Raw genomic sequence first — 111,697 nt, 5'->3', positions numbered from 1 at the left:
CATTCGTCGAGCACCGAGCGCGGATGCACGTCCCTGGTGACCAGCGCGACCAGCTCCTCGAAAGAGGGCGCGTTGTCCACCGGCTGGCGGGGAAGCGGGAGGGGGTTGCCGTCCGCATCCGTAAAGCGGGAGGAGGCCAGCCATTGCGCGACGATCTGGCTGGTGCGCGATACGGAGGCCGGCGCCTTGTGGACCGGCGCGCCGGCGCCGCGCAGACGGGCGACCTCCTTGCGGTTGATGCCCGTCAGAAGGCTCACGCGGCTGTCCGTCTGGGACTTGCCGGGAATGCCGAATTCATGCTCGGCGACATTGACATAAAGGGCGCATAAAAGCTTGGCCAGGGCAGGATAGGTAAGGCCGCTGCGGATGCACAGCTTGACGAGCGGCCGCAGAATCGCTTCCAGCGGACGATGAAGCCGCCCTGCATCCGGTAATTGATCCCGCCGCACGTCCGTCATTCCACGTGACAACCGTTTCTTGATGGTAAATTATCCCACATGCATATTTCAAAAACTTGCGATAATCAACCGGACGCCCCGATGAGTGCCCCGTTGCAAAAACAAACGTGTCCATGCCCGCCCCGCGTTGGGCGCCGGAATGTTCCATCGGTGATTTCAAGCACGGATATGGATTGGCCCGCCGACCCGCCGATGAACCGTGCAGGATATAGGTGGGAATAAATCCCATCAACCGTCGTGGACGTTGTTACCACAAGTACGGATCGCGTCATTCCGGTTTCGTTTAGCGCAATTAAGCGTGGGAAATAATGCCACGAAATCTCTCAAACCGCCCTTGCCGGAAAATGGGATATGTTATAAATGTGGGAAAATATCCCATTCATGAGATAGTCAATATGCGTGACAGCGTTCTGGAACATGACAGCCTCCCTGTCAGGCACTGCAAGTCTTTTGGCCGCACTCTCCGCACCTGGCCCTGCCTGATCCAGATTCGGCGCTGCGTGTGTGTCGGGCTGGCACTGGCCTTTCCTTACGTCCTGACTCTGCTGCACGAGGTTCTGCATCCATGACGGTGTATTTCTTCAGCAGATTGGCAGCCTCTGTTTTCGGGGTCGCCCTTGCGATTGTCTGGATAGGCATGGCCTGCCTGCTCGTGACTGCGGAGCTGGCGCGGGTGCGGGAACTCGATTGCTCTTACAGCATCTATCGGGATCCGGTAACCGGCCGGGATCAGCCCAAACATTCCTCTCTGGCGTCATGCAGGCGCTGAAAGGCACCCGTTGCAGATGACTCTTCTCATGCGCTTTGTTGCCTGGCTAGGCTCCATCGACTGGATATCCGTTGCGCAGTACGTGACGACGTTCGTGCAGATATCGCTCATACTAATCGCCGCCCTGATGCTCTCGGTAATCGTCATCGGCATTGCCGCGCTCGGGAGAGGGCGGCGGCGCAGGAAATGGGCACGAAGCGCGCGTGCCGCACCCGATGACGGTCGGTTCACCAGGGCGGACAATTGCGCGACCAACGAACGGGATCGGGCAGGCTCGCAAGCGAAACCGGGGCGCCAGTCCGCCGCCAATGCGCCGACGTCGAACCGCGGGGCATAGCGGCGAAGTCTGCTGCCGGGCGGCCGCGCGCATTCTGCGGCCCTGCGGCATGAGTCGATTTCTCATCGAAAAATCGAGTGCTCGCTCCGCAAGCTCCGGCTGCAGCCGGAGCCTTGATGCCAGCCGTCTTCCGATCGCCGTCTTCCGGGCCCGAGGGCGCAAGGGGCTTCGACAGGGGCCGGTTGAACGGGCTGTCGGTATCTTCCTTTCACGTCTTATATAATACGCCTAATATTTATAAGAATAATTATAAACTGATTTCTTTCAGGAATCTTTTTGCTATCGCGAAGATTATTGATTACTGTCAACACACGTTTATTTTACGTGGATTATGTTGCACGAGGATAGTTTCGCGGCGCGGCCTTTCAGGTCGATGCCGGCCATCGGTTCCGAAATTGTCGAAGAAAGGCATGCAGAGCGGTGTGTAATCGAGACGATTGCGCGCTGTTCGGGAGAAGAGCAGACCCTTATGCGGATGTTTCTGGCGATTCTGCTGTTATCGGCGCAGATTTTCATTCTCGATCCTTTTGTCGGCAGCGCATCTCCGCATGCCCAGACTCAGAATACCGAAGCACGGAGCGGTCTCGACTATGCGTTGCTCGTCTCGCGTATAGATGCGCTGCTCGCACAGGGCCTCGACGATTATCGCGCCGGCCGCGTGGATGCGGCGAAGACGGCCGTACAGCGCTCCTATTTTGAAATATTCGAGAATCTTGAAGGGCCCATTCGCGTCAATATCTCGGCAAGGCGCAGCTACCAGCTCGAATCCGAGTTCGGCGCCATACGGAGGCTGATGACGGAAGGTGCGACCATCGAAGAGGTCGAGGCGCGTATCCGCGCGCATATCGCCGCGCTCGACGCGATCGTGCCGCAGCTTGAGAAAGGTCATCGCATCGTCGCCGAGCGGGGCGGCGATGCACCGGCCGTCCAGCCTGAGGCAGTCGCGGAGGAGGGCGCCGATATCGGCCCCAAAACCGTCGAACCCTATTGGGAGCGGGCGGTGGAAACCATCCACAGGCGCCTGCTGGAAGCTGCCGACGCGCTTGAGCGCGGCAACCCCGAAGAGGCGCGTGCGCTGATTCGCAAAGGCCAGTTCGACGGCTACAAGAACAGCCTGCTGGAGACGGCCATCCGCCGTTACGTCTCGCAGCAGCGTGACGGCGAATTCAACGCGGAGTTCAACCGCATCGTCGGCCTCGTCAACGACAACCGCGAGCCGCGGCTCGTTCGCGGTTCGGCGCGGGTGCTGCGGGACGATCTCACCGCGCTGCTGTCCGGCCTGCCGCTCGTCGGCACGGCGAAGGAGCAGGCGGAGGCGTCGACATCCTCCGCCGACTGGAATGCGGTTGCCCGCAAGATCCGCGATCAGGCGGCGCATGCCCTGTCTTTGGCCGCCGGGGGCGATGCGGCTGGCGCGGTCGGCATCCTGCAGGACACCTATTTCGACGTGTTCGAAGCGAGCGGCATGGAGGCGCGCGTGGGCGCGCGCGACAGCGCCTTCAAGACCCGCATCGAGGCGCATTTCAGCCGCCTGATGGCGCTCATCCGCGATGGCGCGCCCGCTCCCGCGTTGCACGAGGTGGCGGATAACCTCAACACCGACGTGGCGCAGGCCGCCGAGCTGCTCGGCGGGGCGGGGGCGGGAAGCTGGAGCGCGCTGTTCCTCGCCTCTCTGCTCATCATCGTGCGCGAGGGCTTCGAGGCCATCCTGATCGTTTCCGCCATTGTCGCCTATCTGGTCAAGACAGGGCACGGCGACAAGCGAGGCGTGATCGTCAACAGCGTCGTCGTGGCGGTCATCGCCAGCGTCATCACCGCGATCCTGCTCAAGCTCGTGTTCCGGACGTCCGCCGCCAGCCAGGAGGTGCTGGAGGGCGCGACGATGCTGCTTGCGGCCGTGGTGCTGTTTTTCACCAGCAACTGGCTGCTGGCCAAGGCCGAGGCGGCGCAATGGAGCGCGTTCATCAGGGGCAAGGTGGAGGGCGCCATCAGCGCCGGCTCGCTGAGGGCGCTGTGGTTCGTCTCGTTCCTCGCCGTCTATCGCGAGGGCGCGGAGACGGTGCTGTTCTATCAGGCGCTGACCATCGACACCGATGCCGCGGGCGTGATCGCCATCGCGGCGGGCTTCGCAGTCGGGGCGCTGGCGCTCGTCGCCGTTTACTGGGCGATGCAGAAGGGGGCGCTCAGGCTGCCGGTCGGCCCGTTCTTCCGCGTGACGGGGGCGATCCTCTACCTGATGGCGTTCGTCTTCGTCGGCAAGGGCATCTTCGAGCTGATCGAGGGCAAGGTGATCACCCCGACACTCGTCGGCCGGGCGCCGGAAATCCCGTTGCTCGGCATCTATCCCTATCGGGAGACGCTGCTGCCGCAGGCCGTCTTCGTCGCCGTCACCGCGCTGTCGCTGGTGATCATCTGGCGGCGCGGCAAGCGGCAGGCTGCGGCGCTGCCGAAAGCTTCATGACCCATCCACCGAGGAGTTGCACCATGAAAAAGATTGCTCTCATAGCGGCCGGCCTCGCCTTCGTGGCGGCCTCCGGCGCGCAGGCCCAGCATCAGGGCGCGCATGAGCTGGTCGAGTATCCGATCGGCGAGCCGAAGGTCGTCAACGCGCTGGAGATCGGTGCGGTCTACCTCGCGCCCATCGATCTGGAGCCTGCCGGTATCGACCTGCCGGCGTCGCAGTCCGACATCCATCTGGAGGCCGATATCCACGCCGCCGAGGGCAACCCGAACGGCTTCGGCGCCGGCGAGTTCGTGCCTTACCTCACCGTCACCTACCGCCTTGAAAACAAGGACACCGGCAAGGTCCAGAGCGGCAACTTCATGCCCATGGTGGCTGTCGACGGGCCCCACTACGGCTCCAACATCAAGCTGCCGGGCGCCGGCAACTACAAGCTGGTCTATCACGTCGAACCGCCGGCCCGGCAGGGGTTCGGGCGTCACACCGACAGGGCGAGCGGCGTGGGCAAGTGGTTCGAGCCCTTCGATGTCGAGTTCGATTTCACCTTCGTGCCCCTGAAGTAAGTCGGGCGGACGGCGGCGCGGAGCACGGCATTGGCCTACTACATCACCATCGTGGCACAGACCCTGACCGTCGCGGCGCTCGCCGCGGCGCTCTGGCCCTTCGTCGCCGGTGCCCGGGAGGCCGGGCGGGCGGGCACGCTGCTTGCGCTGCTGGCGGGCGCGGCCGGGGGGTTCATTGCCGTTGCCGCCGCCGCCAGCCTGCCGCGTTCCGCGACCGCCATCGCCACGCTCGTGCATGCGGCGGCGCTGGTCGTGGTTCTGTCGGGATTGCTGTTGTTGTCGTTCGCCGCACGCATCGGTCGCGCATCGGCGGGCTGGCCGGCGCTATGGCGGCTTGCGGCGGGCTGTGTGCTGATCGCGACGGTGTCGACCCAGGGCGTTTTCGACGCCTGGCGGCTGAGCGCCAATCACACGCTGACGGCGACCGACGTCATCAATACCGAACTCATCGTCAATTGCGCCGCCATCGTCATCGCCCTCGCGGCCCTGACTGCGCTCGGGCTGCTGCTGGCGCGGGTGGCGCGCCTTGCCGGGCACACGGCCTCCACCGTCGCGCTCGCCGCCGCACTCCTGCTGCTCGCCGTCGCGGGAGCCGAGAAGACACTGCTCGGCATGCTGCGCATCGATCTCGTGCCGGTTACAGCCGGGCGCGTCTCCCTGGTGGCGCGGTTGTCGATCATCACGCCGTGGCTTGCCTACGGCCATCTCGTCATCGCCCTCGGCCTTGCCGCGACAGCGCTGGCGTGCCGGCTGCGCATACCGGAAGACGTCGCCGGCCGCATCGAGCGCCGGCGCTTGCGGGCGCGCGGCCTCGGCGAGCGGCGCTGGCGCAACGGCCTTGCGGCGACTGCGGCATTCCTGCTCGCCGTCATGCTCTATCAGGATCTGTATGCCTCGCGCCCGCCGCGCCTCTCCGAGGCCGTCGAGATGGTTCCCGACGAGCGCGGCACCATCCGCATTCCGGTCGAGAACGTTAAGGACGGCAACCTCCATCGCTTCGCCTACATCGCGTCGGACGGGCACAGGGTGCGCTTCTTCCTCGTCAACCGCTACGACGAAGCGCATGCAAGCATCGGCGTGGTGCTCGACGCCTGCCTGATCTGCGGGGAGGGCGGCTATGTCCAGCGCGGCGAGGAGATTTTCTGCATCGCCTGCAACGTGCGCATGTATCGCCCGAGTATCGGCAAGCCCGGCGGCTGCAACCCGATACCGCTTGACCACACGCTGGCGGACGGCGTCATCGTCATTGCGGCGGGTGCGCTGGAAAAAGGCACGCGCTACTTCAGCGAGGTCGTCGAGATCACGGCCGCCGACCCGGTGAGCGGCGCGGCGGTGAAGAATACGAACGCGCCGTATCAGTACGAGCACAACGGGCGCACCTGGTTCTTCGAGAACCGGGATACTTACGACCGTTTCCGCGCCACGCCGGACGCCTTCGTGAAGCCGAAGCCCGGGCAGCCAGGGAGGGTGTGAACGATGTTCGTGCGCATGCTGCGCCAGTCCTTCGCCGGCAATCGGAAGCGCAAGGCGCTGGCGGCGATCACGGTGGCGCTTTCCGCCGCGCTGATCACCACGCTGTTCGCGCTCTCTGTCGATGTCGGCGACAAGATGGCGACGGAGATGAAGGCCTACGGGTCGAACATCCGTGTAACGCCGCGCTCGGAGAACATGCCCCTGATCATCGGCGGGCGGGATTTCAACCCTCTCCGGGGGCGCGACTTCATCGACGAGGCCGGTCTGCCGAAGCTCAAGGATATTTTCTGGCGGCACAATATCGTCGGCTTCGCACCGCGGCTGACGCTGCCGGTCGTGGCGGCGGATCAGGGTAGCGCGCCGGAGTTCAGCCTCATCGGCACCTATTTCGACAGGAACGTGCCGCTGCCCGACGATCCCGGCTATCGCACCGGGGTGCGCACCGTCAACCCGTTCTGGCACGTCGCGGGCGCTTGGCCGGCCGACGAAGCGGGCGACGGCCCGGTCGGCGTTCTCATCGGCGGCGGACTGGCGCAGCGGCTCGGCGCGGCCGTGGGCGCGGAGCTGGCGCTGGCCGCGCCGGAAACGCCGCTGGCGACCGCGGCCGTCGTGCGGGTGACGGGCATCCTCACCACGGGCGACATCGAGGATCAGGCGCTGGTCGCGCCGCTCGGCTTCGTGCAAAAGCTCGCCGGCCAGCCCGGCAAGTTCCAGTCCATCGACGTGAGCGCGCTCACGGTGGCCGAAAACGACCTGTCGCGCAAGGCGAGCCGGGGCGCGGAAGCGTTGACGCCGGAGGAATACGATGTCTGGTATTGCACCGCCTACGTCAGTTCCATCGCTCACCAGATCGAGGAGGCCATCCCCGGCGTCTCCGCACGGCCCATCTGGCAGGTGGCGTCGGGCGAGGGCGCGGTGATCGGGCGCATCCAGAGCCTGCTGTTCGTGGTCAGCGTGGCCGCGATCATCGCCGCCGCCGTGGCGGTCTCGGCGCTGACGACGACGACCATCGCCGAGCGCGCGGCCGAAATAGGCCTGATGAAGGCGCTGGGCGCCGCGCCGTGGCAGATCTACCTGCTGTTCATCGGGGAGGCCGTGATCGTCGGGCTGGCCGGCGGCGCCATCGGCGTCGTCGCGGGCTACCTCATGGCGCAGGGCGTGGGCTGGAGTGTGTTCGGCACCGGCGTCGACGTGCGGCCCATCACCGTTCCCGTGGTGCTGGTGACGTCCGTCATCACGGTGCTGGTCGGGTCTATCGTGTCATCGCGCGAGATCGCCTCGCTGCTGCCGGCCGAGGTGCTGCATGGCCGACAGTAACACCCCCACCGCCGTCCCGGCTACGGCTCCCGTAGGTGCCCGTCGCGGCCGGCCGGTCGCGCGGCTGGCAATGTTCGCGCACCTTGTCTGGCGCTCGCTGCTCGTACGCAGCGGGCGGCTGGAGATCGCGCTCGGCGCCATCGTCATCGGCGCGGCGATCGTTTCCGCGTTGACCAGCCTCTATTTCGATATCTCGATCAAGATGAGCCAGGAGCTGCGCGCCTTCGGCCCCAATCTCATCGTCTCGCCGCGCGAGGTGGAGGCGGACGCGCCCGGCCGGCGCGGCGTCGACGAGGCGATGCTGCGCGCGGCCGTCGCCGCCATTCCGCCGGAGAAGCTGGTCGGCGGTAGTCCATATCTTTACGGGCTGGTCCGGCTCGATCTCGGCAACGCGGTTCTCATGGGGGCGGACCTCGCCGCACTCCACGCCATCTCGCCCTACTGGCAGGTGGAAGGTTCGTGGGTGAGCGCAGATTTCGACGACCGCAACGCCATGGTCGGCCGCCGGCTGGCGCAGAGCATGGAACTCGCGCCCGGAAGCGTCGTCACCATCGCCGGCGCCGACGGTGCGCAGGCGCGGGTGACGGTGAAGGGTGTCATGGACACCGGCGAAAACGAGGACAGCCAGATCGTCGTCAACCTGGGGCTGGCGCAGCGGCTGCTCGGCATGCCGGGCCGCGCCGATTTCGCCATGGTCAGCGTCGCGGCGCAGGGGCCGGAGGCCGACGCCATCACGGCGGCGCTGACGGAACGCTTCCCGGAACTCAACGCCCGCCCGATCCGCAAGGTATCCGAAAACGACGGTCAGATTCTGAAGCGTATCGAGGGCCTGATGGCGCTTGTCGCCGCCATCATTCTCGTCATCACCACGCTCAGCGTCAACGCGACGCTGACGGCCATGATCACCGAGCGCACGCCGCAGATCGGCCTGCAGAAGGCGCTCGGCGCCTCGAACCGCGATATCGTGGCGCAGATACTGGCCGAGACGGCGGCGATCTGCCTCGCGGCGGTCGCGATCGGGCTGCTGCTGGGTTTCGGCCTCGCGCAACTGCTGGGGCAGGCGGTGTTCGGCGCGTGGGTAACCTTCCGGCCGGTCGTCGTGCCGCTCACGCTCGGCGTGTCGCTGCTCGCCGCATTGCTCGCGGCCGTGCTGCCCGTTCGCGGCGCGGTGAATGTCGTGCCCGCCCGTGTGCTCAGAGGAGAATGAACGCGGTGAACCAGATCGCCCGGCAAGCGCCGCTATCCACCGATGAAACGCGCCGCAAGGTCATCGGCCTCGACAGCCTGACCAAGGATTTCGGATCGGTTCGCGCTGTCGACAACGTCACCTTCGACGTCTTTGCCGGGGAGTTCGTCGGCATCATGGGGCCATCGGGGTCGGGCAAGACGACGCTGCTCAACATCCTGTCGCTGCTCGACATACCGACCGGCGGCTCCTACCGGCTCGACGGCGTGGAAACCGCCCGGCTGACGGAAGCGGAACAGGTTGTCATTCGCCGCGAGAAGATCGGTCTCGTCTTTCAGCAGTTCCACCTCATTCCGTATCTGACGGCGGTGGAGAACCTGATGCTCGCCCAGTACTACCACTCCATGGCCGACCGGGGGGAGGCGATGGAGGCGCTCGACCGCATCGGGCTTGCCGACCGGGCGGACCATCTGCCCTCGCAGCTCTCGGGCGGAGAGCAGCAGCGCGTCTGCATCGCCCGCGCGCTCATCAACGACCCCGCCCTCATCCTTGCCGACGAGCCGACGGGAAACCTCGACGAAGGCAACGAGGAACGGGTCATGGGGCTGTTCAAGGAGTTGCAGGCCGGCGGGCGCACGATCATTCTGGTCACGCACAATCCGGATCTGGGGGCGCAGACGGATTACGTCATCCGGCTCCAGCATGGCAGGAGGGTTGCATGAAACGTCGCATGGCCTGGCTGTCCGCCTTCGCAATGGCGGCGCTGCTCGTCGGCTGCAAGGCGGAGCAGGAGATTGCCCGGGGCAAGCCCGTGGCCGAAATCGCCGCGATCACCTTCGACGGCACGCTGGTGAAGCTGGAGCATTTCCGTGGCAAGGTGGTGCTGCTCAACTTCTGGTCTGGCGGATGCGGGCCATGCATCGCCGAGATGCCGGCGCTCGACGCCGTCTATCGCGCTAACCGGGACAGGGGCAGCGGCTTCACGGTGCTGGCGCTGAACATGGGCGAGCCGGATGCGGCCGTGCAGCGGGCAGCCGCGCGGCTCGGCGTTTCCTTTCCCGTGCTGCTCGACGGCCTGAAGATCACGACCGATCGCTATCAGGTGGTCGGCGCCCCGACATCCTTCCTGATCGACGGCGAGGGCCGCCTGATCGAGAAGATCGTCGGGCCGGTGGATATCGCCGGGCTCGAAGCGAAGCTGGCCGGGCTGCTGTAGCGCAGGCCACCACAGGACGGGAACGCCTCAATGCGTGAGAAACTGCCCGACATAGCTGGCGAGCGCCTCGACCTCCGCGTCGCTCAGCCCTTTCTTGAGCCGCTGGTAGGGCCGGGCGGGCGTGTCGATGGTACGGGCGGCCATCAGGTAATCGCGGACCGCATCTGCGGACAGGGAGTCGAGCCGGCGGGCACGACCGCGCACGGTCTCCTGCCCGCCAGGCCCGTGGCAGGCGGCGCAGGCCTCGTCAAACAGCTGCCTGCCGTCGACCGCTTCCCCGGCGACAGCCGCCGGCTGCGGCAGGCAGCAAAGCGCCAGCGAGACGACGACGATTCGCGCCCCGCGCAGCCGGGAATGCTGTTCATGTATTGCCGTTTCCGGAGAAAAGGGAATAGCCATGCCGTTTCCAATAAGTACATGCGCACGCTTCGGAAGAATTTTAATTTCGAATGGCGCAAGAGCATTTTCTTATTATCAATCGCAGGCTAGAGTGGCAAGCATGTTAATTTTGAACGATTGATACACAATCATGATGCGATATTGAGTTGTTATTGAAACTTCTTGTATCCGTCGGAACAGAAAATGAGGACGATCATGTCTCAGGAAAACTATCGGTGGAATGGTTATGGGCCGGGGCAGGGCCAGCGCATCGATGCGCTCGACGTTCTGGAAGGTGTGCTCAAGGATGGCTTCAGCGTCTCCAACCTCACCCGCATCGCCCGCGCCAGCGGTTCGAACTTCTGGGTGGGAGCGGCGATCGGCGCGGGCCTTGTCGTCCTCGCGCGCCGTCCCGAAGTGCGCGCGGCGGTTTCTGGCGTTTTCCGAGGTGAGGCCGCGCCCGCCGCTGCTCCGTCTCGCGACGCCCCGCCGCCTGCAAACTGACCTAAAATCTGTCCTGTTTACGTTGAAACAGGACAGATTTTAGATTCCTATTTTGAGCGAATTCCGATCGGAACGCGCTCTATAGCATTTCGACATTTCATTGAAACGCCAAAATGCTATAAGTTTTTGATATTACGCGCTTTCTTCACGCAAACCGGTATCCACTTTGTTTGAAAACGCTTTAACGGAGCTGGGAAACGATCATGTCGAACAAGCAGGATGAGCAGGGTATTCATTACCACTATCATTTTTACGGCACCGGCCCCGGCGCGCAGGCCGGCCAGCAGCAGGGGGCCGACGCGCAGCAGGGCGATCCGCAAGGTGGTGGCTTCGGTCCGAACCCGTTCGCGGGAGGCCCGTTTCCGGGAGGCGCCGGGCTGGCGGGGGCGAACCTTCATGCGCATCCGGGGGCGGACTCCTTCGTCAAGGGCCTGCTGATCGGCGCGGGCGCCGCCTGGCTTCTCACCAACGAAGCGGCCCAGCGCACCATCATGCGCACGGCCGTGCAGCTCTGGACGGCCGTGCAGGGCGGCGTGGAGGAGCTGAAGGAAAAGCTGCACGATGCCGAGGCTGAAGTGGCCGCTGCGGCCACGGCCGGGCCCGAGGCCGGGGCGGCTGCCGCCACCCGGACGCCCGACGCCGGTGCGGCGGGTGTCGGCGCAGCACCTGAACCGGCACCGGCACAGGAGCCGGCCCGGCAACCTGCTGACAGCGATCCGTCCGTGATCGCGCCGCGCTTCTTCCAGGCAGGCAACTGAGCGGGCCATGGTGCGGGTCGTTCATGAACTGCCGGGACGTCTGCGTCTGAAGCTGGCGGAAACCCCCGATGCGCTCGCCCGCGCGGCGGCCGCCGTGCGCGATGTTCCCGGCGTCGCCCGCGTGCGCGTCAACCCCGGCTGCGGTTCGCTCGTGGTGCGTTACGACGGCGATCCGCAGGTGCGGACACGCATACTGGCCGACGCCGCTCATCCGCCGCCGGCGGCCTATCCGCTGGTGCAGCCGACGCCGGGCACGGAAGGGTCGCAGTTGGCGCTGGCGGGCGCGGCGGTGCTGGCCTCGCTCGTGCTGCCGCGCGATGCCGCGCGCCTGCTCACCGCCGCCAATGTGGCGGGCACGATCGTGCGCGGGGTTGCGGCCGCCGCTACAGAAGGTCTCAAGGTCGAGGTGCTCGACGCGCTGGCCATCGGCGTGCCGACGCTGCGCGGCCGCTTCGTCACCGCCAATTTCACCCGCTTCCTGATGGAACTTGCCACCTATATCGAGTCCACTACCGTGGAGCGTTCCGATGAGCTGCTGCGCTCCCTGCTGCACCGCAAGCCGGACGATGTGTGGGTGGAGCTTCCCGGCGGTCAGCTGGCACAGACGCCTTTCGCGAGCCTGAAGGGCGGGGAGCACGTGGCGGTCGGCCTCGGCGAAACCGTTCCCGTGGACGGCCGCGTGGTGTCGGGCGACGCCTATGTCGACCAGTCGGCGGTGACGGGCGAGAGCCTGCCGATTCCCCGTTCGCATGGCGACGAGGCGCTTGCCGGCAGCATCGTCACGGACGGACGTCTCGTGATCCGGGCGGAGCGCGTGGGCGAGGCCACGACCACGGGGCGCATCACCCGCTATATTCAGGAGGCGCTTGAGCGCCCGGCGGAAATCGAGTCCGTCTCCGAGGCGCTGGCTGACCGGCGCGTCGGCATCACGCTGGCTTCGGCCGCGGGTGTCTTCGCCGTCACGCGGGACTGGCGGCGCATCGAATCCGTGTTCATGGTCGACTATTCCTGCACCGTGAAGCTCGGCACGCCCATTGCCCTCAAGACGGCGATGTACAACGCGGCCCGGCGCGGCTGCCTGGTGAAAAGCGGCCAGACCGTGGAGACGCTGGCCGGCGTCGACACCGTCGTATTCGACAAGACGGGGACGCTGACCCACAACACCCTCGAAGTGACGGACATCGTGCCGCTTGCCGATCGGCTGACCGAGGACCGCGCCGTGGCGATCGTCGCGTCGCTGGGCGAACACACGTCCCATCCGATCGCGCGCGCGGTCGTCGAACTGGCCCGCGCCCGCAAGCTCGCCCATGTGGACCACGAGGAGGTGAATTTCATCGTCGGTCACGGCGTTCAGGGCATGATCGGCGGGGACGTCGTGCGCTTTGGCAGCCGCCATTATCTGGAGGACGACGAGCACATCTCATTCGCCCGCGAACGGGAACTGGTGCGGGACTTCCAGTCACAGGGCAAGTCGCTGCTCTATGCGGCATGCAACGACCGCCCGCTCGCCGTTTTCGCCCTGCGCGACCGGGTGCGCGCGGAAGCGGGGGACACGCTCCGCCGTCTGCGCGAGGCGGGCATCAGACGTCTCGTCATGATCACCGGCGATCATCGCGTCAAGGCGCTTGCGCTCGGCGAAGCGCTCGGGATCGACGATGTCCACTATGAACAGCAGCCTGAAGACAAGGCCCGCATCGTGGCGGACCTCAAGGCGGCGGGGCACCGCGTCGCCTATGTCGGGGACGGCGTGAACGACGGGCCGGCGCTCATGATGGCGGATGTCGGCATCGCCATGCCACGCGCCGCCGATATCGCCCGTGCCACCGCCGACATCATTCTGCTGGACGATCACCTCGCGTCGCTTGCAACGGTGCTCGGCCTGTCGCAGGGCGCGATGAAGCTGATTCATTCGAATTTCAGGGTGGCGGTGGGCGTGAATTCCGCCATCCTCGCCGGCGCGGTATCCGGCCTTCTGCCATCGCTCGCGACTGCGACGCTTCACAACGGCACCACGATCGCCGTGCTCATCCGTTCCCTGCTGTCGGGGCGGCGGAGCTGACGGCCGGCCAGTGCGCGGCAGTCTCCAGACGTCCCCCGCGAAAAGGCGCTCCGGGAGACATTCCCGGAGCGCCGGCTTCAGGCCGGGCAGGACGGCTCAGCGATGCGTGGTGATGCGGCCGAAAGTGCTCTTCGTGCCCCAGACACCGCGGCGCAGGCATTCGAGCTGAAAGATCTGGCTGTGGTCGACGAACAGGTTGATGTCGATGCCATAGTTCTTGATGTACCACTCGAACACCTTGGGATCGGCCGCCTCGAACATGACGTTCGCCTGCCCGACCTCCTTCATGATCCTGGCCGCGACATCAGTGCGCCACGGATCGGCGTTCTCGGTGATGCCTTCGGATTCGATCATGATGATGTCGGCGCCGGCGTCGAGCGCCGCCCGTGCGGTGTCGATGAGGATCTGCGGGTCGCGCGTGCCCTCCGCCTCCAGTTCCTCGCGCGAGGTGTCGCCGCCGGCACCGAACTGGATGCCGATCTCGGGCTTGGCCTTCAGCCCGGCCTTCTTCACCTTCTCGACGAGGCGCAGCAGGTCCGGCACCGGCAACTGGATGAAGCCGGTGGACAGCTCGACATAATCGAAGCCGAGCCGCTTCACCTCGGCGATGTAGTCATCGACATGATGGGCGGCACGCGCCAGCACGTTCTCGATCCATCCGCCCGTCGAGACGTAGAGGCCGTGATCGTGGCAGGTGTCGAGGTATTTCCTCACCGCCTCTTCCGGCAGCAACGAGAAAGAGCCGCCGGAGAATTTGAAGCCGTCGATGTGCTCTCCGAATACTTCGAGTATTTCCCGAAGATAGGTCGGCGTGACTGATGCATAGTACGGCCCCCGGATTTCGGTGATCGACTTCGTGCGCGGCTTCGGGTCGCGGTTGTTCATCGGCACGAAGGGGAACAGGCGGTTCTTCCAGACTTCGGACTGCTCCCGGGCGATTTCTTCCGTGCTCATGGCTATCTCCTTGCTTGGTCGGTTGGGGGGAAATCAGGCGTTGAGGTTCGCGAGGATGGTCGCGAAGTCGCGGATGCGCAGCTTCTCGATGTTCCGCACCGCGTCCACGATCGACGTGCGGGCACGCTCTGACGTGAACGGCTCCGCGAGGCCGTTGAACTTGGCGATGACCGTTTCCCAGCTCATCGGGCGGGTGCGGAAGCCTTCGTAATCCGTCTTGTCGATGGAGAATTTCCGGCCGTCTTTCAACGTCACGGTGATGGTCGTCGCAACTTCCTGCGGGAAGCGGTCCGTGTAATCCTGGCTGGGGCGCACGGTGAAGCGTTTCAGCAGGCCCTGGATGTCGTCGCGCAGGATGCGCCCGGGCTCGTACTGCGCGGGCAGGACGTTGCCGTCGATCAGTGCCACGCCGACCATGTATTGCAGCGAGTGGTCGGCCTCCTCCTTGGTGCGGATGACGGTCTTGTCGCCTTCCTCGCCGCCGCCGATGATGTGATAGGCGACGTCGAAGATGTCGATCTCGATGCCGTCGATCTCATCGGCCTTGAAGCCATGCCGTTTCTGTAGTTCCAGCGCGCCCTCGATGGAGGACTGCGAATGGATCTCGGCGTTATATTTCTTGATGATCGACAGCTTCACGTTTTCGAGATCTTCCTTCGACCAGTCGATCTCGAACGGCCCGGCAATTGCTTCCTTGAAGCCCTTGTTGCCCTCGAACACTTCCTCCGGCCCGGTGATGCCGCGATAGGCGAGGAAGGCGGCATGCGTGCCCACGAAAGCGGTGTTCGGATAGGCGAGGCCCTTCCAGTGCGACAGAGCGCCCGTGCGCGTCACGCGCAGCGCGTTGTTGCACGTGCCGCTGATGGCGATGGCGTTCGCCGTCTTCCCGGCGTCGAGCCGCAACGCCCGCGCGACGCCGGCCGCCACTGCATAGGCACCCTGCACGGTGTGGTCGAAGCCCCTGGCGCGCACCGGCGCGACATCGCACAGCCGACCCTGCACCTGATAGGCCACGGCGAGCGCCGCGAGGAATCCATCGCCGTCCTGATCGGCGTATTCGGAGGCGGCGAGCACCGCGCCGAGATTGTCGCTCTGGTGGCAGGTCTCGCCCTTGGCGAGATAGCTATCCATGAAATCGAGGTAGCGGACGAGCGCGCCGTTGTAGAACGCCGCACGGTCCGGCGCCGTCTTGCCGCCGCCGATCAGGGTGGCGAGCGGTCTGCCACCGAAATCCTCCACATGCGTGCGGATATACTTGATAGGCTCTCCATCGAGAGCGCCAATTGCCACGCCGATACTATCGAGGATACGCTTCTTCAGCTCATCGCGGGCCTCAGCGGACAGCGAGGCGGCATCCGCGGACGCAACGAAGCGGCCGAGGCGACGAACCTCGGTGTCTTTCGGATCCGAATTGTGGGCGTTCATATTCTCTCCTTGCACCGTTGTCGTGAAGGCAAAAAATGTAATTATTCCAGAAAAAATAATCTGGAATTATTATTTATTTATGATCGACTCTGGCGATCAACGTTATTGCGAGTCTCATCGTTATTTGCTTATGTATTGAGAGTCAATCGGCATGTTGTATATTTAAGTTTCTATAACTCAGTAAACGGGGTGAGCAATGAGCAGGTCTGAAAACGGTGATACCGATCGCGCAGACAGCTTTTCCGGTGCGGAGCCGGGCGGGGAACCGATCGGCTTCTCCGATCTGGAGCCGGATGAGGTGCTGCTGGTGTCGCTGTTCCGCGGCTGGCGCCATGGCGCGCCCACGACAGCAGTCGCGGTGCATATGCTGTCTATTCGCCTGCGGAATCTCGATTATTATCAGTATATGGATCTATTATTGGATGTTTTTGAAAGAATTTGTCCTGCAGGTTGCGGTCGGCCGGAGCAGATCGAGCATCCGCTGCTCGTGCCGGAGGAGGAGGCGCTCATCGGGCATATGGCGGCGCTGCTGCACCAGCCTGAAGGCGTGACGGGCGCGCGGCCGTTCAGCGTGCGCCCGGTGGCGGCGATCGCCCGGTCGGGCCGCGACCGTCTGGAAATGATGATCGCCCGAAGCTATCGCCTCGTGCATGCCCGCCTTCCCGTGGGCCTCTGATGTCGCGAATGCCGATCCCGCCGGCCGCCGCATCCGTCAGAAAGGAGCCGCCGCCGGAAACGGCCGGCTGAGGCCCGCCGCGCCGGCAAGCCCGAAGCGCCAGGGCTGATGAAGGTTGCGGGAAATGCCGATGCGTGTCCCGGTCACGATGTCCGCCGGCGATGCTGCGGGCAGCAGGACCAGAGACAGTTGTCCACCATCGAACGGAGCGCCGTTGTCCGTCAGGGCGATGCCAAGCGCCTGCGCCACACGGCCCGGCCCGGCGCAGAGCGGCATTCTGCCTTGCCGCCGTGCCTGCATGATCCCGAGCCCGATCCGCGGTTCGATCGCCCGGATCAGCACGGCTTCGCCGGGGCGCCCGACCACGTTGAGGCAAAGATGGATACCGTAGGACCGGTAGACATAGGCATGGCCGGCGGGCCCGAACATGGCGGCGTTCCGGGCGGTCGGGCCGCGAAAGCTGTGCGAGGCGGGATCGTCGCGTCCGTAAGCCTCGGTCTCGATGATGATGCCGCCAGCCCCCCGGACGACAAGCTGCGCGCCGATCAGCGCGCGCGCCAGATCGACTGCCGTCATCCCGGCATCAAAGGGCGGAAACACAGACAACCTCCCTTGCAGCGGCTGAAAACACCCCGGTTCGTGAGGAACCGCTGCACGATATATCGCTACTGGTGCCGGCGCGCGGCACTCCGTCCGTCTTCATGACCGGTTATAGCGTCAGCATCGTCGTTTCCGACTGCTTCTGTCAGATACCCATCATGCGGAAGCCTGCCGATGCCGCGTCCACGTGACGCGGATCGGCCTTGCCCGCGAGAATTGTTGGGCTTCGAGACTTGCGGCGCTTCGAGACCTGCGGCGCTTCATGACACGGACGTCTGGCCGGTCCGCGGTCAGGCGAACGCGGTGTCGACGTACTGCTGGACGCGGGCGAAGGCGGTCTGCGCGCCTGCGACTGCGCGCGCCTCCTGCTCCGGCGCGAGTGTCGCCGCGTCGAGCGAGGCGGTGAATGTCCGCCAGTGCGCCGCGGGGCCCTCCGGCGCGGGGGCGAGATGCCGCGCGCCGAACGTATCCGACAGGCCGAGTTTCTCGGCCATCTTGCGCAGCAGCGCGGCGCCCATGTTCGAGCCTTCCGCCACATAGAGCCAGCCCAGCGCGGTGGCCGTGTCGACCGTATCCGGCGTGAAGAACGGCGGTGTGTCGCCGGCCGGAGCGTCCGCGCGCAGATCGGCGAGGTCGGCCGCAACCAGCCCGAGGCGCCGCCGTTCGGCAAGGCCCGGCAACAGGGCGCGCAGACCGGGATCGTTGTAGAGCGCGTCTATGTCGCGATGGAAACGGTGCTGCACGCCGAGAAAGCGCGTGTACCCCTCTACGCTCCCGAACGGATCCGCCGCCATGATCGATTTGTCGAGCCGGTCATGCGTTTCATGCGTCAGCGCCTTCAGGCGCCGCGAGCGGCTGTCGGCATTATCGAGGGATGGGTCGGATGTCGTGATCGTCATGAGAACAACCGTCGGGAAATGTTCAAGGTATCGCTCGCCTGTGCAGGGACCGTGGGAAAAGGCATCGCGCCCACCCCTCTAGCATGAATCGCCGCGTTGCATATAGCCTCACCTCGGCTGCCCGCGCGATGATATTTCATGCCGCGCGGGGCGGCCGCAGCGCCTCCGGCATGACGCGCCAGACGATTGCTGTGGCGCCGATGGCGCCCTGGGCTATGCAGATCGCGGTCACGATGGCGCAGCCGACAAGGCCGAAGGCCGGCAGCAGGATTGCGCCCAGAACGATGCAGGTGAAGAACTGCAGGAGATTCAGCGTGCGGAGCTGAACGCCATATCCCGTCATGGCGAGCAGGATGTCCTGACAGGGCAGCAGGCAGTTCACGAGCTGGCCCGCCGCCATGATGACGAGCGCCGTGGCGGCGATCTCGAAGCCGTTCCCCAGGATGGACAGCAGATGGGACGGGAACAGCATCATCACCGCGATCATGGGGACCCCGAGCAGCGTGATGCACAGCCGGGTATTCGCATTGACGCGCCGCAGCTCCGCCATGTCGCCGCGCCGGTGGCTGGCAGCGAAGCGCGGCGCGGAGATCGTGCCGATGGCGAGGATGACGACCCACATCATCATGGATATGCGATGGGCCACGCTGAAGGCGCCGACAGTCGACGCATCCGTGAACATGCCCAGCGCCAGCATGGGGAGGGAACTGAGCGAGACCTGAACGATCTCGACGACGCTCAGCGGCAGCGCCGTGCGCCACAGCGCGGGCATGGCGTAGACACCTTCCGGAAGTGCCGGGGAGGTCGTGGTATCCGTCGCGCTTGCCGGGTGGCGCGCGAGGAAACGCAGGATCGGGAGGACACCCAGAGCCGCCGCCGCCAGCATGGCCGCCGCCAGAAACACGAGCAGGTCCTCGATGGTGTTCGCGGCGTGGGCGACCAGGCCCAACACGGTCAGGGCCGGCCATAGCGAGTTCTGGATGAGCTGGGCGAGCACACCCTGCTGGAAACCGGCCAGAATGCCGCCGATGACGACGCTCAGCGTCCACGGAACGATGGCGAGCGCTGCCGTCTGCATCGGGGCCACCAGCGCGGGTTCGCCGAAGAGGTGAATCGACACCGGCTCGGCGAAGGCATAGGTCAGCAAGGCGGCGACGACGCCTCCGCAGGTCGTCAGCAGCATGCCTTTCAGCAGATCAGACCGCACCGAGGAAAAGTCCTTCACGGCGGCTGCCGCAGCCAGATGGCGTGTCAGCGCGCGCTCCAGCCCCATGCGCGCGATGGTGGAAGCGAGCCCCATCCATGTCAGGCACAGAAAGAACAGCCCGGCTTCGAAAACGCCGAACCGGCGGGCCGCCAGCACGTACAGGAGGAATTTCCCGATCACCTCCATGCCCCGCACGACAACGCCGACCCCGTAGACGGCCATTGCGGGAGCAAGCGACCATAACCGGCTGACCATGGATCCCATCAAGAATTCTCCCCGGAAACTGGCGCGCCCGCGGTGCGCTGCCGCCGTTGACGGTTGTCCGGGCCGCTTACGGCCGGCACGTTACCGTGGGCCATGGCCTGCGCTGGTAATAGGGCTGCAGGTCCAGCGTTTTCAGGCCGTTCCAGAGCGAATCGTTGTGTTCGGGACACATTGTCATGACGGCCTGCACCGGATTGCCCCGCCAGTGAGCGGGGATGTGGATGGTGACGAGGAACGAGTTGAACTGCGGCAGCGGATCGTTGATCCACCAGGAGGTCGGCAGGTGCTCCTCGAAATATTCCTTGAGAATGCGGCGCGGGTCGAAGGGATAGGGGTTTTCCTCAGGATTGATGAAGCCCTCAGGCGACGCCTCGCGCGGCATGCCCTGAAGGGATTGCGCCCGCGCGCCGTCGGCCTGCGGGAACACGATCCCGGCGGCGCCCACGATTGCGGCGGCGATTGTCCGCGCGATGCGTCTCATTTGTCCGGCCCCGTTCGACAATACCGCAGCCGGCTGCACCGGCCTGATACCGTCTAGCAGAAGCGAGCGCCCTGCGGGAGACCGTCTATGCGACTTCCTGGGGGCTTGGATGTGCGTCCTCATGATGGCAATGTCTCCGCGGCCGCCCCGGGCTTGGGGGCGGGCCGGGCGCCTGAGCCATTCGCCTCTTCTGGAGACGCAAGCATGACCATACGAACGGGATACCCTCGCGATGGCATCCACGATGTCTGCGTGGTCGGGAGCGGCCCGGCGGGGCTTGCGGCCGCCATCCACTGCGCGGAACTCGGCCTGTCCGTTGTCGTCGTCGAGGCGGGCGGCATGCTTCCGCAGGACGGCGCATCCCTGCCGCCCTATGGCGAGGTGGTCGATCCGGCCCGCCATGCGCCGCTCGACGTCGCCGTTTGCCGCGCTCTCGGGGGCAATTCGTGGTGGTGGGGCGGTTGCTGCATGCCGCTCGATCCCATCGATTTCGCGCCACGCGATTTCGTGGCGGATTCCGGATGGCCGATCGACGAGGAAGATATCGCGCCCTACTACGAGAAGACCGCCGCCTTCCTCGACTGCGGGCACCTCGTGTTCAGCAGTCCGGCCGTTGCGTTCCAGGCACTCGACGACAGCGGAGACGTGACCTTTTCCCGGCTCGAACGGTGGGCGCGCACGCGCGCGGCGCCGAAACGCCATGGCGCATTTCTGCGGGACGCCGCCGCCATCACCGTATGCCTCGGGACGACGGCGATCGCCATCGAGCAGGAGGACGGGCACGCCCGCATCCGCGTTCGCGATGCCGGGGGAGAAGCGGCGGTCAATGCACGCTTCCACGTTCTCGCCGGCGGCGGGCTCGGCTCTACGAAGCTGCTTCTGGAATACCGGCGGCGCCATCCCCCGGCCTTCGGAGGCGGGGAGGGGGCGCTCGGCCACTACTACATGGGGCACGTTCACGGATCGATTGCCGACATCGTCTTCGACAGGCCGGAACTGGCCGAAAGCGCGGATTTCTTTCTCGACGACGCGACATGGGTACGCCGCCGCCTCGCCATCACGCCGCAGGCCCAGATCGCGCATGAAATCCTGAATACGTCCTTCTGGGTCGACAACCCGCCTTTCCACGATCACCGGCACCGCAGCGGTATCCTTTCGGCCGTCTTCCTGGCCCTGAGCTTTCCCGCCATCGGCCGCCTGCTCGTCTCCGAGGGTATCCGGCGCGTTCATATCGGCACGAACCGGAATTATGCGGCCCACCTCGCCAACGTCATTCTGAATCCGTTCTCGACCGTGGCGGCGGCCTGGCAAATCCTGCGGCAGCGGTATATCGACAAGCCGCGCCGGCCCGGCTTCCTCATCCGCAACAAGGCAGGGCGCTACGCGCTGACCTTCCATGCCGAGCAGATGCCGCAGCGCGCCAGCACCGTCCTGCTGGCCGACGACGCTGCCGACGGCGCGTTGCGCATCGATCTGCGCTTCTGTCCCGCGGACGCTGTTTCCATTGTCAGGGCGTATGATCTGGTTGACCGAAGCCTGAGAGGCGCCGGCATCGGCCGGCTGGAGTATCACGTCCCTGCCGAAGAGCGGGAAGCGGCCGTGCTGGGGCAATTGACGGACGGCTATCACCAGGAAGGGCTGATGCGCATGGGGGACGCGCCGGCGACGAGCGTGGTCGACGGCAACTGCAAGGTGCACGGCTTCTCGAATCTTTACGTCGCCTCGACAGGCGTCATGACGACGAGCAGCCAGGCCAATCCCACCTTCACCGCCTGCGCCCTTGCGATACGGCTCGCCCACCATCTGGCGGAGCCGGGTGCGCGGGAAACGGGTGCGCGCGACAGCAGCGGCGTCGCGGCGCCGACGTCAGTCTGACGCGTGGATGAAGCGGCTCAGGGAATCTTTCAGCACACTGTCCGGGTGGACGAACCAGAAATTGTTCAGATAGTGACGTCGGCTGTTGATGCGATAGCCCGGCTTTTCCAGCGCGAGGCTGTTCAGATCCTGAATGGCACCGAGCTGCTCGGCCGTGGTGATGGAAACGGGCGTGAGGGTTCCGCCCACCGGCGACACGTAGGAAGCGTAGCCCGCTTCCCGCAACTCGGCGAACAGGTCCAGACAGCGAGAGTTGTGCCTCAGCTCGATCTCGATCAGCAACACGGGGTGCGCCTTCGCCAGCACCTCCCGCATGCCGGCGATCACCTCGTTCTCGAAGCCCTCGACGTCGATCTTGATGAAATCGATGAGAGCAGGGTCGAGCCAGGCGCTCTCGCGGCAGAAGTCGTCCAGCCGGATGGTGTTGACCGCGATGTCGCGTCCCTGCGGAAACGCGGTGTGCAGTGAAGCCATGGCTGTCACCGCCTCGTTTTCCTGGACCGGAATCGAGAGCGTGGCGACGCCGTTCCTGTCCGAAAGCGCTTCGTTCCGGATGATGACGTGTTTCTGCCCGGCGAAAAGCATGTTAAGCAGCCGCTGCATGAACGGAACAGGCTCGAAACAGACAAGGGTCTTGCTGACGCGCGCGAGATGCAGCGCATAAGTGCCGGCATTGGCGCCAACGTCGATGCCGGTGCGGATGTCGAGAGAGGGGAGCAGCAGCTCGTCCGTATCCGAGTACAGTTTCAACGCCGGTACGATCAGTTTTCTGTAGATGTACTGAACATAAAGGCTACGCTTGAGGATATTTTTCAGGCTGCGGGAAAGGGAATGCGCTGAAGGCGTTTCTGACGAAGCTGTTACACGCACCAGCATCTCCTTTAGCGAAAAACGATCAGCAACATGCCCGCTTCATACCATCATATCAGGGAAGGTGACAACGGTTTCCGGCCCGCCCGCCTCTCCAAACGGTTGAAAAGCCGGCGTATCTCTTGCTAAAATCGGTTCGTGGAAGTTCGTCATGAAAAATTCTATTCTGTAAAAAAACAGTTTTTATATTTTGATATGCATATATAAGGCTATTTATTATAATCATATGTCAAATCATGGCACCTTGATGCACGGACAGTTGATCGCCCGCGACGGGTTCGCGCAGCCAAAAGCCGCCGAACGGGTCTCGATCCAGTATCTGCGCGCCGTTGCGGCGCTGATGGTTGCGGGCGTCCATCTGCAGCCCCAGCTCGAACGTCTGGACCACGGCGGTGCGTGGCCCCAGTGGCTCATCGGCGGCGTGGACATCTTCTTTGTCATCAGCGGGTTCATCATGTGGCTGACGACGCGGGGGAGGCCGCAGACCCCGCTTGTCTTTTACCGCAGGCGCTTCCGGCGCATCGTACCGCTGTACTGGCTGATGACGGCGTTCATCGTCTCGGTCCTGCTGCTGGCGCCGGACCTGCTGTACAGCGCACGCCTCGATCCGTGGCACGTGCTGGCGTCGTTCGCCTTTATTCCGTATCCCAACCCGGCGACCGGCACGATGGAGCCGCTGCTGATCCCGGGCTGGACGCTGAACTACGAGATGTTCTTCTATCTGCTGTTCGGCGCGGCCTTGCTGATTCCCGACCGCGGAAGGGTTATCGCCGTCTCCGTGCTGCTTTGCGCCATCGTGTCGCTGCAGGCGCTGAATCCGTCGCCGGACACCTTGCTGTCGTTCTACACGTCGAGCATCATCCTCGAATTCCTGCTGGGTATATGGATCGGCGTCTGGCACCTGCGGGAGCGCCGGCGGCCGACGGTGCATCTGTCCCTCGCTCTGCTGGCCGGCGGTTTCGCCGCCATGAGCGTGCTGCCCACCCTCTGGCCGGAGCTGCCGCGTCTCATCGGCTTCGGCCTGCCGGCGGCGGTGATCGTCGCGGCGGCGCTGAGGCTTGAACAGGCCGGCGGCATCCCGGACTGGCGCGGTCTCCGGCTGCTCGGGGACGCTTCCTACTCCCTCTATCTGTCGCATCCGCTGGTGCTCTCGGCCGCCAGCCGGATCTGGAAACAGATGGGCCTGCCCGGCATCGGCGCGCCGGCATGGACATTCGTTCCGGCTGCCATGGCGGCCTGCGTCGCTGTCGCCATCGCCCTCTATCTGACGGTCGAACGCCCTCTCGCGACCCGCAGAAACCTGCGGCGCATGCCGCCACCGGGCCGCCCTGCCGGAGCCGGCGATACCGGCGACGAACACAGTTATTGATTTTGAACGAATTCTTATCGGTCAGATGATCCCATCCGACCGGAACGCGCTCCAAGGCTTTTCGCATTCTGATTGAAGCAGGAACGCGAAAAACGCTTAAATCCGCGTGTCGATCCTGCGCCGAAAAAGCCAAGCTTTTTCCGCCAGAGACCGGTCCGCTGCAGCGCCGGCACAACGACCGGGCGCATCACGGCACCTGACGATCGCATCCGTCGAGCCGCATCGCGAGGCACATGTCCCGTGCGAGCGCCCGATAGTCGGTGCCGTGCTGGCAACCGGTTTCAGGGGAGCATACGCGCAGGGCGTAGAGCATCGCTCCGCCTTTGGCGTCGCGCCGGGCGGTGGCCATGAGCCTAGCCACGTCCTTGGCCGTGGGCACGGGCGAGGAGGGATCCACGGGCTGGGAAGCGATGCCCAGCAGCAAGGGGCCGCTCCAGACGCTGCGATAGGCGGCGAACGCGCGCTCGGGATCGTAGCGCGGCCCGGCGTCATATCCCATGATGGATACGATATCGATATGCCGGGCTGCGGATGAGCGCAGCACGCCCAGCATGGAGCCCGTCCACGGGCTGCGGGGCTGGTCTTCGGCGAAGGCGCCCTCGCCGTAGGCACCAACGCTCCAGACGGGAATGGTCAGGAGAAACGGACGCGGCAGCACGGCACGGATGCGCTCGATGTAGTCAGTCCACAGCGCGTAACTCCCGCAGACGATCTTCCCCGCCGGCAGCGTCGTGCAGGCGGGGTCCTCCGGCTCGAAATCGAGATCGATGCCGTCCGCCCCCAGATCGCGCACAAGCCGCGCCAGCGCATGCTCGTCGAAGCGATGCCAGTTCTTGCCGCCGACCGAGATGACGACGCGCGTGCCGGTATTGCGTTTCTTCAGCAGGCGAATGGCGTCTCTCAGGAGGGGGCCCGGATACGGATACTGAAGCCCGGTGCGGGAGATGTCGAGGTCGCCCGCATAGACGGCATCGGGTCGCGCGAAGGCGAGGGCCACGATATCCATGAAACCGGGAATGCCGGCCAGCGTCGTGGCTTCCGCCGTGGCGGCGGGCGTCTCGTACCAGCTTGCATGGTAGGCCAGAAAATGGCGTCGCTCCTTCGCCCGGGCGTTGTCCGCGCCGGCGAGAAGGAGGACAGCCGACAGGCAGGCGAGCAGCCAGCCTGCGTAACGGGTCAGAAGACGTCGCGTCCGGCCATGCCCTTGGTGACCGTCAGCAACATGATTTTTATATCGAGCCATAGGGACCAGTTTTCTACGTAATAGAGATCGAGCTCGATACCAGCCATGGCTTTCTCGAGGGTGTTGATGCCGCCGCGCATGCCGTTTATCTGCGCCCACCCCGTGATGCCCGGCTTCATCTGATAGCGGTTGGTGTACGCGCGCAGCGTTTCGTAGCGCAACGATTCGCCCACGAGCATGTTGGGGACGTGCGGCCGGGGGCCGACGACCGACATCTCCCCCTTCAGGACGTTGATGAGCTGGGGCAGTTCATCGATCGAAAGCCGGCGCAGCCAGGCGCCGCAGCGGGTGATGCGGGGATTGTCCCGCTGCGTTCCGAGCGAGCCGTCGTCCGTGGGATCGACGGTCATGGTGCGCAGCTTGTAGACGCTGAACAGGCGGTTGTTATAGCCGACGCGCGTTTGCCGATACAGAACGGGGCCGGGGCCTTCCAGCTTGATGGCGATGGCGGCCAGCAGCAGGATGGGGGAGACGAGGATCAGGCCGATGGTTGCGACGACATAGTCCTCAAGCCACTTGATCAGGATGAGCGACCCTCTGAGCGGCCGGCGGACGACCTGCAGGCCGTGCAGGGCGGCGATGTTGACCACCGCCGCGAAACGCAGATCGAAGATGCGCGGAGTGAGCGGCACGATCGTATCGATCGCGAACCGGTTGAGCTTTTCGATCAGGCTGCCGATGGTGCCGGCCTCGCTCCACGGCAAGGCGATGACGACCACGTCGAAGGAGTTGCGCGTCAGTTGCGGCAAAAGGTCATCCACCGTGCCGAGCACGGGCGCCTCCGGTGTCCGGACGTCGCCGCCGAAAGAAGCCGCGGCGCCGCGCGGTGCTTCGAGAAAAATGCCGACAAGCTGGAAGAAACGAGCGTCCGCGCCACGCAACTGCTGCGCCGCGCGCAAGGCTTCATCCGCGCTCCCCACGATCACGGCCTTGCGGCGCAGCAGCGCCAGCTTCTCCACCCAGTGCATTCCCAGCCGCACCAGCGTCACGCGGCCGATGACGATGGCTGCCCAGACAATGCCGGCGCGCGTGGCCACGGACGTGAAGGTGGTCGTATCGAAGGCGATGAAGGTTCTGTCGATCACGCTCACGGCCAGGCTCGCCAGCACCACGCCGACTGTCACCTGCCGGATTTGTCGCGGCACCGACAGGTAGTGCTCGACGCGAAACGCGCCGCCCAGATTCATCACCCAGCCGTAAAGCACGACGTATATGCCGGCGTAGACGAAGAAGGCCAGGAAGTCCGGGGAGGGAACCGTGGAAGGAGCAATCAGCACCCCCGATACGATCATCAATCCGTCGAGGAGCATGACCAGCCTGTTAATCATGCCGTGGGTCCAGAGCATCTTCGCTTTCCTCCGATGAGCGCCTTGACGGATCAGTTTTAAATGAGGGTTTTACTTTGTAAAATTTACTCGATGAATTTTAATTGGCTTGGTCTATTTGTCTATTTGGCTTGAAGAGCGCGCGCCAGCGGCCGGCTGGTGACGAGCGGGCGCTCGATGGTCCTGTAAATGACGATGGCGACCAGAACGCAGACCGCCACGGCCGTCAGGCTGAACGCCCACTGCAGAACGTCGCTGTTGGTCGGAAAGATGCGGCGCCAGAGCTGGCCGAACGCGGACAGGACCAGCGGATGCGACAGATAGAGGGAATAGGAGGCGCTCGCCAGCAGCTTGATGCCCGGTGCGCGAGGCACCCGGCCCGCCCGTTCGAGCCCCAATGCCGCCGCGAGCATGATGGCGGCCGGCAGCCCGAGACTGAGGATGCGCGGCAGGTCCGGCCACCTGTGAGGCAGCACGCCGATGGCGAGGCACGCGCAGATCAGCAGGACAAGGCACACGGTCGTATTCGGCCGCCATTGCGACCGCAGGTGCCAGGCGCAGAGCCACATCCCCAGCAGGAATTCGAGGATGATGCTCGACGTATAGAAAGACAGCGGAGTAGCCGGAGCGGGGCTGAGCACCTGCAATGCAACGATGGAGAGCAGCAATGCCGAGAAAGCATGCAGCCGCTTCTCTTCCGGAATCAACAGCGCGGCGCTGAACAGCAGATAGAAAAACATGATGTAGTTCAGCGTCCAGCCCGGGATGAGCAGCGGCTCCATCGTGCCGGTCGCCGGGTTGGGATACGGAATAAAGGCGAACGACGCCAGCACATGCCATGGATCGAAGCGCGCGCTTTGCACGAGACGCGGCGCTATCAGCATGACCAGAAGCATGAACGCCGTGAACAGCCAGTACAGCGGCGCGATACGCCAGAAGCGCCGGAGAAAGAAGGCCCCGGGCGATTGCTGCTTGCCCAGCGTCGTCCGCCACATGATGAAGCCGCCGATAACGAAGAGAATATCCACGCCGCCGATGGGCTGGTAGAACCAGGTATCGGGCTGCCCCATACGCTCCAGCTGCGGCTGCAAATGCACGACGACCACCGACAGTGCGGCAAAGGCGCGTAAATACTGTATAGAAACATATTCAGACGGGATGGTTGGACCGTTCATGAGTACATGAACCTTCAATCTCGCGTGCATAATCTGATTATCGCTAGGCAAATATATTATAAATGTGTCAGATTCATTTCTCTCCTGAATTTGTAAAAAGAACTCAGCATGGCTTAGTACAAGACTAACATAGATTTGACACGCCGGATAACGCTGCAGAATTTCAGGCGGCAGAGGGAGTTCGGCTTCCGGCAGTACCGATCTCGCTTCTGGCGCCGGCGCGGCTCCGTCAGGCACTCCCGGAGGGCGCGTCCATCCGTCGCGCAATGCCGGAAAATGTGCGGATTTCCGGCTGGGCATAAGCGGCGATATAGACCGACACGGCCAGTACGGTAGCCATTTCCCCCGGAACGAAGACGAGCGGATAGATCGGAGAGGCCAGGATCATGAACAGGATATAGTCGTTCAGCGCCTTCGCGAACGGGGTGCCAGTCGCGGACGCCGTGCGATAGGTGATCAGGAAAGCCATGCCGTAGACCGCGCTGATCAGCAGCGCCCCGACGAGGCCGTACTCGAAGACGATGCCGAGCCATCCGAGGTCCGCAAGATAGAAGTTGGCGCTGCCGAGAATGTCTTCCAGCGTCACGCGGCTCAGGCGCGTCACGGCGCCGAGGCCGAACAGCCAGTTCGTCGCGCTGTCGCCGATGTAGTTGATCGCCGATTCGAACGAACGGACGCGCGTGGACAGCGATCCGCCGAGGCTTTCCCCGGCGCGCCCGAGCAACGGTTCCAGCGTCTGCACGAGCACGAGGAATGCAATGGCCGTGGCCAGCAGGCCAAGCGACAGGGCAACCCGCCGCAACCGCTGCGGGAGCGCGCCCCAGACCACGATGACGAAGCCGGAAAGGATGGCCATGCGCTGCTTGTAGATCGTCACCAGCAGCACGAACAGCACGCCGATCAGCACGGCCGAAATCCATCCCGGCCGATCGGCAAACCGGCGCGCGAGGTAGAACAGGAACAGCATGCCGAAGAACATCGGCATGTAGATGCGATAGCCGCGTTCGATCTCGTACATCAGGAACTTGCTCTGCTCTTCGAGCGGCATATACCACTCGGACGGCGCCAGCACCCAGACCAGGAGCATGATGACGAAAGTCGCCGCGCCGAAGCCGAGCATGCAGCGCGCGATCGCGGCGGGGGACGGGCGCAACAGGAGCAGTATGAACGACAGCGAGAAATAGTAGGAAAAGGGCAGCACCTTGACGGTGGTCGCGAGAGCGTCGTCCAGGCCGTTGCCGAAATGGATCATCGACAACATCGGCGTCAGTCCGACTGTATAGGCGAACATGACGAGCATTATTCCCGTCGCGGGAAGACGTTTCGAAGCCAGACCGCCGATCGCCAGAGGCAGTGTGAGCAGCGGCCACGCTTTCGAAAGAAAGTACGGCGCCGGCCACTGGTGCATGTAGTGGAAGCTCTGGCCGAAGAACGGCAGCACCGCCAGCAGGATCAGCGCCACGACGCCGGCGTGCTCCCGAGTGGGCAGGTCGGCGGCTTTGCCGCGCAGGATGGGAATGTGCGTGCCTGCCGGCCGCGCCTCGCGGGGAGAGCGGAAGAATATCCGGTACCCGGCGGGATGGGGCGGCGACGTCGTCATTCCCGCTCCCGGTCGCGGAGGCCGGATGCTCCACGGCCGCGCAGGAAAGCCCGCATCACGACGCCGAGCAGGGGCAGGGAATCGACGAATACGCGCTTTGCGTGCCCGCGCGGATTGATGAGCAGGCGATACAGCCATTCGAGGCCCAGATCCCGCCAGACCGGCGGTGCGCGGCGGGTGATGTCCGTCACGAACAGCAGCGAACTCCCCACGCACATGCCCACGCCGGTCGCCCGCCCGGCTTGCGCGATCCGGCAGGCGAGGATTTCCGACTGCGGCATGCCGACCGCCAGAAAAACGTAGCGCGCCGGATGCGTGTTGACGAAATCCACACACGCCTCGACCGCGGCCGGATCGCGGATAAAGCCCATCGGCGGAACATGCATGGACAGATGTTCGAGGTGAAACCGCTCACGCAGGCGGCGGTCCAGCTCCGCGGAGCCGCCGATGACCGTAACCGGATCCTCCGGCCTGATGTGGTGCGCGAAAAGCCATGCGGTCAGGTCGCTGCCTGCCACGAGAGGGATTTGCAGGCCGAACAACAGCCGCGCCAGCCTGCGGGCCACCTGGCTGTCGCAAAGGCGCATCCATGCGTGGTCATAGGCTGCGGCGAAATCCTTGTCGTCTCCCTTGTCCAGCTTCACGAAATGCTGCGCGTTCGGCGTCACGACATAGGCGAAGGGTGCCCGCACGTCGCGCGCCGCTATGATTCCGGCGACCGCCTGCCGGTCGAGCGCGGTGAGGCGGACGCCGAGGAAGTCGAGTGCGGGCAACGCGGCGGATTGCACCGGGAGTGCGGCCGCTTCCGTGGAGATCAGGGTATCACGCGCGTTCATGTAGCGGCCTCGCGGGGCGGGGGTGGCCGGCGTCAGGGAATGATCCCGCCGCTGGTCGTGCGGTATGCTCCCAATGTATAGGTGAAGTTGCGGTTGAACGGCACCACCCCTTCGACAAATTGCTTCATCCACTGGTTGAGTTCGGCAATCGAACTCTTGGGCACATAGAGCACGTCTCCCGACCGCAGGGGAACGTCCGCCGCTCCGCCAGTCTGGATGATCTCGCGGATGTCGATGGTCCTCAGCATGGGCTTGCCGTCGGGACTGCGCCGGATGACCGCCACCTGTCCGGGGCGCGCCTCATCGGAATAGCCGCCTGCTAGAAGTATCGCCTCAAGGCTGCCGATCTGCGTGTTCGTGAGCGGATAGGCGCCGGGCCGCGCCACCGCGCCGCCGACATAGACGCGGGACGACACCGCCTGTTCAAGCTCGACGGTGACCGGCTGGCTCGCCACGACGCCGCGTGCCGCGGCCCGCACGTTGCGCTCGATCTCCGGCACCGTCCGGCCCTCTGCCTTGAGCTGACCGCCGGCGACGCGGACGCCGATGAAGCCATCCGGCGTGACGGTGACGCTTTCGTCGAGTTCCTGGGTCACCAGAAACTTGATCTTGAGCTTGTCGCCCGCGCCGACCCTGTAGACGGGGGGCGAGTCGTTCCAGTCGGCGAAACCTTCGGGCCTCGCTTCCGTGAAGTCTATGTTGTGGCCGGTGCTGAGCGGAGCCTCGTTCCTGCTGCGGGAGGCACAGCCGGCGAGGAGCGCGCAGAGAAGCAGCACGCCGGCGGAACGTGTCGTCACGACCATTTGTAGAGCCTCTCCGGCAAGTAGAACTTTCTGCCCGTGAAGACAAAGCCGACGATGCCGCCGCCGGCATCCAGAATGAGATCGCGCAGCCAGAGGACCACAGGTCCGCGCGAACGCTCGGCCCGCACGACCAGCAGCGAGGCGTCGACCGCCGACGCCAGATATTGCGTTAGCGGAACGTTGTCGGAAGCGGCCATCGATAACAGCACCGCGTCGTATTGCGAGCGCAACGTGTCGAAGAGCTGCTGCGGGGAACCGGCGAGCGAATGCGGGTTGTCCAGCAGCGATGCGCCGGTCATCCGCGCGATATGGAGGCCTGCCACGGGCCCCTGCGACACAGGCACGCCGAGTTCCGCGAGGGCTGGCGCGACGGCGAGGGACCGCGTCTCGCCCGTCAGGACGGAGTTCGCAGCCGTTGTCTCGACCAGCAGCACCTTCCGTTGCTGCTTCACACATAACTCGCAGGCCATCGCCTCGATCAGATGGCGCTTGTCGTCGGCCGCATCGACATCCGTCACCATCAGCACGGCGAGCGAACGGTCGTCGACCGGCGCGCCGAACAGCCGGGCCACCAGCGCGGACACGGTTACCTCCCGCTCCGCCGCGCCAGGGCTGAGGGCGCCATCCGGAAAAACCGCGAGAGCGGGCAGAAGCGTCTCCCGCTCCGCCTCGCCGGGGCTGATGAAGGTGGACCGCAGCACGGTCGCGCAGCCGACGGCGGCAGCGCCGAACAGCACGCCGCCGAACAGGCCGGCGATCAGGAACGGCAGGGCCATGTTGCGGCTGGTCACGGCGTCCTGCGGCGATTGCACGAGCCGCACGTTGGACCTGCGCTGCGCGACCGTCTCCTCGTTGATCTTCGCCGCTTCCGCACGCTGTACATAGTCCCTGTACGTCGTGTTGAGAATTTCCTGTTCCCGCGTCTGTCGGGTGAGCTGCCTGTCCGCGTCCAGCAATTCGCTCACGCGCTTCTCCGCCGCGGCATGCTGCGAGGCCAGTTCGGTCAGCTGCCGGTCGAGGGCGTCGCTTTCGATCTTCAGGGTGATGATCATGTTGCCGACGAAGGCGATGGCGGGGTTACGCACCTCGCTGTTCGTCCATATGGGCTGCCGCTCGGACTGGCGGACGCTGTCGCGGACCGCGGCAATCTGCCTGTCGATCGCCTGGACGGCGGGGTGACTGGCCGCATATTTGCCGAGCAGCTGTTGGCGTTCGGCCAGCAGTCTTGTCAGCAGATTGGGATCGTCGTTGGGGGCCGAGTTGCTGACCTGGCGGGAATCGAAAACCTTGTTGTCAAGGCCCGTCAGTTGCTCCTGGGCTCTGGCGAGTTGTCCGATGACGGCCTCGCGCCGCTCGCGGATCTGTCGCGTCCGCTGGAGCACGCTATCGACCTGATTGGCGGCCAGCACGCGATCCTGCGAGATGTCGATGATGTTCGCCGTCGCCTTGAGCTGGTGAATCTCGGTTTCCTTCGCCTCAAGCTGTGCCGCGAGCAGTCTGACCTGCTCGGCCAGCAAACCCGAGCGCGGGCTCTCGAACAGCGCCCGGCGATGATCGAGATATTTCCCGATCAGCGTATCCGTTACCCGGGCGGCGAGGGCGCGGTCCGTGTGGCTGAAATGCACCTGAATGATATTGGATCCCGACTGCGCCCTGACATCGAGCTGGTCGCGGAATCGCTGGATGAGCTGGTCTTCCGTGTAGGGCGGCCGAAGCAGGGAGAGAACGGCGCGCCACCGCCCCGTCGCGCCGGGAAACAGCGTTTCGGCGCCAATCTCGTCGATGGTGGCGCGGATGACATCGGAACTGCCGATGATGCTGACCTCGCTTTCCACCGCCTTCAATCCCTCGATGGACAGCAGCGTCGGCACCGTCTCCGTCAGGTTTTCGCTGCCGACCTGCTCACGGGTGACGAGCACCATCAGCAAGCCTTCAGCCGTATAGACGGTATGGGTTTCGATGGCCGCCGAAATGCCGATCAGGATCGGGATGAGCGCGGCCAGAATGGCGACGCGCCGGTAGTAGGCGATGGTGACGAAAATGTCCCGCAGGGTAATGCGGTAGATAGCCGACCGCGGCCCGCGGTCGGGATAGGAGGACTGCTTGCCCGCGACGGCTCTGCTCTGCGGCGCAGGCTCGGACGAACCACGATGGACATTCGTGTGCTCGTGCGTCATCGACCCACACGACCGGTCTGCAGGCCAGATACGCGATCCACAGAGCAAGAGGCCGAGATCGGCCCGTCCGTCCTATTATGCATATTGAGCACCGCTGAGATTGCCGCGAGGTGCAGTCTTATTAGCATAACGGAATTGATTATAAACCATAGCGCAGAACATAGAGTAAACGCTATGCGCAGACAGGTAAGATATTCACGATAACAAACAGTGAGAAGGAATAATAAATTAACATATTGAAAAACAATATTTATTTCTAATTTTTTAGCGATTGGACAAGGCGGCGCTGGAGGACCGCCTTCTGCCCGATTGGGGCCAATATCGGGGATGAATGTACATTCAACTTATGGGAAAACGGCATATTATTTATTGCTCATCAATAAGTTAATTAAATTTCCTGAGAATATCCCTTAGTATCCTTCAGTGCAGGCTGGTTTCAATAGAAACTTTTTGATATTCACCGGTCTATGTTGTCGAAAAGCTTCACTCTGCCGCGTTCCTCTGAATGCCGGGATGTCCGGATCGAAATCAGGCGGTACTTCGCCCGCGAATCGTCCGTTCGTACCGGCGCGACGGAGATCGGCCGGCGGGTAGGTAATGACAGCGCGGCAATCATACCAAAGCGCCCGATCGTCGACCGCTCGCGTGCGGGTTTTAGTCAAGCGTCGCAACGGCCTGGCCGTATCTCGACGAGTTATCATCGTCGAGATACGCTATCAGACCTTCGGGCTGCGGGTGAGCAGCAGCAGGAGGTAGAAGCCACCCAGAAGGCCGGTCGTCAGCCCGATCGGCAGGCTGACGTTGAAGGGAAATCGCTGGCTCAGTAGATCGGCGGCGAGGAGAAGGATAGCGCCCATGCACGCGCCGGACACCAGCGGCACGCCGGGCGAGCGCGTCAGACGGCGGGCGAGCTGCGGGCCGGCGAGTGCGATGAACGCGATCGGGCCGGTGGCGGCCGTGGCAAGCGCTGTCAGGCCGACGGCGGTCATGACCATGACGAGCCGCGTTCGCTCCACATTGACACCGAGCTGGCTCGCTGCGTCGTCGCCCATTTCCAGCAGGTCGATGCGTCGAGCGTGCAGAATGGCGACCGGCATAACGACCGCAAGGCCCACGGCGGCAGGCACGACGTGGAACCACGTGCGCGTGTTGAGGGAACCGGAGAGCCAGATCTGCGCGGCGGAGGCCCGGTCGAGGTCGCCCATGACGAGGAGGACGGTATTGACGCCGGACATGATCGCGCCCACGCCGATGCCGACCAGCACGAGACGGTAGCCGCCCGTGGAGCGCCCCTGCATCGAGAGCAGGAAGACGACTCCCGCCGTGCCCATGCCCGAAAGCGCCGCTGCCAGCGCGGTTTCGAACGGGCCGGCATTGAAGAGGATGATCTGCACGATGGCGCCCGTCGCGGCCCCGGTCGTGAAGCCGATGATGTCCGGAGAGCCGAGCGCGTTGCGGGAAATGGACTGGAAGATGGAGCCGGCCATGCCCAGCGCCGCGCCGACGAGCATCGCCGTCGCCACGCGCGGCAGCCGGATTCGCAGCACGATGCGGTCCGCCGTCGGGTTTTCCCCCGTGCCGAGGAGGCTGGAGAGAACTTCTCCGGGCGTGAGGGGCAGTGTTCCCGTTCCCATAAGCAGGATGCCCAGCGCTGCACCGGCAAGCGCGAGCAGGCCGCAGACGAGGGCCGCGCGCGGTCTCCACAAGACAGAGAGCGACCCGAGCCGAAGAACGGAGGGGAGGGCGGATTTCATAGTTTCGTCAGGCGGGATCTACGCACCACGGCGATCAGGAAAGGGCCGCCGATCAGGGCGGCGATGATCCCGGCCGCGACCTCCGAGGGTGCGGCGATGACCCGGCCGAGGATGTCGGCGCCGAGCAGCAGCACGGCTGCGAAGAGCGCTGAACAGGGCAGTATCCACCGGAAATCCGGACCTGTCGTCATCCGCGCGAGGTGCGGCGCGACCAGACCGACAAACCCGATCGGCCCCGCGCCCGCGGTCGCTGCGCCTGTCAGCAGCATGATCGACACGCATGCGAGAAACCATGTGGTGCGGACGTTCACCCCGAGCGCCCGGCCAAGGTCCATGCCCAGCGCCACGGCGTTGAGGCGCCCCGAGATGGCGAAGGCCGTCGCCAGCCCTGCCGGGACCGCGACGGCGAGCACGCCGACGACATCGAACCCTCTTCCTTCTATCGACCCCGCCGACCATTTCCGGAAATCGTCGAAAACCGCCAGCGGCGCGTTGATGATGACAATCCCCGTGATCGCCGTCAGCATGATCGACAGACCGGCGCCGGCGAGCACGAGGCGCACCGGGTTGGTGCCCGTCTCGTGCGCCCGGCCGAGAACGAAGACGGCGATGCCGGCGAAACCCGCGCCAGCTATGCCGAACCAGACGTATTGCGTCATCGACGTCAGATCGAAGGCCGCGATCCCGATGACCACGGCGACCGCTGCCCCGGCATTGATGCCGAGCAGGCCCGGTTCCGCAAGCGGATTGCGCGTCGCCGCCTGCATGATCGCCCCCGCGGCACCCAGAGCCGCGCCGGCAAGCAGGGCGACGATGGTGCGGGGGACGCGCAGTTCCCGTATCACCAGATGCCGGTCGTCATGGATGTCGTAGGCGACGAGCGCATCGAACGTCGCGCCCAGCGGAATGGGCCGCGAGCCGACGATCAGGCTGCAAAAGGCGGCGAGGCCGAGCAGCAGGAGCCCCCCGGCAAGTACCCGCAGGCGCTTCCGGCGCCGGTGCGACAGTGGGGCCTCGGCGATTCCTCCCGCACGGACCGTCATGACTTGCGGAAATAGCCGGCGACGGTGTCGATGAGCTGGCGCCCGGAGTAATAGTCGACGCGGAAGGAGGTCGGCCCCAGCGGGTAGACGCGCCGGTTCCTGACGGCGGGCAGATTGGCGAGGACCGGATCGGCGAGAAACGTCTCGACGTCCTTCTCCGTGCCGTTCAGCAGGAAGACGGTTTCGCCGGCGATGGCGGACGACAGGGTCTCGCGGGAGACGAACCCGAAGTCAGAGCCTCTGTATGCCGGATCCGCCCGGATGTGCTCTGGCAGGCCCGCCACCTCGAAGCCGAGCGCCTTGAGAATTTGCGCATGGGGACTGGTGGTGCGGCTGACCGAGTAAGTGCCGGCGAGATTGTATCCGACGATGGTGACCGGACCAGCCGGCGGGGTTATGGATGGGGCGACCCCGGCGGCATAGTCGTCGAAACGCCTGATGGCCGCCGCTGCCTCTGCCTCATGCCCCGTGGCCCGGCCGATTTCGGTTGCGATCTCCTGCCAGGGTCGGTTGAAATAATTGACGACGATAGTCGGGATACCCTGCGCCCGAAGCTCCGGATAGTGTTGAAGGGCGGTGTCGGCGCCTCCGGCCGAGACGATCAGCAGATCGGGGTTCCAGCCTATCACGGATTCGATATCGAAATTCAGGTTGGAGTATAGAACCGCGACGCCGCGCGCGTCAGCCACCTCGGCCCATTGGGAAAAGTAGCCTTTCCCGTCCGTCAGGCCGCTGGGCGTGGTGGCTGCGGTCGCAACGATCGGAACATCGATGGCGAGCAGAATGCCGGTGAGACTTGGCGAGGTCGAGACGATCCGCGCGGGCTTTGCCGCAAGCGTGATTTCGCCCGCTGCGTGCTTGATCGTCCGCGGCCAGCCGGTTTCCTGCGCAGGAGCGGCGGGCGCGGGCAGGTGGAGCGCCAGGGCCGCTGTCACGGCCAGAAGGGCGCGGCGGAGCGCATCTGTCCGGTTGTCACGCATCTCAGAATGCACCCTTGACGCCGACACCGAAGGTGCGCGGCATGGTCATGCTCGCTTCGATGCCGCCCGTCACGCTGCGGTTCTGCTGAAGGTATGTCGGTGCCCGCTCGTCGAAAACGTTTCGGACATAGCCGTAGACCTGCAAGTGCTCATGGACCTGATAACTCGCCTGGGCATTGGCGATCGTATAGGACTTGACCTTGTATTCGGCCGAGTTGGCGACGTTGGAGTAAGAGCCGCCCGTGTGGCGGAGATCGGCGGACACGTTGAACTTGTCAGTGACATCCCAGCTCGCGCCGAGGCTAAACATGTAGCCGGGCGCCTTCGGGAACTCGTTGCCCGCGTAGTCAGGATTGCTCGACACTTCCTCGATTTCGGTGCTGAGCAGGCCAGCGCCCGCCCTGAGCGTCAGGCTGTCGAGAACCCGGTAGTCGAACCCGACCTCAAGGCCGTAGGAATGAGCCTTCTCGGCGTTGATGGTGTACGATTCAAAGACGCCCGGCGAAATGACGACGGGGATATTGTACTGCGCATTCTTGAAATCCGTGTAGAACAGGTTGCCGTTCAGGTTCAGCCTGCCATCGAGGATGCTCGTGCGCGTAAACAGCTCGTAGTTCCAGAGCGACTCGTCCTTGAAGGTCAGCCAGCGCCCCGAGCTGAGGTTCAGCGCGACGCCGCCGGGATTATAGCCGCGGCTGACGAGCGCGCCGACGGTCCAGTCCGGCGTCACATCGTAGGACAGCGAGACCTTGGGCAGAAGCGCCGAAAACGTCTTGTCGAAATCAAGGGGTATGCGGCTATAGACCGTCGTTCCCAGACGCTCGACCTGATCCTGCTGATACCTCAGCCCGCCGGTGAGCCGCCATTTGTCGGTCAGCTTGTAGGTCAGCTCGCCGAAGATGCCGAGATTCCGCTTGGTGTCATCGAAGGTCGAGGTGCCGCCGACATACAGATTCTCGTCGGATTGCGTGTGCGCGTAGTAGAATCCCGCCATACCGCTCAGAACATCATCGGTGCTGCCGTAGGTGATCCGCGCCTCGTTGGAGGCATTCCACTGGTCGATATCCGCATCGCCATTGCCGCGAACATTGGCTACGCGGTGCACGGTCGAGTTGCTATATTGCGTCTGATTGAAGAACTTGAATCCGTTGGAGAAGTCGTAGCTGACGTCGAGGATCCCGATGTTGGTGTCCTGCTTCCACGTCGGCATCGTCGCCGCGTTGCTGTTGAGGTCACTGAACGGCCGGGTGGCCGCCTCCTGAGTCGGCCGGTTGCTTGAATTGTACGAATAGGTGAATTTCGCTTCGAGGCCCGGGATCGCGGTGGGCTGCCAGAGCAGCTTGAGGCGGGCATTGACGTTCTGGAAGTCAAGATTGGTATCGCCGGGTACGAAGCCCGGATTGATGTAGTCGATGAACGTATCGCGGCCGGAATAGTCGAGCGCGATGCGCGCCGCCAGTTCATCCTTGACGAGGGGACCCGAGAGCATGAACGAGGCCCGCTTCGTGTCGTAGCTGCCGAACTCTGTCTGATAGGCTGCCTCTGGCGTAAAGGTCGGATCGTTGGTGTTGACGATGATCGCGCCAGCAGTCGCGTTCGCGCCCTGCGACGTCGTCTGCGGGCCGCGGAATACCTCGATGCTTCTGACGTCCCAGACCGATGTCGTGCCGAAATAGAACTCGTTGAAGTTCAGGTAGTGCCCATCGACGTTGACGGGCGCGCGCGGCACCGTGCCGGCGAAGAAGGCGCCCGCGCCGGAGTTGGGCCCTTGCGTATCCTGGCCGCGGATAACCGGCGCGCTGACCGAATCCGGAAAGACCACGTTCGGCACGCCCTGGATCGCTTCCGTGACCGAAGTCGCCCCCACCTTGCGCGCGATGTCCTTCGCCGTCAGCACAGTGACCGAACTGGCGGTCCTTTGCAGGCTGCGCTCGATTTTTTCGCCGCTGACGGTGATTTCCGGCAGTTCGAGAACGGCGCCCGCGTCGTTCTCCTGTGCAAGGGCCGGCGCTGCGAGGAGCGCCAGCGCCGCGATGCTCGCGCTGCCGAGCAGATATCGCGCGAAAGAATTCAATCCCATATTCGTCCCTCACCATCTGATCGGTCGATGGGCAACCGCCGGCTCCAACTGCTGGCTTCTGGTGATCTCGAAACGGAAACCCGAAAGTGTGCGGCGGCGCGATACGCCCCGTCGCCGACCGTCGCACGTGGCTGCGCCTCATTCCATTCCACATGCCAGAACGCATTCCGGAAAACAATTGCGTGAACCTGCAATTGGAAGAAAAAGCCCGTTTGGCGGCCTCTATATGACCTTTGTGCAACACCGGGACTTGGCAGAGCGGGTAGATCGGCAAAAGAGAGAGCGCAAAAGGTTGTGCAAATACTGTAATTACTCTAATTTTGAAAATGGAGATCGAATCGGCGATTATCCGCGTGCATGTTCTTTACTCGGCGTACAGCCGGGGCGGGGATGCGCTCCTGCAATATCCATGATGCATGCGGAGGCAACGGATTGATCCTTTACAAGAGTCGCTGCCGGATTGCGGCAGACGGAAGAAGGATCCGGCTACGGATCGCGGCAAACAGATTTGCCTTGCGCATCAATCTGCGATGAAACCGTGCGTTTCCGGTGATAAACAGCAACCCGTCCGGGTCGCGCCGCCGTCGTCCACGCTATTCCAGCCCTGTCGTTGAATGCCATGACTGTGTTTCCAGACCCCTTCTGTTTTCCGCCCGCCGATAAGGAGTCCCAGCCGTGAAGCCGAATCAACCCGGCAGCAAGGAACGCGACCGGGACAAGCGTTCCGGGACCATCCAGTCCGTGTCGATTGCGGCGCGTTTCCTTGAAATACTGGCGAAGGCGGAGGGGGCTATGGCCCTCAACGAGCTTGCCCGGCAGGCTCAGACCGGCCCTTCCACGGCGCACCGCTATATGCAGAGCCTCGTTCGGGAGCGGCTGGTGGCGCAGGACGAGGCGACGGGGCGATACGACCTCGGCCCGGCCTCGCTCAGCATCGGAATCCGCGCGATGCGGCGCATCGAGCCGGTGGAGGTGGCCGCCAGGCTGATGCAATCCCTCGCTTCCCGCATCGCGGCCAGTTGCGGCGTTGCGGTGTGGACCGAACGCGGCCCCACGGTTGTGCGCTGGTACCGCAGCACGGATTTTTCGATCAGCACGGTCAGCCTCGGCGATGTGCTGCCCCTCGACAACACCGCCTGCGGGCTGGTTTTTCAGGCCCATCTGCCTCCCAAAGCCATCTCGGCCGCACGCAAAATGCAGCCTGCGTCCTTCAGGGGGCAGACGCCGAAGCCCGACGCGCTGGAAGCCGTCCGCCGAGCCGGCGGCGCGGAATTGAACGAACACCTGTTCTCGGCCCTGACTGGCAAGGCGGCTCCCGTCTTCAATGTACAGAACGAAATCGCCTGCGTCGTCACGACTGTCTCCTTCGTGAGGACGGCCGAGGCGGAAGGCCACCGCGCGGCCCTTTTCGAGGCGGGGAAGCAGGCGACGCTGGATGCGGGAGGTGGCGGCTGAGAGTTGCCGTTCCCTGCCTTATCGGGGCCGGGGCGGCTTTTCCCGTCAGCCCATGCCCAGATGTCCGCGCAGCGTGGAGCCCTCGTAGTCCTTGCGGAACAATCCCCGCTCCGCAAGGGCTGGCACCAGTTCGTCGAGGAACAGCGCGAGCGATTCCAGCGAGCCGCCCGGGAGGGCGATGAAGCCGTCAATCGCGCCGGCCGCATGCCACTCGATGATGTCGCCCAGCACGTCATCCACGGTGCCGACAGAAACCCAATGGGCCGAGCCGACGACCTCGGGCCGCGACAACAATTCCTCCACCGTCGGATTGTTGAGCGCGATGAAGCGGCGCAGCAGATCGGCATGGGTGCGGCTGCGAACGGGCAGGCCGCTCGCCGGGAGCATATCGGGCGTCACCCGACCGTCGGCCGGCAGGTGGCCGATGTCGAGCCCAAGGATGGATTTCACAGCATCGCAGCGATGCCGGCGTGTCAGATGCGCATGCGCCCGCCTGTGCATCTCCCATGCCTCCTCCCGGGTTGCGGCGAGGAAGAAGTACAGGCCCGGCAGCACGCGGACGGCGTCCGGCGACCGTCCGTGCCGCGCCGCGCGGCTGCGGAGATCGGCGCGCAGTTCGATCGCGGCCCCCATGTCGGGCGTTGACGCGAACGTGGCATCCGCCACCGACGCCGCGAATTCCCGCCCGATGTCGGAAGCGCCTGCCTGGAACAGCGGCGGCGGCCCGGCCGGATGGGCCGGCACATTGAGCGGACCTGCCACGCTGAAGAACTCCCCCCTGTGGCCGACAGGCGCGATGTTCGCCGCGCCGGCCGGCGCGGCGAGGGGGTAGCTTTGCCAGAGCCGCCGGACAACGTCGGTGAATTCCCGTGCCTTGCGATAGCGGACATCTGTCGGCGGCATCGGCGTATCGCCGAAATTTTCCGCGCCCTCGATGGACGTGACGATGTTCCATCCCGCTCGCCCGTTGCTGATCCAGTGCAGGGACTGAATCTGGCGGGCCACGACGTAGGGCGGGTTAAAGGTGGTCGAGGCGGTCGTGACCAGGCCGATCCTGTCGGTCTCCCGCGCGATCGACGCGAGCATGACGGTCACGTCGAGGCCCACGATGGCCGGCGTCGCCGCCGCGATGCCGGAGCGTATCACGAGCGTATCCGGTTTGAAGACGAAGTCCAGCTTGGCCTTTTCCGCAGCTCGCGCCAGTCCGGCGTAGAAGCCGGCGGGGTCACGTACTTGCGCTTGCCCCTCGGCGGCGTCAGGGCCCCTGCCGAGCAGCCACGTTTCGGAAAGACATAGTCCAATGTGAAGCTGTCCGGCCACCGTCATGCCGGCCGCCTTTCTGTTCCGGTCTGGCGAATGCGTGCCGTCGCTCTTCCTCTTGGCACGACCAGCGGTGTCAGGGAGACGGGATCGGGAACGACGACGCACGGCAGATCGAAGACACGCTCGACAAGCTGTTCGGTGACGATGTCCGAGGGGGCGCCCTCGGCCACGATCGCGCCGTCCCGCATGGCGATGAGACGGGTGGCGTAGCGGCACGCCTGGTTGAGATCGTGGAGGACCGCGACCACCGTGCGGCCCTCGCCGTTGAGGTCGGACAACAGGTCGAGAAGCTCTATCTGGTGGGCGATGTCGAGGAACGTGGTCGGCTCGTCGAGCAGCAGGATCGGCGTTTCCTGGGCCAGCACCATCGCGATCCAGACCCGCTGGCGCTGGCCGCCGGACAGCTCGTCCACGAGCCGGTCCGACAGCCCGGAAACCCGGGTCGCCTCCATCGCCGCGACAACGGCCCTGTCGTCGGCTGTCGACCATTGCCGCAGGAACGACTGATGCGGATAGCGGCCACGCGCCACGAGGTCGGCCACGGTGATGCCGTCCGGGGCGACGGAACTCTGCGGCAGAAGGCCGACCCGGCGGGCGAAAGCGCGGGCGGGGAAGTCGGCGACGTTCCTGCCTTCCAGCACCACCTTTCCCGCCGCAGGCGCCAGCAGCCGCGACAACGCCCGCAGCAGGGTAGACTTGCCGCAAGCATTCGGGCCGACGATCACCGTGAAGGAGCCGTCCGGAATCGCGACGTCGAGATTCGCCGAAATCGTCCGCTCGCCGTACCGCAGCGTCACCGACTCGGCATGGAGACGATATTGCATGGCGGAACGATATCCATAATGTGGAAGATGGGATAGCCCTTTTCCGACTTCCCCGCGGGTGTTTTCATTCCGTCTCTGGAATCAGTCTAAATAATTGCGATTGAAAGATGTTTTCGTATTCACTAGTCTGCGCCGGTGCCATTGCGCGCCTGCCGTTCAACGCGGGCGGCATTTCCCTGCAGCATGTTGATGACAGCCAGAAGCGACGAAATCAAACGCCTGTACGCTGACGAGCGCGCGAGGCTCGAACGTCAGATTTGCCGGAAGATCGGCTGCACGGCGACCGCGTGCGATCTCGTGCAGGACATCTTTCTCCGCATCTGGGAGAAGGCCGTCGATTGCACGGGCAATTCATCCGCGTTCCTGACGCGCTGCGCGCGCAATGCCGCCATCGATCACATCCGCGCGGAAAAGACCCGGCACGCCTTCTTCGGTGCGCTCGCGCCTGAGCAGTATGCCGCGCCGTCGGCATCGCCCTTCGACATTGTCGCGGCGCGGCAGGACATCCGTAACGTCGATGAGGCGCTCGCGGCGCTTCCGAAGCGTACGCGGCATATCTTTCTCCTGAACAGGATCCATGGTAGGAGCTTCGCCGAGATAGCGTCCGTGTTCGGCATCTCCGAGCGGGCCGTGGCGAAGCATATGGCGCGTGCCGTGGCGGCGTGCGAAAGCATCCCGGCCGGCGATACCGGGTAGGAGCCTGCCTGCGATCCGGCGGATGATGCGCCTGCGCGTGTATTGAAACGGAATCCGTTTATCAGGCCCATGAGCAGTCAGGACCCCACAGAGCCGACCGAGACGGATGTTCGCAAGGAAGCGCGGCAATGGCTCGTGCGCCTGCTCGATTCGCCGACGGACGCCCAGCGCGAGCGGTTCGAGCGCTGGCGGAAAGCCGATGCGGCCCACGACGAGGCGTTCCGCAAGGTTGAGGCCGTCTGGCGCGCAACCGGGAAACCGGGGGAGCGGCTCGCCGCGCGTGAGGCCGACGAACTCGCCGTCTATCTCGACGCCATGGATCGGCTGAAAGGGCAACGCGGGACGTTACGCCGTCTCACGGCCCTTTGCCTCGCGCTCGTCCTGCTGCTTGCGGGCGGAATATGGCTCGAACGGCCCGGCCTTTTCCAGAATATGCTGGCGGACTTCAAGACCGGGCGCGGCGAGCGGCGGCTGGTCGACCTTCCGGACGGATCGACGGCGCTGCTAGACGCGGACAGCGCGCTCGCGGAAGAGTACCGCGACGGGGAACGCCGGGTCCGGCTGATGCGCGGCGCGGCATTCTTCGACGTGGTGTCGTCGCCGGTTCCGTTTGTGGTCGCGGCGTCCGGCGGGGAGGTGCGGGTGCTGGGCACGCGCTTCGACGTGCACCTGCTCGACGACGGCGGTCTCGTGACGCTGGAGCGCGGGCGCGTCGCGGTCAGGAGCGGTCGGGCTGCCGACGAGGCCGTTCTTGAGGCGGGCCAACAGGTTCGCTTCGGCCCGGCCGGGGTTGGGCCGGTCACGCGCGTCGATCTGGAGGAGGCGCTCGCCTGGCGCAACGGCCGCCTCGTCTTCTATCGCGCGCGCCTCGCCGAGGTGGTGCGCGAGATCGAACGTTATCGCCGCGGGCGGATTGTGATCGCCACGACGGAACTCGCCGGGGAGCTTGTGACGGGGAGCCTTTCCCTCGCCGATACGGATGCGGCGCTGAATTCACTGCAGGCAAGCGTCGGTTTCCGCATGAACACGGTAGCCGGCCGGCTCACCGTGATCGGACCGTAACGAAAAAAATCGCGCCGCGCGGTTCAGTGAAGCGGCTTCTCGCACGTGAAGGAGACAAAGGCACGGAATACCGCACTTCATGTGCTGCCCGCGCCCGGCATGTTTCACGAGCGAGAAGGGCTGCTATCGATGAGAAGGAACGGGGCGGGGCGGAAGAGCTTCCTGCTGGCGGCGCTGTTGCTGGCCGCGAGCGCCGGCGTTTCGGTTACGGCCGTCCATGCGCAGCAGCGGGCAGCGCAGAGGCAGTTCGATTTCAACATCCCCGCCAAGCCCGTTACCCAGGCGGTCAACGACATCGGCCGCGTAGCAGGTCTTTCCGTGGTATTCAGGGAAAACCGGCCGATTGCGGCCATGGGCCGGCCTGTGCGCGGATCGCTGACCGCCGATCAGGCACTCGCCATGCTGCTCGCCGGTACCGGCCTGACATACCGGTTCAGCAATGCCGGCACGGTCCAGATATTCGACCCGTCGGCATCGTCGGAAAATGGCGCCGCCCTGGCCGACGACGGTTCCACCTTGCTCGACACCATAGAGGTGGCGGGCGTCCGGGGCGACGGCACGCGCGGTTATGTCGCCACGCGCAGCAGCGCCGGCACCAAGACCGACACACCGCTGATCGAAACGCCGCGCTCGATATCGGTCGTCACGCGCCAGGAACTCGACAACCGCGGCGTGCAGAGCGTGCCGGAAGCGGTGCGCTATACGTCGGGCGTGACCACCGGCGCCTTCGGCTATGATCCGCGCTTCGACCAGATCTACATCCGCGGCTTCGCGACCACAACGCTGGGCGACTATCGCGACGGGTTGCGCCAGATTAGCGGCGGCTATGCGACTTTCCGGACCGAGCCTTACAGCCTCGATCGCATCGACATCGTCAAGGGGCCGGTCTCCGTGCTCTACGGTCAGGGCACGCCGGGCGGGCTGATCGATCGACAGTCCAAGCTGCCCACCGAGGAAGCCCATCACGAGATCGAGGCACAGGCCGGCAGCTATGGCCGCCTGCAGGGCGCTTTCGATATCGGCGGGCCTGTCGATCCGGACAGGAAGTTTCTCTATCGCATCGTGGCGCTGGCGCGCGCGGGCGAGACCAACTACGATATCGAGGACAGGCGGCTCCTGCTCGCGCCTTCCTTCACCTGGCGGCCGACGGACGGCAGCTCGCTGACCGTCTACAGCCTCGCCCAGCAGGACGAGACGGACTCCAACGTCGCGATGATCAACCGGAACAGCCGTACATCCAGTTTGCGCGCGAGCGACACGAACTACGATTACCAGAAACAGAAACAGTTCCAGATCGGTTACAACCTCTCGCACCGCATCAATGACGTCTGGACGCTGCGCCAGAACTTGCGGTTCGGCGTCGTGGATCTCGACAGCCGCTATCTTACCGGAGGCGTCACGGGGGGCGGCTTCGCGAACGCCTCCTCGTCGGTCTACCGGCGCGGGACCGCGGCCGTCGTCGAGCGCTTGCGGACCTTCCAGGTCGACAATCAGGCACAGGCCGATTTCGCCACCGGATCGCTGCAGCACACGTTGCTCCTCGGCCTCGACTACGCCCACATGAACTCGCGGTTCGGCACCGGCACGAGTGCGGCCAATCCGGCATTTGCGCTGGACGTGCTCAATCCTTACTACGGGCTCAGCGGTGCGACGCCGGCAATCACCAGCCGCACGAACACGGACTTCGATCAGGTCGGTCTCTATGCGCAGGACCAGATCAGGCTCGGCAACTGGCGTCTGTCGCTGGGCGGGAGGCAGGACTGGACGGACAGGACACAGACGAACCTGCTGACGGGCGGCGTCAACAGCAAGCGCAACGACGACGCCTTCAGCTACAACGCGGGCCTGCTCTACCTCTTCGACAACGGTATTGCCCCCTATGTCAGCTACAGCACCTCGTTCCAGCCGACGAGCAGTCTCGACCGCGACGGCAGGGTGCTGGAACCGTCCGAAGGCGAGCAGCTCGAAGCCGGCGTCAAGTACCAGCCGGCGGATGGCCGTCTGTCCCTGACGTTGTCGGCGTATCAGCTCATTGAAAAGAACGCGGCCAAATATGCCGGATTCAACGGGGCAACCGGGCAATACTATTATGAATCGATCGGCAGGATACGGACGCAGGGCATCGAGGTCGAGGGCAGGGGAAAGATAACGGACTCACTTGAGGCCATCGCCTCCTATACCTTCGTCGATGCCGAGATCACCCGCTCCAACACGGCGGCCGAGATTGGCAAGGTGCCGGCGGTGACGCCGCGCCATGCCGCTTCGCTCTGGCTGAGCTATACCGTGCAGTCGGGTGCCCTGGCCGGGCTCGGCGGCGGCATAGGTGTGCGCTATATAGGCGAAACCTGGGGCAACAATACCAATACCATGCGCAACGACGCCTACACGTTGCTTGACGCTTCCCTCCGCTACGATCTCGGAGGGCTCGACGATCGGCTCACCGGCTTCAGCGTTGCTGTCAATGCCACGAACCTGACCGATAAGCGGGCCGAGATTTGCAATGCCGGCACCTGCTATCTCGGCCAGGGCCGCACAGTGCTCGGCACGCTCAAGTACAAGTGGTGAGGTTTTCCGTGTTGCCGCTCCGCGCGGCAGGGCGCTTTTTCGCACGACGGCATTCGGAGGGATGGATGGGAATGGCAGCCAACATGGGGGAGCGCGCTGAATCGCTCCTGCCGGCAACAGTGAAATTTCTGCTCGCGGTGGCGGCATCCTTTCTCCTCGCGATAACGGTTGCGGAAGCCTCGCCGGCGGCGCAGGCAGTGCCGGTGCCCGATACGGTCTACTTCGACCTGCCGCCGCGCGCTGGCGGCGCGCCCTACCGGATATTCCTGCGCGTGCCGGCCAGCCCCGCGCCGGCACAGGGCTGGCCTGTGCTCTATGTGCTGGACGCGAACGCGGTGATCGGCACCGCGGCGGATATCCTGCGCGTTCAGGCGGCCTATCCGCTCGGGACAGGTATCGGCGATGGCGTCGTCGTCGGCATAGGCTATCCGACGGAGGGCGCCTACGACAGCGTACGGCGCTCGTGGGATATGGGGCCGCCGCCGGGGCGCACCTATCCGCCGCATACGCCCGCCGGTCCGCCTGTGCGCACCGGCGGGGCCGACGCATTTCTGGCGTTCGTCGAGGACGACCTGAAACCCGAGATCGGCCGGCGCGTGACCATCGACCCGGCAAGGCAGGCGATCTTCGGTCATTCCTTCGGCGGTTTGTTCGTTCTCCACGCCTTGTTCCGCAAGCCCGAGGCGTTCTCCGTGTGGATTTCGGCAAGTCCCGCCATCTGGTGGGAAGGGGGTGGCATCGTCGGGGAGGCACGGCGCTTCGTCGCAGACGCGAACGCCGGTCGCGCAGGCCGCCTGCTCCTGATGGCCGGCGAATACGAGCAGCAGCTTGCGCCGTTTCAACAGGGGGCGCCCGATGCGGACAAGCGCCTGAAAAGATTCGCGGAAAGCCGCATCGTCGACAACGCGCGTGAAATGGCGGCCCTGCTTGCGGCCGTGCCCGGCTTCAACGCCTCGTTCCGGCTTCTGCCGGGCGAGAGCCATATGTCGGTGCTGCCCCAGGCGCTCAACCTCGCCGTGCGTTCTGCGTTCGGCCGATGAGTGCCCTTGCGGCGCTTACGCCGGCGCGGGCCGGCGATGCCCAGCCAGATCGGGAGCGGAACCCTTCCGCCGCGAGAATGCTTTTCCGCCAATCGGCATGGCTCCCGGTACGAATTTTCGTCAAATAAAAATAAATTTATATTATAATTTACTTATTATAGATATTTTTATATTTAAAATATACATAATAATAAATATATGTTGGCGAACTCGGCATGGAGGCTGCCGGGTTTATATAAGATTTTTATGTCTTTCCCGATTTTCCCCTCTCGAACCTATATGCGGTTCCGCGCCATATTCCCGCCGAAATCCGGATCCCCCGCAATGCAAGATATTGCGAGGGGCAATGTCCGTCATCGCGCACGGAGGATAAACCTGTTTCCCCGCGCACGATGGATCAACAACGGTGCAGGAGCGATGAACGATGGATGTCGTGGTGCTCGCAATAGGACTCACATTCTTCGCATTTATGTTCGGCTACATCAGAACGTGCGAAAAACTCTGATCGGGGGTTGAAATGGTCGGTGAATACATTCTTGGCGCGGCGGTAACGGTGTTCGTCACCGGCTACCTGCTCTATGCGCTGGCGCGTCCCGAGCGGTTCTGATCCGGATCCGGAGCCGGGAAAGGCAAATCATGACTATGAACGGATGGATACAGATCCTGATCTTCTTCGGGATCGTCATTGCGCTGGTCAAGCCGTTGGGTGGCTACATCAATCGCGTCATGAACGGCGATCGCACCCCGTTGTCGATCGTTTTCGGTTCGGTGGAGCGGGGGCTCTATCGCCTCGCCGGCACGGACGAGAAGGAAGAGCAGCACTGGACGACTTACATGGCCGCCATGCTGTTCTTCAATCTGGCCGGTTTTCTGCTGCTCTACCTGTTGCAGCGCGCTCAGGGTTTCCTGCCCTTCAATCCTGCGGGCTTGGGCGCGGTCAGCGCGGACTCGTCGTTCAACACAGCCGTCAGCTTCATGACCAATACCAACTGGCAGGGCTACGCTGGCGAAAGCACGATGAGCTATCTGACGCAGATGGCCGGCGTTACCGTGCAGAACTTCGTTTCGGCTGCGGTCGGCGTTGCCGGGGCTATGGCGATCATCCGCGGCTTTGCGCGGGCATCCGCCAAGAGCGTCGGCAATTTCTGGGTCGATCTGACGCGCGCCACGCTCTACATCCTGCTGCCGATCTGCGTCGTGGTCAGTCTCGTGCTGGTCTGGCAGGGCGTTCCGCAAAACCTCAATCCCTATACCGTGGCGGCGACGCTCGAAGGCGGGCAGCAGACGATCGCGCAGGGGCCCGTTGCCTCGCAGATGATCATCAAGCATCTCGGCACCAACGGCGGCGGCTTCTTCAACGCCAACTCTGCACATCCGTTCGAGAACCCGACGGCACTGACGAATCTGCTGCACCTCGTTTCCATCTTCGCCATTTCCTTTGCCATGCTGAACGTGTTCGGCCGGCAGGTCGGCAACCAGAAACAGGGCTGGGCGCTGCTCGGCGTCATCGGTGCGATCGTCGTTGCCGGCGTCGTCATCGTTTACTGGGCCGAGGCGGCCGGCAACCCGCTGGCGCATGCGCTGGGGGTCGAGGGCGGCAATCTGGAGGGCAAGGAAACGCGGTTCGGCCTGGCGCTGTCGTCGCTGTTCGCCGTCGTGACGACATCGGCTTCCACGGGCGCCGTCAACGGGATGCACGACAGCCTCATGCCGCTCGGCGGTCTCGTCCCGTTGTTCAACATGCAGATCCCGCCGCTCGGCGGCATCGGCGCGGGCGTTTATGGCGTCCTGATCTTCGCCATTCTGGCGGTCTTCATCGCCGGGCTGATGGTGGGCCGCACGCCGGAATATCTCGGCAAGAAGATCGAGGCCAAGGAAGTGAAGATGAGCATTCTGGCGATGCTCGGCCCCTCTCTCGCCATCCTCGTATTCACCGCGATCGCCGTCGTGGTTCCTGTGGGGCTTTCCAGCATCCAGGACGCCGGCCCGCACGGGTTCAGCGAGGTGCTCTACGCCTATACGTCCGGCGCGAACAACAACGGCAGCGCCTTTGCGGGCCTTTCCGCGAACACGCCCTTCTATAACATCACCATCGGCCTTGCGATGCTGATGGGCCGCTTCCTGCTGATCGTGCCCGTGCTCGCCATCGCCGGTTCGCTCGCGGCCAAGAAGACCGTTCCCGCCTCCGCCGGCACGTTGCCGACGACGGGGCCGCTGTTCATCGGCCTCGTGATCGGCGTCACCCTGATCGTCGGTGGCCTGACCTTCTTCCCGGCACTGGCGCTCGGGCCGATCGTCGAGCATTTCGCGCTGCTGGCCGGCCAGACCTTCTGATCGTCGCCATGTCGCAACAGGAAAAGAGATGCTGGAGTCTCACATGAGCCACTCAAAATCCGCGAGCATTCTCGACACTCGCATCCTCGTCCCGGCTGTCGGCGGCACCTTCCGGAAGCTCGATCCGAGGAGCCTCGCCCGCAACCCGGTGATGTTCGTCGTCGCCGCCGTCTCGGCGCTGACCACAATCCTGCTCGTCAAGGACATCCTGACGGGCGGGGGCAATATCGGCTTCTCGTTCCAGATCGTGCTGTGGCTGTGGTTCACCGTGCTGTTCGCGAACTTCGCGGAAGCCGTCGCCGAGGGTCGCGGCAAGGCGCAGGCGGAATCGTTGCGCCGCACGCGCACGGAAACGCAGGCCAGGCTGCTGGCGAGCGCCGCCGGCGACGACTACAAGGTCGTGCCCGGCAACAGCCTCAAGGTGGGCGACATCGTCCTCGTCGAGGCGGGCGATATCATCCCCTCGGACGGCGAGGTTATCGAGGGCGTGGCCTCGGTCAACGAGGCCGCGATCACGGGCGAATCCGCGCCGGTCATCCGCGAGTCGGGCGGCGACCGTTCGGCGGTGACCGGCGGCACGCAGGTGCTGTCGGACCGGATCAGGGTGCGCGTCACGGCGGCGGCCGGTTCCACCTTCATCGACAGGATGATAGGCCTTGTCGAGGGCGCGGAACGGCAGAAGACGCCGAACGAGATCGCGCTCAACATCCTGCTGGCCGGCATGACGCTGATCTTCGTGCTCGCCACCGTGACGATCCCGAGCTTCGCCGCCTATGCCGGCGGCGCCATTCCGGTCATCGTGCTGGTGGCGCTGTTCGTGACGCTCATTCCGACCACAATCGGCGCACTGCTGTCAGCCATCGGCATCGCGGGCATGGACCGGCTGGTACGTTTCAACGTGCTCGCCATGTCCGGCCGGGCGGTGGAGGCGGCGGGCGACGTCGACACGCTGCTGCTCGACAAGACCGGCACCATCACGCTCGGCAACCGGCAGGCCGCCGAGTTCCGCCCCGTGCGCGGCGTGACCGAGCGGGAACTGGCGGATGCCGCCCAACTCGCCTCGCTGGCCGACGAGACACCGGAAGGCCGCTCCATCGTCGTGCTCGCCAAGGAGAAGTATAACATCCGCGCCCGCGACATGGCGGGCCTGCACGCGACCTTCGTGCCCTTCACCGCGCAGAGCCGCATGAGCGGCGTCGATCTTGAGGGCTCAACCATCCGCAAGGGCGCGGTGGAGGCTGTGCTGAAGCATGTCGAGCAAGGCGCGGTCGCGGCCGGAAGCGCCCACATCGGCAGCGAGACGATCCGCGAGATCAGGGCCGTCGCCGACGATATCGCCAGGCATGGCGGCACGCCGCTCGCGGTGGTGAAGGACGGGCGGCTGCTCGGCGTCGTCTACCTCAAGGACATCGTCAAGGGCGGCATCCGCGAGCGTTTCGCCGAGCTGCGCCGCATGGGCATCCGCACGGTGATGATCACTGGCGACAACCCGATGACGGCGGCGGCAATCGCGGCGGAGGCCGGCGTCGACGATTTTCTGGCGCAGGCGACGCCGGAGAACAAGCTCGCCCTCATCCGCGAGGAGCAGGCGAAGGGCAAGCTCGTTGCCATGTGCGGCGACGGCACCAACGACGCGCCGGCACTGGCGCAGGCCGATGTCGGCGTCGCGATGAACACCGGCACCGTCGCGGCGCGCGAGGCCGGCAACATGGTTGATCTCGACAGCGACCCGACGAAGCTCATCGAGATCGTGGAGATCGGCAAGCAACTGCTGATGACGCGCGGCGCGCTGACGACCTTCTCCATCGCGAACGATATCGCCAAGTATTTCGCCATCATCCCGGCGATGTTTCTGGCCTTCTATCCCCAGCTCGGGGCGCTCAACGTCATGGGCCTGGCGACACCGCAAAGCGCCATCCTGTCGGCGATCATCTTCAACGCGCTCGTCATCGTGGCCCTCATCCCGCTGTCGCTGAAAGGCGTGAGCTACAGGGCGGTCGGCGCCGGCGCGCTGCTGTCGCGCAATCTCACCATTTACGGCCTCGGCGGCATCGTCGCGCCATTCGTCGGCATCAAGGCCATCGACATGGCGGTCACCGCCATCGGCCTCGTGTAAGGACTTTCCGCCATGCTGAAACAAATCCGCCCCGCGATCCTCATGATCGTCGTCTTCACCGTCCTCACGGGTCTCGCCTATCCGCTGGGCATCACCGGCATCGCGCAGATACTGTTTCCCCGTCAGGCGAACGGCAGCCTCGTCGTGAAGGAGGACGGCACGGTGATCGGCTCGGCGCTGATCGGTCAGGCCTTCGCCGGCGACAGGTATTTCCATGGCCGCCCGTCGGCTGCCGGCAGCGGCTATGACGCGGCGGCTTCCGGTGGCTCGAACCTCGGCCCCACCAGCCCGAAGCTGATCGACCGGATTCGCGCGGATGCCGGGGCGCTGAAGGCGACCAATGCCGGCGTGCCGGTGCCGATGGATCTGGTGACGGCCTCGGGCAGCGGCCTTGATCCGCACATCTCGCCGGAAGCGGCCTATTTCCAGGTGCCGCGGGTCGCGAAAGCGCGCAGCATGGACGAGGCGCAGATGCGCGCTATCGTGGACGCGCATGTCGAGGACCGGCTGTTCGGCATACTGGGCGAGCCGGTTGTCAATGTGCTGGCGCTCAACCTTGCGCTGGACGACGTGGCCACCCGCTGAAGCGCAGCCGCCGGTTTCCGTGTAGGGAACCCGGCGGCGCACCCGTAACGAGAAGGTCTGTGGATGACGGAAGCGTTTCAGAGAACGGAAAACAGGCCGTCACCCGATGCGTTGCTGGAAACCGCCAGCAAGGAAGGGCAGGGGCGACTGAAGATTTTTCTCGGGGCGGCGCCCGGCGTCGGCAAGACATACGAGATGCTGCTCGCCGGCCGCGCCCGGATCGCCGACGGCGTGGACGCCGTCATCGGCATTGTCGAGACCCACGGGCGCAAGGAGACGGAGGCGCTGGTCGCGGGCTTCGAGATCGTTCCGCGGATGAGGGTCGATTATCGCGGACGCACGCTTGAGGAAATGGACATCGACGCCATCCTCGCGCGCCGGCCGCAGCTCGTGCTGGTCGACGAGCTGGCTCACACCGACGCGCCGGGCAGCCGCCATCCCAAGCGCTATCTCGATGTGCAGGAAATCCTCTCGAAGGGCATCGACGTCTACACCACGCTGAACATCCAGCACGTCGAGAGCCTCAACGACGTGGTGGCGCAGATCACGCGCATCCGCGTCCGCGAGACGGTGCCGGATTCGATCATCGACCGCGCCGACGACATCGAGATCATCGACATCACCCCGGACGACCTCATCAAGCGGCTGAACGAAGGCAAGGTCTATCTGCCCAAGACCGCCCGGCGCGCCATCCGGAACTACTTTTCGCCGGGGAACCTCACGGCTTTGCGGGAACTCGCGCTGCGGCGCACGGCGCAGCGTGTCGACGACCAGCTTCTCAGCCACATGCAGGCCAACGCCATCCACGGCCCGTGGGCGGCGGGAGAGCGCGTGCTGGCGTGCGTCGACGAGCATCCGCGCAGCGCGGCGCTGGTCCGCTATGCGCGCCGGCAGGCAGACAGGATGCGGGGCAGCTGGGCAGCGCTCTATATCGAGGATGCCGCCGCCGCCGCGCTCGGGGAGGTGGATAAAGACCGCATCGCGGCGTCCCTGCGGCTTGCCGAGCGGCTCGGCGGCGAGGCCGTCACCCTCTCCGGTCAGAATGTCGTGCAGGAGATCCTGCGCTACGCGATGGCCAACAACTACAACCACATCGTCGTCGGGAAGCCGGACAAGCCGCGCTGGAGGGAGATGCTGGAGGGGTCGATCGCGCATGACCTGATCCGCGTCGCCGGCGACATCGGCGTCCACGTCATCTCGGGGGACGGGAAGGAACCGGCTCCGCCGCGCGGCGTAGCACTTGCCCAGACGCGGCGCTTCGAGCTTGCGCCCTATATCTGGAGCCTGGCCTATGTGGGTATCGCGACCGGCGTGGGCACCTTGCTGTTCCGCTTCCTCGACGTGCGCAACATCGCGCTCGTCTTCCTGATAGCGGTGCTGGCCTCGGCGGAGACATGGGGCCTGCGGCCGGCTCTGTTCAGCTCGGTCGTGTCCGCGTTCGCCTTCAACTTCTTCTTCCTGCAGCCGCTTTACACGCTCGACATCGGCGACCCGGAAAGCGTCATCGCTTTCAGCTTCTTTCTGGGCGTGGCGGTCATCGCGAGCAATCTCGCCGGGCGTGTCCAGCGGCAGATCGCGCTGGCCCGGCGGCGAGCCCGCACCACGGAAGGGCTCTACCAGTTCTCGAAGAAGCTTACCCGCGCGGGGACGCTGGAGGATGTCTTGTGGGCGTCGGCCTACCAGATCGCTTCCATGCTGCAGGTCCGTGTGGTTATCCTGCTGCCGGACGAGGGCAAGATCGCGGTGCGCGCCGGCTATCCGCCGGACGACACGCTCGTTGACGCCGATATCGCGGCGGCGCAATGGGCTTGGGAACACGATCGACCCGCCGGCCGGGGGGCCGACACGCTGCCTGGCGCCAGGCGTCTCTACATGCCCCTGAAGACGGGGCGGACGAAGGTCGGCGTGGTCGGCCTCGACAATGACAGGCAGGGGCCGTTGCTGACGCCCGAGGAGCAGCGCCTGTTCGATGCCCTTGCAGATCAGACGGCGCTGGCGATCGAGCGCATCGAACTCGTCGCCGATGTCGACAAGGCTAAGCTTGCCGCGGAGGCGGACCGGCTGCGCTCTGCGCTGCTGACGTCGATCTCGCACGACCTCAAGACGCCGCTCGCCGGCATCATGGGCGCGGCCGGGACGCTCCGTGACTACTCGGCATCGCTGCCGGACACGGCCCGGGCCGAACTGCTGTCGACGGTCGTGGACGAGTCCGACCGCCTCAACCGCTTCATCGCCAATCTGCTCGACATGACGCGGCTCGAATCCGGCGCCACGGAGCCGAACGTTTCCCTGAATTTCATCGGCGATATCATCGGCACGGCCCTGCGCCGCACGGCCAAAATTCTGGTGGATCGGCAGGTCGCGGTCGACGTGCCGGCCGATCTGCCCATGCTGAAGGTCGATCCGGTATTGCTGGAGCAGGTCCTGTTCAACCTGCTCGACAACGCCGCCAAATATGCGCCGCGCGCCTCGGAAATCCGCATTCGGGGATGGCGGGACGACGGCGATGTGGTGCTGCAGGTCATCGACGAGGGGCCCGGCATTCCGCAGGGGGATCTGGAGCGCGTGTTCGACACTTTCTATCGGGTCCGCAAGCAGGACCATGTCCAGGCGGGCACCGGGCTCGGCCTGTCGATCTGCCGCGGCTTCGTCGAGGCCATGGGCGGCACGATCCGGGCCGGCAACAGGACGGACCGCACCGGCGCGGTCTTCACCATCCGTCTGCCCGTCCCGGGCGCAGCCGACAATCCGGAAAGTTGAAGATGATAACGTCCGCAATCAAGATACTGATCGTCGACGACGAGCCGCCGATCCGCAAGCTGCTGCGCGTGGGGCTGGTGACGGAGGGCTATGCCGTCATCGAGGCCGCCGACGCGCGGGAAGCGGTAGAGCGGGTCGTGGAGGACAGGCCGGACCTCATCGTGCTCGATCTCGGCCTGCCCGACATGCCGGGGCACGATCTGCTCGAAAAGTGGCGGAACGGGCAGCTCGGCCTGCCGATCCTGATCCTTTCCAGCCGCACCGACGAGGCCGGAATCGTCAGGGCGCTCGAACTCGGCGCCGACGATTACGTGACGAAACCCTTCGGCATGCGCGAACTCGCGGCGCGTATCCGCGTCGCGCTGCGTCACAGGCTGCAGCAGCAGGGAGAACGGCCGATCTTTCAGGCGGGCGAACTCACCGTCGATCTCGTCAAGCGTATCGTGAAGGTCGCGGACAGGGAGGTGAAGCTGTCCCCGAAGGAATACGACATCCTGCGCATACTGGTCCAGCATGCGGGCAAGGTATTGACGCACCAGCATCTTCTCAAGGAGGTCTGGGGCGGCTCGACCGACGTGCAGTATCTGCGGGTCTACGTGCGCCAGCTTCGCCAGAAAATCGAACGAAGCCCCGACCAGCCCGAATACATCCTGACCGAAACAGGGGTAGGATACCGGTTGCGGGAGGCCGAGCAGGCCGCCATTACCGGATCGTGAGCGGAACCATGAAAATCACCGATATTGTCAAGCCGGAAAACGTGATCATCGATCTCCCCGTTCCCGCGAAGGTGCAGCTCCTGCGCGAACTGGCCGGGCTGGCCGCGAAACGGCTGGGGATCGAGGAGGCGCCGGTGCTGGCCGCCCTGCAGAAGCGCGAGAGCCTCGGCTCCACCGGAATCGGCAAGGGCGTCGCCATTCCGCATGCGAACATCGAGACGATCACCGAGCCGTTCATGCTGTTCGTCCGGCTCAGGAAACCCATCGCATTCGATTCCGTCGACGATCTGCCCGTCGGCATCGTATTCCTGATCCTCGTGCCCGCGCACAAGGCCTCGTCCCATCTCAACCTGCTGTCCCGTATCGCCCGCTGGACCACCTCTCAGGCGTGGCTCGCGGCGATTGGTTCCGCCACCTCGCGCGAGGCCATCCATGCGCTGCTCGCCGCGGAGGAGGCGTGACAGCGTGCGATGCCGCGCCGCTCAGCCGCGGGCGCGTGCGTCCGAGATGACTTGCCGGAAGCCCGCCTCGTCGAGAGCGGCGGGAATGAGGAACGGATCGATCAGGAAGGCCGGCGTTCCCCGCAGGCCGAGTTCCTCCGCCTGCGTATTGTTGCGTTGAAGCAGTGCCGTGATGGCGCCGCTGTCGGCCCGGGCATCCGCTCCCATGCGCTTCATGTTGACACCCGCCTTGGCAACGGCGTCGTGCATGTCGTCTTCCGATGGCCGTCCCTTGAGGTTCATCAGGGCGTGATGGGCTTCGAGGTATTTGCCCTGACGCTTCGCCGCGAGCGCCAGCTTCGCGCCGTAGACGGACGACACCGCCAGGATCGGCCAGTCCTTGTAGACGACGCGGACCTTGCCGTCCGCGCGCACGACCGTATTCATCGGTCCGACAGAGCGTTTGCAGAACGGGCAATTGTAGTCGAAGAAGGTCACGATCGTGACATTGCCATCCGGATTGCCGCCCACGGGCGCCTCGGGATCGTGCAGGATCAGGTCCCGCTGCGCATCCTGACCGCTCGCCCCCGCGGAAAGGCCGGTCACGCCCAGCAGCACGAAACCGGAGAGCAGGGCGCGCCGGCCGACGTTCGAGCCCTGCAGGAGGGCGGCGCTGGTTTCACGGTTGTGTCGCATGGTGTTTCCCTGGTTGGCGCTTCCTTGCGCTCGTCGGCTGCGGCGATGACATTTTCCCGACCTTAAGGCAACCTTAAGGGCACCCGCGTGGCCTCCGGTAACCCGGGCGGCGGCTTTGAGACCGGCGATGCGTCCGGCTTCCCGAAACCCCTGACGAGGGTGGCAGGCACCGCGATTCCGGCGACGAGCCCGCCCGCTGCCGCGTTGCGCAGTAACAGCGAACAGCCGGCCTGTTCAAGGGCCAGCTCCGCGATCGCGAGGCCGAGGCCGCTGCCGACCGGCGCGCGGTTGCGCCCCCGGAAGAAGCGCTCCTTGACCCGGTCCAGCTCATCCGCCGGGATGCCCGGCCCTGCGTCCTCGATGACGATGATGGTGTCTGCGCCGTTCATCGCGAGGCCGCAGGCGATGGTTCCGCCGGGCGGCGAATGGTTGATGGCGTTCTCCAGCAGGTTGCGGGCGGCAAGGCGGAACAGGTCCGGGTCCATCGCGACGCGCATCTTTTCCAGTTCCGGTGCGACCGCGATCGACAGGGCTTTTCCCGCGTGCGGCAGTTCGTTCGCGAGCGCCTTCAGCTCCGCACCCGGATTGGTCGGGCCGTTCGTCCAGCCTCGTTCGCCGGCTTCTATCGCGGAGATGTCGAGCAATTGGCGGACCAGCCGTCCCGTGCGGTCGACACCGACCGCGATCTGGCGCAGCGCCCGATCCCGGATGGCGGGATCGCCGCTCGCGAGGGCGACCTGCGCCTGTGTCTTGAGACCGGCGAGCGGCGTGCGCAACTCATGCGCCGCGAAGGCGGTGAAATGTCGCTCGCGTTCGCGTTGGCCGGCGACACGGGCGAACAGGCCGTTGAGGGATTGCACGACCGGCGCGATCTCACGGGCCGTGTCCGCGCTGTCGAGCGGGCTCAGGTCCGAGGCCGGCCGCGCGGAGAGGTTTCGCGCGATCCTGTCCAGCGGCGCGAGCCCCTGCCGGATGCTGAACCAGATCAGGCCGGCGAGGGCCGGCAGGATCAGCAGGGTCGGGAGCAGCAGGCCCCGGATGACGTCGTTGACCAGCCGGTCGCGGATCCTGAGGTTGTCGCCCACCAGCACCCGCACGCCGAGCGCGGCGTTCTCGACCGCGAACACGCGCCACGTCTCACCGTCGATGACGGTCTGCGAAAAGCCGTCGCGGTGCTCCGACAGCTTCTTTTCGGGAGCGCCTTCCGAGCGGCCGATCAGAACCCCCTGCAACGACCAAATCTGACACGACAGCTGCCGGTCATAGCCCGCCGGCACCCGTGCCGGAAACGGCGGTTTCAGCCCCTGCGCCCGCGCGACGTCGATCTCCTGGCTGACGATAAGGGAATTGACCATGCGGCCCGCTTCCATGAGGCGGGCGTCCAGCACGTGCTCGATCTCCGCGCGCGTGCTCACGAAGATCCACGCCACCGCCGAGAGCCAGACGAGGCCGGTGGTAATGCCGAGGATGACGAAAAGGCGCGTGCCGATGGAGCGCATCAGGGCTCTCCTCCCAGCCGGTAGCCGACGCCGCGCACCGTCTGGATCAGCTCCGTGCCGAGCTTGCTGCGCAGATGATGGATGTGGACCTCGATGGCGTTGCTCTCGACCTCCTCCTGCCAGCCGTAAAGCTGGTCCTCCAGCCGGTTCTTGGACAGGATGGCACCGGGATGGCTCATGAGGGCGCGCAGGATCGAGAATTCCCGTCGCGACAGGCGGATCGGCACGCCGTCCTTTTCGACGGTCCGGGAGGAGGGGTCGAGCTTCAGTCGCTCCCATTCGAGAACGGCCCGGGAGCGTCCCTCCGCGCGGCGGATCAGGGCGCGCAGCCGGGCCGCCAGCTCGTCGAGATCGAAGGGCTTGCCGAGATAATCGTCGGCGCCGGTGTCGAGTCCGGCAACACGGTCGGCAACGCTGTCGCGCGCCGTCAGCAGCAGCACAGGCGTGTCGTCGCGGCGCTCGCGCAGCGCCTTCAGAATGGCGAGCCCGGAACCATCCGGCAGCATGAGATCGAGGACAAGGGCATCGAAGCCATGGCCGACGAGCGCGGCATCGGCTTCCTCGCAGCTTTCGACCGCATCGGCTGTGAAGCCGGCCAGCGACAGGCCGACCTTCAGCCCGTCCCTCAGCAATGCATCGTCCTCCACGATCAATATCCGCATCCCGCGCTCCCGCCTTGCCGGATCGTCATTCTTCCGGCGCCTTAAGGCAGCCTTAAGGTTGGACGAACGTGCGCGAAACCTGTTTCGTCAGCAACCGCGCAGTGCGCAGACGGCCTCGTGTTGGCTGAGGAAAACGCGGCCGGTCAGTTCGGTGAGGAAGTCTGTCCGCTTGAGGCGGTCCATGACCGGGCCCTTCACCTCGGACAGGTGGAAGGCGATGCCCGCATCCCGCAGCCGGCGATTGATCTCCTTCAGGCTGTCCAGCGCGCTGGCATCGATCGCATTCACGGCGGAGCACATCAGGATAACGTGCCGGATGTCCGGCCGCCCGGCCACGAGCGCCGCGATCCTGTCCTCCAGATAGCGGCTGTTGGCGAAATAGAGGCTCTCGTCCACGCGGATCGACAGGAGGCGCGGCTCCGTCGCGACGTGATGGCGTTCGACATTGCGGAAGTGCTCGGTGCCCGGCACCTGCCCGACCACCGCCATGTGCGGCCTGCTCGTGCGATAGAGGTGAAGGGCGAGCGACAGGCCGACACCGGCGGCGACGCCCGCCTCGACGCCCCGCAGCAGCGTGACGAGGATCGTTGCCGCCATCGCCGCGAAATCGGCCTTCGAATAGGCGAAGACGTCGCGCACGGCCCTGAAATCCACGAGCGAGAGCACGGCGATGATGATCGTGGCGGCCAGGGTCGCCTGCGGCAGGCTGGCGAGCAGCGGCGTCAGGAACAGGGCGGCGAGCGCGATGCCGATCGCCGTGAAGACGCCGGCGGCGGGTGTTTCGGCGCCTGCGTCGAAGTTCACGACGGAACGGGCGAAGCCGCCCGTGACGGGATAACCCGAGGACAGGCCGGCGGCGATGTTGGCGGCGCCGAGCCCGATAAGTTCCTGATCCGGCACGATGCGCTGGCGCCGTTTCGCCGCCAGCGTCTGTGCGACCGAGACGGACTCGACGAAGCCGATGACGCTGATGAGGAAGGCTGGCATCGCCAGTGCGGCGAGCGTGTCGACGGACACTTGCGGGAAGGACGGCGCGGGCATTCCCTGCGGAATTGCCCCCACGAGCGCCACGCCTCTCGCGCCGAGGTCGAGGCTATATGCGAGCAGGATCGTCGCGGCGACCGCGAGAATCGGCGCCGCTTTCGTGACCAGGTCCGCCGGGCGTCCCGCCAGTCCCGCGCCAACGAGCAATGGCCGGAGCCGGGTGCGCGCGAACTGGAGGAACGCCAGCACGGCGAGCCCGATGGCCAGGGTGGGGAGACTGGTCTCCGCGATGTTTCCGGCGAGCGATACCGCGATGGCGGACAGCGTGTCGCCGCTGGCCTGAACGCCGAGGATATGCTTGAGTTGGCTTGCCGCGATCAGCAGGCCCGATGCGGTGATGAAGCCGGAAATGACCGGGTGGCTGAGAAAACTGGCGAGAAAGCCCAGCCGGAAAAATCCCATCAGCACCAGCATCGCGCCGGACAGCAACGCCAGCGCGACCGCCGCCGCCGCGTAGTCCACCGTGCCTTGCGCGGCGACCTCGCCGACGGCGGAGGCCGTCATCAGCGAGACGACGGCGACCGGCCCGACCGCCAGTGTCCGGCTGGTGCCGAACAGCGCATAGGCGATGAGCGGCAGGATCGAGGCATAGAGGCCGACTTCCGGCGGCAGGCCGGCCAGCATCGCATAGGCCAGCGATTGCGGGATCAGCATGATCGTGACGATGACGGCGGCCACGAGGTCGCTCGTCAGCGTCGCTCGGTCATAGGTCCTGCCCCATTCGAGAATGGGCAAGAAGCGTCCGGGTCCCGCAGCCATGCCTGCGCTATCCTTCCTCGTCTCGGCGCTCAGGCGGCGCGCGATTGCGCCGTGCCGGCGAAGGCGCTGCGCGTGAAGCGGGAGAGGGCGATCCCGGCCAGCATCGACGCGACGAAGATGAAGGCGCTCGCTTCGCCGAGGCCCAGCGCCGGGATGGAGCCGCCCGGGCAGAACCCGGCGATGCCCCAGCCCACGCCGAACAGGGCGGCGCCGGACAGCAGCGGCCAATCGAGCTTGCGGTTTGTCGGCAGGTGGAAGCCGTCGTCGAGCAGCGGCCGCGGACGCTTCAGCACAAGACGGTAGCCGAGCGCCGTGACAGCCAGCGCACCGCCCATCACGAACGCCAGCGACGGGTCCCAGGTGCCGGCAAAATCAAAGAAGTTCAGCACCTTCGCAGGATTGATCATGCCCGAGACGGCAATCCCGGTTCCGAAAACGAGGCCGGCGGCGAGCGCGGCGAGAAGGCGGGCCATCAAAAGCCTCCCAGGACGTGGCGGATGACGAAGACGGTGGCGGCGGTCGTCGCCATGAAGATGAGCGTGGCCGCAATCGAACGCCGCGATAGCCGCGCGAGGCCGCAGACGCCGTGCCCGGAACTGCACCCCGATCCAAGCTGCACGCCGATTCCCACGATCAGCCCGCCGCCGATGAGCCACGGTGCGGGAACGGCGCTGTCGAACGAAACGGCGGCATCGCCCGCATAGGCCACGATCAGCGCCGGCGCGGCGATCGCGCCTGCGAGGAAAGCGGCGCGCCAGCCCCAGCCGCCTGCCCACGGCGGCAGGAGGCCGGCCAGAATACCTGAAAGCCCGGCGATGCGGCCATGAAAGGCCATGAGAAGCACGGCGGCAAGGCCGATCAGCGCGCCGCCGGCAAGGGAGGCGAGGGGAGTGAATTGTGTCATCGTTCAGTCTCGCAAGTTACCTGCGTGGGCCTGTCCGGCATCATTCCCACGCGGCGCCGGTCAGCAGGTCGAGCGGAATTTTCAGGTAGCGCCGTCCGTTTGCTTCCGGCGCGGGCAGGCGCCCGCCGTTGGTGTTGATCTGCAGCGAATGCAGGATCAGCTTCGGCATCGGCAACGTCCTGTCGCGCGCCTCGCGTGCGGTGGCGAAGTCCTGCTCCGTCCTGTATCGCGCCATGTGGATGTTCTTCGCCTTCTGCTCGGCCACCGTCGATTCCCATTGCGGTTCGCGACCGCCCGGCTGGTAGTCGTGGCCGGTGAAGATGCGCGTCGCGTCCGGCAGCGAGAGGATCGCCTGAATGGACTTCCACAGCACCTTTGCATCGCCGCCGGGAAAGTCGGCCCGTGCGGTGCCGCTGTCGGGCATGAACAGCGTGTCGTGAACGAAGGCGGCGTCGCCGATGACATAGGTGATCGACGCAAGCGTGTGGCCGGGCGAGAACATTACCCGCGCCTCGATGTTGCCGACCCGGAAGGTGTCACCGTCGGCGAAGAGCCTGTCCCACTGCGAACCGTCGGCCGGGAAGTCCGGCCAGTTGTAGAAGCCCTTCCAGAGCTTCTGCACCTGCGTGACCCTCTCGCCGATGGCGGTCGGCGCGCCGGTCTTTTCCTTGAGGTAGGCGGCGGCCGAGAAGTGGTCGGCATGCGGGTGGGTGTCGAGAATCCACTCGACCGCATAGCCCTTCTCCCGGACGAAGGCGAGGATGCGGTCGGCGTTCATCGAGGCCGTCTGGCCGGAGCTTTCGTCGAAATCGTAGACGGGATCGACGATGGCGCATTTCTTCGTTTCCGGATCGGCGACGACATACTGGATCGACCACGTGCGGGGGTCGAAAAAGCCGGTGACTTCAGGTTTCATGAGCATCTCCTTTTCGTCAGTCTGTTGTCGGTGCGCGCTGAGTTCAAAGAACCGCGGAGCGCTCCCCGGAGCTAACGACCGTGAGCCGTGAGCCAGTCGACCGCGCGGGAAAGGTCGAAGCCGCGTTCGGCGCCGAAGGGGATGAGGTCCTCCTTGCGCATGCGGCCGTCGAGAACCTCGCCGATGGCCCACAGGATCAAGGAGCGCGCGCCCGTGCGGCAAAAGGCGAGGACCGGCCCGCTGCTCGCGGCAAGCGCCTGCTGGAAGGCGCGAACCGTCTCCTCGGTGATGTCGGGCCCGGTCACCGGCAGGTGGATGCAGGCGAGCCCTTCCCGGGAGGCGGCTGCGGCGATGGCATCCGCGCCGGGCTGGAGGAGAGCCTCGCGGTCCGGCCGGTTGTTGATGATCGCCGTGTAGCCGGCGCGCGCCAGCGGCGCGATATTCCGGGGGCTGATCTGCTCGCTGACGGCGAGCCGTTCGTTGATCCTGACAAGTCTCATCGGCGTTTTCTCAAAGCATCGGGGGCTTGCCCCGCTGAACGCCATCTAATAATAATTGCGATAAATTGCAATTAAAAATTCGAAATAATTTTAATGCACTGTTTGGACTGCCGCTTCCGGCGTTCCCGGAGCGAGCGCTTCGTCAGGCCGTGCGCTCGACCGGGAAGGTGACGACGATCCGGGTGCCGCCGTCATCCGGCGTTTCGAGGCGTACGCTCGCGCCGTGGCGGTCGGCGATCTTGCGCACGAGAGCGAGCCCGATTCCCCAGCCGCCCGCTGCCTCGCCATGGCCGGCGGGCCGGTAGAAGGGCTCGAATATCCTCTCGCGTTCGGCTTCCGGTATGCCGGGTCCGTGGTCGCGCACGCCCAGCTCGACCATCCCGTTGCGGCGCCGCACCTCGACGATGACGGGCGGTCCACCGTGGCGGATGGCGTTCTGGACGAGATTGCGCACGAGGCGCGACAGCAGGCGGTGATCGCCGGTGACCGTGGCGGGCTCGCCCGAGACAGCCACGTTCTGGCGCGCGCCTTCTTCCGCCGCCAGCGCCAGCAGGTCGACGCTCTCCGACAACAGCCCGGAGGGATCGCCATGTTCCAGGCGGCTCGCCAGCAATATCTCGTCGACCAGCGCATCGAGTTCTGAGAGATTGCGAACGATTTCGCGCTTGCGCTCACTGCTTGGCGCGGCCTCGTAGAGGTCGAGCGCCATTCTCAGGCGCGCGAGCGGCGAACGCAGCTCATGGCTGGCGTTGGCGAGCAGGATGCGGTGCGCCTCGACCAGCTTCTCGATCTTCTCGGCGGCGAGGTTGAAGCTTCCGGCCAGTGCGGCCACCTCGTCGCGGCCTTGTACGGGCACGCGGCGTGTCAGGTCCCCTTCGCCCCATTCCTCGACGCCGCGGCGCAAGCGCTCCAGCCGGCGGGTGAGCCCCCGCACGGCGGGCCAGGCCGCAAGCCCTGTGGCCCCGGCCACCAGCGCCAGCAGGATGAGCGGGCTGCTCGGCAGGAAGCCCGGAGGCGCGCCGAAATGTCCTGCAACCACGCGGCCGTCGGGCAGGCGGACGGAAAAATTGCGCCACGGGTTGCCGTGCTGATGCCGGCGCGCGTCGCCGGGCGGCGCGGGCGGAAGCGGATTGCCGGCCGCCATGCTCAACCGCCCGTCCGGCTCGTAAACGGCGATGTCGGCATCGAATGCCTCGGCCAGCCGCTCCAGAACGAAGCGCGTTTTGGCCGGGTCGGCATCGGCCGGCAGCAAGGCGGACAGCATGGCGTCGCGCCGGCCGTAGAAGCCGCGATCCTCGTCGTCGCGGCTCGCCTGCAGGAATGCTGCGCCCGCGAGCGCCACGACGACGAGGCTGGCCAGAAGGGTGAGGTATATCTTGAGAAACAGACTGCCGCGCATGGAATTTCGCCTCACACATCCTCATCCTGCCGGCGCGCGAACACATAGCCCGCCCCGCGTACAGTGACGATGCGGCGCGGGTGGCGGGGATCGTCCTCGATCGCGGCGCGGATACGCGATATGTGGACGTCGATGGAGCGGTCGAAAGCATCGGCCTCCACGCCCTTGACCAGATCCATCAGCTGCTCGCGCGACAATATCCGGCCGGCGTGTTGTGCAAGCGCGACCAGCAGATCGAACTGGTGCCCCGTCATCGCGCAATCCCGCCCGTCGAGCCGGGCGATCCGTGAGCCGGGGTCGATCTCCAGCCGGCCGAAGCGCATCACGTCATCGACGGCCCTCGGGCTGCCCCTGCGGCGCAGGATCGCCCTGAGACGCGCGAGCAGTTCGCGCGGGTTGAACGGCTTGGGAAGATAATCGTCGGCACCGATCTCCAGCCCGACGATGCGGTCTGTCTCGTCGCCCCTCGCGGTCAGCATCAGCACCGGCACGTCGGAGACGGCGCGCAGGCGCCGGCAGGTCTCGAACCCGTCGAGATCGGGCAGCATCACGTCGAGGATCACCGCATCGGGCGCCCGGCGGGCGAGTTCGGCAAGCCCGGCCCGTGCGGTTGCGGCTTCGCGCACGGAGAAGCCGCTGGCGGAAAGGTAGTCGGAAAGCATGGCGGAAAGCCGCGTGTCATCATCGATGATCAGCACCTCTTCCGCCATGCTCCGGATACCCTGTTGCGCCGCGCTGCTTTGTACATTGTGGAACTGCGGATATAAAACACGAATTGCGCCGCAGCTCTATCCATTTGTCAACGCATCGAATTCATGCGGAAACCGGTGCCCGTTTTCCGGTTCAACGCATCAGCGGCGCGGTCCGCGATCCCCGAAACCGCGCTCACCGAAGCCGCTTTCCTGAAAGCGTTTCGTCAGCGTGGCCCGCTGTTCCGGCGTCAGTACCTCGGCGGCGTCGAGAACGGCGGCGGTCAGCTTCTTCGATGCTTCGTCGATGGCCTTGATACGCTCGGCGCGCAGCGTCTCGACAGCCGCGCGGTCGATCGTGCCGCTGCCGAGCAGCTCCGCAACCGTCCCGCGCGTGTCCCGGAACTCGCGCGCCAGCGGCCGCAATTCAGCGCGGGTCGCATCGACGATCGCCCAGATCCGCTTTTCCTGCTCGGCCGTGGCGTCGACGGTGTCGAGCGCCCGCTCGATGCCGCCCCCGCCAAAGGGGCCGCCCGGGTGGCCGCCGGCACTTCCGAAGCAGCCGAGGCCGCCGGCGGTCACCGCCGTGGCCGCGCCGATCGCGAGCACCGCCAGGCCGCCGGCGGCAATCCAGCCGCGCCGCCGCGACTTGCTGCGGGTGTCGGCACCGGTGGCGGCGGCGTCCTGCTTGTCCTGTTCCATATCGAAGCTCCTTCCTCACTGCGGCCCGATTGCCGCGACGGGAAGAGGCTATGCGAGGAGTGTTTCCGCCGTTGCCGGCCGATGTGAAGAAATGTAAAGACGGTGCGCAGCAGCGCCGCCGCTACCCGTCATTTTCCATGGATATTGCCGCCGCGACGGCCTTTTTCCAGCGCCGGTACTGCTCGTCCCGCACCTCGGCGGCCAGCCGCGGCAGGAAGCTGCGGTCCAGCGCCCAGTGTTTCGCGAAGGTCTCCGCGTCCGGATAGAGGCCGGTACGCATGCCCGCGAGCCAGGCGACGCCCAGGGCTGTCGTCTCCTGAAACTGCGGCCTGTCCACGACGGCGCCCGTGATGTCGGCGAGAAACTGCATGGCCCAGTCGGAGGCGCTCATGCCGCCGTCCACGCGCAGCACGGGTGTCGTTGCGGTTCCTGTCTCCTCGGCCCAGTCGGCCACCATCGCTTCCAGCAGGTCGCGCGTCTGGAAGCCGACACTGGCGAGCGCCGCCCTCGCCAGCTCCGCCGGCCCGGTGCTGCGTGTCAGGCCGAAGACCGCGCCCCGGCAATCGGGCCGCCAGTAGGGGGCGCCGAGCCCGGTGAAGGCCGGCACCAACACCACCTCCTGCGTCGTGTCGGCGGACTCGGCCAGCCCCTGCACCTCGCCCGCGCTCGCGATCACGCCGAGGCCGTCGCGCAGCCATTGCACCACCGCGCCGGCCACGAAGATCGATCCTTCGAGTGCATAGGTCCGCCGGCCGTCGATCTGCGCGGCGATGGTGGTCAGCAGGCGGTGACGGCTTTCCACGACGCGCTCGCCGGTGTTGAGAAGCGCGAAACAACCCGTGCCGTAGGTCGACTTCATCATGCCGGGCGTGAAGCACGCCTGCCCCAGGGCCGCCGCCTGCTGGTCTCCCGCGACGCCCGCAATCGGGATGGCCCGCCCCAGCAGGTCCGCCGTCGTCTCGCCGAAGTCGGCGGCGCAGTCGTACACCTGCGGCAGCAGCGAGGGATGGATGTCCAGCAGGTTGCAGATGTCATGGTCCCACGCGCCCCGGCGGATGTCGAACAGCATGGTGCGGGCGGCGTTGGTGGCGTCCGTCGCATGCACGCGCCCGCCTGTGAGACGCCAGATCAGGAAGCTGTCGACGGTGCCGAAGGCGAGTTCGCCGCGTGCCGCTTTCGCCTTGGCCCCGTCGACATGATCGAGGATCCACCGCAGCTTGGTCGCGGAGAAATAGGGGTCGAGCAGCAGGCCGGTAGTCCTGCTGATCAGCGGCTCGTGGCCCGCGTCGCGCAGCGCGGCGCAGAGGGGCGCGGTGCGGCGGTCCTGCCAGACGATGGCATTATGGATGGGCTTGCCGGTGGCGCGATCCCAGACGAGGGTGGTTTCCCGCTGATTGGTAATGCCAATGGCGGCGATGTCCGCCACATCGATCCCCGTCCGTGCAACGGCCTCGCGCGCCGACTGGACCACCGTGCGCCAGAGGTCCTCGGGATCGTGCTCCACGAGGCCAGACGCCGGGTAGATCTGCGGAAATTCCTGCCGGGCCGTGCCGACGACGCTGGCCTGCGCATCGAAAACGATGGCCCGGGACGACGTGGTGCCCTGATCTATCGCCAGAATATATTGCATGAGCCTCCCCGATGCCGCTTCCGCCGCCGCTTCTCGCGACAGGCGCCCGGCCTGCTTGCCGCCTTATTTATACGCGATCTTTGCAGATGATCTATCTCTTTGATATTGATTGAATTCTTGGCGATCAAATGACTCCGTTTGATCGGAACGCGCTTGGGACCATTGCCTTCGGCGGCAGTTCGAACAGGGCCAGGAAGCGTTCGGCGATCTCGCGCGAGCCTTCTATGCGTAGCGCTCCCTGCGCCTCCATGGCCCCCAGCCCCGGCCCGTAGGCGGCGGCGCCCAACGCCTCTGGCGAGCCGATGAACACGACGTCGGTATCGTCGAGCGTTTCCACGCGCCGCACCGTCAGCCTGTCGGGCGCAACTGCGATGCGGAACCGTTGCTCGCCCGTCCGGTAGCCGATCGCCGCGTCGAAGCCCGGCCGCACGCCCGGAGCGAACATGGTGCGGAACGACAGCATGATCGAGACCGCGCTGATCGGCTGGTTCGGATCGTGGCCGGGCGAGCGCACAGCCCAGCGGCCGAGCGTCTGGATGACGGGCTCAGCCTCGTAGCCCCAGTCGGTCAGCTCGTAGACCTGCACCGAGGCCGGCGGGGGCAGCGTCCGCCGCCGCACCACGCCGTTTGCCTCCAGCGTCTCCAGCCGCTGGGTCAGCACGTTGGCGCTCAGGCCCGGCAAATCGCGCCTCAGATCGCTGAAGCGTCTCGGCCCGAGCATCAGCTCGCGAACAATCAGCAGCGTCCAGCGTTCTCCCAGCAGCTCCAGTCCGTGGGCCGTTCCGCAGGCATCGTCATAGCGCCGGGATCGTTCAGTTATTTTTTCTAACTTCATAGTTGTTATTTCTAACATATCGCTCTATGGTTTGCAAATCCACGAGGAGGAAACCACGATGACCGCTACACCCAAGATGATCTTCGTCAACCTGCCGGTAACGGATCTTGCCCGGTCGACCGCTTTTTACGAGGCTGTCGGCGGGACCCTGAATCCGAAGTTCTCGGACGATACCGCTGTCTGCATGGTGTTTTCGGAAACCATCCATGCCATGCTGTTGACCCACGAGAAGTGGGCGACGTTCACTGACCGGGCGATTCCCGACGCGCACAAGAGCGCCCAGGTGCTGATCTGCGTCTCGGAGAGCAGCCGCGACGCGGTGGATGCGACCGTCGACTCTGCCGCGAGGGCAGGCGGCAAGGCCGACCCGAACGCCGTTCAGGACTACGGCTTCATGTACGGCCGCAGCTATGCCGATCCGGATGGGCACATCTGGGAAGTGATGTGGATGGACCCGGCCGCCGCCGAACAGGGACCGGAAGCCTTCGTCCAGTCTGAGGGAGGCTGACATGCGCAGGCTCACCGTTGCCGCTTTCCTCAGTCTGGACGGCGTGATGCAGGCGCCGGGCGGGCCGGAGGAGGACACGTCGGGCGGCTTCGCCCACGGTGGCTGGATCGTGCCGCACTTCGATGCGGTGACGGGCGAAGTTATGGGTCGCCTGTTCGAGGGGCCGATTGCCCTGCTGCTCGGCCGCAAGACCTACGACATCTTCGCCGCTCATTGGCCCCGCGTTCAGGACGACCCCTTCGCCGACAGCCTGAACGTCATGACGAAGTACGTGGCGACCCGCAGCCCCGGCCCGCTCGCATGGAGCAACAGCCGTGCCATCGGTCCCGATGGCGCGGACGCGGTGCGGCGGCTCAAGGCGGAGGACGGTCCCGATCTGCTGACGCAGGGCAGCTCCGATCTGATCCAGTCGCTGCTGGCGGCAGATCTCGTCGATCGCTTCACGCTCCTGACCTTTCCCGTGCTGCTGGGGGCGGGAAAGCGCCTGTTTCATGAGGGCACGAAGGATATCGGCCTGAAACTGACCGGCAGCAGGAACTCCACCACCGGTGTCGTCATTTCAACTTATGAGCGTGCAGGGCCCGTGCGTACCGGCTCTTTCGCCCTTGATCCCGCGTGACCGCCGGGGAACGTGGCACTGTCATGAAGATCACGCCCGGCATCATCTTCGAGACCAACGCCCGCGAGGAGACCACACGATGAGCGACAAGATCGTTCCCTGTATCTGGTATGACGGCGCCGCCGAGGAGGCCGCGACCCTCTATACCTCGCTGCTGCCCAACAGCCGCATCGATGCGGTCATGCGCAGCCCTGTCGACACCCCGTCCGGGCCTGCGGGCATGGTGCTGACCGTGGAGTTCACTCTGGCCGGCCATTCCTATCTCGGCCTCAACGGCGGCCCACAGTTTCCGCACACCGAGGCGGTCAGCTTCCAGATCATGACCGACGATCAGACCGAGACCGACCGCCTCTGGTATGCCCTGATCGCCGACGGTGGCAGGGAAAGCGACTGCGGCTGGCTCAAGGACCGTTGGGGACTGTCCTGGCAGATCGTGCCCCGCCGCCTCATGGCGCTGGTCAAGGATCCCGATGCCGCCCGCGCGAAACGCGCCATGGCGGCCATGATGACGATGAGGAAGATTGATATCGCCGCGCTCGACCGGGCTGTAGACGGGGCTTGACCCCGCATTGCCGCGTCGTGCAGCCTCGGATGCTGGGCTGTTCGCCCAGCCGCTTCGAGCATGGTGGCGGAAAGCTGACGGTAGCGGACTCGGCCTGGCCATCGCCGGCGCGCCCGTTTGGCGCTTACGGCGACTAGGCAAGTAATCCAGCTTCGAGGCAGCCGTCAGACTGCCCGTCTCGGGTTAAGATACCGGCCGATGACGACCGGGCATACATACGGCGCCATTGCCGCCTATGCGTGACGGCTCTCGCGAGCCGTCCGTGCCGATATGAGGTGTCTCAAGAACGCTTGAGTATCTCGCAGAAGTCCGCTTCGTCGATGCCGAGAGTCTGCAGCGCCTTAGACGACGGGCGGCGGTGCGCATTGACTGCCACGGCGCATTCGCGTGCCGCGCTGAACAGCTTGACGCCTTCCCACAGCGTGGCAAGGATGCCCTGAAGCCACTGCCTGTCTGCGTGGTGGGCCGTAAGTATTGCCATCTTCATTTCTCCTTCGCTGTTGCGGTATTTAAGATGTTGCAGCGCAAAATGGAAGGGAGGCGCAGGCATGTCCGCCATGTGGTGACCGCATGAGAAGCCGGCACGATGGCGGCGGGGCGCGGGCTGCGGCCGCGGACGGCGAGAGCGCGGGAAAGTGTGTGTGCTGCCGACAAGGCGTTTGACCCCGCATCTTGTTGATGCAATCTTCCCGCAGCGAAAGGGCGCCATGGAACGGATTCTGCATGGGCGTGCCCGAACGGCGGAGGCGGTTCGTCAAGCGATGCAGCATCTTAATGAGAGCCTGAAGCAACCTGAGGTTGTCTTTATTCACGGGGCATGGGTCACGCCGTCCTGCTGGGATGCGTTCCGCCGCCCGTTCGAGGACGCGGGTTTTCAAACGCTTGCGCCGGCCTGGCCCGGGTTGGACAAGCCGGAGGCGGAACTGCGCGCTGCGCCTGACCCGCAGCTTGGCGCACTCTCGGTGGGTGAGATCACCGAGCATTACGCGCAAATTGTCGCGGGGCTCGACACACCACCGCTGCTGGTCGGCCATTCCTTCGGCGGGCTTGTCGTCCAGTTGTTGCTGGCGCGCGGTCTCGGCGCGGCCGGGGCGGTGCTTTCACCCGCGCCCTTCGCCGGGCTCTGGCCCGACCCCGTTTCCTTCGGATCGGCGTTGCTCGTGGGGGCGGGTTGGCGGGGCTGGAGCCAGACCTATGACGTCGCGCGCGACGTGTTCGATACGCGCGTCGCCAACACCCTGCCGCCCGACACACGCAGGGAGATCTATGACCGCCTTGTGCCGAGCCCAGGACGAATCTACGGCGAGGCGGCGGTGGGTCTTGGCACGTTCCTCTGGCCGCCGGCCCGGCAGGCGCCGCTTCTTCTGATAGCCGCCAGCGAGGACAGGCTGGTGGCTCCGGCCCTGGTGTACAGCGCGTGGCTATGGCAGAAACTGGCGCCCGCACGCACGGATTACGATCTGGCCGAGGGCCTTTGCCATCTCCTGATCTACGAGCAGAAGGGGAAGGAGGTCGCCGCCCGCGTGATCGCCTGGGCGGGCGAGAACGGCGTGATCCCGCCTGCCGCCTCCTTCCGGAATACCGCCGGGCTTTCCTGAACCGCTGGCGACGGCGCGCGCTCGTTCATGAACGTGCAACTGCCACGATGGAGCGGCGAACAGAAAATCTGATGCCACCGCCCCCTTTTACTCAGAGGTTCTTAATCAGAGGCGACGTTTCTCACGCGCGATATTTCTCGACGGCGCCGGTTTGCCTGCTCCACCCGGCATACCAGCTCTCGAACAACTTCAGTTGCGCTTCGGCAAAGCCGCGCTGGCTTGCCGAAAGCTCATCGCTCGCGTTGAAATGGAGGGTGTATTCCCGCTTGCCCTTCAGGACCATCAGGTGCTTGTAAAAGAGGACAAGGTCCGTGCCTTCGTCGAAGGATGAAAGAACGGCCAGCGCCTGTTCGAGTTCCTTAGCCCGCACCCGCGCGTCCACATCGCCATTGGCGGCCGCGTGGGACAGCGCGCAAAGGTGCAGGACCTCGCGCGGCAGCACATTGCCTATGCCGGTGATCGTGCCCGCGGCGCCGCAATTGACGATGCCGTGGACCACCGCCGTGTCCACGCCCACCATAAGCGTCACCCCGTCGCCTTGGCTCGTGATGTGTTCGGCCGCGTAGGTCAGCGCTTCCCGGCCGCCGAATTCCTTGAAGCCGACGAGGTTCGGATGCTCGGCCCGCAGGGCGAAGAACAGCTCGGCGCGGGTCGCGAAGCCGTAGTAGGGGCTGTTGTAGATGACGGCCGGGATGGACGGCGCCGCCGACAGGATCGCCTTGAAATGGTTGCGCTGCGCGGCCGCCGACGAACCGCGGGAAAGCACGCGGGGAATGACCATCAGGCCCTTCGCGCCGACTTGCTGCGCATGGGCGGCATGGGCCACGGCGGAAGCCGTGTTGACCGCGCCGGTGCCGACAACGACCGGCACGCCCGCTTTCACCAGACGTTCTACCCCTTCCATGCGCTGCTGGTCGGTCAGGAGGGGCCAGTCGCCCATGGAACCGCAATAGATCACGGCGGACATGCCCGCCGAGATAAGTTCCTGCCCGTCCCGAACCAGCGTGTCGAAATCGGGGCTGCGGTCTTCCTTGCACGGCGTCATCAACGCGGGCATGCAGCCGGAAAAAATACTTGTCGTCATGCAAGGTCTCCTTATCGGGTATACGAGCAAAGGCTTGGAAGGCGTGTTTCGGAAAACCCCGGCGCCCGCCCGGATCATTGCTCCCGCCGCCCTTCGCCGTCGCTTCCGTACGGGCGGCATGTGCGTGGGCCAGATGCGGCTGGGCCAGATGCAGCGTTGCAATGACGGGTAGCCGGTAACATATTACATATAACAACACAAGCTGCACGAAGCTTCGCGGACGTCAGTGGATGCTGAAAAGCGGCGCGTCGAGACTCCGGGCATCGACCTCGATGCCAAGTCCGGGGCCAGTTGGCGCGGAGCCGCGTCCCGCCGAGGAGCGCGGCAGGTAGCCGGCGACGTGCTCGTTCGTCCAGTCGTTGAAGAAGGATGCGTGAAGCAGCGCCTCCGGCGCCGTGCTGGCGGCCATATGGGAAATGGCCGCGGTCGCCACGTCGCCGCCCCAGACGTCCTCGATGCACATCGTCATGCCGAGATCCTGCGCCGCCGCCCGTATCCGCGCCGCGCCCGTGATGCCGCCCAGCCGGCCGAGCTTGACGTTGACCGAGCCGGCGCCGGCCTCGTATTTCGCGCGGAACAGTTCTGCGGTGTTCACGACGGACTCGTCCAGAACGAGCGGCAGCGTGCTTGAACGTTGCACGATCGCGCAGTCCGCCGTGTCGCGGCAGGGCTGCTCGATGTAGATGTTGAGGTCCGCGAGGTTGCGTACCGCGATGAGCGCCGCCTGCAGGTTCCAGCCGCCGTTCGCGTCCGCGATGACGACGGCGTCGCCGCCGGCATGCGCCGCGACGCTGCGGGTCCGCGCGATGTCGTCATAGGGATCGTTGCCGACCTTGACCTGGAATCTGCGGATGCCCGCGGCGGACCTTTTCTGGACGAAATCCGCCATTTCCTCGGGGGAGGCGAGCGGTACGGCCTCGTAAAGCGGAAAGGACTCCTGCAGAACGCCGCCGAGCAGCGCCGAAACCGGCATGTTGCAAGACTTGCCCAGAATGTCCCAGCACGCGATATCGATGGCGCTCTTGGCGCTCTGCTGCCCGAGCAGGACGCCGTCCATGGCGCGATTGACCAGCGAGATGTTGGCCGGATCGAGTCCGATCAGCGTGGGCGCGATTTCCCGGATCGCGGCCCGCGTTCCCCCGGCGAATGCGGGGAGGTAGGTTCCGCCCAGTGTCGATGCTTCGCCCCAGCCTTCAAGGCCGGTATTCGTTCGCAGCCTGACAAGTGTCGAGGGCTGGGATACGGCGGCCCTGCCATTCGACATCACATACTCGCCGTGGGCATAGGTCAGGACGTAACCAAAGACATCAATCGCCTCGATTTTCATTCGTTATCCCTCTGGTTGCGGAAACCTACCCGATACGGGCGCGCCCCGCTTATTGCTTCAATGAAGTGGAAACACCCCATGTATCGGAAAGCACATAACCTTCCGGGTAAGGATCCGTCGGATCGAGATAGTAGGAATGCTCGCCGGTGATCCAGGCACGCCCGGTGATTTCCGGTATGATTGCTTTCCGTCCGGCGATCTCGGTCAATGCTTCGATGCGTCCCGTGAAATGCGAGCCGATGATCGACTCGTGAATCAGCACGTCTCCCGTCTTCATAAGGCCGCGCGCCTGCAGCACCGCCATTCGGGCGGACGTGCCCGTGCCCGTCGGACTGCGGTCGGACCGTCCCGGCGAAACGATGCAGGTATTGCGCGTGACCTTTCCCGGCCCCTGGAATGGCATGGCGAACTGGACGATGGACACGCCGCGCACATGGCTGAACAGCGGGTGGACCACCTCGAACTGTTCGCGCGCGGCGACGCGGATCTTCTCGCCGAGGATCCCGAGGTCCCGGGCCTCGTCCGGCGTGACGGAAAAACCCAGCGCCCTGGCGTCGACGATGCCGTAAAACATGCCGCCATAGGCGATGTCGATGCCGATCGTGCCGTAGCCTGCGAGTTCGAGCGGCGCATCCAGCCGTTCCGCGAAAGCGGGTGCGTTGCGGAAGGTCACGGAGACGCATTTGCCGTCGCGACATAGCGCCCGAACCTCGATGACACCGCCGGGCATGTCGAGCCTGAAGCGCGTCTCGGGTTCGTGCATCGGCACCATGCCCGTCTCCAGCAGCACGGTGGCGACGCAGATCGTGTTGGAGCCGGACATTGGCACGTATTCCGTCGGCTCCATGATGATCGCACCCGCTACGCAATCCTCCCGGGTTGGGGGCACGATCAGGTTGACATGCCGCGCGACGCTGCCGCGCGGCTCGCAAATCAGCATGCGGCGGATGTTGTCGTGATCGCGCTCCATCGCGATCATCTTGTCCATCATCGTGGCGCCCGCCGGCGGCAGCACGCCCCCGACGATGACATCGCCGACCTCTCCCTCAGCGTGGCAACCGATAACGTGGATGGAAACTCTGGAACGCATGAGCGTTTCCTTCTCGCCGAAGGGAAGGGCGGCCCTGAAGGCCGTGAATGCGCATTCTTGCCGATAGGATGTTATCGGTTACCGATTTTTGTCAATGGCCTCCCTTGCCCTGTCAGGAAAGGAGAAGGGGGACGCCGGCGTGCGCAGCGCGTGAGCTTGACTTGAGGCCGGGATGGTAGCATGTAACATATAAGCAGCAAGTTACCTGATGGCGGCGTGATTATCGTGGCAGTAAACCAGCTTCAGCAAACGAACCTGAGAGAGCAGGCTCTTGCAGTCTTGAAGCTTCGGCTTATTTCGGGTGACCTGGTTCCGGGCGAGATTTACTCTGCCGCTGCATTGGCGGCGGAACTTGGCGTATCGAACAGCCCGGTGCGCGAGGCGATGCTCACGCTCGTCAATCAGGGCCTGATGGAAACGGTGCGCAACCGCGGTTTCCGGGTCGTTCCTCTCAGCGACCGCGAGCGCCGCAACATCTATGATCTGCGCATGATGCTCGAAGTGCCGTCGATGGCGAAGCTCGCGAGGATAAAAGAGAAGATCGCGCCGCGCTTTGCCGAGTTTTCCCGCATCGCCGCCGAGATTACCGCCTCCGCCGAAGCTGGCGATATCGTCGGATACCTTGATGCCGACCGCAGATTTCACCTCGGCTTGCTTGACGTGCTCGACAATGAGCAACTGGTCTCGATCATCGACAACCTTCGCGACCAGAGCCGGCAGTATGGCCTGAGGCAGCTTTCGAGCAACGGCAAACTGGTCGATTCAGCTCTCGAACATCAGAAAATACTCGACGCTATCGTCGATGGTGACGAGGCCAAGGTCGCAGAGTTGATGGAGCTGCATCTCGGGCACTTCGTCGGCGACTGGGCCGGCTGACGGACGGCGGCAGCCCGCGGCAGCGCGATCCGTCATCCCCCGACTCGTCATCCCCTTCGCGGCGCCGCCGCCTGATTGTGCCTGCCGCAGAACGGGTTGGCGCACATGGCGCGCTGATGCTTCCAATTTGAATTGTATCATGTCCGAGCTTGATTACCGACAAGCAGTCTCGCGCCGCACCCTGCTATGAAAAGACGAGCTGCACGATGCTCCCGGCACAAGTCCGGCGCTAGAGCAGTTGCATTCAAGTCCATCCGTCGAATTGAATGCAAGTTGCGGTAAAATATTGGATTTAGAGCGCAATCTGATTCCGTCGGATCGCGCGCTCTCTAGCGATGTTCCGATGGGGGCCCATGTCCAACGTTCTTCAGGAAGCGTCCGTGACCGTGCTGTTTTTCGGCCGCCTGTCGGACCGGTGCGGCAGAAGCGCCGTGGTCGCGATTCCGGCTTCGGGGACGCGGATCGGTGAGTTGCGCGGCCTGCTGGAGGCGGCATTCGGCTCTCCGGACGCGCCGTCCCCGTTCGGGGCAGGCACCCGCGCGGCGGTCGACAAGGTGGCGGCGACCGACGACACGCCGGTGCTGCCCGGGCAGGAGATCGCGTTCTTTTCCGCCGTGTCCGGGGGCTGACGGATGGAGCCGTTTCGTCTCTCGGAACAGGCCATCGACCCGGCCGCTGAACTCGCCCGCTTCGCGACAGCGGCGGCGGAGGCCGGGGCGGTCGTTTCCTTCACCGGCGTGGCCCGGGCGCGGGGAGCGGCGGGCGCGGCGCTCGACTATCTCGAACTCGACTGGTATCCGGGCATGACCGAGCGCTCGATCTGCGACATCGGCGTGGATGCGCTGGGCCGGTTCGGCATCGTCGCGGCGACCATCGTGCACCGGTGCGGCATCGTGCCCGTGCGCGCGCCGATCGTCTTCGTCGCGGCGGCGGCGGCACACCGCCGCGAGGCCTTTCAGGCCGCCGACTACATGATGGACCGCCTCAAGACCGAGGCTGTCTTCTGGAAAAGGGAAGTGGGCCCGGACGGCGCGCGGTGGATCGAACCGACGGACAGGGACCACGACGACCGGTCCCGCTGGAGCGAATGAATGGCTGGCATCGACGAATCTCTACCGTTCCATCCCCTGAATATCGCCGTGCTGACGGTGTCGGACACCCGCTCCGTGGAGAATGACACGTCGGGCGGCCTGCTGGCGGCGCGGCTGCAGGCGGCGGGGCATGTGCTGGCGGATCGCCGGATCGTGACCGACGATATCGACGCCATCCGTGCCGTCGTCGGCGCATGGGCCGGCGATCCGGGGATCGACATCATCCTCACCACGGGGGGCACCGGCTTCTCGCCGCGCGACGTCACGCCGGAGGCTGTCACGCCGCTGCTGCGGCGGAACATGGAGGGCTTCGCCGTCGTGTTCCATCAGTTCAGCCTCGGCACGGTCGGGGTATCCACCTTGCAGTCGCGGGCGCTGGCGGGGCAGATCGGCGACGCCTTCATCTTCTGCATTCCCGGCTCCACCGGCGCCTGCCGCGATGCATGGGACGGCGTGCTGGCGCAGGAACTCGACAGCCGTTTCCGTCCGTGTTCGCTGGTGGGGCAGGTTCCGCGCTACAGGGGAATATGCCCATGACCGGCGGACCTATCACCGGCGGACCTATGACTGACGTGGCGGGAGAGGCGGGCCTGACCCACCTCGACGAGGCGGGCCGCGCGCGGATGGTCGACGTTTCCGACAAGCCGCAGACCGACAGGACCGCCGTTGCCGAGGGGGTGCTGCACTGCCAGCCGGAGACCGTCGAGGCCGTGCTTGCCGGGCACGCACCCAAGGGCGCGGTCCTCACCACGGCCGAGATTGCCGGCATCATGGGCGCCAAGCGCACCGCGGAGCTGATCCCGCTATGCCACCCGCTCTTTCTGACCAAGGCGAAGGTCACCATCGAGCCGGAGGAGACGGCGCCGGGGTTCCGTGTGCGCGCCGAAACCCGCACCAACGGCCCCACGGGCGTGGAAATGGAGGCGCTCACCGCCGTCAGCGTCGCCTGCCTGACGCTCTATGACATGCTCAAGGCGCTCGACCGCGAAATGACGATAGACGGGATACGTCTTGTCTCGAAATCCGGCGGACGCTCCGGGGACTGGCGGGCGGGATCATGATTTCCTTCGACGAAGCCGTGGCCCTGGTCCGGCAGTTGTCGCAACCGCTTGCCACGGAACAGGTGCCGCTCGACCGGGCGGCGGGCCGCGTGCTTGCCCGGCCGGTCGTCGCGCCGCGCACCGCGCCCGCGTTCCCGACCTCAGCCATGGACGGCTATGCCGTCCGTGACAGCGATCTGGCGCAGGCGCCGGTCAAGCTGCGCGTGGCCGGGGAATCCTATGCCGGCCGGCCCTTCGGCAAGCGGGCGGGACCGGGAACCTGCGTCAGGATATTCACGGGCGCCGTCGTGCCGCCCGGCTTCGACCGCGTCGTCATCCAGGAGCAGGTCGGCCAGTCGAACGGGCTGGCCTTCTTTGACCGGACGCCGTCGGGCGGCAGGCATATCCGTCCCGTCGGGTCGGACTTCTTCGCCGGCGAGGCGATATTGCCGGCCGGTATCGTGCTCACGCCGCAGGCGCTGATCGCCGCCGCGGGCGCGGACGTTGGCGAGGTGTGTGCGGTACGCCAGCCCCGCATTGCCATTCTCGCGACGGGAGACGAACTGGCGGTGCCCGGCACCGCGCATCTGCGGGCGGGGGCGGTGCCCGACAGCGTGTCCGTCGGGATCGCGGCGCTGGCGGAAGCGTTCGGCGGTGCCGTCGTTCTGCGCCTTCGCATTCCCGACACGCTCGAAGCGCTGGAGTCGGGCGCGGACGAGGCGCTGGCATGCAGCGACATCGTTGTCGTGACCGGCGGCGCCTCGGTGGGAGAGCGTGACTACGCGCGCGACATGTTTCGCGGACATGCGATGCAGCCGGTGTTCTCGAAAGTCGCCATGAAGCCCGGCAAGCCGGTGTGGATGAGCCGCGCGGGCGCGCGCCTCGTCGTGGGACTGCCCGGCAATCCGGGATCGGCGCTGGTGACGGCGCGGCTCTTCCTCGCGCCGCTGGTGGCGGGCCTGTCCGGGCGCGGGGCCGGCCTGGCGTGGCAGTGGCAGAGCGCCCGCCTCGGCGAGAACGCGCCGGAAGTGGGCGACCGCGAGACGTTCTATCGCGGGCAATTGCACGAAGGCAGGGCCGTTTTCGTCGGTAATCAGGACTCCAGCGCGCAGGCCGCGCTGGGCGTCAGCCGCATTCTCATCCGGCGCGCCGCCGGGGCGGGTGTGCTGCCCGAAGGGCAGGAAGTATCCTTTCTCCCGCTGTAGAGCCGGGGAGGGTGCTCCGCGCTCCCGACTGTCATAAGCCATGGGTGGCATTGATGACAGTCAACCGCCGGAACGCGAACCGTCAAAGCCTTCGTCTTCGCTGTCGACTAGAGTGATTTCAGCATCTGCTCCGAGCCCCCCGTCCTAAAGCGCGAGCCACGGATACGGGGCCGGGCCCTGCCGGGCCAAAGGGTGCGTGGGGAAACCCGTGCGCCTCCCGCGATTGGAAAGGAGCTTCCATGAATTTTCAGCCGCCAGCCTTGCTGGACGGTCACAGGCGCCGGTTTCACTATCTTCGCCTGTCCATCACCGAGGTATGCAACTTCCGTTGCACATATTGCCTGCCGAACGGCTGGCGCAAGGCCGACGAGGCACACCCGGCGTCATATCTGACGGTGGCGGAAATCACCCGGCTCGTGCGCGCCTTTGCCGGCCTCGGCATGTCCAAGATCAGGCTGACGGGCGGAGAGCCCGCCGTGCGCAAGGATCTGGCCGACATCATCGCGGCCGTCGCCGCCACACCCGGCATCGACAAGGTCGCGCTGACCACGAACGGCTGGAACCTCCGCCACAGGCTGCCTGAGTGGCGCGCGGCCGGGCTCACCAATCTCAACGTCAGCATCGACTCCCTCGTCGCGGACGATTTCCACGCGATAACCGGGCACGACCGTCTGGCGGACGTGCTCGCGGGGGTCGATCTGGCTATCGGTATGCAGTTGCCGTCGGTCAAGGTCAACGCAGTGCTGCTGCGGGAAACGGCGGCCAAGGGCTTTGACGACTGGGCGCATTTCGTCCGGCGTCGTCCTGTCTCCGTGCGCTTCATCGAGCTGATGCGCACCGGCGACAACGCGGACTACTTCACCGCCCACCACGTGGGCGGCTCCGTGCTGCGCGAATGGCTTGAGGCGAACGGCTGGTGCCGGGCGGAACGGCGGTTCGACGACGGGCCGGCCGTCGAGTATACCCGGCCCGACCATGCCGGGCGCATCGGCCTTATCGCGCCCTATGCCCCCGGCTTCTGCGATACCTGCAACAGGCTGCGCGTGACGGCGCGCGGCAAACTGCGCCTCTGCCTGTTCGGCGACGGCGGCCTCGACCTGCGCGATCTTCTTCAGGACGATGCCGACATTCCGGAACTGCGCGCGAGGGTGAAAAGTGGGCTGCTCGGCAAGGCGGCAGCCCACTTTCTGCACCGGAACGATCCGGGCGCGACCCGCAATCTCGCGCAGGTCGGCGGCTGACGCAGCTCAATCCGTTCCGACGATCACGTCGGAGGCCTTGATGATCGCGTATGCGGTCTGGCCGACTTCCAGTTGCAAGTCGTCGACGGCTTCGTTGGTGATGGAGGAGGTGATGACATTGCCGCCCACGTCGATGCGGACATGCGCGGTGGTCGCGCCCTTGACGATGTCGACGATCTTGCCTTCGAGAACGTTGCGCGCGCTGATTTTCATGATTGTCTCTCCTGATCCGGCCGCAGCCTTCGCGCCACCATACATGCATCGGCATCCGCGGGCAGCGACGGATCCCTGATCCCCATAATGAATTCTTCGCCCGCCCGCTTGATAAAAGTAAAGCGTAACCGGAAACCGCTTATAGCGCCCTTGCCCTGTCTGTAAAATGCTTCTGATCCATAGCGATGTCTCAGTTCTGGAGATATATTCTTGAGGTAATATATCTTTTTCAACAGAGGTGAGTAAGTTAGTTATTATTATTTCGCTATCGTGTTCATATACGTATATGCAGCGTATTTTACGTTTTTCTCTGAAGGAGAAGCATGAAATGGTATCGCGGTTTATTGCTGTCGCCTTGTTTCTCATGTCGGCGCTGCTGCCGGGGTTGGCGTTCGCCCAGTCACAGCAGACCGTTTTCGCGGCGGCGAGCCTGACGGATGCTATCCGCCAGGTGAACGATCTGTGGGTCGGCAAGGGCAATGCGCCGTTCGGGTTCAGCTTCGCCGCGTCCTCCACGCTGGTGCGTCAGATCGAGCAGGGCGCCGACGCGAGCATCTTCATTTCCGCGGATGAGCGGTGGATGGACTGGGCGCAGGAGCGCAACCTGATCGTGGCGGAAACGCGCGTGTCGCCCATCGGCAACCGGCTGGTGCTGGTCGCGCCGAAAGACAGCACGCTCAACGTCGAACTGACGAAGACCACCGATCTCGCCGCGCTGCTGGGCGAGGGCAACCGTCTGGCGACGGGCGATCCGCAACACGTGCCGGCGGGGCGATACGCGCAGCTGGCGCTCACCTGGCACGGCCAGTGGGAGGCGATCTCGCCGCGTCTGGCGCGGGCGGACAACGTGCGCTCCGCGCTGCTGCTGGTGGAGCGCGGCGAGGCGCCGCTCGGCATCGTCTATGAGACGGACGCCGCCGTTTCGAAGGGCGTGCGCATCGTCGGCGTTTTCCCGAAGGAATCGCATGAGCCGGTGACCTATCCCTTCGCCGTCGTCACGAAGGCGGATGGCCCGGAAACGCGCAGGCTGCTCGGCTTCCTCACCGGGCCGGAGGCGCAGGAAGTCTACGGCCGTCTCGGCTTCACGAAGCCCTGAGGGCGGTCCGGACGATATGTTCGCACTCACCCATGAGGAGTGGCAGGCGGTGCGGCTGAGCCTTGCCGTGGCGGCGAATGCCGTCGCCATAGGCCTGCCCGCCGCGATCGTCACATCGCTGCTGCTGCGCTGGCGGAGCATGCCGGGACGCACAATCCTCAACATCATCGTGCACTTGCCGCTGGTATTGCCGCCCGTGGTGGTGGGTTGGATGCTGCTCGTCGTGTTCGGCATTCGCGGCCACGTCGGGCAGTTCCTGCATGAATGGTTCGGTATCCGCCTCGTCTTCACCGCCGCGGGCGCGGCGCTGGCCTGCGCGGTGATGACCTTTCCGCTGATGGTGCGCGCCATCCGCCTCTCGCTCGAAGCGGTGGATGCCGGTCTTGAGGAGGCCGCGGGCACGTTGGGCGCGGGCGCCGTCGACCGCTTTTTCACGGTGACGCTGCCGCTGATGACGCCCGGCGTGATCAGCGGGGCGATCATGGGCTATGCGGCGAGCCTCGGCGAGTTCGGCGCGGTCATCACCTTCGCCTCCAACGTGCCGGGGCAGACGCAGACCCTGCCGCTCGCCATCTTCGCGGCCTTGCAGACACCGGGTGGCGAAGCGGCCGCGGCGCGGCTCGCGCTGATCTCGATTGTGCTCGCGGTTGCTGGGTTGCTTGCCGGCGAGTGGTTCAGCCGGTGGTCCGGGAAGCGCCTGAAATCATGAGTCTGGACGTCTTTCTCCGGCATCGTTTTCCGGATTTTTCCGCCGATGTCTCCTTTTCCGCGCCCGCTCCCGGCGTGACGGCGCTGTTCGGCCCGTCGGGCTGCGGCAAGTCGACGGTGCTGTCGGCGGTTTCCGGCCTGCTGCGGGCCGACGAGGTCCGGGTCGTGCTGGACGGCATCGTACTGTCGGACCTGCCGCCGGAACGGCGGCGGATTGGCGTCGTCTTTCAGGAGGGGCGGTTATTCCCGCACCTGTCGGTCCGGGACAACCTGCGTTACGGCCTGCGGCGGGCGCCGCCCGGGCCGATCGATCCTGACGAGACCGTGGAACTGCTCGGCATCGGCCATCTGCTGAAACGCTACCCTGCGACGCTCTCCGGCGGCGAGCGGCAGCGGGTGGCGATCGGCCGCGCCTTGCTGTCGCAGCCGCGCCTGCTCGTCATGGACGAGCCGCTGGCGGCGCTGGACGCGGCGCGGAAGGCGGAAATCCTGCCCTACCTCGCCCGCCTGCGCGACAGTCTGCGAACGCCCGTGCTCTACGTTTCCCATGCGATGGAAGAAGTCGCGCGGCTCGCGGATACGCTGGTGTTGATGGAAGCGGGGCGGGTGATCGGCTGCGGGCCGGTGGGTGAGATCGCCGCGCGCGCCGACCTGCCGCTGGCCCTCGGCAACGACGCCGGCGCCATCATTCCGGCCGAGATCGCCGCCCACGACGACGCGCGGGCGCTGACCGTCCTGCGGGCCACCGGCTGCGCGGCGGGCGCGTCTTCGGAAGGCGCGCGCTTCCTTGTGCCGAGGATAGGGCTTCCTTCCGGCAGCAGGCTGCGTATCCGGATTCCGGCGAGCGACGTGGTGCTGGCGCTGGAGCGGCCCGCGCGCATCAGCGCCAACAACGTCATTCCCGGCACGGTGCGCGCCGTCCGCGAGGCGCCGGGCGGCAGGCTCGCGCTGGTGGAGATCGCGGTGGGCGACAACCTGTTGCTCTCGCAACTGACGCCGGACTCGGTCGCTCAACTGGAGATCGAGGCCGGAAAGCCGGTACTGGCGCTGTTCAAGTCGATCGCCGTGCAGGTTCTGTGAGCAGGGCTGCGGCGAGATCGAGGTCTTCCGGTGTGTTGATGTTGAAGAACGGATCGATGGCCGTCACCGGCCAATCCACGATCCGCCGGTCGAGCCTTTCGGTGAGGTTGGTCAGCGACAGCCTGCCCGCGTCCGCCTCCCGCAGCAGGACAGCCTCCGCGTCCGGCGTCCACAGGGCACAGACGGGATGGAGCCGTCCGGCGCTCGATGCCACGGCGACCGCCGGTCCGGCGGTGCCGGCCAGCGCGGCGGATAGCCGCCCGGCGAGGTCCGGCGGCAGGAACGGCATGTCGCACGGGATCGTCAACACCGCGTTGCAACCCAGTCGCCGCCCGTGGCGCAGGCTGGCGAGCAGGCCGGACAGCGGGCCGTCGATAGCCGGATCGTCGATCACGACATCGGCAGCGCCCCGGGCATCTTCCGATTTCGCAGGATCGGAAGACGCGCTGCGATTACTCAGGCCGGGCGAGTTCTGATCGCTCACCTGATGCCATTTGATCGAAAGGCGCTCTGGTGCCTGTCCGGGATGGCGAACGGCGATCGCGACATGAGCCGACCAGGACCCGGCGAGCGCGAGGGCGCGGGCGAGAAGCGTCTGCCCGGTGAGCCGGCGCTGCGGCTTGCCGCCGCCGATGCGCCGCCCCTCGCCGCCGGCGAGGACGACGACACACAGGCCGCCTGCCGGTGCGGATGCGGCGCCGGTCATGCCGGTCATACGGTGCGGATCAGCGTGCGGGTGCGTCTCGGCGGCACCAGCTTGCTGCGCAGCATGAAGCGCAGTGCGGCAAGCACCGGGTCCGGGCCGTTCTGCGCGGCGGAGATCAGTGACGTCCACGCCTCGTCGTCCGCCTCCGTGACGAAGGCGCGCGCCTCACGCTGCACGAAACCGGCGACATCGCCGCCATCCGCTTCCGCCACGGCACGCACGCGCGCGAGCAGATCAGGATCGGCGGTGGCAAGCCAGGCCTCCAACCCCGCCAGCGTGGCGGCGTCCGCGCCGAGCACCTGCCCGAGCGTGAGCGTCGGCCTGCCGACGGCGCCCTCGGCGGTGAGCGACACGACGACGCCGCTGCCGCGCGCATCGTCTGCGAGCCGGCGCACGTAGCGGCCGGCGGCCTGCACCCACGCGCGGCTGTCGAGATGCAGACGGATCGCTTCCTCCACATGGGCGAAGGGCAGCACCGCGCCCTCGATGCGCCGGTCGAGCCGCAGGATATGCCAACCGTAGCGCGAGCGCACCGGGGCCGGGGACGTTTCACCCGGTTCGAGCGCGGCGAGCGCCGCTTCCACGGCAGGATCGAGGTCGCCGGTCTGCATTTGCCCCAGATGCCCGCCCGCCTTGCCGCTGGGGCAGTCGGAAACGTCGCGGGCAATGTCGGCGAAGGCCTGCGGCGCGTCGGCGAGGCGGCGCAGCACCTCCTCGGCGCGCACGTGGGCCTCGTGCAGGGCGGCACCGGCGTCATCCGCGTTCCTGTCCGGCGTGAACAGGATGTGCGCGGCGTCGTAGAGATCCGGAGCGCGGAAGCGGTCCTGGTTGGCCTCGTAGTAACGCAGGCGTGCGGCGCGATCGGCGAGCTTCGCCTCCACCTCGCGGCTGAGCACCTCGCGGATGAGCGCTTCCTCTGCGGTTTCCTCGCGGCCCGCGTCATCCCGTTCCGGTGCCGGCACGAGGGCGAGTTCCCGCGCCCGCGCCAGCAGCAGGGTGCGGGCAGCGAGCGCCCTGCCGGCAGCCTCCCGCGCTGCCTTCGCGGAAGACGCGGGATGGTGCTGCGCTTCTTCGGCGATCAGCGCCTCGGGAATCTCGACGCCGTCCACGACGATGGCGGGCATGGTCATTTCGCGGGCTCCGGCTGTCTTTTCGCCCCGATATCCCGCCGGGTGCGCACGAGCTGCCAGCCGCGCCGGTTGAGATACCAGACGGGCGCGGAAAGCATGTGCACGAGGCGGGTGTAGGGGAACACCAGCAGAATCGTGAGACCGAGGAAGAGATGCGCCTTGAAGATCCAGTGCGCATCGGCGACGTAGGCGGCGGCGCCCGGACGGAAGCTGAAGATGCCCTGAGCCCATTGCATGAACTTCACCATCTCGCCGCCGTCGAGATGCTGCAGCGACACGGGAATTGTCAGCAGCCCCAGCGCCAATTGCAGGGTCAGCATGATCAGGATGGCGATGTCGGAGAAGGACGACGTCTGGCGGATGCGCGGATCGTAGAGCCGCCGGTGCAGCAGCATCAGTGCGCCGGCCATGCAGAAAATGCCCGCGACGCCGCCGGCGACGATGGCCAGCACCTGCTTCTGGCCATGGGTGATGCCGATGAAGTCGAACACCGCGATGGGTGTCAGCAGGCCGACGAAATGGCCGAGGAAAATGACGAGAACGCCGAGATGAAACAGCGTCGATCCCCAGAACAGCTGCTTGCGTCGCAGGAGCTGGGACGAGCCGGAGCGCCAGGTGTACTGCTCGCGGTCGAAACGGATGATCGAGCCGAGCGCGAGCGACGTCAGCGCGACATAAGGATAGTAGCCGAACACGGCTTGCGTGATCCAGCCGATGTCGCCGGCGGTGACGGGTTCCGTGGCCATGGTCTCACACTCCCTTGTTCATCTGGCGAATGAAGCTTTCGGCCTTGGGACAGCCGGCCTCGCCGGGACCGAAGTTCACCGGCTCGTCCATCCAGGCCTTGTCGATCCGTTCGAGGTCGTCGGGGTCCTCGTCGGGCTCGGCGAGCAGCGCGCGCAGCGCCTCGCGGTCGGCGCGCTCGCCGGCGAGCTGCACGAGCGCGCCGAACACGGCGCGGTAGTTGCTCGCGCGCTTCTTCAGCCGCTCGGCCAGCGCTTCCAGCACATGGGCGGCCTCGGCCAGCAGCGAGGCGGCCTCGTTCGCGGGCTGGGTGGCGAGAAAGTCGAGGAACACCGGCAGGTGGTCCGGCAGCTCCCGCGACGAGAGTTCGAGCCCGCGTGAGCGGTAGAGGGCGAGGAGCGCCGCCATCGCCTGCCCGCGCTCGCGGCTTTCGCCATGCACGTGCTCATAGAGGTTCAGCGACAGCGAGCGGGTGCGGTCGAACAGCCTGACGTAGCGCTCCTGAAGGGTGAGGAGATCGCCGGCGGCAAGTTCGCCGGCAAGCTTTTCGAGCGCCGAGACAAGATGCGCGGGCAGGCCGCTTTCCGCACGGATGACGGCCATCGCCGCCGGCGCGGCGGCCTGGACGTCTGCGTCAGGATAGCACAGGAAGGCGGCGAGCGCCCGGTAGGTGACGGGAGAGGGCAGGGGCTTCGCCATGTTCAGGCCTCCGCAGGCGTGTTGGCGGGCGTATGCCCGTGCGTGTGTCTGGGCTTGCCGAACAGCCCCACGTCGGAATTGCCGCTGCCGCAGCCATTGCCGAAGGTGAAGCCGCAGTCGCCGCGCAGGTCGAAGGCATCCTCGCCGGTTTCGCGATGCGCGGTGGGGATGACGAAGCGGTCCTCATAGTTGGCGATGGCGAGATAGCGGTACATTTCCTCGATCTGCGGCGCTGTCAGGCCCACCCGCTCCGCCGCCGGATGGTCGATGACGCCGTCGACGGTCTTCGCGCGCATGAAGGCGCGCATGGCGAGCATGCGCCGCAGGGCGAGTTCGACGGGCGCCTCCTTGCCGGCGGTCAGCATGTTGGCGAGGTAACGCAGGGGAATGCGCAGGCTCTTCACGTCCGGCATGTCGCCGTCCATCTCCAGCACGCCGGCGGCCGCCGCCGACTGGATGGGTGAGAGCGGCGGCACGTACCACACCATCGGCAGCGTGCGGTACTCGGGATGCAGCGGGAAGGCGATCTTCCAGTCGATCGCCATCTTGTAGACGGGGCTGTGGCGCGCGGCCTCCAGCCATGCCTCCGGCACGCCGTCCGCCCGCGCCTGCGCGATCACCGCCGGATCGGCGGGATCGAGGAAGATGCCGAGCTGCGCCTCGTAGAGATCCTGCTCGTTCTCGGTCGAGGCGGCTTCCTCGATGCGGTCCGCATCGTAGAGCACCACGCCGAGATAGCGGATGCGCCCGACGCAGGTTTCCGAACAGACGGTGGGCTGGCCCACCTCAAGGCGGGGATAGCACAGGACGCACTTCTCCGATTTGCCGGAATCCCAGTTGTAGTAGATCTTCTTGTAGGGACAGGCGGAAACGCACATGCGCCAGCCCCTGCATTTGTCCTGATCGATGAGGACGATACCGTCCTCCTCCCGCTTGTAGATCGCGCCCGACGGGCAGGCGGCGACGCAGGCGGGGTTGAGGCAGTGCTCGCACAGGCGCGGCAGGTACATCATGAAAGTGTTTTCGTAGGCGCCGTAGATCTCGGTTTCGACGCCCTCGAAGTTGTAGTCCTTCGCCCGGTGTTCGAACTCGCCGCCGAGGATTTCCTCCCAGTTCGGCCCCCACTCGATCTTTTCCATGCGCTCGCCGGTGATCTTCGAGCGCGGGCGCGCGGTGGGGAACGCCTTCAGTTCCGGCGCCGTCTGCAGATGGGCGTAGTCGAAATCGAACGGCTCGTAATAGTCGTCGATCTCGGGCAGATCGGGGTTGGCGAATATCTTGGAGAGAATCCGCCATTTCGCGCCCATGCGCGGCTCTATGCGGCCGTTCTTGCGCCGCCGCCAGCCGCCGTTCCAGCGCTTCTGGTTCTCCCAGTCCTTGGGATAGCCGATACCGGGCTTGGTCTCTACGTTGTTGAACCAGGCGTACTCGACGCCGTCGCGGTTGGTCCACACGTTCTTGCAGGTAACGGAACAGGTGTGACAGCCGATGCACTTGTCCAGATTGAGGACCATGGCAATTTGCGCGCGCACTTTCATCAGGCAAGCTCCTTCCCGGTGTTTGAAGATGCGGCGAGCGGCTCTTCCAGCCAGTCCACCTTTTTCATCTTGCGAAGGACGACGAATTCGTCGCGGTTCGAGCCGACGGTGCCGTAATAGTTGAAGCCGTAGGCGAGCTGGGCGTAGCCGCCGATCATGTGTGTCGGCTTCAGGATGGTGCGGGTGACGGAGTTATGGATGCCGCCGCGCTGGCCGGTGATCTCGGAGCCAGGCGTGTTGATGATCTTCTCCTGCGCGTGGTACATGAACATCGTTCCCTCCCGGATGCGCTGCGACACCACCGCGCGCGCGGTGATCGCGCCGTTGGCGTTGAACACCTCCACCCAGTCGTTGTCGCGGATGCCTGCCTTGCCGGCGTCGGTCTCCGCAATCCACACCACCGGCCCGCCGCGATTCAGGGTGAGCATCAACAGGTTGTCGGTGTAGGTGGAGTGGATGCCCCATTTCTGGTGCGGCGTGATGAAGTTGAGTACGATCTCCGTCTCGCCGTTGGGCTTCAGGCCCTTGACGTGCGTCGTCTTCAGGTCGACCGGCGGCCGGTAGACGACGAGCGCCTCGCCGAAGGCGCGCATCCAGGGATGATCCTGATAAAGCTGCTGGCGGCCGCTGATGGTGCGCCACGGGATCAGTTCATGCACGTTGGTGTAGCCCGCCGTGTAGCAGACGTGCTCGCTCTCGATGCCCGACCACGTCGGCGAGGTGATGATTTTACGCGGTTGGGCGACGATGTCGCGAAAGCGGATCTTCTCGTCCTCCTTCGGCTCCGCGAGATGCGTGTGGTCGCGCCCCGTGAGCTTGCCGAGGGCCTGCCACGCCTTAACGGCCACCTCGCCGTTGGTCTCGGGCGCCAGCATCAGCACCACCTCGCAGGCGTCGATGTCGGTATCGATCTTGGCGAGGCCCTTCGTCGGCCCCTCCTCCGGCACCTCGCCGTTGAGCGCTTTCAGCAGGTCCACCTCGTGGCCGGTCTGCCACGCGATGCCCTTGCCGCCATTGCCGACCTTGGCCATCAGCGGGCCGACGGAGGTGAAGCGCGCATGGACATTGGGGTAGTCGCGCTCCACCACGGCGACCGCCGGCATCGTCTTGCCGGGGACGGGCTCGCACTCGCCCCTGTACCAGTCGCGCACGTCGAAGGCTTGCGCGAGCTCGCCGGGGCTGTCGTGCTGGATGGGGGTGAGCACCACATCCTGCTCCCTGCCCAGCACTTCGGGCGCGACCGCCGAGAACGCCTTGGCGATGGCCTTGAAGATCTCCCAGTCCGATTTCGACTCCCATGCCGGGTCCACCGCCGCGCCGAGCGGATGGATGAAGGGATGCATGTCGGAGGTGTTGAGGTCGTTCTTCTCGTACCAGGTCGCGGTGGGCAGCACGATGTCGGAATAGACGGCGGTGGTCGACATGCGGAAGTCGAGTGTGACCAGCAGGTCCAGCTTGCCTTGCGGCGCTTCGTCATGCCACTTCACGTCGCGCGGCTTCTCGCGGCCGGCTTCGCCGAGATCTTTGCCCTGCACGCCGTGGGATGCGCCGAGCAGGTGCTTGAGGAAGTATTCATGGCCCTTGCCGGAGGAGCCGAGCAGGTTCGAGCGCCACACGAACATGTTGCGCGGCCAGTTGTGCGGATCGTCCGGATCCATGCAGGACATTTCCAGCCGCCCGGCCTTGAGTTCGCGCGCGACATACTCGCCCGCCGGGACGCCCTCGGCGGCGGCGGCCTTCGCGATGTCGAGCGGGTTGGCTTTCAGCGCCGGCGCGGAGGGCAGCCAGCCGAGACGTTCGGATTTGGCGTTGTAGTCGATGAACGAGCCGGCCCAGTCGCCCTCGGGCGCGGTTGGCGACAGGATTTCGTCCGTCGCGACCGTCTCGTAGCGCCATTGGTCCGTGTGGGCGTAGAAGAACGAGGTCGAGTTCTGCTGGCGGGGCGGGCGGGCCCAGTCCAGGGCAAAGGCGAGGGGAGCCCAGCCGGTCTGCGGGCGCAGCTTCTCCTGCCCCACATAATGCGACCAGCCGCCGCCCGACTGGCCGACGCAGCCGCACATCACCAGCATGTTGATGGCCGCGCGGTAGGTCATATCCATATGGTACCAGTGGTTGACCGCCGCGCCGATGATGATCATCGACTTGCCGTTCGTCTTTTCGGCGTTGGTGGCGAAGCCGCGCGCCGTGGCGACGATCTGCGCGCGCGGCACGGAGGTGACAGCCTCCGCCCAGGCGGGCGAATAGGGCTCTGCGTCGTCATAGGTGGCGGGCATGTGATCGCCGCCGAAGCCCTGGTCTACACCGTAGTTGGCGAGCAGCAGGTCCCAGGCGCTTGCCACCAGCGTCTCGCCGTCCTGCAGCGCAAGGCGCTTCACCGGCACGTTGCGGGTGAGCACGTCCGGGTGCGCGGTGGCGGCGAAGCCGTTGCTGGTTTTGCCGCCGAAATAGGGAAAGCGCACACCCGCCACGTCGTCGTGGATGCCCTTGAGCCCCAGGCGCAGCGAGACGGGCTCGCCGCCGGCCTTTTCCTCAAGGTTCCATTTGCCGCTCTCGCCCCAGCGGAAGCCGATGGAACCGTTCGGCACGACGATGCGGCCCGTCGCCTCGTCGACGGCGACGGTCTTCCAGTCCGGGTTGTTCGTTTCGCCGAGCGTATCCGAGAAATCGGAAGCGCGCACGAGCCGGTCCGGCACGTAGCCGCCGTCCTTCGGCACGAGGCGCACCAGCATGGGCATATCGCTGTAGCGGCGCAGATAGTCGCGGAAATAGGGCACCTGCCGGTCGACGTGGAACTCCTTCAGGATGACGTGGCCGAAGGCCATGCCGAGCGCGGCGTCCGTGCCCTGCTTCACCGCCATCCACAGGTCGGCGAATTTCGACGCTTCCGAATAGTCGGGGCAGATGACGACCGATTTAGCGCCCCGGTAGCGGGCCTCGGTGTAGAAATGCGCGTCCGGCGTGCGGGTCTGCGGCACGTTCGATCCCCAGAGGATGAGGAAGCTCGAATTGTACCAGTCCGCGCTCTCGGCCACGTCCGTCTGCTCGCCCCAGGTCTGGGGGGAGGCGGGCGGCAGGTCGCAGTACCAGTCGTAGAATGAACCGCAGACGCCGCCGATCAGTTGCAGGTAGCGCGCCCCCGCGGCATACGAGATCATCGACATCGCCGGAATGGGCGAGAAGCCGAATACGCGGTCGGGGCCGTACTTCCTGATAGTGTAGGCGTTGGCGGCGCCGATGATCTCGGTCAGTTCCTCCCAATGCGCGCGCACGAAGCCGCCGGAGCCGCGCACGCCGATGTAGTCCCCGCGCTTCGCGGCGTCCTCCTGGATGGAGGCCCATGCGGCGACCGGCGTCAGCGTGGCGCGGGCCTCGCGCCACAGCCTCAGCAGGCGGGAGCGGATCAGCGGGTACTTCACCCGGTTGGCGGAATAGAGATACCAGCTGTAGCTCGCCCCGCGCGAACAGCCGCGCGGCTCGTGGTTGGGAAGGTCCGGGCGCGTGCGCGGGTAGTCCGTCTGCTGCGTCTCCCACGTCACGATGCCGCCCTTGACATAGATCTTCCACGAGCAGGAGCCCGTGCAGTTCACGCCGTGGGTAGAGCGCACGATCTTGTCGTGCCGCCAGCGGTTGCGGTAGGCCTCCTCCCAGGAACGGTCGTCGTCGGTCAGCACCCCGTGCCTGTTGGCGAACGTCTCCGTCTTGCGGGTGAAGAACAGCAGGCGATCGAGTGTATGGCTCATCGTGGGCTCCTGTCAGTGTGCCGTCAGCGGGCCGGAACTGGGCGTGGTTGCGCCGGGCTTCTTGCGGTTCTCCTCGTCGTGCAGCAGACCGCCCGGGCGTGCGTAGACGAACCACGTGATGGCGAGGCATGAAACGTAGAACACGAGGAAGACGACCAGCGCCGGTACGGCGTTGCCCGCCGTCGAGATCGACAGGCCGAAGCCCATCGGGATGAAGAACGCGCCATAGGCGGCGATCGCGGAGGTGAAGCCGGTGATGGCGGCGCTCTCGCGGTCCGCCTCGCGCAAAGCTTCCTCGCGCGACAGATGCGGTTCGAGGCGCGCCACTTCCTTGCGCATGATCGGCGGGATCATCTGGAAGGTGGAGGCGTTGCCGACGCCGCTGGCGATGAACAGCAGGATGAAGCTGGCGAAGAAGCCGGCGAACGATCCCGCGCCAGCGAACCAGATGACGCCGACGATGCCAATCGACATGGCGACGAACACACCGAGCGTCACCTTCGCGCCGCCGACCCTGTCTGCGAGCCCGCCGCTGAACGAACGGGCGAGGGCGCCGACGAGCGGGCCGAGAAAGGCGAGCTGCAGGGCGTTCACTTCCGGAAACTGGATGCGCGCCAGCAGCGGGAAGGCAGCGGAAAAGCCGATGAAGGAACCGAAGGTGCCGGTGTAGAGCCAGCACATGATCCAGTTGTGCGTGCGCCGGAAGATCACCGCCTGTTCGGCGAAAGAGGCCTTGGCCGCGGCCAGATCGTTCATGCCGAACCACGACGCGAAGGCGGATGCTATGATGAAAGGCACCCAGATGAAGCCTGCATTCTGCAGGTAGAGCGCCGTGGTGACGCCGTTGCTGACGGCGGTCTGCGGCTCGCCGCCGAGGCTGCCGAACACGGCGATGTTGATGGCGAGCGGCACCAGAAACTGCATGGCGCTGACGCCGAGGTTGCCCAGCCCGGCGTTGAGCGCGAGCGCGCTGCCCTTCTGCGAGCGCGGGAAGAAGAAGCCGATATTGGCCATCGACGAGGCGAAGTTGCCACCGCCGAAGCCGCACAGCAGCGCGAGCAGCAGCAGGATCCAATAGGGCGTTTCCGGGTTCTGCACGGCAAAGCCGATGCCGAGCGCCGGCAGGATCAGCGACCAAGTGGAGAGCGTCGTCCACAGCCGCCCGCCGAAGATCGGCACCATGAAGCTGTAGAAGATGCGTAGCGTCGCACCCGAGAGGCCAGGCACCGCCGCAAGCCAGAAGAGCTGGTTCGTGGAGAGGTCGAAGCCGATGCGCGGCAGCTGCGAAACGACGACCGACCACACCATCCACACAGCAAAGGACAGGAACAGCGCCGGGATCGAAATCCACAGATTGCGGCTGGCGATCCGCTTGCCCTTCTCTTCCCAGAAGGCGGCGTCGTCCGGCCGCCAGTCCTCGATGACCGCACCCTTGAGGGCGCCAGCCGTCGCGGGCGTGTGGACGGGCTGCATCTCCGGCAGGGCTGGCAGGTCGCGGGTGGCGGCGCCGGTGGCCTCGGCCTCCATCTGGCGGATGGCGACATGCATCCACACCAGCGAGACGGCCGCGATGAGGAACAGCAGCATGAAGCAGCTCTGCGCGACGCCGGTGAGGTCGTTCAGCATGCCGAACACGATGGGCAGGATGAAGCCGCCGAGGCCGCCGATCATGCCGACGAGCCCGCCGACGGCGCCGATATCCTTCGGGTAGTAGATCGGGATGTGCTTGTAGACAGCGGCCTTGCCGAGGCTCATGAAGAAGCCCAGCACGAAGATGATGACCACGAAGGCCAGAGGGCCGGTCTCGACGCGGAAGCTGATCGGGCCGTGGATGCCGTCCACCACGTAGCTCGTCGGCGGATAGGACAGCAGGAAGGTCGTGATGACGGAGACGGTGAACGTCCAGTACATGATCTTGCGCGCACCCACCTTGTCGGCGAGATAGCCGCCGTAGATGCGAAACAGCGAGGCCGGCACCGAATAGGCGGCGGCGACCATGCCGGCCGTCTTCACGTCAAAATGGTAGTTGGCGACGAGATAGCGCGGCAGCCACAGCGACAGCGCCACGAAAGCGCCGAAGACGAAGAAGTAATAGAGCGAGAAACGCCAGACCTGCAGATTCTTCAGCGGCGCGAACTGTTCGGCGAAGGGGCGCGGCTTCGTGCCGGTGCGGCGGCGTTCGGCCAGATCCGGGTCGTCGCGGGTGATGAGAAAGGTGACGACGGCGATGACGGCGAGCACCGCCGCCCAGACCTGCGCGACGGTATTCCAGCCGAAGGCGACCATGACCATCGGCGCGAGGAACTTGGTGACGGCCGCACCCACATTGCCCGCGCCGACGATGCCGAGCGCGGTGCCCTGCAGGCGCGCGGGGAAGAATTTCGACACATAGGTGGTGGAAACGGTGAACGAGCCGCCCGCGATGCCGACGCCGAGCGCCGCGATCAGAAATTGCCAGTAAGTATGGGCATATGCCAGCAGGAAGGTCGCGACCGCCGCCGACAGCATCACGATGAGCTGCATGACACGGCCGCCGAACTGGTCTGTCCACACGCCGAGAACGAGACGGATCAACGAACCGGTCAGGATGGGGGTGCCGATCAGCAGGCCGAACTCTGTCTCGCTGAGGCCGAGCTGGCGCTGGATATCGATGCCGATGATGGAAAAAATCGTCCACACGGCGAAGCACGCCGTAAAAGCCGTAGTGCTCATCCACAGGGCGGAACGGGCACCTTGAGCCGGCTGGTCTGATGTGGTCATGATGGCTCCTGGGTGGACATGTTCGCGGCGCGGCTGCTACGCAATATGTCCTTCTTCGAGACCATCACCCGGGTTTGCCGGATCAGACTTGACCGCAATCAAGCGCGTTCGTGACGGGAATCCAGAATCAGTCCAGACTTGACAGCGATCTTGCCGAGGGCGTCTTTTGTTAACTGCCAGCCTTATTGATGCTAATTGGGGGCATCTATTTTGACAGATTCCAGAAAGGCAGATATAGTTATCTGGTTTGATGCAGATCAAGCCGGCATGAACGATCCGGCCAGACGCGAAGCACCGATTCAAAGCCATGCGCACCACCGATCTTGACCGTATCAGGGCACTGCCGCTTTTTGCCGGGGCGGAGGACGATACCTTCAACGAAGTAACCGGCGGCGCATTCCTGCAGCGGTTTCCGGCGGGGACGACACTGCTCCTCGAAGGCGATCCCGTCGATTTCCTCTATGTACTGCTCGACGGGCAGGTCGAGTTGCAGGGCACCTGGAAGGAAAAGGAAACGACGTTGGCCGTGCTGCGGCCCGTTTCCACCTTCATCCTCGCTGCCGTGGTGCTGGACGCGACGTCGCTGATGGGCGCGGTGACGCTCGACCGGTCCGAAATCCTGATGATATCCGGCAATGCCTTGCGCCGGGGCATGAAGCGCGATGCCGCCTTCTGTTTCGAGGTGTCGCAGGAGCTGGCCGGGTGCTATCGCGGGCTGGTGCGCTCGGTGAAAAATCTCAAGCTGCGCAGCGCTGTGGAGCGGCTGGCCAATTATCTGGTCACGCTGCAGGTGCGGCAGGGCGGGGGCATCGATGTCACCATTCCACACGAGAAGCGCGTACTGGCCTCGCTGCTCGGCATGACGCCGGAAAACCTGTCGCGCGCCTTTGCCAAGCTCGATGCTTACGGCGTCGTCGTCGACGGTAACCGCGTGCGCCTCGGCAATCCCGACAAGCTTTCGCGCCTCGCGCGGCCTTCCGCCTGGATCGACAACCACACGCCGCCGATCGAGGAGCCGCTGGGCAAGGCCGAAAGGGAGCGCTGGCCGCTGAGCGGCGCGCAGCGTTCCTGCGCCTGAGGCAGATCGGCGGGCGGGAACGGCCGTCGATCAGGCGGAGCCGGCTGCGCCCTGCGGTTCTTCCGGTTTGGCAGCTTGCGCGGTCAATTGCGGCTGCCATGCGCGGGCGAGGGGGCCGAAAGGCAGGCCGAGCTGATCGATGGCGCGGGCGGCGATCTGGTCGACGAGTTCTTCCACGCTTTGCGGCCGGTGGTAGAACGCGGGCACCGGCGGCATGACGATGGCGCCCATTTCGGTGACGGCGCACATGTTGCGCAGGTGCCCGAGATGCAACGGCGTCTCCCGCGTCACGAGAACGAGCCTGCGCCGCTCCTTCAGATGCACGTCCGCCGCCCTGACGATGAGATTGTCGGCGATGCCGTGGGCGATGGCGCCGAGCGTGCGCATGGAGCAGGGCGCTACGATCATGCCCGCTGTCGGCAGCGAGCCGCTGGCGATCGCGGCGCCGATGTCGTCCGGCGCGTGGTTCACATCGGCCAGCCGGGCGGCTCTCTCCGGCGCGGTGTCGCCCGCTTCATGCGTCAATGTCCGCCGCGCGGCTTGTGAAACCACGAGGTGCGTTTCCACCTGCCGTGTGTGCGCCAGAAGTTCGAGGATGCGCACTGCAATCGGCGCGCCGGAGGCGCCGGTCACGCCCACGACAACGCGCGCCGCACTCACGGCCTGTCCCCCAGTCCGAGTTCGCTCCAGATTGCATCAATCCGTTGCGACACTTCCGGCGTCATGGCGAGCACGCGCCCCCATTCCCGTTCCGTTTCCGGCGCGAGCTTGCGGGTGGCGTCCAGCCCCATCTTGCCGCCGATCCCCGGCCGGGGAGAGGCGAAGTCGAGGTAATCGATGGGCGTGTCGTTGACGATCATGACATCCCGCGAGGCATCGAAGCGTGTGGACAGCGCCCAGATGACGTCATCCCACTTGCGGACGCCGATATCCGGGTCGACCACGATGATCAGCTTCGTGTAGCTGAACTGCGGCAGCATGGACCACAGCCCCATCATGACCCGCCGCGCCTGGCCGGGATAGTGCTTGTCGATGGACACCACGATGGCGCGGTAGGAGCAGGCCTCCGGCGGCATCCAGAGGTCGGCGATTTCCGGAAACTGGCGCTTCACCAGCGGCAGAAACAACTCCAGCATCGCCTCGCCCAGCCGGGAGGGCTCGTCGGGCGGGCGGCCGGTATAGGTGGAGAGATACACCGGCTTGCGCCGCATGGTGAGCGCCGACAGCGCCATGACCGGAAACCGCTCGACCGCGTTGTAGTAGCCGGTATGGTCGCCATAAGGGCCCTCCGCCGCCGTTTCGGTCGCCGAAACGGTTCCTTCCAGAACGATTTCCGCGTTGGCGGGCACGGGCAGCGGCACGGTCACGGCGGGAGCGATGCGCGTGCGTGCCTTTCGCAGCAGGCCGGCGAAGGCAAGTTCGCCGATGTTCTCCGGCAGCGGCATGACGGCGGCGAGGATCGTTGCCGGATCGGCGCCGATAGCCACCACGACGGGCATGTCGCATCCGCGCCGCTGCCACAGGCGATGATGGCGTGCGCCGCCGCGATGCGCCAGCCAGCGCATGATCAGCCTGTCCCGACCCAGCACCTGCATGCGGTAGACGCCGACATTGATATCGGACGGGTCGTCCGGTGCACGGGTGATTACGAGTGGCCAGGTGACGAGCGGCGCGGGCTCGCCCGGCCAGCACCATTGCACCGGCAGGCTGCCCAGGTCGATGTCCGTGCCGCGTAGCACCACCTGCTGCACCGGCGCGGCGCCTACCTGCCGCAGCCGCATGGCGAGGGCCGCACGCAGCAACGGCATTTTGCCGCAGGCGTCTTCCACGGAGCGCGGCGGACGCGGGTCGCGCAGGTCGGCGAGCATCCCGGCCAGCGCGGCGAGGCCGCCGCTTTCGACGCCGAAGCCCCATTCGATCCGTTCCCGCGTGCCGAACAGGTTCGTCAGCAGCGGGATGCGATGCACGGTGCCCGAAGCGTCCACGGGCCTTTCAAACAACAGCGCCGGCCCGCCGGCTTCCAGGACCCGGCGGTGAATTTCGGTGATCTCATGAACGAGCGAAACGGGGCGTGCGATGCGCGCGAGCCGGCCGCGCCGTTCGAGCACGTCGATGAAACCTTGCAGGTCAATGGTGTGAGTCGCCGTCGTACGGTCGCGCATGGTCCGTGAGATGTGGCCTTCGCAAGTGTCTCCGTCTTTGCGCTGGATCAAACACGGCTACGCGGCCGGGGGGTAGGTTCCCTTGACCTCTTCTGGACAGATCGATCATGATGCGCCTGCCGACCTTCTTCTCCATGCTCGCGAAACATGTCCCGCTGCCGGTGATCCAGCAGGCAGCGGCAGCCATGCTGACCCAGATCGTGCGCCGGCACGGAGGCCTGTTCGAGCGGCTTGGCGAACACCGCGAGAAACGCTATGCGTTCCTGCCATCTGACCTTCCGCTGGCATTCCTCGTCGAGCCCGCCATCCCTGCCGTGTCCGTCAGTCGCGCGCAGCGGCCTCCCGCGGCGGACGCTGCCGTCGAGGGGCCGCTTTTCATGTTGCTGGCGCTGATGGAGGGGCGGCAGGACGCGGACGCGCTGTTCTTCTCGCGCGATCTGACCGTTACCGGCGACATGGAGGCGATGCTGGCGCTGCGCAACGCACTCGACGACAGCGGTATCGACCTGCCCGGCGATCTCGGCGCGATGGCGGGGCCGCTTGCGCCGTTCGTCAGCCGGGCCGCCAGCGGCGTTCGCAGCCGCGTTCTCGCCGAAGGAAATCCGTCATGGAACTGATCTGTCCCGCGGGCACGCCTGCCGCCTTTCGTGAAGCGGTCGATGCGGGTGCGGACGCCGTCTACTGCGGTTTTCGCGACGAGACCAACGCCCGCAACTTCCCGGGCCTCAACTTCACGCGCGACGAACTGGCCGAGGCTATCGGCTACGCCCGCAGGCGCGGCGTCAAGACGCTGGTGGCGCTCAACACCTTCATGCGTGCCGGTCAGGAAGACATCTGGTACCGGGCCGCGGCGGACGCGGTGAAGGCCGGGGCCGATGCGCTGATCCTCGCGGATTTCGGATTGATGGCGCACGTGGCGGAAACCTGGCCCGAGCAGCGCATCCACGTCTCTGTCCAGGCGTCGGCCTCCAATGCCGAGGCCGTCAACTTTCTGGTCGATGCCTTCGGCGCACGGCGGGTCGTGCTGCCGCGCACGCTGACCATCGATGACATCGCCCGCCTCGCACGCCAGATCCGTTGCGAGATCGAGATTTTCGTCTTCGGCGGGCTGTGCGTCATGGCAGAGGGGCGCTGTTCGCTTTCCTCCTATGCCACCGGCCGGTCGCCCAACATGAACGGCGTCTGCTCACCGGCAAGCCACGTGCAATACCGGCGCGAAGGCGATGCCCTGGTATCGGTGCTCGGCGACTACACGATAAACCGGTTTCCGGCCGGCGAGGCGGCCGGCTATCCGACCCTGTGCAAGGGCCGCTTCCATGTCGGGGACAAGGACGGCTACGCCTTCGAGGACCCGGTCTCGCTCGACGTCATGGACCAGATCGACAGGCTGCGCGACGCCGGCGTGAGCGCGCTGAAGATCGAGGGCCGCCAGCGCGGCAAGGCCTATGTGGCGGAAGTCGTCGCCACCCTGCGGCGGGCGCTCGACGCCTCCGCGGAGGAGCGCGGCAAGATACTCGCCCGGCTGCGCCTGCTCAGCGAGGGCAACCGCACCACCGCCGGCGCCTATGAAAAACGCTGGAGGTAACACTGTGGAAACCCGGCAGCCAACACTCACGCTCGGCCCTGTGCTTTATCTGTGGGAAGGCGAGACGTGGCGCGACTTCTACTTTCGCATCGCCGACGAGGCGCCGGTGAGCCATGTCTACATCGGCGAAACCGTCTGTTCCAAGCGGCTGCATTTTTTCGAGCCGTATCTCGCGGATGTCATCGGCCGGCTGGAAGGGGCGGGCAAGCAGGTCGTCCTTTCCACGCTGGCGCTGGTGACGATCGACCGGGAAATCCGGCACGTGCGCGCCACGATAGACGGCAGCGCCTATCCGGTCGAGGCGAACGATCTTTCGGCGCTCGGCATGCTGCGCGGCAGGCCGCATGTCGTGGGTCCGATGGTGAATGTCTATAACGGCGCAACCGCGCGCCTGCTGGCTGCGCGGGGCGCGGACGCCATCTGCCTGCCGCCGGAGTTGCCCGCCGCCTCCGTGAACCGGATCGTCGCCGACGTGCCGGGCGTCGATTTCGAGGTCTTCGCCTTCGGCCGCGTGCCGCTGGCGATTTCCGCCCGCTGCGCCCACGCGCGCTCGAAGGGGAACATCAAGGACAATTGCCGTTTCGTCTGCGGCGACGACCCCGACGGGCTGCCGGTGCTGACGCTCGACGGGCAGCCGTTTCTGGCGCTCAACGGTGTGCAGACGGTCTCGCACACCTGCCAGTCGCTGCTGGGCGAGCTGCACGATCTGGCGGAGGCGGGCGTATCGCGCTTCCGGCTGTCGCCCCAGCACTGCGACATGGTCGCTGTCGCGCGCATCCACGACGATGTGCTGGCGGACCGGACCGATGCCGACGAAGGCATCGCGCGCCTGCGCGCCGTCTATCCGGCGGCGCCGCTGTCGAACGGTTTTCACGAAGGCCGGGAAGGTGCGGCCTGGGTGGCGCGCGCCCGCAATACCGCACACGGCGTGAACGCCTGAAAACAAGCGGGGCTATTGCGCCTCATCCAGCAGATGGCGCACCCAGCGCCCGGCCGCCCATGCCGCCGGCACGCCGAGAGGGACGGCGAGCGCCAGCGCCGTCGCCGGCGACAGAGCGGCGAAACCGATCGCCTGCAGCATGAGGCTCAGCATGAACAGGTTGATTGCCACCGCGGCGGCGGCGAATACGTAAAGCAATATTGCCAGTTTCCACACCGGCCAGCGGTCGTCCATTGCGGCGTCTCCTCTAAAGGCAAGGTTTTCATACGTAAAAGCAATTGTCCTTGACTTTGGTTAGGACGCTTCCTCCCCGCTTCTGGCACGTTAGAGCGCATTCCGATCAGATGAAATATCCGGCCGGGAGGCGCTCTAACAACCGGGAACAGTTGAGGGAGACTCTCGTCATGCGCGAAGTCCTGACGAAGAGCATGGCCCGCAATATCTTTTACGGCGGGTCACTGTTCTTCATCATCATTTTCATTGGCCTGTCCGCGCAGAGCCATCTTTACATCGTCAACACCTCGACGGATCGGGCCAGCCTGACGGACAGCGTCGCTGCGGGCAAGCATCTTTGGGAGAAGCACGCCTGCGTGAACTGCCATTCGATCCTCGGGGAGGGCGCCTATTTCGCGCCAGAACTCGGCAACATCATGACGCGCTGGGACGTGGCGGACGATCCCGAGCTGGCGTTCCAGACGTTGAAGGGCTGGATGGAGGCGCAGCCGTCGGGCACGCCGGGGCGCCGCCAGATGCCGCAATTCAACCTGACGGATCAGGAGGTGCGCGAACTCGCCGACTTCCTGCTGTGGACCAACAAGATCCGCACCCAGAACTGGCCGCCGAACGACGCCGGTTGAGGAGACGATCATGAAGTACCAGACACAGAAAATCGCGCTCGCCTATTTTGCCGTGGCGCTGGCGCTCTTCGCCGTGCAGGTCACGATGGGGCTGATCATCGGCTATGTCTACGTGAACCCCAATTTCCTGTCGGAGCTGCTGCCCTTCAGCGTCGGCCGCATGCTGCATACCAATGCGCTGATCGTCTGGCTGCTGACCGGGTTCTTCGGAGCGGCCTATTTCCTCATCCCGGAGGAGGCGGAGCGGGAAATCCATTCACCGCTGCTCGCCTATATCCAGCTCGCGATCCTGGTCGTCGGCACGCTCGGCGCGGTGGTGACTTACGCATTTAACCTGTTTGCAGGCAATTTTCTGCTGGGCAGGCAAGGGCGCGAATTCCTGGAGCAGCCAACCTGGGTGAAGATCGGCATCGTCGTCGCGGCGCTCATCTTCCTCTACAACGTCACGCTCACGGTGCTGAAGGGCCGCAAGACGGCGATCACGAACATCCTCCTGATCGGGCTCTGGGGCCTGGCGCTGCTGTTCCTCTTCGCGTTCTACAATCCCCCCAATCTCGCGCTCGACAAGCAATACTGGTGGTTCGTGGTGCATCTGTGGGTCGAGGGTGTGTGGGAACTCATCATGGCGTCGATCCTCGGCTATCTGATGCTGAAGCTCACCGGCGTCGACCGTGAGGTGGTGGAGAAATGGCTGTACGTCATCGTCGCCACGGCGCTGTTCTCGGGCATTCTCGGCACCGGCCACCATTATTATTGGATCGGCATGCCGGCTTACTGGCAATGGGTGGGGTCCATCTTCTCCGCCTTCGAGGTGGTTCCCTTTTTCGCCATGATGGCCTTCGCCTTCGTCATGGTCTGGAAGGGGCGGCGCGACCATCCGAACAAGGCGGCGCTGCTGTGGTCGCTCGGCTGCGCGGTTCTGGCCTTCTTCGGGGCCGGGGTGTGGGGGTTCCTGCACACGCTGCACGGCGTGAACTACTACACGCACGGCACGCAGATCACCGCCGCGCACGGGCACCTTTCCTTCTTCGGCGCCTATGTGTGCCTCAACCTCGCCATGTTCACCTATGCCTTCCCCATCCTGAAGAACCGCGATCCTTACAACCAGGTGCTCAACATGGCGAGCTTCTGGCTGATGTCGGGCGGCATGCTGTTCATGACCTTCGTGCTGACCTTCGCAGGCACGGTGCAGACCCATCTCCAGCGCGTGATGGGCATCAACTACATGGAGGTGCAGGACCAGCTCGCGATCTTCTACTGGATGCGCTTCGGCGCGGGGGCGGCGGTCGTGCTCGGGGTGTTTCTGTTCATCTACGCCATCCTCGTGCCGCGGCGTGAGGTCATCGAGCCTGGCCCATTCGTCAAGCATGCGGCTGCGGAGTGATGGGAATGAACGGAATCCGCATGGTGGAGACGCAGACGGCGCAGGCCCCCTTCTATCTGCCGCAGGCAGACGAGTGCGAAATCTTCGCCGCTGCGCATGGCAACCGGTTGCCGCTGCTGCTGAAAGGCCCCACCGGCTGCGGCAAGACGCGCTTCGTCTCCCATATGGCGGCGCGGCTCGGACGGCCGCTCTACACGGTCGCCTGCCACGACGATCTGTCCGCCGCCGACCTGATCGGGCGCTACCTGCTCAAGGGCGGCGAGACTGTGTGGGTGGATGGCCCCCTGACCCGCGCCGTGCGCGAGGGTGCGATCTGCTATCTCGACGAGGTGGTGGAGGCGCGCAAGGATGTCACCGTCGTGCTGCACCCGCTCACCGACGACCGGCGCATCCTGCCCCTCGACCGCACGGGCGAGGAACTGGCGGCGGCGCCCGGCTTCATGCTCGTCGCCTCCTACAATCCCGGCTACCAGAACATCCTCAAGACGCTGAAACCCTCGACGCGCCAGCGCTTCCTCGCCGTGGAATTCGGCTTCCCGAAGCCGGAGCACGAGGTGCCCGTTGTCGCGCGCGAAAGCGGGCTCGCCGAGACGCGGGTGCAGCCGCTGGTGCGGCTGGCGAACAAGCTGCGCGGGCTGAAGGGGCAGGATCTGGAGGAGGGCGTCTCCACGCGGCTCGTGGTCTATGCCGCCACGCTGATCAATGGCGGCATGCCGGTGGAGCGCGCGGTGCTCGCCGCCATGATCGAGCCGCTGACCGACGACGAGGAGGTGCGGCGCGGGCTGCTCGATCTCGTCGTCGCCATCATGGGTTGATGCCATGGCGTTCGAACCGGTGGAGATCGAGTTTTGGGAGCCGGAGGAAAGCGTCGGCAAGCTTTGGCACGCCTTTGCCTCGCGGCTCGACGCGCCGGTCGTGCATGACGGGGCGCGGGTGCGGCTCGCCGAAGTTTCCGGGCGGCTTGCGGTGCTGTTCCGGGGGCTGGGCGGCAATCCCGCCGTGGAGTTGAAGGCGGCGGTGCAGGAGGTGAGCCGCCACCGGCTGTCGTTCCGGCGTCGGCTCGCGGTGGAGGCGGAGAAGCTGCCGCACGCGAGTTTCGACGGCGAGGTGCTGCGCCTGCCGGAGTCGCTTGCCGTCTTTCCGGAGCGGGCTGCGAACGCGGCGCTTTATGTCTGGCTCGCGGCGATGGTGGCGCATGCGCCGGCGCGCATCGCGCAAGACGATCCCCTGCGCGCCGATCTGGCGGCGATTGCGGCCGCGCGCCGGATGACGCGGGCGACACTCGTGCACGCGCCGGGGCTGGCGGCGCTTCACACCGATCTCGCGGCCGCGCATCTGGCGGCGCGACCACGGCGGCGGCTGGCGGGAGCCGAGGCGCGGGTGGAAGCGCTGGTGCGCCACCTGCTGGGGGATGCCGCGCTGCCGGATCATGCGATGCTCGCCGCGCTGGGCAACGGCGATTTCGCCGCTTTTCGCGCGCCTTCCGGCTATCGCAGCTTTCTTCCTGTGCCGTTGTGGCCCGACCTGCGGGCCGTCGGCGTTTCCGCGCCCGCCGAGGTCGAAACGCGCCCGGCGGAAGGCGATGCCGGCGAGAGCGGCGCGGACGACACGCCCAGGCGCGCGCGCCGCCACCGCGCGGACCTCGCCGAGCGCAAGGACAGCCTGATCTTGCACAAGTTCGAGGCGTTGCTTTCCTGGGCCGAGTTTCTCAACCTCAACCGCCGTGTCGAAGACGACGACTTCGACAATGCCCGCAAGGCGATAGACGACCAGGAGGAAATCGGCCTCGGGCAGATATCGAAGGCGCCGGCGACACGGCTGAAGCTGCATCTCGACCTCGCGCCCGAGGACGTCGACCGCGAACGGCTCGCCGGCGCCTTCGTCTATCCGGAATGGGACACGCGGGCGGGAAGCTATCTTCAGGGCCATGTGCGCGTGCTTGCCGCGCCAGTGGCGGCGGACCCCGCCCACGCCGTCAGCGATGATCCGGCTGCGCGCCGCCGTATCCGCGCCGTGCGTCGCCAGTTCGAGGCCATGCGGCCGGGGCGGGTTCTCACCGCCGGCCAGCTGGACGGTGACGAACTCGACATGGACGCCGCCCTGCGCGCCGTCACCGACCTCGCGGCCACCGGGCGGGGCAACGACCGCGTCTGGCGGCAGGCGCGGCCCATGAGCCGCGATCTCGCCGTGTCGATCCTGCTCGATGTCTCGCGCTCCACCGAGTCGGCCGTGGCCGGGCGCGCTGTTATCGAGATCGAACGCGAGGCGCTGGCCGCGCTCGCCTGGGGGCTCGACGCTTGCGGCGACAGCTTCGCCATCCATGGCTTTTCGTCGCTGCGGCGCGACCGTGTCTACCTGCACGACTGCAAGGATTTCGCCGAGCCGATGAGTCGGGAGATCGAAGGGCGGATTGCGGCGCTGCGTCCCGGCTTCTACACGCGGCTGGGCGCGGCGGTGCGCCACGCTTCGGCAGGGCTCGCGACGCAGGCCAAGGCGCGCAGGCTGCTGATCGTCATCACCGACGGCAAGCCGAACGACCTCGACCACTACGAGGGCCGCCACGGCATCGAGGACAGTGCCATGGCGGTCCGCGAGGCCCGGCGCGCGGGGCAGGCCGTCTTCGGCATCACGGTGGACCGCGAGGGCAAGGCATGGTTCGCGCGGCTCTTCGGGCGGGGCGGCTATGCAGTCATCCGCGATCCCGACCGCCTGACCGGTGCGCTGCCGGAAATCTACCGGCAGCTGGTGGCGTGAGGCCGGGCGTGCTCCGATCTTCTTGCGTCCCATCCGCATCAGAGGCCGCGTTCCGATCAGATGGAATCAATTGATCGCTCGGAACTCGCTCAAAATAAGGAACCTGGAATCTGTCCTGTTTCAACGTAAACAGGACAGCTTCTAAAGGGCGCGCGTCCAGGCCGCGCCGGGATCTTCCGCGATCAGGTGCCGAAGGGCGGTGGTAGAAGCGATGGCCGCGCTGATGTGGCGCACGACGACGCCGTGCGCCCGCAGGCGGGCGAAGGCGCGGCTCAGGCTTTCGGGCTTCATCCCGAGGCGTCCGGCGATCAGCGTCTTGTCGTAGGGCAGCGTCACCGTCGCGGCCTCGGAACCGGCGGGGCACAACTCCAGCAGGAATTCGGCCACCCGCTGCGTTCCGGACTGGGCCTTCAGTTGCTCGATCTGGGAAACGAGGGCGTGCAAGTGCAGATACGTCGCGGACAGAAGCGAGATCGCGGCTTCGGGCCGGCTGCGGATCAGGCCGAGAAGCGCTTCCGATGGCACCTCGATCAGCGTGCAGTCGGTCGCCGCCTGGGCCGAAACAGGATAGGGCGCGCCCCTGAGCGCCACCGGTTCGCCGAAACTCTGGCCGTTGGTGAAGACGCCGACGACGGCCTCCGTGCCGTTCGGCGCGATGCGGCAGAGTTTGACCCAGCCGCCGGCAACGATATGCAGGAACCGCGCCGTATCGCCCTGCCGGAAGATCGTATCGCCGCGCAGATAGCAGACGGTGCGCGCGGCGGCGAGCAGCGGCGCGGCAAGCTCCTCCGGCATGGCCATGAAGAGGCGCGAATGGTGCGCCATGCGGCGCAGGGCTGGCGACAGCGGAACAGTCATCGGGAAAACGCCTTTCTACCTCCTTCGCGGGCTGGAATCTGACCTGTTTCCGTTGAAACAGGTCAGATTTCTCGTTCCGAGCGAATTGTGATCGGAAAGCGCTCCAGCCGCTTGTATTGGAGATACCCCGGCCGGCTATCCCGGATTTTGCGTTTTCACAAACAACGGAGCTGATGCCGGGGGCGCTCAGCCCTGTCCGTCGGCGATCCGGGTCAGCCCGTCGGCATCGCAGACGGTCAGCTTCTGCCGCCCGCTCTCGACCAGCCCTTGTCCCTCCCATGCGGAGAGGGTGCGGGAAACCGTGTGGAGGGTGGTGCCCGTCATCTCGGCGATGTCCTGCCGGGTGATGGGAAAGTCGATGCGGGTGCCGCCCGCCTCCTGCCGCCCGGCTTTCTCGGCCAGACGCAGAACGGCGTGGGCGATGCGGCGCTCGACTTCCTGCGTGGACATCTCGCGCAGGCGCGTATGGGCCTCATCGAGCCGCTCGCCGATCGTCTGCATGGCGTTGATGGCGAGGCGGGGATTGGCCTCCACCACCGCATCCCAGTCGGACATCGGCCAGCCGACGACGATGCTGTCCACCGCTGCGCGGGCCGTGCCGGGATAATCCGGCCGGTTGAGCGCGCGGGCGAAGCCGAAGAGGTCGCCCGGATGCACGATGCGGACCATGACCTGCTGGCCGTCCGGGGTGACCTGCGACACCTTCAGCCTGCCGTGCAACAGGAGGTAGAACGTATCGGCGACCTTGCCCTGCTCGAACACCGCCTCGCCCTTCGGCACCCTGCGACCGGCGGCGCGCGTCATCAGCCGCGACAGTTCCGCATCGCTCACCCGGCTGAAAAGCGGCAGCGCGCGGACCAGAGAAATATCGATCGCCATGCCCCGCTCCCGTTTCATCGCGTCACTCATTGGTGCCGCAAAACGGGGCCGTTGCCTAGAGGCTGTCCATGGTCACCAACAGCCTCCAGCCATTTGAATGCCGAAGTCAGGACGAAAGCCATTTCATGAGGCGATCGATGACCCCGGGCCTGATTTCGCGCACCAGCCGGAAACCGATGTTGTCGGGCGGCGTGCCGACCGAGCAGCCGCCGCTTTTCGGATCGCGGACGAAGAATGTCAGCGCCGCGCGGTGCTGGCCCTCGACGATATAGATGCCGCAGATCTCGTTCCGGGCGGTGACGGCGCCGCCCGCATCGGTTTCCACCCGCTGCAGGCAGGTGGAGGTCCATTCCCAGACCGGGCCGCCGATGTCGTAAACGCCGAGTTCGTTGACATTGACCGCCCCAAGGGGCTTGACCGTCCTGTCGCGGCCACGGCTGCGCGCCGTCTCCGCATCATAGAGGGCCAGCCAGCGCACGGCGGGGTTGTTGCTGTCCTCCGCCACGCCGAGCGCGTCGTCTGCGAAACGGCTGCCGGCGCCGTGCGCCCATTCCGCGTCGGTTGGCAGCCGCCACGTCGCGCCGGTCTTCCTCGACAGCCAGCCGGCATAGGCCGTCGCGTCCTGATAGCTGACGCCCGTCACCGGCAGGTCGCTGCGGTCGGCAGGGCCGCCGGGCGCCGCGCAGACCGCCTCGGCCACGCAGGCCAGATAGTCCGCGACGCTGACCGGATAGGCCATGATGTCGACCGGCGCCGGGATTTTTACCGTCACCTTCGGAGCGTCGACGGGACGGCCCTGCCGGGTCCATTCGCCATCGACCCGGTGCGTGAATGGATGCGGATCAAGACGCACCACCTTCGGCGCGGACGAGCTCTTCGGCGAAATCTCACCGCCGCTGGCGGCATCGAGCGGGATAAGCAGGGCCCCGGCCGCCGCGAAGGCCGCTGCCCCGACGAATAGCGAAAACCCGTGCATGGAAGGCTCCTGTGGGCCGACGGATCGGCCGAGAGAGTGGGCCGGAAAACGATGTCGGGTTACAGGGAAGCGATGGCCCCCTCCCGCGCGGGAGGGGGCGGAGGATGCGTCAGACGCCTGCCGGCGCGCGCACCTGCGTCATCAGGTCGTCGTTCCACTGGCCCTCGACCTTGAAGTGCGCGGCCGCGCCGAGTTCGAAGGCCTCGATCAGGTTGTGGTTCACGTAGGCATAGACGCCGGGCTGCTCGAAGGTGTAGAGCGCCGCTCCCGCCGTGCCGCCGGGGATGAACCACGTCTCCTGATCCAGCTCCGGCGGGTTGCGGAACTTGCCGGTCGCCCAGACGTAGTTGCCGTGTCCGCCGATCAGGTGGGGCCGGGTGTCGCGGTTGGCCTGGCTGTGGATGATCAGTACCGTCTCGCCCACCTTCGAGGTCAGTGCGCCGTCTCCCGTGAGTGCGCCGACACGGCCGTTGAAGACGATATGAGTGGGCGTCAGCGTCCGCATCACCTTCAATTGATCCTCATAGGCCTCGCCGGCGGTGTCGTACTTCTTGAACTTGCCGTTCTCGTCGCGCGGCACGTAGAAGTCCTGCTCCCCGACATAGTAGACCCTGTCGTAGCGGAGCGGGTTGCCCTGGCCGTCCTTCAGCCCGTCGCGCGGCAGCACCATGATCGCCCCGTTCATGCCCGAAACGACGTGCCACGGCACCATGCCGGGAGGGGCGCAGTGGTAGACGAACACGCCCGGCTTCGTCGCCTTCCAACGCAGCACGACCTTTTCGCCGGGGTTGACCTGCGTGAGGGCGCCGCCGCCCAGCGCGCCGGTCGAGCTGTGGAAGTCGATGTTGTGCAGGAGTTCGTTGCTCGCCGGGTTGACCAGCGTCAGCTCGACATAGTCGCCCTCATGCACCACCATCAGCGGCCCCGGCACGGTGCCGTTGAACGTGAAGGCGATGGTTTCCGTGCCGTCGGCATCAAGGACGATCTTCTTTTCCTCGATGACCAGCTCGAATTCAACGATCTTCGGTCCGTCGGTCGCGACCTGTTCGTGGGCATGCACGAAGGGCGGGTCGACCAGGTCGACCTTGACCCGCGGCAGGCCCGCAGCGCCGTTGCCCGCGGCGGCGGGAACCGCATGCTGCGCCTGTGCCGCGCCGTTGTTGAGCTGAGCCATCACGCCAGCCATCGTCACCCCGGCAAAAAGTGTGCGTCGCGTCATTGGGAACTTGCTCATGGTTCTTCCTTTCGGTTATTGCGCCGGTTCCCTTGCCCGGTCTGTCGTTCTCCAATTTACATGTCGGGTGACCGCGTTCGTTGTGCCGAAACAACCTTCCGGGACTATCCGGACACGCTGTTTGTCGCAGCGCAAACAGGCGGCGCGGCCGGGCCGCGAACGTGGCGAAAGACGGCCGCAAGGGCCGTCGCCACCGCCTCGCGGTGCGGGCAGCTGTTGTCCGCCGGATGGGGTTATTCGTCGCCCGCGCCCTTGCGCACCAGCAGGCGATAGGCGTCGCCCGCCGCGCTCAGGTTGCCGGCCCATTCGTGCCCGTGCATGGCGAGTTCGGGCAGGATCTGGCCGGGCTCGCCGTCCAGAAGCGCGAAGAGCACGTCGCCGGGGGTGAGGCCGTCCAGCACTTCGAGAATCCGCTCCTTCGGCCCGGGTGGCGCCACGCCGGTGAGATCGAGCATGGCCACCGGCTCCGGCCAGAGCGTCGCACCCGGACACGAGCCGGGCGCCAGCCCCTCTTCCGGCGGCGGGCTGGCGATGGGGGTGAAGATCACCTCCCACGCGCCACCGGGCAACTGGCGGTCCGTCGCGGAAAATCCCCGGTGGGTCATGATGTCGAATAGCGGCGCGGGGCGAAACGGCGCGATCAGCCGCAGCCGCTCGCCGGGAGCGAGCGCATCTGTCGCGGCCATGATCGCGGTGAACGGTTCCCGCCCGGCACGTATGAGGAGGCGTACATCGAGATCCCGCGTTGCGGGGAGGGAAGCGGCAGGGCGCGGGTTCATGGAAACGGCTCCGGTGTTTCGGCAACGACAGCGGCACGGTTGACCCGGAGCCACGCCGGGCGATTCCGGGCCAGAGCACAGTCCCGAAAAGCGGATGCCGCTTTCCGTAACAGACGATGCTCGCTCAAATGAACAGACCGGGATGGTCCTTCAGCTGGAAGGCATCACGCTCTGCGAGTCCTCGATCCGGCGCGACTTCCGACCGGCGTGCGCGCCATTTCCCGGACATGGTCCGGCAGCCGCGACAAAATGTCTTTGTCGCCGCACAAACTATGGCCTGTTTGCCGCTG

General features: G+C 65.6%; 104 protein-coding genes and 1 riboswitch (2 of these 105 running past the window's edge). Of the genes, 48 read left to right on the top strand and 56 right to left on the bottom strand.

Features of this window, described 5'->3' with window-relative positions:
• Nucleotides 1–458 carry the 5' portion of a DUF6502 family protein gene (locus ACFFJ7_RS16605; RefSeq protein ID WP_377593830.1) on the bottom strand. Its footprint begins 400 nt before the window's first position, so the window shows 458 of its 858 coding nt (coding positions 1–458); its start codon is at nt 456–458; its stop codon lies off the left edge, out of view.
• Nucleotides 459–1,243: 785 nt separating this feature from the next.
• Here ACFFJ7_RS16605 and ACFFJ7_RS16600 point away from each other — a divergent pair.
• From ACFFJ7_RS16600 to ACFFJ7_RS16565, 8 genes are all read left to right on the top strand, one after another.
• The gene (locus tag ACFFJ7_RS16600; protein WP_377593828.1) at nt 1,244–1,564 is read left to right on the top strand and encodes a hypothetical protein; all 321 of its coding nucleotides are present in this window, start codon (nt 1,244–1,246) and stop codon (nt 1,562–1,564) included.
• Nucleotides 1,565–2,033: 469 nt separating this feature from the next.
• Complete coding sequence (locus ACFFJ7_RS16595; RefSeq protein WP_377593826.1) at nt 2,034–4,025, top strand: FTR1 family protein; 1,992 nt, start codon at nt 2,034–2,036, stop codon at nt 4,023–4,025.
• A gap of 23 nt (nt 4,026–4,048) precedes the next feature.
• A complete protein-coding gene (locus tag ACFFJ7_RS16590; protein ID WP_166953998.1) occupies nt 4,049–4,588 on the top strand; it encodes an iron transporter in 540 nt (179 codons plus the stop codon).
• A gap of 30 nt (nt 4,589–4,618) precedes the next feature.
• Nucleotides 4,619–6,061: a Fe-S-containing protein gene (locus tag ACFFJ7_RS16585; protein ID WP_377593823.1), complete on the top strand. Its 1,443-nt coding sequence runs from the start codon at nt 4,619–4,621 to the stop codon at nt 6,059–6,061.
• Between the two features lie 3 nt (nt 6,062–6,064).
• Nucleotides 6,065–7,378 (top strand): ABC transporter permease, encoded by a 1,314-nt coding sequence (locus ACFFJ7_RS16580; protein ID WP_377593820.1) that lies wholly within the window; start codon nt 6,065–6,067, stop codon nt 7,376–7,378.
• Nucleotides 7,365–8,585 carry an ABC transporter permease gene (locus tag ACFFJ7_RS16575; RefSeq protein WP_377593818.1) on the top strand — a complete coding sequence of 407 codons (1,221 nt, stop codon included), beginning with the start codon at nt 7,365–7,367 and terminating at the stop codon, nt 8,583–8,585. The genes ACFFJ7_RS16580 and ACFFJ7_RS16575 overlap by 14 nt, the downstream gene beginning before the upstream one ends.
• Nucleotides 8,582–9,286 (top strand): ABC transporter ATP-binding protein, encoded by a 705-nt coding sequence (locus ACFFJ7_RS16570; RefSeq protein WP_377593816.1) that lies wholly within the window; start codon nt 8,582–8,584, stop codon nt 9,284–9,286. The genes ACFFJ7_RS16575 and ACFFJ7_RS16570 overlap by 4 nt, the downstream gene beginning before the upstream one ends.
• Nucleotides 9,283–9,780, top strand: coding sequence for a TlpA family protein disulfide reductase (locus ACFFJ7_RS16565; RefSeq protein WP_166953990.1), 498 nt, complete (start codon nt 9,283–9,285; stop codon nt 9,778–9,780). Before ACFFJ7_RS16570 ends, ACFFJ7_RS16565 begins: the two co-directional genes overlap by 4 nt.
• 27 nt (nt 9,781–9,807) lie before the next feature.
• On the opposite strand, the gene ACFFJ7_RS16560 is transcribed toward ACFFJ7_RS16565, so the two are convergent.
• A complete protein-coding gene (locus ACFFJ7_RS16560; RefSeq protein ID WP_377593813.1) occupies nt 9,808–10,179 on the bottom strand; it encodes a c-type cytochrome in 372 nt (123 codons plus the stop codon).
• A 195-nt stretch (nt 10,180–10,374) separates the two neighbouring features.
• Between ACFFJ7_RS16560 and ACFFJ7_RS16555 the strand changes: the two genes are divergently transcribed.
• From ACFFJ7_RS16555 to ACFFJ7_RS16545, 3 genes are all read left to right on the top strand, one after another.
• The gene (locus tag ACFFJ7_RS16555) at nt 10,375–10,662 is read left to right on the top strand and encodes a hypothetical protein (RefSeq protein ID WP_377593811.1); all 288 of its coding nucleotides are present in this window, start codon (nt 10,375–10,377) and stop codon (nt 10,660–10,662) included.
• Nucleotides 10,663–10,865: 203 nt separating this feature from the next.
• A complete protein-coding gene (locus tag ACFFJ7_RS16550) occupies nt 10,866–11,420 on the top strand; it encodes a hypothetical protein (RefSeq protein WP_377593809.1) in 555 nt (184 codons plus the stop codon).
• Nucleotides 11,421–11,427: 7 nt separating this feature from the next.
• On the top strand, nt 11,428–13,479 hold the full coding sequence (locus ACFFJ7_RS16545; RefSeq protein WP_377593807.1) for a heavy metal translocating P-type ATPase: 2,052 nt from the start codon (nt 11,428–11,430) through the stop codon (nt 13,477–13,479).
• Nucleotides 13,480–13,575: 96 nt separating this feature from the next.
• On the opposite strand, the gene ACFFJ7_RS16540 is transcribed toward ACFFJ7_RS16545, so the two are convergent.
• Complete coding sequence (locus ACFFJ7_RS16540) at nt 13,576–14,433, bottom strand: phosphosulfolactate synthase (protein ID WP_377593805.1); 858 nt, start codon at nt 14,431–14,433, stop codon at nt 13,576–13,578.
• 33 nt (nt 14,434–14,466) lie between these two features.
• Nucleotides 14,467–15,858 (bottom strand): MmgE/PrpD family protein, encoded by a 1,392-nt coding sequence (locus ACFFJ7_RS16535; protein ID WP_377593803.1) that lies wholly within the window; start codon nt 15,856–15,858, stop codon nt 14,467–14,469.
• Nucleotides 15,859–16,054: 196 nt separating this feature from the next.
• On the opposite strand from ACFFJ7_RS16535, the gene ACFFJ7_RS16530 reads away from it, so the two are divergent.
• Entirely contained in the window at nt 16,055–16,534 is a 480-nt protein-coding gene (locus tag ACFFJ7_RS16530) for a hypothetical protein (protein ID WP_377593801.1), read from the top strand.
• 36 nt (nt 16,535–16,570) lie between these two features.
• Here the strand turns inward: ACFFJ7_RS16530 and ACFFJ7_RS16525 are convergent, their stop codons facing one another.
• The 4 genes from ACFFJ7_RS16525 to ACFFJ7_RS16510 form a co-directional block, all read right to left on the bottom strand.
• On the bottom strand, nt 16,571–17,110 hold the full coding sequence (locus ACFFJ7_RS16525; RefSeq protein ID WP_377593799.1) for a DNA-3-methyladenine glycosylase: 540 nt from the start codon (nt 17,108–17,110) through the stop codon (nt 16,571–16,573).
• A 314-nt stretch (nt 17,111–17,424) separates the two neighbouring features.
• The gene (locus ACFFJ7_RS16520; protein WP_377593797.1) at nt 17,425–18,033 is read right to left on the bottom strand and encodes a biliverdin-producing heme oxygenase; all 609 of its coding nucleotides are present in this window, start codon (nt 18,031–18,033) and stop codon (nt 17,425–17,427) included.
• Between the two features lie 136 nt (nt 18,034–18,169).
• Nucleotides 18,170–19,504, bottom strand: a complete 1,335-nt coding sequence (locus ACFFJ7_RS16515; protein ID WP_377593795.1) for a lipopolysaccharide biosynthesis protein — start codon at nt 19,502–19,504, stop codon at nt 18,170–18,172.
• A 67-nt stretch (nt 19,505–19,571) separates the two neighbouring features.
• Nucleotides 19,572–19,985, bottom strand: a complete 414-nt coding sequence (locus tag ACFFJ7_RS16510) for a hypothetical protein (RefSeq protein WP_166953974.1) — start codon at nt 19,983–19,985, stop codon at nt 19,572–19,574.
• A 204-nt stretch (nt 19,986–20,189) separates the two neighbouring features.
• Between ACFFJ7_RS16510 and ACFFJ7_RS16505 the strand changes: the two genes are divergently transcribed.
• Entirely contained in the window at nt 20,190–21,860 is a 1,671-nt protein-coding gene (locus tag ACFFJ7_RS16505) for an FAD-dependent oxidoreductase (protein ID WP_377593793.1), read from the top strand.
• Here ACFFJ7_RS16505 and ACFFJ7_RS16500 read toward each other — a convergent pair.
• A complete protein-coding gene (locus ACFFJ7_RS16500; protein WP_377593791.1) occupies nt 21,852–22,610 on the bottom strand; it encodes an FkbM family methyltransferase in 759 nt (252 codons plus the stop codon). The two genes, ACFFJ7_RS16505 and ACFFJ7_RS16500, sit on opposite strands and share 9 nt — an antisense overlap.
• 367 nt (nt 22,611–22,977) lie before the next feature.
• Between ACFFJ7_RS16500 and ACFFJ7_RS16495 the strand changes: the two genes are divergently transcribed.
• Nucleotides 22,978–24,099, top strand: coding sequence for an acyltransferase family protein (locus ACFFJ7_RS16495; RefSeq protein ID WP_377593789.1), 1,122 nt, complete (start codon nt 22,978–22,980; stop codon nt 24,097–24,099).
• 187 nt (nt 24,100–24,286) lie between these two features.
• Here ACFFJ7_RS16495 and ACFFJ7_RS16490 read toward each other — a convergent pair whose 3' ends face one another.
• The 11 genes from ACFFJ7_RS16490 to ACFFJ7_RS16440 all read right to left on the bottom strand — a co-directional run bounded on the left by ACFFJ7_RS16490 (nt 24,287) and on the right by ACFFJ7_RS16440 (nt 39,115).
• Nucleotides 24,287–25,342, bottom strand: a complete 1,056-nt coding sequence (locus tag ACFFJ7_RS16490) for a glycoside hydrolase family 18 protein (protein ID WP_377593786.1) — start codon at nt 25,340–25,342, stop codon at nt 24,287–24,289.
• Nucleotides 25,276–26,688 carry an exopolysaccharide biosynthesis polyprenyl glycosylphosphotransferase gene (locus ACFFJ7_RS16485; protein ID WP_377593784.1) on the bottom strand — a complete coding sequence of 471 codons (1,413 nt, stop codon included), beginning with the start codon at nt 26,686–26,688 and terminating at the stop codon, nt 25,276–25,278. Before ACFFJ7_RS16485 ends, ACFFJ7_RS16490 begins: the two co-directional genes overlap by 67 nt.
• Before the next feature lie 101 nt (nt 26,689–26,789).
• Entirely contained in the window at nt 26,790–27,842 is a 1,053-nt protein-coding gene (locus ACFFJ7_RS16480) for an acyltransferase family protein (protein WP_377593782.1), read from the bottom strand.
• Nucleotides 27,843–28,071: 229 nt separating this feature from the next.
• The gene (locus ACFFJ7_RS16475) at nt 28,072–29,442 is read right to left on the bottom strand and encodes an O-antigen ligase family protein (protein ID WP_377593780.1); all 1,371 of its coding nucleotides are present in this window, start codon (nt 29,440–29,442) and stop codon (nt 28,072–28,074) included.
• On the bottom strand, nt 29,439–30,278 hold the full coding sequence (locus ACFFJ7_RS16470; RefSeq protein ID WP_377593778.1) for a WecB/TagA/CpsF family glycosyltransferase: 840 nt from the start codon (nt 30,276–30,278) through the stop codon (nt 29,439–29,441). Before ACFFJ7_RS16470 ends, ACFFJ7_RS16475 begins: the two co-directional genes overlap by 4 nt.
• Before the next feature lie 32 nt (nt 30,279–30,310).
• Nucleotides 30,311–31,081 (bottom strand): polysaccharide biosynthesis/export family protein, encoded by a 771-nt coding sequence (locus ACFFJ7_RS16465; protein ID WP_377593776.1) that lies wholly within the window; start codon nt 31,079–31,081, stop codon nt 30,311–30,313.
• Nucleotides 31,072–33,258 (bottom strand): GumC family protein, encoded by a 2,187-nt coding sequence (locus ACFFJ7_RS16460; RefSeq protein ID WP_377593774.1) that lies wholly within the window; start codon nt 33,256–33,258, stop codon nt 31,072–31,074. Before ACFFJ7_RS16460 ends, ACFFJ7_RS16465 begins: the two co-directional genes overlap by 10 nt.
• Before the next feature lie 716 nt (nt 33,259–33,974).
• A complete protein-coding gene (locus ACFFJ7_RS16455) occupies nt 33,975–35,012 on the bottom strand; it encodes a FecCD family ABC transporter permease (RefSeq protein ID WP_377593772.1) in 1,038 nt (345 codons plus the stop codon).
• The gene (locus ACFFJ7_RS16450) at nt 35,009–36,055 is read right to left on the bottom strand and encodes a FecCD family ABC transporter permease (protein ID WP_166955599.1); all 1,047 of its coding nucleotides are present in this window, start codon (nt 36,053–36,055) and stop codon (nt 35,009–35,011) included. The genes ACFFJ7_RS16455 and ACFFJ7_RS16450 overlap by 4 nt, the downstream gene beginning before the upstream one ends.
• Nucleotides 36,052–37,035: a Fe2+-enterobactin ABC transporter substrate-binding protein gene (gene fepB / locus ACFFJ7_RS16445; RefSeq protein WP_377593770.1), complete on the bottom strand. Its 984-nt coding sequence runs from the start codon at nt 37,033–37,035 to the stop codon at nt 36,052–36,054. The genes ACFFJ7_RS16450 and fepB overlap by 4 nt, the downstream gene beginning before the upstream one ends.
• A 1-nt stretch (nt 37,036) precedes the next feature.
• Nucleotides 37,037–39,115 carry a TonB-dependent receptor gene (locus tag ACFFJ7_RS16440; RefSeq protein WP_377593767.1) on the bottom strand — a complete coding sequence of 693 codons (2,079 nt, stop codon included), beginning with the start codon at nt 39,113–39,115 and terminating at the stop codon, nt 37,037–37,039.
• Nucleotides 39,116–39,790: 675 nt separating this feature from the next.
• Here ACFFJ7_RS16440 and ACFFJ7_RS16435 point away from each other — a divergent pair.
• Complete coding sequence (locus ACFFJ7_RS16435; protein ID WP_377593765.1) at nt 39,791–40,570, top strand: IclR family transcriptional regulator; 780 nt, start codon at nt 39,791–39,793, stop codon at nt 40,568–40,570.
• Nucleotides 40,571–40,615: 45 nt separating this feature from the next.
• Here the strand turns inward: ACFFJ7_RS16435 and ACFFJ7_RS16430 are convergent, their stop codons facing one another.
• Both ACFFJ7_RS16430 and ACFFJ7_RS16425 read right to left on the bottom strand, forming a co-directional pair.
• Nucleotides 40,616–41,896 (bottom strand): NtaA/DmoA family FMN-dependent monooxygenase, encoded by a 1,281-nt coding sequence (locus tag ACFFJ7_RS16430; RefSeq protein WP_166955590.1) that lies wholly within the window; start codon nt 41,894–41,896, stop codon nt 40,616–40,618.
• Nucleotides 41,893–42,717, bottom strand: coding sequence for an ABC transporter ATP-binding protein (locus ACFFJ7_RS16425; protein WP_377593762.1), 825 nt, complete (start codon nt 42,715–42,717; stop codon nt 41,893–41,895). Before ACFFJ7_RS16425 ends, ACFFJ7_RS16430 begins: the two co-directional genes overlap by 4 nt.
• A 189-nt stretch (nt 42,718–42,906) precedes the next feature.
• Here ACFFJ7_RS16425 and ACFFJ7_RS16420 point away from each other — a divergent pair, with 189 nt between their 5' ends.
• From ACFFJ7_RS16420 to ACFFJ7_RS16370, 11 genes are all read left to right on the top strand, one after another.
• Nucleotides 42,907–43,413, top strand: a complete 507-nt coding sequence (locus ACFFJ7_RS16420) for an RNA polymerase sigma factor (RefSeq protein ID WP_166955574.1) — start codon at nt 42,907–42,909, stop codon at nt 43,411–43,413.
• A gap of 69 nt (nt 43,414–43,482) precedes the next feature.
• On the top strand, nt 43,483–44,475 hold the full coding sequence (locus tag ACFFJ7_RS16415; RefSeq protein ID WP_377593759.1) for a FecR family protein: 993 nt from the start codon (nt 43,483–43,485) through the stop codon (nt 44,473–44,475).
• A gap of 129 nt (nt 44,476–44,604) precedes the next feature.
• Complete coding sequence (locus tag ACFFJ7_RS16410; protein ID WP_377593758.1) at nt 44,605–47,040, top strand: TonB-dependent siderophore receptor; 2,436 nt, start codon at nt 44,605–44,607, stop codon at nt 47,038–47,040.
• Nucleotides 47,041–47,111: 71 nt separating this feature from the next.
• Nucleotides 47,112–48,080, top strand: coding sequence for an alpha/beta hydrolase (locus ACFFJ7_RS16405; protein WP_377593756.1), 969 nt, complete (start codon nt 47,112–47,114; stop codon nt 48,078–48,080).
• Nucleotides 48,081–48,597: 517 nt separating this feature from the next.
• A complete protein-coding gene (gene kdpF / locus ACFFJ7_RS16400) occupies nt 48,598–48,687 on the top strand; it encodes a K(+)-transporting ATPase subunit F (RefSeq protein ID WP_166955568.1) in 90 nt (29 codons plus the stop codon).
• A 29-nt stretch (nt 48,688–48,716) separates the two neighbouring features.
• Entirely contained in the window at nt 48,717–50,414 is a 1,698-nt protein-coding gene (gene kdpA / locus ACFFJ7_RS16395; RefSeq protein ID WP_377593753.1) for a potassium-transporting ATPase subunit KdpA, read from the top strand.
• A gap of 43 nt (nt 50,415–50,457) precedes the next feature.
• Nucleotides 50,458–52,530: a potassium-transporting ATPase subunit KdpB gene (gene kdpB, locus ACFFJ7_RS16390; RefSeq protein ID WP_377593751.1), complete on the top strand. Its 2,073-nt coding sequence runs from the start codon at nt 50,458–50,460 to the stop codon at nt 52,528–52,530.
• A 12-nt stretch (nt 52,531–52,542) separates the two neighbouring features.
• Complete coding sequence (gene kdpC / locus ACFFJ7_RS16385; protein ID WP_377593748.1) at nt 52,543–53,115, top strand: potassium-transporting ATPase subunit KdpC; 573 nt, start codon at nt 52,543–52,545, stop codon at nt 53,113–53,115.
• A 63-nt stretch (nt 53,116–53,178) separates the two neighbouring features.
• A complete protein-coding gene (locus ACFFJ7_RS16380) occupies nt 53,179–55,875 on the top strand; it encodes a DUF4118 domain-containing protein (RefSeq protein ID WP_377593746.1) in 2,697 nt (898 codons plus the stop codon).
• A 2-nt stretch (nt 55,876–55,877) separates the two neighbouring features.
• Complete coding sequence (locus tag ACFFJ7_RS16375) at nt 55,878–56,591, top strand: response regulator transcription factor (protein ID WP_377593743.1); 714 nt, start codon at nt 55,878–55,880, stop codon at nt 56,589–56,591.
• A gap of 8 nt (nt 56,592–56,599) precedes the next feature.
• Nucleotides 56,600–57,052 (top strand): PTS sugar transporter subunit IIA, encoded by a 453-nt coding sequence (locus tag ACFFJ7_RS16370; RefSeq protein WP_377593741.1) that lies wholly within the window; start codon nt 56,600–56,602, stop codon nt 57,050–57,052.
• Nucleotides 57,053–57,073: 21 nt separating this feature from the next.
• On the opposite strand, the gene ACFFJ7_RS16365 is transcribed toward ACFFJ7_RS16370, so the two are convergent.
• The 13 genes from ACFFJ7_RS16365 to ACFFJ7_RS16305 all read right to left on the bottom strand — a co-directional run bounded on the left by ACFFJ7_RS16365 (nt 57,074) and on the right by ACFFJ7_RS16305 (nt 69,266).
• On the bottom strand, nt 57,074–57,727 hold the full coding sequence (locus ACFFJ7_RS16365) for a DsbA family protein (protein ID WP_377593739.1): 654 nt from the start codon (nt 57,725–57,727) through the stop codon (nt 57,074–57,076).
• A gap of 62 nt (nt 57,728–57,789) precedes the next feature.
• The gene (locus tag ACFFJ7_RS16360) at nt 57,790–59,226 is read right to left on the bottom strand and encodes an ATP-binding protein (RefSeq protein WP_377593738.1); all 1,437 of its coding nucleotides are present in this window, start codon (nt 59,224–59,226) and stop codon (nt 57,790–57,792) included.
• A complete protein-coding gene (locus ACFFJ7_RS16355) occupies nt 59,226–59,888 on the bottom strand; it encodes a response regulator (protein WP_166955560.1) in 663 nt (220 codons plus the stop codon). Before ACFFJ7_RS16355 ends, ACFFJ7_RS16360 begins: the two co-directional genes overlap by 1 nt.
• Before the next feature lie 87 nt (nt 59,889–59,975).
• Nucleotides 59,976–61,691, bottom strand: coding sequence for a SulP family inorganic anion transporter (locus tag ACFFJ7_RS16350; RefSeq protein WP_377593735.1), 1,716 nt, complete (start codon nt 61,689–61,691; stop codon nt 59,976–59,978).
• Between the two features lie 29 nt (nt 61,692–61,720).
• Complete coding sequence (locus ACFFJ7_RS16345; RefSeq protein WP_377593733.1) at nt 61,721–62,164, bottom strand: DUF6691 family protein; 444 nt, start codon at nt 62,162–62,164, stop codon at nt 61,721–61,723.
• Nucleotides 62,164–62,595, bottom strand: coding sequence for a YeeE/YedE family protein (locus ACFFJ7_RS16340; RefSeq protein WP_377593731.1), 432 nt, complete (start codon nt 62,593–62,595; stop codon nt 62,164–62,166). Before ACFFJ7_RS16340 ends, ACFFJ7_RS16345 begins: the two co-directional genes overlap by 1 nt.
• 40 nt (nt 62,596–62,635) lie before the next feature.
• A complete protein-coding gene (locus ACFFJ7_RS16335; protein WP_377593729.1) occupies nt 62,636–63,517 on the bottom strand; it encodes an MBL fold metallo-hydrolase in 882 nt (293 codons plus the stop codon).
• 65 nt (nt 63,518–63,582) lie between these two features.
• Nucleotides 63,583–64,011: a protein tyrosine phosphatase family protein gene (locus ACFFJ7_RS16330; RefSeq protein WP_166955553.1), complete on the bottom strand. Its 429-nt coding sequence runs from the start codon at nt 64,009–64,011 to the stop codon at nt 63,583–63,585.
• A 142-nt stretch (nt 64,012–64,153) separates the two neighbouring features.
• Nucleotides 64,154–65,410: a HAMP domain-containing sensor histidine kinase gene (locus ACFFJ7_RS16325; RefSeq protein ID WP_377593727.1), complete on the bottom strand. Its 1,257-nt coding sequence runs from the start codon at nt 65,408–65,410 to the stop codon at nt 64,154–64,156.
• An 11-nt stretch (nt 65,411–65,421) separates the two neighbouring features.
• Nucleotides 65,422–66,120, bottom strand: coding sequence for a response regulator (locus ACFFJ7_RS16320; protein ID WP_166955549.1), 699 nt, complete (start codon nt 66,118–66,120; stop codon nt 65,422–65,424).
• Between the two features lie 141 nt (nt 66,121–66,261).
• On the bottom strand, nt 66,262–66,801 hold the full coding sequence (locus ACFFJ7_RS16315) for a Spy/CpxP family protein refolding chaperone (RefSeq protein WP_377593724.1): 540 nt from the start codon (nt 66,799–66,801) through the stop codon (nt 66,262–66,264).
• Nucleotides 66,802–66,922: 121 nt separating this feature from the next.
• Nucleotides 66,923–68,431, bottom strand: coding sequence for a glycerol kinase GlpK (gene glpK / locus ACFFJ7_RS16310; protein ID WP_377593722.1), 1,509 nt, complete (start codon nt 68,429–68,431; stop codon nt 66,923–66,925).
• Between the two features lie 124 nt (nt 68,432–68,555).
• Complete coding sequence (locus ACFFJ7_RS16305) at nt 68,556–69,266, bottom strand: winged helix-turn-helix transcriptional regulator (protein WP_377593719.1); 711 nt, start codon at nt 69,264–69,266, stop codon at nt 68,556–68,558.
• A 58-nt stretch (nt 69,267–69,324) separates the two neighbouring features.
• Here ACFFJ7_RS16305 and ACFFJ7_RS16300 point away from each other — a divergent pair, with 58 nt between their 5' ends.
• From ACFFJ7_RS16300 to ACFFJ7_RS16290, 3 genes are all read left to right on the top strand, one after another.
• Nucleotides 69,325–69,774 carry a VOC family protein gene (locus ACFFJ7_RS16300; protein WP_377593717.1) on the top strand — a complete coding sequence of 150 codons (450 nt, stop codon included), beginning with the start codon at nt 69,325–69,327 and terminating at the stop codon, nt 69,772–69,774.
• 1 nt (nt 69,775) lies between these two features.
• Nucleotides 69,776–70,393 carry a dihydrofolate reductase family protein gene (locus ACFFJ7_RS16295; protein WP_377593715.1) on the top strand — a complete coding sequence of 206 codons (618 nt, stop codon included), beginning with the start codon at nt 69,776–69,778 and terminating at the stop codon, nt 70,391–70,393.
• A 79-nt stretch (nt 70,394–70,472) separates the two neighbouring features.
• Nucleotides 70,473–70,955, top strand: a complete 483-nt coding sequence (locus ACFFJ7_RS16290) for a VOC family protein (RefSeq protein WP_166955537.1) — start codon at nt 70,473–70,475, stop codon at nt 70,953–70,955.
• A 280-nt stretch (nt 70,956–71,235) separates the two neighbouring features.
• On the opposite strand, the gene ACFFJ7_RS16285 is transcribed toward ACFFJ7_RS16290, so the two are convergent.
• Nucleotides 71,236–71,436, bottom strand: coding sequence for a hypothetical protein (locus tag ACFFJ7_RS16285; protein ID WP_166955265.1), 201 nt, complete (start codon nt 71,434–71,436; stop codon nt 71,236–71,238).
• Nucleotides 71,437–71,716: 280 nt separating this feature from the next.
• On the opposite strand from ACFFJ7_RS16285, the gene ACFFJ7_RS16280 reads away from it, so the two are divergent.
• Nucleotides 71,717–72,553 carry an alpha/beta hydrolase gene (locus ACFFJ7_RS16280; protein ID WP_377593712.1) on the top strand — a complete coding sequence of 279 codons (837 nt, stop codon included), beginning with the start codon at nt 71,717–71,719 and terminating at the stop codon, nt 72,551–72,553.
• 121 nt (nt 72,554–72,674) lie between these two features.
• On the opposite strand, the gene ACFFJ7_RS16275 is transcribed toward ACFFJ7_RS16280, so the two are convergent.
• From ACFFJ7_RS16275 to ACFFJ7_RS16265, 3 genes are all read right to left on the bottom strand, one after another.
• Complete coding sequence (locus ACFFJ7_RS16275) at nt 72,675–73,637, bottom strand: dihydrodipicolinate synthase family protein (protein WP_377593711.1); 963 nt, start codon at nt 73,635–73,637, stop codon at nt 72,675–72,677.
• A 223-nt stretch (nt 73,638–73,860) separates the two neighbouring features.
• Nucleotides 73,861–74,964: a mandelate racemase/muconate lactonizing enzyme family protein gene (locus ACFFJ7_RS16270; RefSeq protein WP_377593708.1), complete on the bottom strand. Its 1,104-nt coding sequence runs from the start codon at nt 74,962–74,964 to the stop codon at nt 73,861–73,863.
• Between the two features lie 49 nt (nt 74,965–75,013).
• A complete protein-coding gene (locus ACFFJ7_RS16265) occupies nt 75,014–76,054 on the bottom strand; it encodes a proline racemase family protein (protein WP_166955528.1) in 1,041 nt (346 codons plus the stop codon).
• 225 nt (nt 76,055–76,279) lie between these two features.
• Here ACFFJ7_RS16265 and ACFFJ7_RS16260 point away from each other — a divergent pair, with 225 nt between their 5' ends.
• From ACFFJ7_RS16260 to moaA, 7 genes are all read left to right on the top strand, one after another.
• Nucleotides 76,280–76,930 (top strand): GntR family transcriptional regulator, encoded by a 651-nt coding sequence (locus ACFFJ7_RS16260; protein WP_377593705.1) that lies wholly within the window; start codon nt 76,280–76,282, stop codon nt 76,928–76,930.
• A 353-nt stretch (nt 76,931–77,283) separates the two neighbouring features.
• Nucleotides 77,284–77,559 carry a MoaD/ThiS family protein gene (locus ACFFJ7_RS16255; RefSeq protein ID WP_208394319.1) on the top strand — a complete coding sequence of 92 codons (276 nt, stop codon included), beginning with the start codon at nt 77,284–77,286 and terminating at the stop codon, nt 77,557–77,559.
• A 3-nt stretch (nt 77,560–77,562) separates the two neighbouring features.
• Nucleotides 77,563–78,021, top strand: coding sequence for a molybdenum cofactor biosynthesis protein MoaE (locus tag ACFFJ7_RS16250; protein WP_166955525.1), 459 nt, complete (start codon nt 77,563–77,565; stop codon nt 78,019–78,021).
• Nucleotides 78,022–78,558 carry a molybdenum cofactor biosynthesis protein B gene (moaB, locus tag ACFFJ7_RS16245; protein WP_377593701.1) on the top strand — a complete coding sequence of 179 codons (537 nt, stop codon included), beginning with the start codon at nt 78,022–78,024 and terminating at the stop codon, nt 78,556–78,558. It abuts the gene before it with no gap.
• Nucleotides 78,555–79,082, top strand: coding sequence for a cyclic pyranopterin monophosphate synthase MoaC (moaC, locus tag ACFFJ7_RS16240; RefSeq protein WP_377593699.1), 528 nt, complete (start codon nt 78,555–78,557; stop codon nt 79,080–79,082). The genes moaB and moaC overlap by 4 nt, the downstream gene beginning before the upstream one ends.
• Nucleotides 79,079–80,266 carry a molybdopterin molybdotransferase MoeA gene (locus tag ACFFJ7_RS16235; RefSeq protein ID WP_377593697.1) on the top strand — a complete coding sequence of 396 codons (1,188 nt, stop codon included), beginning with the start codon at nt 79,079–79,081 and terminating at the stop codon, nt 80,264–80,266. The genes moaC and ACFFJ7_RS16235 overlap by 4 nt, the downstream gene beginning before the upstream one ends.
• 116 nt (nt 80,267–80,382) lie before the next feature.
• Nucleotides 80,383–80,516: riboswitch (molybdenum cofactor riboswitch) on the top strand.
• The gene (gene moaA, locus ACFFJ7_RS16230) at nt 80,506–81,507 is read left to right on the top strand and encodes a GTP 3',8-cyclase MoaA (protein WP_377593694.1); all 1,002 of its coding nucleotides are present in this window, start codon (nt 80,506–80,508) and stop codon (nt 81,505–81,507) included. (Overlaps the previous riboswitch by 11 nt.)
• 6 nt (nt 81,508–81,513) lie before the next feature.
• Here the strand turns inward: moaA and ACFFJ7_RS16225 are convergent, their stop codons facing one another.
• On the bottom strand, nt 81,514–81,720 hold the full coding sequence (locus ACFFJ7_RS16225) for a TOBE domain-containing protein (RefSeq protein ID WP_166955517.1): 207 nt from the start codon (nt 81,718–81,720) through the stop codon (nt 81,514–81,516).
• 328 nt (nt 81,721–82,048) lie between these two features.
• Between ACFFJ7_RS16225 and modA the strand changes: the two genes are divergently transcribed.
• The 3 genes from modA to modC are packed head-to-tail and all read left to right on the top strand — an operon-like array spanning nt 82,049 to nt 84,604.
• Nucleotides 82,049–82,816, top strand: a complete 768-nt coding sequence (gene modA, locus ACFFJ7_RS16220; RefSeq protein ID WP_377593692.1) for a molybdate ABC transporter substrate-binding protein — start codon at nt 82,049–82,051, stop codon at nt 82,814–82,816.
• Nucleotides 82,817–82,832: 16 nt separating this feature from the next.
• Nucleotides 82,833–83,525: a molybdate ABC transporter permease subunit gene (gene modB, locus ACFFJ7_RS16215; RefSeq protein WP_166955513.1), complete on the top strand. Its 693-nt coding sequence runs from the start codon at nt 82,833–82,835 to the stop codon at nt 83,523–83,525.
• Complete coding sequence (gene modC, locus ACFFJ7_RS16210; protein ID WP_377593688.1) at nt 83,522–84,604, top strand: molybdenum ABC transporter ATP-binding protein; 1,083 nt, start codon at nt 83,522–83,524, stop codon at nt 84,602–84,604. The genes modB and modC overlap by 4 nt, the downstream gene beginning before the upstream one ends.
• Here the strand turns inward: modC and ACFFJ7_RS16205 are convergent.
• From ACFFJ7_RS16205 to ACFFJ7_RS16175, 7 genes are read right to left on the bottom strand one after another with little or no spacing between them, the layout of a single operon-like run.
• On the bottom strand, nt 84,576–85,319 hold the full coding sequence (locus tag ACFFJ7_RS16205; RefSeq protein WP_377593686.1) for a molybdenum cofactor guanylyltransferase: 744 nt from the start codon (nt 85,317–85,319) through the stop codon (nt 84,576–84,578). The two genes, modC and ACFFJ7_RS16205, sit on opposite strands and share 29 nt — an antisense overlap.
• A complete protein-coding gene (locus ACFFJ7_RS16200; protein WP_377593684.1) occupies nt 85,316–86,440 on the bottom strand; it encodes a peptidylprolyl isomerase in 1,125 nt (374 codons plus the stop codon). The genes ACFFJ7_RS16205 and ACFFJ7_RS16200 overlap by 4 nt, the downstream gene beginning before the upstream one ends.
• Entirely contained in the window at nt 86,437–87,186 is a 750-nt protein-coding gene (narI, locus tag ACFFJ7_RS16195) for a respiratory nitrate reductase subunit gamma (RefSeq protein WP_166955505.1), read from the bottom strand. The genes ACFFJ7_RS16200 and narI overlap by 4 nt, the downstream gene beginning before the upstream one ends.
• A 4-nt stretch (nt 87,187–87,190) precedes the next feature.
• The gene (gene narJ / locus ACFFJ7_RS16190; RefSeq protein ID WP_377593680.1) at nt 87,191–87,883 is read right to left on the bottom strand and encodes a nitrate reductase molybdenum cofactor assembly chaperone; all 693 of its coding nucleotides are present in this window, start codon (nt 87,881–87,883) and stop codon (nt 87,191–87,193) included.
• A gap of 2 nt (nt 87,884–87,885) precedes the next feature.
• Nucleotides 87,886–89,421 (bottom strand): nitrate reductase subunit beta, encoded by a 1,536-nt coding sequence (narH, locus tag ACFFJ7_RS16185; RefSeq protein WP_377593677.1) that lies wholly within the window; start codon nt 89,419–89,421, stop codon nt 87,886–87,888.
• Nucleotides 89,421–93,161 carry a nitrate reductase subunit alpha gene (locus tag ACFFJ7_RS16180; protein ID WP_377593675.1) on the bottom strand — a complete coding sequence of 1,247 codons (3,741 nt, stop codon included), beginning with the start codon at nt 93,159–93,161 and terminating at the stop codon, nt 89,421–89,423. The genes narH and ACFFJ7_RS16180 overlap by 1 nt, the downstream gene beginning before the upstream one ends.
• Before the next feature lie 12 nt (nt 93,162–93,173).
• Nucleotides 93,174–95,924: a nitrate/nitrite transporter gene (locus ACFFJ7_RS16175; protein WP_377594059.1), complete on the bottom strand. Its 2,751-nt coding sequence runs from the start codon at nt 95,922–95,924 to the stop codon at nt 93,174–93,176.
• Between the two features lie 304 nt (nt 95,925–96,228).
• Here ACFFJ7_RS16175 and ftrB point away from each other — a divergent pair, with 304 nt between their 5' ends.
• Entirely contained in the window at nt 96,229–96,999 is a 771-nt protein-coding gene (ftrB, locus tag ACFFJ7_RS16170; protein WP_377593673.1) for a transcriptional activator FtrB, read from the top strand.
• Nucleotides 97,000–97,029: 30 nt separating this feature from the next.
• Here ftrB and ACFFJ7_RS16165 read toward each other — a convergent pair whose 3' ends face one another.
• Entirely contained in the window at nt 97,030–97,659 is a 630-nt protein-coding gene (locus ACFFJ7_RS16165) for a UbiX family flavin prenyltransferase (protein WP_166955493.1), read from the bottom strand.
• Entirely contained in the window at nt 97,656–99,161 is a 1,506-nt protein-coding gene (locus tag ACFFJ7_RS16160; protein WP_377593671.1) for a UbiD family decarboxylase, read from the bottom strand. Before ACFFJ7_RS16160 ends, ACFFJ7_RS16165 begins: the two co-directional genes overlap by 4 nt.
• Before the next feature lie 107 nt (nt 99,162–99,268).
• Here ACFFJ7_RS16160 and ubiT point away from each other — a divergent pair, with 107 nt between their 5' ends.
• Genes ubiT through ubiV form a run of 3 tightly spaced genes read left to right on the top strand, consistent with a single transcriptional unit; the run spans nt 99,269 to nt 101,686 of the window.
• Nucleotides 99,269–99,778, top strand: coding sequence for a ubiquinone anaerobic biosynthesis accessory factor UbiT (gene ubiT, locus ACFFJ7_RS16155; protein ID WP_166955489.1), 510 nt, complete (start codon nt 99,269–99,271; stop codon nt 99,776–99,778).
• Nucleotides 99,769–100,746, top strand: coding sequence for a ubiquinone anaerobic biosynthesis protein UbiU (gene ubiU / locus ACFFJ7_RS16150; RefSeq protein ID WP_377593669.1), 978 nt, complete (start codon nt 99,769–99,771; stop codon nt 100,744–100,746). Before ubiT ends, ubiU begins: the two co-directional genes overlap by 10 nt.
• A 4-nt stretch (nt 100,747–100,750) precedes the next feature.
• Nucleotides 100,751–101,686, top strand: coding sequence for a ubiquinone anaerobic biosynthesis protein UbiV (ubiV, locus tag ACFFJ7_RS16145; protein WP_343042620.1), 936 nt, complete (start codon nt 100,751–100,753; stop codon nt 101,684–101,686).
• Between the two features lie 12 nt (nt 101,687–101,698).
• Here ubiV and ACFFJ7_RS16140 read toward each other — a convergent pair whose 3' ends face one another.
• Nucleotides 101,699–101,920, bottom strand: a complete 222-nt coding sequence (locus ACFFJ7_RS16140; protein WP_377593666.1) for a hypothetical protein — start codon at nt 101,918–101,920, stop codon at nt 101,699–101,701.
• Between the two features lie 170 nt (nt 101,921–102,090).
• Here ACFFJ7_RS16140 and ACFFJ7_RS16135 point away from each other — a divergent pair, with 170 nt between their 5' ends.
• From ACFFJ7_RS16135 to ACFFJ7_RS16120, 4 genes are read left to right on the top strand one after another with little or no spacing between them, the layout of a single operon-like run.
• Nucleotides 102,091–102,543 (top strand): c-type cytochrome, encoded by a 453-nt coding sequence (locus ACFFJ7_RS16135; protein ID WP_166955481.1) that lies wholly within the window; start codon nt 102,091–102,093, stop codon nt 102,541–102,543.
• 10 nt (nt 102,544–102,553) lie between these two features.
• Nucleotides 102,554–103,927 (top strand): cbb3-type cytochrome c oxidase subunit I, encoded by a 1,374-nt coding sequence (locus ACFFJ7_RS16130; protein ID WP_377593663.1) that lies wholly within the window; start codon nt 102,554–102,556, stop codon nt 103,925–103,927.
• Nucleotides 103,928–103,932: 5 nt separating this feature from the next.
• The gene (locus tag ACFFJ7_RS16125) at nt 103,933–104,742 is read left to right on the top strand and encodes a CbbQ/NirQ/NorQ/GpvN family protein (protein WP_377593661.1); all 810 of its coding nucleotides are present in this window, start codon (nt 103,933–103,935) and stop codon (nt 104,740–104,742) included.
• Nucleotides 104,743–104,746: 4 nt separating this feature from the next.
• The gene (locus tag ACFFJ7_RS16120; protein ID WP_377593659.1) at nt 104,747–106,681 is read left to right on the top strand and encodes a nitric oxide reductase activation protein NorD; all 1,935 of its coding nucleotides are present in this window, start codon (nt 104,747–104,749) and stop codon (nt 106,679–106,681) included.
• Between the two features lie 141 nt (nt 106,682–106,822).
• Here ACFFJ7_RS16120 and ACFFJ7_RS16115 read toward each other — a convergent pair whose 3' ends face one another.
• The 6 genes from ACFFJ7_RS16115 to ACFFJ7_RS16090 form a co-directional block, all read right to left on the bottom strand.
• Nucleotides 106,823–107,539, bottom strand: a complete 717-nt coding sequence (locus tag ACFFJ7_RS16115; protein WP_377593657.1) for a Crp/Fnr family transcriptional regulator — start codon at nt 107,537–107,539, stop codon at nt 106,823–106,825.
• A gap of 186 nt (nt 107,540–107,725) precedes the next feature.
• The gene (locus ACFFJ7_RS16110) at nt 107,726–108,418 is read right to left on the bottom strand and encodes a Crp/Fnr family transcriptional regulator (RefSeq protein WP_166955471.1); all 693 of its coding nucleotides are present in this window, start codon (nt 108,416–108,418) and stop codon (nt 107,726–107,728) included.
• 106 nt (nt 108,419–108,524) lie between these two features.
• The gene (locus ACFFJ7_RS16105) at nt 108,525–109,394 is read right to left on the bottom strand and encodes an SUMF1/EgtB/PvdO family nonheme iron enzyme (RefSeq protein WP_377593655.1); all 870 of its coding nucleotides are present in this window, start codon (nt 109,392–109,394) and stop codon (nt 108,525–108,527) included.
• Between the two features lie 109 nt (nt 109,395–109,503).
• Nucleotides 109,504–110,628, bottom strand: coding sequence for a copper-containing nitrite reductase (gene nirK / locus ACFFJ7_RS16100; RefSeq protein ID WP_166955467.1), 1,125 nt, complete (start codon nt 110,626–110,628; stop codon nt 109,504–109,506).
• 233 nt (nt 110,629–110,861) lie between these two features.
• Nucleotides 110,862–111,407, bottom strand: coding sequence for a DUF2249 domain-containing protein (locus ACFFJ7_RS16095; RefSeq protein ID WP_377593652.1), 546 nt, complete (start codon nt 111,405–111,407; stop codon nt 110,862–110,864).
• A 124-nt stretch (nt 111,408–111,531) separates the two neighbouring features.
• Nucleotides 111,532–111,697, bottom strand: the 3' portion of a protein-coding gene (locus ACFFJ7_RS16090; RefSeq protein ID WP_377593650.1) for a hypothetical protein. It continues 107 nt past the right edge of the window; only the last 166 of its 273 coding nucleotides appear in the window; the start codon falls outside the window, past its right edge; its stop codon occupies nt 111,532–111,534.

It is taken from the genome of Pseudochelatococcus lubricantis (assembly GCF_042432495.1).
GTDB lineage: Bacteria > Pseudomonadota > Alphaproteobacteria > Rhizobiales > Beijerinckiaceae > Pseudochelatococcus > Pseudochelatococcus lubricantis.
This window is presented reverse-complemented; position numbering and strand designations above follow the sequence as displayed.

Bases quoted from the DNA above. Each gene is read 5' to 3' on its own strand.
- ACFFJ7_RS16300 (WP_377593717.1), top strand. From the start codon at position 69,325: ATGACCGCTACACCCAAGATGATCTTCGTCAACCTGCCGGTAACGGAT.
- modC (WP_377593688.1), top strand. From the start codon at position 83,522: ATGAGTCTGGACGTCTTTCTCCGGCATCGTTTTCCGGATTTTTCCGCC.
- ACFFJ7_RS16565 (WP_166953990.1), top strand. From the start codon at position 9,283: ATGAAACGTCGCATGGCCTGGCTGTCCGCCTTCGCAATGGCGGCGCTG.
- narJ (WP_377593680.1), bottom strand. From the start codon at position 87,883: ATGGCGAAGCCCCTGCCCTCTCCCGTCACCTACCGGGCGCTCGCCGCC.
- ACFFJ7_RS16275 (WP_377593711.1), bottom strand. From the start codon at position 73,637: ATGACGACAAGTATTTTTTCCGGCTGCATGCCCGCGTTGATGACGCCG.
- ACFFJ7_RS16235 (WP_377593697.1), top strand. From the start codon at position 79,079: ATGATTTCCTTCGACGAAGCCGTGGCCCTGGTCCGGCAGTTGTCGCAA.
- ACFFJ7_RS16250 (WP_166955525.1), top strand. From the start codon at position 77,563: ATGGAGCCGTTTCGTCTCTCGGAACAGGCCATCGACCCGGCCGCTGAA.
- moaB (WP_377593701.1), top strand. From the start codon at position 78,022: ATGGCTGGCATCGACGAATCTCTACCGTTCCATCCCCTGAATATCGCC.
- ACFFJ7_RS16370 (WP_377593741.1), top strand. From the start codon at position 56,600: ATGAAAATCACCGATATTGTCAAGCCGGAAAACGTGATCATCGATCTC.
- ACFFJ7_RS16460 (WP_377593774.1), bottom strand. From the start codon at position 33,258: ATGACGCACGAGCACACGAATGTCCATCGTGGTTCGTCCGAGCCTGCG.
- ACFFJ7_RS16540 (WP_377593805.1), bottom strand. From the start codon at position 14,433: ATGAGCACGGAAGAAATCGCCCGGGAGCAGTCCGAAGTCTGGAAGAAC.
- ACFFJ7_RS16430 (WP_166955590.1), bottom strand. From the start codon at position 41,896: ATGACGGTGGCCGGACAGCTTCACATTGGACTATGTCTTTCCGAAACG.
- ACFFJ7_RS16405 (WP_377593756.1), top strand. From the start codon at position 47,112: ATGGCAGCCAACATGGGGGAGCGCGCTGAATCGCTCCTGCCGGCAACA.
- ACFFJ7_RS16550 (WP_377593809.1), top strand. From the start codon at position 10,866: ATGTCGAACAAGCAGGATGAGCAGGGTATTCATTACCACTATCATTTT.
- ACFFJ7_RS16365 (WP_377593739.1), bottom strand. From the start codon at position 57,727: ATGCGACACAACCGTGAAACCAGCGCCGCCCTCCTGCAGGGCTCGAAC.
- ACFFJ7_RS16465 (WP_377593776.1), bottom strand. From the start codon at position 31,081: ATGGTCGTGACGACACGTTCCGCCGGCGTGCTGCTTCTCTGCGCGCTC.
- nirK (WP_166955467.1), bottom strand. From the start codon at position 110,628: ATGAGCAAGTTCCCAATGACGCGACGCACACTTTTTGCCGGGGTGACG.
- ubiU (WP_377593669.1), top strand. From the start codon at position 99,769: ATGGAACTGATCTGTCCCGCGGGCACGCCTGCCGCCTTTCGTGAAGCG.
- ACFFJ7_RS16485 (WP_377593784.1), bottom strand. From the start codon at position 26,688: ATGCTCTGGACCCACGGCATGATTAACAGGCTGGTCATGCTCCTCGAC.
- ACFFJ7_RS16450 (WP_166955599.1), bottom strand. From the start codon at position 36,055: ATGACGGTCCGTGCGGGAGGAATCGCCGAGGCCCCACTGTCGCACCGG.
- ACFFJ7_RS16330 (WP_166955553.1), bottom strand. From the start codon at position 64,011: ATGAGACTTGTCAGGATCAACGAACGGCTCGCCGTCAGCGAGCAGATC.
- ACFFJ7_RS16380 (WP_377593746.1), top strand. From the start codon at position 53,179: ATGACGGAAGCGTTTCAGAGAACGGAAAACAGGCCGTCACCCGATGCG.
- ACFFJ7_RS16180 (WP_377593675.1), bottom strand. From the start codon at position 93,161: ATGAGCCATACACTCGATCGCCTGCTGTTCTTCACCCGCAAGACGGAG.
- ACFFJ7_RS16320 (WP_166955549.1), bottom strand. From the start codon at position 66,120: ATGGCGGAAGAGGTGCTGATCATCGATGATGACACGCGGCTTTCCGCC.
- ACFFJ7_RS16375 (WP_377593743.1), top strand. From the start codon at position 55,878: ATGATAACGTCCGCAATCAAGATACTGATCGTCGACGACGAGCCGCCG.
- fepB (WP_377593770.1), bottom strand. From the start codon at position 37,035: ATGCGTGACAACCGGACAGATGCGCTCCGCCGCGCCCTTCTGGCCGTG.
- ACFFJ7_RS16345 (WP_377593733.1), bottom strand. From the start codon at position 62,164: ATGGCCCGCCTTCTCGCCGCGCTCGCCGCCGGCCTCGTTTTCGGAACC.
- ACFFJ7_RS16265 (WP_166955528.1), bottom strand. From the start codon at position 76,054: ATGCGTTCCAGAGTTTCCATCCACGTTATCGGTTGCCACGCTGAGGGA.
- ACFFJ7_RS16410 (WP_377593758.1), top strand. From the start codon at position 44,605: ATGAGAAGGAACGGGGCGGGGCGGAAGAGCTTCCTGCTGGCGGCGCTG.
- moaC (WP_377593699.1), top strand. From the start codon at position 78,555: ATGACCGGCGGACCTATCACCGGCGGACCTATGACTGACGTGGCGGGA.
- ACFFJ7_RS16335 (WP_377593729.1), bottom strand. From the start codon at position 63,517: ATGCTCATGAAACCTGAAGTCACCGGCTTTTTCGACCCCCGCACGTGG.
- ACFFJ7_RS16420 (WP_166955574.1), top strand. From the start codon at position 42,907: ATGACAGCCAGAAGCGACGAAATCAAACGCCTGTACGCTGACGAGCGC.
- ACFFJ7_RS16480 (WP_377593782.1), bottom strand. From the start codon at position 27,842: ATGAACGGTCCAACCATCCCGTCTGAATATGTTTCTATACAGTATTTA.
- ACFFJ7_RS16130 (WP_377593663.1), top strand. From the start codon at position 102,554: ATGAAGTACCAGACACAGAAAATCGCGCTCGCCTATTTTGCCGTGGCG.
- ACFFJ7_RS16120 (WP_377593659.1), top strand. From the start codon at position 104,747: ATGGCGTTCGAACCGGTGGAGATCGAGTTTTGGGAGCCGGAGGAAAGC.
- ACFFJ7_RS16160 (WP_377593671.1), bottom strand. From the start codon at position 99,161: ATGCGCGACCGTACGACGGCGACTCACACCATTGACCTGCAAGGTTTC.
- ACFFJ7_RS16510 (WP_166953974.1), bottom strand. From the start codon at position 19,985: ATGAGACGCATCGCGCGGACAATCGCCGCCGCAATCGTGGGCGCCGCC.
- ACFFJ7_RS16470 (WP_377593778.1), bottom strand. From the start codon at position 30,278: ATGAACGCGCGTGATACCCTGATCTCCACGGAAGCGGCCGCACTCCCG.
- ACFFJ7_RS16570 (WP_377593816.1), top strand. From the start codon at position 8,582: ATGAACGCGGTGAACCAGATCGCCCGGCAAGCGCCGCTATCCACCGAT.
- ACFFJ7_RS16110 (WP_166955471.1), bottom strand. From the start codon at position 108,418: ATGGCGATCGATATTTCTCTGGTCCGCGCGCTGCCGCTTTTCAGCCGG.
- ACFFJ7_RS16290 (WP_166955537.1), top strand. From the start codon at position 70,473: ATGAGCGACAAGATCGTTCCCTGTATCTGGTATGACGGCGCCGCCGAG.
- ACFFJ7_RS16560 (WP_377593813.1), bottom strand. From the start codon at position 10,179: ATGGCTATTCCCTTTTCTCCGGAAACGGCAATACATGAACAGCATTCC.
- ACFFJ7_RS16525 (WP_377593799.1), bottom strand. From the start codon at position 17,110: ATGACGGCAGTCGATCTGGCGCGCGCGCTGATCGGCGCGCAGCTTGTC.
- ACFFJ7_RS16225 (WP_166955517.1), bottom strand. From the start codon at position 81,720: ATGAAAATCAGCGCGCGCAACGTTCTCGAAGGCAAGATCGTCGACATC.
- ACFFJ7_RS16115 (WP_377593657.1), bottom strand. From the start codon at position 107,539: ATGACTGTTCCGCTGTCGCCAGCCCTGCGCCGCATGGCGCACCATTCG.
- ACFFJ7_RS16580 (WP_377593820.1), top strand. From the start codon at position 6,065: ATGTTCGTGCGCATGCTGCGCCAGTCCTTCGCCGGCAATCGGAAGCGC.
- ACFFJ7_RS16425 (WP_377593762.1), bottom strand. From the start codon at position 42,717: ATGCAATATCGTCTCCATGCCGAGTCGGTGACGCTGCGGTACGGCGAG.
- ACFFJ7_RS16590 (WP_166953998.1), top strand. From the start codon at position 4,049: ATGAAAAAGATTGCTCTCATAGCGGCCGGCCTCGCCTTCGTGGCGGCC.
- ACFFJ7_RS16200 (WP_377593684.1), bottom strand. From the start codon at position 86,440: ATGACCATGCCCGCCATCGTCGTGGACGGCGTCGAGATTCCCGAGGCG.
- ACFFJ7_RS16325 (WP_377593727.1), bottom strand. From the start codon at position 65,410: ATGCGCGGCAGTCTGTTTCTCAAGATATACCTCACCCTTCTGGCCAGC.
- glpK (WP_377593722.1), bottom strand. From the start codon at position 68,431: ATGCAATATATTCTGGCGATAGATCAGGGCACCACGTCGTCCCGGGCC.
- ACFFJ7_RS16135 (WP_166955481.1), top strand. From the start codon at position 102,091: ATGCGCGAAGTCCTGACGAAGAGCATGGCCCGCAATATCTTTTACGGC.
- ACFFJ7_RS16600 (WP_377593828.1), top strand. From the start codon at position 1,244: ATGACTCTTCTCATGCGCTTTGTTGCCTGGCTAGGCTCCATCGACTGG.
- ACFFJ7_RS16125 (WP_377593661.1), top strand. From the start codon at position 103,933: ATGAACGGAATCCGCATGGTGGAGACGCAGACGGCGCAGGCCCCCTTC.
- ACFFJ7_RS16595 (WP_377593826.1), top strand. From the start codon at position 2,034: ATGCGGATGTTTCTGGCGATTCTGCTGTTATCGGCGCAGATTTTCATT.
- ACFFJ7_RS16515 (WP_377593795.1), bottom strand. From the start codon at position 19,504: ATGGGATCCATGGTCAGCCGGTTATGGTCGCTTGCTCCCGCAATGGCC.
- ACFFJ7_RS16535 (WP_377593803.1), bottom strand. From the start codon at position 15,858: ATGAACGCCCACAATTCGGATCCGAAAGACACCGAGGTTCGTCGCCTC.
- ACFFJ7_RS16455 (WP_377593772.1), bottom strand. From the start codon at position 35,012: ATGAAATCCGCCCTCCCCTCCGTTCTTCGGCTCGGGTCGCTCTCTGTC.
- ACFFJ7_RS16105 (WP_377593655.1), bottom strand. From the start codon at position 109,394: ATGCACGGGTTTTCGCTATTCGTCGGGGCAGCGGCCTTCGCGGCGGCC.
- modA (WP_377593692.1), top strand. From the start codon at position 82,049: ATGGTATCGCGGTTTATTGCTGTCGCCTTGTTTCTCATGTCGGCGCTG.
- ubiT (WP_166955489.1), top strand. From the start codon at position 99,269: ATGATGCGCCTGCCGACCTTCTTCTCCATGCTCGCGAAACATGTCCCG.
- ACFFJ7_RS16315 (WP_377593724.1), bottom strand. From the start codon at position 66,801: ATGGAACAGGACAAGCAGGACGCCGCCGCCACCGGTGCCGACACCCGC.
- ACFFJ7_RS16575 (WP_377593818.1), top strand. From the start codon at position 7,365: ATGGCCGACAGTAACACCCCCACCGCCGTCCCGGCTACGGCTCCCGTA.
- narH (WP_377593677.1), bottom strand. From the start codon at position 89,421: ATGAAAGTGCGCGCGCAAATTGCCATGGTCCTCAATCTGGACAAGTGC.
- kdpF (WP_166955568.1), top strand. From the start codon at position 48,598: ATGGTCGGTGAATACATTCTTGGCGCGGCGGTAACGGTGTTCGTCACC.
- ACFFJ7_RS16140 (WP_377593666.1), bottom strand. From the start codon at position 101,920: ATGGACGACCGCTGGCCGGTGTGGAAACTGGCAATATTGCTTTACGTA.
- ACFFJ7_RS16495 (WP_377593789.1), top strand. From the start codon at position 22,978: ATGCACGGACAGTTGATCGCCCGCGACGGGTTCGCGCAGCCAAAAGCC.
- moaA (WP_377593694.1), top strand. From the start codon at position 80,506: ATGAATTTTCAGCCGCCAGCCTTGCTGGACGGTCACAGGCGCCGGTTT.
- ACFFJ7_RS16545 (WP_377593807.1), top strand. From the start codon at position 11,428: ATGGTGCGGGTCGTTCATGAACTGCCGGGACGTCTGCGTCTGAAGCTG.
- ACFFJ7_RS16340 (WP_377593731.1), bottom strand. From the start codon at position 62,595: ATGACACAATTCACTCCCCTCGCCTCCCTTGCCGGCGGCGCGCTGATC.
- kdpC (WP_377593748.1), top strand. From the start codon at position 52,543: ATGCTGAAACAAATCCGCCCCGCGATCCTCATGATCGTCGTCTTCACC.
- ACFFJ7_RS16350 (WP_377593735.1), bottom strand. From the start codon at position 61,691: ATGGCTGCGGGACCCGGACGCTTCTTGCCCATTCTCGAATGGGGCAGG.
- ACFFJ7_RS16095 (WP_377593652.1), bottom strand. From the start codon at position 111,407: ATGAACCCGCGCCCTGCCGCTTCCCTCCCCGCAACGCGGGATCTCGAT.
- ACFFJ7_RS16305 (WP_377593719.1), bottom strand. From the start codon at position 69,266: ATGAAGTTAGAAAAAATAACTGAACGATCCCGGCGCTATGACGATGCC.
- ACFFJ7_RS16205 (WP_377593686.1), bottom strand. From the start codon at position 85,319: ATGACCGGCATGACCGGCGCCGCATCCGCACCGGCAGGCGGCCTGTGT.
- ACFFJ7_RS16505 (WP_377593793.1), top strand. From the start codon at position 20,190: ATGACCATACGAACGGGATACCCTCGCGATGGCATCCACGATGTCTGC.
- ACFFJ7_RS16530 (WP_377593801.1), top strand. From the start codon at position 16,055: ATGAGCAGGTCTGAAAACGGTGATACCGATCGCGCAGACAGCTTTTCC.
- ACFFJ7_RS16255 (WP_208394319.1), top strand. From the start codon at position 77,284: ATGTCCAACGTTCTTCAGGAAGCGTCCGTGACCGTGCTGTTTTTCGGC.
- kdpA (WP_377593753.1), top strand. From the start codon at position 48,717: ATGACTATGAACGGATGGATACAGATCCTGATCTTCTTCGGGATCGTC.
- ACFFJ7_RS16520 (WP_377593797.1), bottom strand. From the start codon at position 18,033: ATGACGATCACGACATCCGACCCATCCCTCGATAATGCCGACAGCCGC.
- ACFFJ7_RS16295 (WP_377593715.1), top strand. From the start codon at position 69,776: ATGCGCAGGCTCACCGTTGCCGCTTTCCTCAGTCTGGACGGCGTGATG.
- ftrB (WP_377593673.1), top strand. From the start codon at position 96,229: ATGCGCACCACCGATCTTGACCGTATCAGGGCACTGCCGCTTTTTGCC.
- ACFFJ7_RS16270 (WP_377593708.1), bottom strand. From the start codon at position 74,964: ATGAAAATCGAGGCGATTGATGTCTTTGGTTACGTCCTGACCTATGCC.
- narI (WP_166955505.1), bottom strand. From the start codon at position 87,186: ATGGCCACGGAACCCGTCACCGCCGGCGACATCGGCTGGATCACGCAA.
- ACFFJ7_RS16360 (WP_377593738.1), bottom strand. From the start codon at position 59,226: ATGCGCTCCATCGGCACGCGCCTTTTCGTCATCCTCGGCATTACCACC.
- ACFFJ7_RS16415 (WP_377593759.1), top strand. From the start codon at position 43,483: ATGAGCAGTCAGGACCCCACAGAGCCGACCGAGACGGATGTTCGCAAG.
- ACFFJ7_RS16285 (WP_166955265.1), bottom strand. From the start codon at position 71,436: ATGGCAATACTTACGGCCCACCACGCAGACAGGCAGTGGCTTCAGGGC.
- ACFFJ7_RS16355 (WP_166955560.1), bottom strand. From the start codon at position 59,888: ATGCGGATATTGATCGTGGAGGACGATGCATTGCTGAGGGACGGGCTG.
- ACFFJ7_RS16440 (WP_377593767.1), bottom strand. From the start codon at position 39,115: ATGGGATTGAATTCTTTCGCGCGATATCTGCTCGGCAGCGCGAGCATC.
- ACFFJ7_RS16475 (WP_377593780.1), bottom strand. From the start codon at position 29,442: ATGACGACGTCGCCGCCCCATCCCGCCGGGTACCGGATATTCTTCCGC.
- ACFFJ7_RS16280 (WP_377593712.1), top strand. From the start codon at position 71,717: ATGCAGCATCTTAATGAGAGCCTGAAGCAACCTGAGGTTGTCTTTATT.
- ACFFJ7_RS16490 (WP_377593786.1), bottom strand. From the start codon at position 25,342: ATGGCTCGATATAAAAATCATGTTGCTGACGGTCACCAAGGGCATGGC.
- kdpB (WP_377593751.1), top strand. From the start codon at position 50,458: ATGAGCCACTCAAAATCCGCGAGCATTCTCGACACTCGCATCCTCGTC.
- modB (WP_166955513.1), top strand. From the start codon at position 82,833: ATGTTCGCACTCACCCATGAGGAGTGGCAGGCGGTGCGGCTGAGCCTT.
- ACFFJ7_RS16555 (WP_377593811.1), top strand. From the start codon at position 10,375: ATGTCTCAGGAAAACTATCGGTGGAATGGTTATGGGCCGGGGCAGGGC.